Origin of the sequence: Pseudomonas alloputida, from assembly GCF_021283545.2 — a bacterium.
GTDB classification, from domain to species: domain Bacteria; phylum Pseudomonadota; class Gammaproteobacteria; order Pseudomonadales; family Pseudomonadaceae; genus Aquipseudomonas; species Aquipseudomonas alloputida.
In genome coordinates this window covers 3,641,628-3,752,885 of the sequence record NZ_CP128540.1, presented here as the reverse complement: position 1 = coordinate 3,752,885, position 111,258 = coordinate 3,641,628, and the positions used below count along the sequence as shown (strand labels likewise).

Below are 111,258 nucleotides of genomic sequence, written 5' to 3'. Positions count from 1 at the left end.
CCGACTTGAGCACTTTGAGCTGCTTCGCATCGATGACCGAAACGTCACCGCTGACACCGTTGGTGGCCAGCAACTGGCTCTGATCCGGGGTGAATGCCAGCTGCCAGACCCGCCGCCCGACCAGCAAGTAGTCGAGCACATCAAAGGTCTTGGCATCGATCACTGCCACGTGGTTGGCCGGGCCCAAGGCGACGAAGGCGTACTTGCCATCGGCGCTGAGCTTGATGCCCACTGGCTGGACTTTGTCCGGGTGCACACCCTTGATCTGGAAGTTCAGGGTTTTCAGCACCTGGCGCGTGGTCACGTCGAGTATGGTCACCGTGCCGCCGATTTCTGCCGAGGCCCACAGGCGCGAACCGTCTTTGCTGAACTCGACGAAGCGCGGGCGCTGGTCGACCAGCGTGCTGTCGGCCAGGGTCTGGGTGCTGGTGTCGATCCAGTGCAGCATGTTGGTGGTTTCGCTGGTGTTGACCGCCCACTTGCCGTCGGGGCTGACCGCCATGCCTTCGGGTTCGATGCCGACTTCGATCTGCCCGAGCACCTTGTCGGTGACGGTGTCGATCACCGTCACCAGCGCATCGTCCTCGTTTGATACATACAGCCAGCGGTCGTTGGGGTGCAGGGCGAACTGCTCGGGGTCCTTGCCGGAAGGCAACTCCTTGATGATCTTGCGGGTGGCCACGTCCATCACCTGCACCCGGTCCGAATCGCTGGCGCAGATGTACAGCAGCTTGCTGTCGTGTGACAGCAGCAAGCCACGCGGGCGCTGGCCCACCGGCAGGGTTTCGGTGACTTCCAGCGTTTGCAGGTCGATCAGGCTGAGGCTGTTGTCCTTCTCGTTGGAGACCCAGGCGGTGGCAGCCATGGTGTGACTGCTGGCCAGCGCCAGGGCGCCCGACAGCAGGCTGGGGTAAAGCAGGGCCCGGTGGAAGAGGGGGCGGCGCATGGCGGATTCCTTATTGTTGTGGTTGTCGGGTCAGGGGTAGCTACACGTCACTTCGGGCTTGTCATAGCCCAGGCTGTCCATTTCGTTGAAGGGATGCAGGAAGCCCTCCTGCGGCGAGGTGCTGACCAGGGCGCGGGGCTGAACCAACGGGATCGGCTGGCGCAGTTCGCCGTTCCACGGGCGGTAACTGAGCTTGCGCCCCTTGAAACCGTCCAGCGGCAATTGCTCGCTGAGCAGCAGTTGCTGCAGCGCGCGAGGTTCGGCCAGGCGCAGCTTGCTGGCCGCACTGGCGACACTGCGCACAGCCATCCAGGCGGCGAAGTCACGGTCATTCATCCAGCGCCCGGCCTGGGCCTCGAAGCGTTTTTGCAACTGCGCCGCCCCGAAGGTTTCCACCGTCTTGTGCCAGCCCGTGGGGGTCAGGCCCTGGGTACCGGCCACCGGACGTGGATACCACGTCTGGTAGGGCAGGTACTCGCCGAAGTCACCGCGTTCGTCGGCCACCAGTACCACGTCGTACTCGGCAGTCTGGGTGAACAGCGGCATGTCGGCCTGGGCGCTGCGGCGCTGGTCGTTGTCGAAGGTCCAGGTTTTTTCCGCGACCAGTTGCACGCCAAAGCGCTTCACCGACCGCCGCAGGGCAGCGGCGTACGCCTGATCGTCCGGGGTCTGGCCGACCACCAGCAATGCCCGTTGCCATTTGCGCAGCACCAGGAACTGCGCCAAGGCGTCGGCCAGCATGGCCCGGCTCGGCAGGCTATGCAGGACATTGCCCAGGCACTGGCTGCTGCGCAGGCTGTCGTCGGGGCTGCCGGCGTTGAACAACAAGCTGTCGGGCAGGGCGGCAGAAAGCGCACGCAGGCTGGCAGCCGGGGCATTCACCACGAACACGCGCAGGCCTTGATCATGCTGGGCCCTGGCGGCTTGCAGCAGGGCCTCGGGACTGTCGACATTGGCGCTGGTCAGCTGAAACTGCTGCTTCAGAAAGCGCCCGGTGCTATTGCTGTCGACAATGGCCAGTTCGGCACCTTGGAGCCCGGCATCGCCAGGTTCGGGGATGATGTTGGACAGCAGCGGGCCAGCGGCGGGGCGATAGCCCAGGTAGCCGATGCGTATGTGCAGCGGGGCTGCGGCCTGGCCCTGAGCGGCGGGCGCCAGGGGCGTAGCCAGCGTTGCGGCCAAGGCCAGCAGGCAGGTCAAGGCAAGGTGGGCAGGCTGGCGCATAACACACTCCACGGCAGATGGCGCCAGCATAGGAAGCCCGCCGGGAGGGGGAAATATGCAGAAAGTAGCGCTCGGCCGGTACCAAGGTAGTAATTCAGTGCGGGGGCCGTGGTTTTACGATGGTCCACAACGGCCTGAGGAGAACCGCTTGTGCGCCTTGTCAACTTGTCGGCCCTGTGGCGAGTCAACCTCTGGGTCACGTTATGCTTCGCCTTGGTGACGCTGGCTTGTGCCGGGGTGCTGTTGCACCAGGCGGTGGCCGACGTCGAGCGTGAGTTGCAGTCCGCCGAAGCCGTGGTGGCATACCTGGGCGACACCGCCGAACGTGACCCGGCAAACCTGCAGCCCGGCTTGACCAAGAGCCTGCGCCATGTGCGGGTGCACTGGCTGGCAGCGGGTGAGGTGCCAAGGCTGCCGCAAGAGGCCGGTATCGATGCCTGGCTCGGCCGCCAGTTGTTCGGCGAGCGCTACCACAGCAGCCGGCTGCTGGACTTGAGTGATGGCCGCCGCGTGTTGATTGCCGTGGATGCGCGGGATGAAATCGATGAAGTCTGGGACTCCCTGCAACAACTGCTTGGCGTGTGTGGCCTGGCGTTGTTGCTGAGCTTGTGGACCATCCGCTGGGCGGTACGGCGGGCCATGGGCCTGCTGGATGAGCTGCTGGGGGCCTTGCACCAGGTCTCAGGCGGGCAATTGACGGCACGCCTGCGCGAGGCCGGCCTGCCGGAAGCGCGCCAGTTGGCCAAACACTTCAACCGCATGGCTGCAACCCTGGAGCAGGCTCAGGCCGACAATGCCCAGCTGACCCAGGCCCTGCTGGCAGTGCAGGAGCAGGAGCGTACACAGCTGGCGCAGACCCTGCACGATGATCTTGGGCAATACCTGGCAGGCATGCGTGCCCAGCTATGCCTGCTGCGTATGGTGGCCGAACAGCCGGAAATGGTGACGCAGACGGTGCAGGCCCTTGAACTCAACTGCGAGCGCCTGCAGCAAGGTTTTCGCGCGCTGGTGCACAACTTGTATCCGGTGGCGCTGCACTACATGCCGCTGGCCGAGGCCTTCGGGCTGTTGGTGAGCCAGTGGCAGGCCAGCCAGGGCATCGAATGCCGGCTGCGGGTTGGCGAGCACTTGCCGGCGCTGCCTGGGCCGAGCAGAACGCATTTGTACCGCTTGCTGCAGGAGGCGTTGACCAACGTCGCCCGGCATGCCGGTGCCAGCCAGGTGCGGGTGCGCCTGCAGCGCAGTCCCAAGGGCTTGCGCCTGTTCATTCGCGACAATGGCTGCGGCGCCCACCAGCCCCAGCGCCCAGGGGTAGGCCTGCACTCGATGGCCGAGCGCGCCCGCAGCCTTGGGGGGGAGTTACGCATTTTCAGCCGCCCTGGAGGCGGCTGGGCGCTGGCCCTTAACATTCCCCAGGAGGTGTGATGAATATCGTGTTGGTCGATGACCACGCCGTGGTCCGCCAGGGCTACGCCAGCTTGCTGCGGGCGGTGCTGCCATTGGTGCAGGTGCGTGAGGCCGCCAGTGGTGAAGAGGCGCTGGTCAGGGTACAGGAGCAGGTGCCCAACCTGGTGATCATGGACTTTGGCCTGCCCGGTATCAGTGGCCTGGAAACCACCCGGCGCCTGCGCCAGCGCCTGCCGCAATTGCGGGTGCTGTTTTTCAGCATGCACGACGAGCTGCCGCTGGTGCGCCAGGCGTTGGATGCGGGGGCTTCGGGCTACCTGACCAAGAACTCGGCGCCCGAGGTGCTGATCGAGGCGGTGCAGCGGGTATTGGCCGGGCATGCCTACATCGAGCAGCCCCTGGCCACCCAGCTGGCTTGCCTGTCACAGCAAAGCACCAGTGACCCCCGGTTGCAGCGCATGACCCAGCGCGAACTGGAGATATTCACGATGCTGGCCAAGGGAACCCCGGCGCGGGTGATTGCCGAGCAGTTGTGTATCAGTGCCAAGACCGTGTCCAACCACCTGACCTTGCTCAAGAGCAAGTTGCAGGTCAGCTCACACGCCGAGCTTGTGCATCTGGGGATTGATCTGGGGGTGGTGCGGGTGGCGGGGTGAGGTATTTCATTGCACCTGTTGGGGCTGCGTCGCAGCCGACCGCGCCCAACGGAATGTATCCACCCCCCGACATGTGTCCACCCCCGAATCAGGCGTAGGAGCGGGTTTACCCGCGAATACGGTGGCGGCGGCAACGGTGAATAGCGGGTGGAAATTGGCCAGCAGGGCCGGCCCTTTCGCGGGTAAACCCGCGCCTACAGGCCCCTCATTTGTCCCAGGTCTCAGGGCACCCCTTGCACCCCTCCATGTTGGCCTCCTGAAAATTCCCGTAATGCTGCCGTGCCCCGCGTAAATCGGCGTGTGCCAGGTTGCTCTGGCCAAACTTGGCCTCCTGCAGGTTGGCATCCCCCAGGTTGGCCTCTTGCAGGTCAGCCTTGCTCAACCAGGCCATCTCCAGGTCCGCCGCCTGCAAGTTGGCCTGCTGCAGCTTTGCCCCGGACAGCCTGGCGAACTGCAGATAGGCTGCGCGCAGGTCCGCCTTTTCAAACTGTGCGCCCTGGGCGAACAAGCCCCAGCCTTGAATGGCCACCAGCCTGCTGTTGCTCAGGTCAGCCAGGCGCAGATTGCTCTGTTGCAGGCTGGCGCGGGTCAGGTTGGCTCCTTGCAGGCGGGCTTTTTCCAGATTTGCGAGGTCCAGCTGGGCATGACGCAGGTCGGCATCGCGCAGGTCGGCACCGGCCAGGTTCATCTTGCGCAGGTCCTGGTTGGCCAGGTTGGCGCCGCGCAGGTTGGCCCCCGGGCACTGGCTGGCTTCGGCAATCACGCAGCCGTTGATGGTCAAGGGGGTATCGGTGCCGGCGTCGTCGGCGTTCACTGCCAGGGCAGGGGATAGCGCCAGCAGCAAGGTCAAGGGCAGGTAATTCATGGCAAAAGCCTCTGGACGGGAGAAGGGCAGAAACGGGGAGGGGCGCAGGCCGCTCCCCGCTGCAGGTCAACGTTGTGCAGTCTTGTTGTCCCAGCTCGGGATCTTGAACACCCAGAACGAACCACCCTGAGCCACCGGTTTGGTCAGCTCGGCCATGTCGCCGCCCCACAGCGGTACTGCACCGCCGTAGCCCACGGTCACGCCGATGTACTGCTCGCCGTCCTGCTCCCAGGTGATGGGCGGCGAGACGATGCCGCTGCCGGTCTGGAACTTCCACAGCTCTTTGCCCGTCTTGGCGTCGAAGGCCTTGAAGAAGCCGTCGCCCGTGCCGGTGAACACCAGGTTGCCCTTGGTCGCCAACACACCGGCCCATAACGGCAGGTGTTCCTTGTGTTCCCACACCAGCTTGCCGGTGGTCGGGTCCATGGCGCGCAACGTGCCGACGTGGTCGTCGTACATGCGCTTGATACGGAAGCCCATGCCCAGATAAGCCGAGCCCTTCTTGTAGTTCACTTCCTCGGTCCAGTATTCCTCTTTCCACTGGTTGCCGGGGATGTAGAACAGCCCGGTGTCCTGGCTGTAGGCCATGGGGTTCCAGTTCTTGCCGCCCAGGAACGGTGGCGAGACTTCCACCGGCTTGCCCTTGGTTTCACCCGGCAGCGGCTTGGCCGGGCGTTGGCCGGGGTTTTCCACCGGGCGCCCGGTCTTCAGGTCGATATGGCTGGCCCAGGTGATGTTGTCGACGAAGGGGAAAGCGTTTTGCAGCTTGCCGTTGTTGCGGTCAACCACATAGAAGAAACCGTTGCGGTCGGCGTGGGCGGTGGCCTTGACCACGTTGCCGTTCTTGTCCTTGTAGTCGAACAGCACCAGCTCGTTGTTGCCGGAGAAGTCCCAGGCATCGTTGGGGGTGTGCTGGTAGAACCACTTGACCTCGCCGGTGCTCGGGTCGACGCCGACCTGGCCGGAGGTGTACAGGCTGTCGAAGTCATGCGGGTTGCCGTCCTTCGACGTGCGCGCCCAGGTATTCCAAGGGCCGGGGTTGCCAGCGCCGACAATGATGGTGTTGGTTTCGGGGTCGAAGCTCGCGCTTTGCCAAGGGGCACCGCCGCCGTGGCTCCAGGCTTCGACCTTGCCGGTTTCGGTGGTAGGGTCGTCTGGCCAGGACGGCGCCTTGACGTCACCGGTCGGGGTGCTGTCCTTGCCGTTCAGGCGGCCCATGTGGCCCTCCACGAAGGGCCGCATCCACACTTCTTCACCGGTGTCCGGGTCGCGCGCGAACAGCTGGCCGACCACGCCGAATTCATCGCCGGAGCTGCCGTGGATCAGCAGCACCTTGCCGCTGGTCTTGTCCTTGATCAGCACTGGCGCACCGGTCATGGTGTAGCCGGCGCTGTGGTCGCCGAACTTCTTGTTCCACACCACTTTGCCGGTGCGCTTGTCGAGGGCGATGACACGCGCATCGAGGGTGCCAAAGTAGATCTTGTCGCCGTAGATCGCCGCCCCGCGGTTGACCACGTCGCAGCAGGGACGAATGTTGTCGGGCAGGCGGTGGTTGTAGGTCCACAGGCGTTTGCCGGTCTTGGCATCGAGGGCGAATACCCGTGAGTACGAACCGGTGACGTAGACCACGCCATCGCTGACGATGGCCTGGGATTCCTGGCCGCGCTGCTTCTCGTCGCCGAAGGAGTAGGACCAGGCCGGGGTCAGCTTGAACACGTTCTTGTCATTGACCTGGGCCAGCGGGCTCCAGCGCTGGGCATTGGTGCCCATGCCGTACTGCAGCACGTCCTGGGTGGTCAGGTGGTCATTGGCGATGTCTTCCCAGGTGACGTTCTTGCCGGCAGGTGCAGCGGGTGTGCTGGCCGCTGTTGCCACATTGCCCAGGGCCAGGCTACCGGCCATCAGCAGGACGCGCACGCTCAGGGCCAGCGGGGAAAGGGCGGGTAGCGATCTTATTGTCATGGTTGCAGTTCCCAGTGGAGGTTTTGGCCTGCACAGGGTGGGGCGCAGCGGCCATCGCGGGATACGGAAAAAGTCCCGCCCTTGCCGGGAATAATTCCCGCGCGGCACCTCAATTGGCCCTTCGCCACAAGCCCTACTACCAAGGGATTAAGGCCCGGCCACCAAAGCAGCATTCGGCCGCCCGCGGGCTGTTCCTAAGATGGCGGCACGGCCTCTGTGGTTGAGGCTTTGTGTGCAATGGTGAGGGCATAACAATGACAACAAAATGCAATGTGTTGCTTGCTGCTGGGTTGCTGGCCGCAGCCGTGCTGACCGGTACAGCCTGGGCCCATGGCAACGTGGTGCCCCAGGCAGTGGAGACCAAGGGCCTGACCCCGATCAAGGACACTGGCGTGAGCCTGGACGGCGACGGCTGGGCCGCGGTCAACCCGTACCGCAGCTCGCCCGAGCACGACAAGGCCGTGGAAATCGGCGCCTCGGCCTACAACCAGAACTGCGCTGCCTGTCATGGCCTGGAGGCCAAGTCCGGTGGTATCGCGCCTGACTTGCGCATGCTCGATGCGGGTGATGCCGGCGATGAATGGTTCGTCGAGCGGGTACGCCACGGCGCGGTTCGCGACGGCCGCGTGTACATGCCGAAGATGGCCGATTACCTCAGCCAGGAAGCCCTGTGGGCGGTGCGCACCTATCTGGACAGCGTGCACGTCGAGGAGTGACGGCCATGCGTCTGTGGGCGGTGCTGTTGAGTGGCCTGCTGCTGTGGTGCGCGGCGGCCCAGGCGCAGGTGCGCAACTATGACGCGATCATCGCTGCCGGCGAGCTCAAGGTGGCGGTGTACAAGGATTTCGCCCCCTACAGTTTTCAGGACCACGGCCAGCCGCGTGGTGTCGATGTGGAGCTGGCGCAGGCCCTGGCCACGGCCTTGGGGGTACGCCTGCAACTGATCTGGGCGCCACCCGGAGAAAAGCTCGACGATGACCTGCGCGACTACATCTGGCGTGGCAGCCCGCTGCGTCATCAGCAATTGGCCGACCTGATGATGCGGGTGCCTTACGATCGCGCCTACGCGCAGCGGCGCAACGAGCTGGGGGAGCTGGAAAACGCCCAGGTGGTGATGTTCGGCCCCTATCAGCAGGAGCGTTGGCAGGTGGCCTACGATCGCCGTCGACTGGCCTCGGTGGCCAGTGTCGCGGTATTCCAGCAGCATCCTATCGGGGTCGAGGTGGACAGCGTGCCGTCGTTCTACCTGACATCGGTGTTCAACGGCATGCTCAGCGCCAGGACCCACCATTACCCCGGCGTGCAGCAGGCTTTCGCTGCCATGCAGGCCGGCCAGGTGGACGCAGTGATGGCGATGCGCGGCGAGGTTGACTGGCAGCTGCACCAGGCCGCCGACCCACAACTGGCCTTGGCAGAGAACGCCTACCCGAACCTCGGCAAACAGGCCTGGGAAATCGGCATGGCCGTGCATGAAAGCAACCGGCAGCTGGCCTATGCAGTTGAGGAGGCCATGGAAGCGATGATTCGCGATGGCCGGCTCAAGGCGATGTATGCCGCGTACGGCCTGCGTTACGAGGTCCCGGAGATGTATCAATAGGAGTGGCCATGAACTGGCGAGCAACTTTCCTGCTGGCCTGCTGGATGCCCTGGGCCGCCCAGGCTGCGACACAAGGCACCCACACAGACCCGGTGCCTTCCGTGATGTGGGACTTCTACCACAAGCAGTTGCTGGGGCAGGCGGCGTTCGTGTTCGATGACCGTGTGAAGCTTCTGGCGCCGCCCTTTGCCGAGGATGCACGGCAGGTACCGCTGGAGATCGACGCCCGGGCGTTCACGGGCGATGTGGTGCGGATTATCGCCTGGGCAGAGCTGAACCCTCTGCCGCGCATCGTCGACTTTCAGCCCGGTGAGCGCGTGTTGCCCTGGTTGTCGATCCGCATCCGCATCGAACAGGCCACACCGCTGCGCGCCGCTGTACTGACGCGCGATGGCCTGTGGCACGTCGGTTCGACCCTGATCGATGCGGCCGGCGGCGGTTGTACCGCACCCAGCGTGGTGCGCACCCAGCCCGGCTGGGAGGAGCACCTCGGGGAGGTGCTGGGCGGGCGCTACCCGCGTGGCGACAGCAGCCGCCTGCGCCTGCAGGTGGCCCACCCCATGGATAACGGCCTGGTCAGCGGCATTCCTGAGTTCTTTCTCAACCATGCCGAGTTACAAGGTGCAGATGGCCAGCGCCTGGCCAGCCTGGAGCTGTACCCGGCGGTCAGCGAAAACCCCAACCTGGGCTTTGACATTCAGGGCCCCGGGCCAACACGGCTGCTGTTGCGGGACAACAGCGGCAACCAGTTCGAGGCGGCGCTGCCCTGAGCGCGTTGTCTGATTTCACCCTGACCCGAGGCACCGTCATGCGTTGGATCCTGCTGTTGCTGCTGTGCCTGGGGCTGCCGGCCCAGGCTGATCTGGCGTACCGGCTCACCCCCCGGCAGATCGCCGAGGGCACCTGGTTGCTGGAAGGCAGCACCGACAATTTCGCCAAGGCCAATGGCGGCAATGTGGTCAACACCGCGTTCATCGTCACCGACAGCGGTGTGGTGGTGATCGACAGCGGGCCGTCGAAAGGCTATGGCGAGGCATTGCGCAAGGCAATTGCCACCCTCACCGACAAGCCGGTAGTGGAGGTGCTGCTGACCCATCATCATCCTGACCATGTGCTGGGCAACCAGGCCTTTGCCGATGTGCCGATCGGTGCCCTGGCCGGCACCCGCGACCTGCTGCGCCAGCAAGGCGATGCCATGGCCGAGAACATGTATCGCCTGGTCGGCGACTGGATGCGCGGTACCGAGGTGGTGCTGCCGACCCGGGTGCTGCAGCCGGGCGTGCATGAGGTGGGTGGGCACCGCCTGAGGTTGCTGGGGCTGGGCGGGCATACGGGTGCCGACCTGGCGATTTTCGATGAAAAGACCGGGGTGCTGTTCGCCGGCGACCTGGTGTTCTACCAACGCGCCCTGACCACGCCCAACAGCCCGGGGCTGGACGTGTGGCTCAAGGACCTGGATACCCTGCAGGCACTGCCCTGGAAACAGCTTGTACCCGGGCATGGCCCGTTGGCCAGTGATGCGCAGCCGTTCGTGCAGATGCGTGACTACCTGGGCTGGCTCGATGGCCTGATGCGTGATGGCGCGGCGCGCGGTGACGACATGGCTGAGATGATCCGCAGCCCCATTCCCGAACGTTTTGCCGGGATCAGCCTGACGCGTTATGAGCTGATCCGCAGTGTCAGCCACCTGTACCCGCGTTACGAGCGCCAGCAGTTGCAGCGCTTGCCATGACATTTTTTGTGCCTGTCAGCCCCCGTGCCGCCCACCCATCACTCAGGCCGCTACCAAGGAACTAGAAAACTCCGCACTGCGAGCAATTGTTGGCAATCGGGTCGGGACCAAGAATTCCCGACACACCGGGAAATTTTCCCGGGCACAACAAAAAAACCAAAGGTAGCCGTCATGACCCGATCCCCACGTCGCCCCTTGTTCGCCGTGAGCCTGGTGCTCAGCGCCATGCTGCTTGCCGGCGCGGCTCACGCCGCTGTCAGCAATGAAGAAATCCTCCAGGACCCGAAGAACCCGCAGCAGATCGTGACCAATGGCCTGGGCGTGCAGGGCCAGCGCTACAGCCCGCTGGACCTGCTCAATGTCAATAACGTCAAGGAGCTGCGCCCGGTCTGGGCGTTCTCCTTCGGCGGGGAGAAGCAGCGCGGCCAGCAGGCCCAGCCGCTGATCAAGGACGGGGTGATGTACCTGACCGGCTCCTACTCGCGGGTGTTCGCCGTGGATGCCCGCACCGGCAAGAAACTGTGGCAATACGATGCACGTCTGCCGGATGACATCCGCCCCTGCTGCGACGTAATCAACCGCGGCGTCGCGCTGTACGGCAACCTGGTGTTCTTCGGCACGCTGGACGCCAAGCTGGTGGCCCTGAACAAGGACACCGGCAAGGTGGTCTGGAGCAAGAAGGTCGCCGACCACAAAGAAGGCTACTCCATCAGCGCCGCGCCGATGATCGTCAATGGCAAGCTGATCACAGGCGTTGCCGGCGGCGAGTTCGGCGTGGTGGGCAAGATCCAGGCGTACAACCCGGAGAACGGCGAACTGCTGTGGATGCGCCCCACCGTGGAAGGGCACATGGGCTATGTGTACAAGGATGGCAAGGCGATCGAGAACGGTATTTCCGGCGGTGAGGCGGGCAAGACCTGGCCTGGCGACCTGTGGAAGACCGGCGGCGCCGCGCCGTGGCTGGGGGGTTACTACGACCCTGAAACCAACCTGATCCTGTTTGGTACCGGTAACCCGGCGCCGTGGAACTCGCACCTGCGCCCCGGTGACAACCTGTACTCCTCCTCACGCCTGGCACTGAACCCGGACGACGGCACCATCAAGTGGCACTTCCAGAGCACGCCGCATGACGGCTGGGACTTCGACGGCGTCAACGAGCTGATCTCGTTCAACTACAAGGACGGCGGCAAGGAGGTCAAGGCTGCCGCCACGGCAGACCGCAACGGTTTCTTCTACGTGCTCGACCGCACCAACGGCAAGTTCATCCGCGGCTTCCCCTTCGTGGACAAGATCACCTGGGCCACTGGCCTGGACAAGGACGGCCGGCCGATCTACAACGACGCCAGCCGCCCGGGCGCACCCGGCAGCGAGGCCAAGGGCAGCTCGGTGTTCGTCGCGCCGGCCTTCCTCGGCGCCAAGAACTGGATGCCGATGGCCTACAACAAGGACACAGGGCTGTTCTACGTGCCGTCCAACGAGTGGGGCATGGACATCTGGAACGAAGGCATCGCCTATAAGAAAGGTGCGGCGTTCCTCGGTGCCGGCTTCACCATCAAGCCGCTCAATGAAGACTACATCGGCGTGCTGCGCGCCATCGACCCGGTCAGCGGCAAGGAAGTGTGGCGCCACAAGAACTATGCGCCGCTGTGGGGCGGTGTGCTGACCACCAAGGGCAACCTGGTGTTCACGGGCACGCCAGAGGGCTTCCTGCAGGCATTCAACGCCAAGACCGGCGACAAGGTCTGGGAATTCCAGACCGGCTCGGGCGTGCTCGGCTCGCCCGTCACCTGGGAAATGGACGGCGAGCAATACGTTTCGGTAGTCTCCGGCTGGGGCGGCGCGGTGCCGCTGTGGGGCGGCGAAGTGGCCAAACGGGTCAAGGACTTCAACCAGGGCGGCATGCTCTGGACCTTCAAGTTGCCCAAGCAGTTGCAGCAAACGGCAAGCGTCAAGCCATAACGCCTGCCTACTGCCGCTTGCTGCCGCTGATCGGTGGCAAGCGGCCCTACTACCAAATGACGAGAGCCCCGCTGCCAACGATGCATTCGCCCGGCACGCGGGGCTTCTTACCATCGGTGCATCGCCTGTCGTGGGACAGGCACCGACCCGCAGAGGCTCAGCATGATCTACGCACAACCCGGAACTCCAGGCGCCGTCGTATCCTTCAAACCCCGTTATGGCAACTTCATCGGTGGCGAGTTCGTGCAGCCGTTGGCTGGCCAGTACTTCATCAACAGCTCGCCGGTCAATGGCCAGCCGATTGCCGAATTCCCGCGCTCCACGGCCCAGGACGTCGAGCGCGCCCTGGACGCCGCGCATGCCGCCGCCGAAGCCTGGGGCAAGACCTCGGTGCAAGACCGTGCGCGGGTACTGCTGAAAATTGCCGACCGCATCGAACAGAACCTGGAAGTGCTGGCGGTTACCGAAAGCTGGGACAACGGCAAGGCCATACGCGAAACCTTGAATGCCGACGTGCCGCTGGCAGCGGACCACTTCCGCTATTTTGCCGGTTGCATCCGCGCCCAGGAGGGTGGCGTAGGCGAGATCAACGAAGGCACCGTGGCTTATCACATTCACGAGCCGCTGGGTGTGGTGGGGCAGATCATCCCGTGGAACTTCCCGCTGCTGATGGCCGCCTGGAAGCTCGCCCCGGCCTTGGCCGCTGGCAACTGCGTGGTGCTCAAGCCCGCGGAGCAGACGCCGCTGTCGATTACCGTCTTTGCCGAACTGATCGCCGACCTGTTGCCGGCAGGCGTACTGAACATCGTCCAGGGCTTTGGCCGTGAGGCCGGTGAGGCGCTGGCCACCAGCAAGCGCATTGCCAAGATCGCGTTCACCGGGTCCACCCCGGTGGGCTCGCACATCATGAAGTGCGCGGCCGAGAACATCATCCCGTCCACCGTCGAACTGGGTGGCAAGTCGCCGAACATTTTCTTCGAAGACATCATGCAGGCCGAGCCGGCGTTCATCGAGAAGGCTGCCGAAGGCCTGGTGCTGGCGTTCTTCAACCAGGGCGAGGTGTGCACCTGCCCGTCACGGGCGCTGATCCAGGAGTCGATCTACGAACCGTTCATGGCCGAGGTGATGAAGAAGATCGCCAAGATCACCCGCGGCAACCCGCTGGATACCGAAACCATGGTGGGTGCTCAGGCGTCCGAGCAACAGTACGACAAGATCCTTTCGTACCTGGAAATTGCCCGGGAGGAGGGCGCGCAGCTGCTCACCGGCGGTGGTGCCGAGCGGCTGCAGGGTGACCTGGCCAGCGGTTACTACATTCAGCCAACCCTGCTCAAGGGCAACAACAAGATGCGCGTGTTCCAGGAAGAAATCTTCGGGCCAGTGGTGGGCGTGACCACCTTCAAGGACGAAGCCGAAGCGCTGGCGATCGCCAACGACAGTGAATTCGGCCTGGGCGCCGGCCTGTGGACCCGCGACATCAACCGCGCTTACCGCATGGGCCGCGGGATCAAGGCCGGGCGAGTGTGGACCAACTGCTACCACCTGTACCCGGCGCATGCGGCGTTCGGGGGGTACAAGAAGTCCGGTGTTGGCCGTGAGACCCACAAGATGATGCTTGACCATTATCAGCAGACCAAGAACCTGCTGGTGAGCTACGACATCAATCCGCTGGGCTTCTTCTAAACCGCGTCGCGGCCTTCGCGGGCTTGCCCGCTCCCACAGGTTCACCGCTGGTTCCAGAACCGGTGAAGAACCTGTGGGGGCGGGCGAGCCCGCAAAAGGGCCGGCACATGCATGGCCTACCCGTACCAACGCACCCCGCAAGCTCGTTCCAAAGTAGCATTCGGTCCAGTCCGCCCCCGTGCATTAATGCTTCTACCGGAATCCTCCGGCACAAGAAGAGGACTTGCCCTATGTGGACTAAACCCGCCTATACCGACCTGCGCATTGGCTTCGAAGTGACGATGTATTTCGCCAACCGTTGATGACGGCCCGGCCATCGCCACGGTGGCCGGATCCTCCTGGAGTATGCGCCTGTGAACCTGATTGATCGCCAGCAGGCCCTTGCCTTGGGGCGAGGCTTGCGCCTGGACTGGGAGCCACGGAAGGCTTGCCACGTGCTGTTGTACGCCGGGGGCATCATCGAGCTCAATGCCAGTGCCGGCTGGGTCCTCGAGCTGCTGGACGGCCACAGTACCGTGGCAACGGTCATCGACCGCCTGGCACAACGCTTCCCCAATGTACCGGGGCTCGAAGAGGACGTACTGGCGTTTCTGGAGGTGGCCCGCGCCAAATCCTGGATAGAATGACCGGTAGCCCCGCTTTGGTCTGGTTGCTTTCGTGGTGGGATGCTTTACGCTGGCGGTTATCTTCCAGAACAATAAGAACAGGCTTACCGATGAGCCAGAGTTTCAGCCCCCTTCGCAAGTTCGTATCGCCTGAAATCATCTTTGGTGCCGGCTGCCGGCACAATGTGGCCAATTACGCCAAAACCTTCGGTGCGCGCAAGGTACTGGTGGTCAGCGACCCTGGCGTGATCGCCGCCGGCTGGGTGGCGGATGTGGAGGCCAGCCTGCAGGCCCAGGGTATCGACTACTGCCTGTACACAGCGGTGTCACCCAACCCGCGGGTCGAGGAGGTGATGCTCGGCGCCGAGATCTATCGGCAGAACCACTGTGACGTGATCGTCGCCGTCGGTGGCGGCAGCCCGATGGATTGCGGCAAGGCCATCGGTATCGTGGTGGCCCATGGGCGCAGCATCCTCGAATTCGAAGGCGTGGACATGATCCGCGTGCCCAGCCCGCCGCTGATCCTGATCCCGACCACCGCCGGCACCTCGGCGGACGTGTCGCAGTTCGTGATCATTTCCAACCAGCAGGAACGCATGAAGTTCTCCATCGTCAGCAAGGCGGTGGTGCCGGACGTGTCGCTGATCGACCCGCAGACCACCCTGAGCATGGACCCGTTCCTGTCGGCCTGCACCGGCATCGATGCGTTGGTGCATGCCATCGAGGCCTTCGTGTCTACCGGCCACGGGCCGCTGACCGACCCCCATGCGCTGGAAGCCATGCGCCTGATCAATGGCAACCTGGTGGAGATGATCGCCAACCCTACTGATATTGCGCTGCGCGAGAAGATCATGCTCGGCAGCATGCAGGCGGGGCTGGCGTTCTCCAATGCGATCCTGGGCGCAGTGCACGCCATGTCGCACAGCCTGGGCGGCTTCCTCGACTTGCCCCATGGCTTGTGCAACGCGGTGCTGGTGGAGCACGTGGTGGCGTTCAACTACAGCTCGGCGCCGGAGCGTTTCAAGGTGATCGCCGAGGTGTTTGGTATCGACTGCCGCGGTCTCAATCACCGGCAGATCTGCGGGCGGCTGGTGGAGCACCTGATTGCCCTGAAGCGTGCCATCGGCTTCCATGAAACCCTGGGCCTGCACGGGGTGCGCACGTCTGATATCCCGTTCCTGTCGCAACACGCGATGGACGACCCGTGCATCCTCACCAACCCCCGTGCGTCCAGCCAGCGTGATGTCGAGGTGGTCTATGGCGAGGCCCTCTGACGAGCAGCAGCGGGCGTTGGCCGGGCTGCTGGGGCTGGGTGACCACTCGGCGCGTAAAAGCCATTACCCGGAGCTGTCCGCCCGCCTGGACGAACTGGAAGCCGAACGCAACCGTTACAAATGGCTGTTCGAAAACGCCGTGCACGGTATTTTCCAGGCCAGCCTTCAGGACGGCATGCGTGCCGCCAACCCGGCGCTGGCGCGCATGCTCGGCTATGACGACCCGCAAGCGGTGCTGTTTTCCCTGACTGACCTGGCCGCCAACCTGTTTGATGGCGGTGCCGAGGAGTTGCAGGCCATTACCGCGGTGCTCGCCCGTGAGCACAGCCTGCACGGCTACGAAACCCGTCTGCGGCGCAAGGACGGCAGCCATCTCGATGTGCTGATGAACCTGCTGCTCAAACCCGGCCATGAAGGGCTGGTGGAGGGGTTTGTCGCCGACATTACCGAACGCAAGCTGGCCCAGCAGCGCCTGCAACAACTCAATGACGAACTGGAGCAACGGGTTGCTGCGCGTACCGATGAATTGCTGGAGGCGCGTGATGCCGCCGAAGCCGCCAACCGCAGCAAGGACAAATACCTCGCCGCCGCCAGCCATGACCTGCTGCAACCGTTGAACGCTGCCCGCTTGCTGATTTCGACCTTGCGCGAGCGGCCATTGCCAGAGGCCGAGCATGTGCTGGTGGAGCGTACCCACCAGGCCCTGGAGGGCGCGGAAGACCTGCTGACCGACTTGCTGGACATTTCCCGGCTCGACCAGGCGGCGGTAAAGCCGGATGTGGCCGTGTACCGCCTGGACGAGCTGTTCGCGCCGCTGGTCTCGGAGTTCAGCCCGGTGGCCGAGGCGGCGGGCCTGAAGCTGCATGCACGCATAGCCGACTACGCCATCAGCACTGACCTGCGGTTGCTCACACGCATCCTGCGCAACTTCCTCAGCAACGCTTGCCGGTATACCGAGGAGGGGCGGATCCTGCTCGGGGCAAGGCGCCGCGGCGGCCATTTGCGGCTGGAGGTGTGGGATACCGGACGGGGCATTGCGCAGGACCGGCTGCAGGACATATTCCTCGAGTTCAACCAGCTGGATGTGGGGCGTGCAGCGGATCGCAAGGGCGTTGGCCTCGGGCTGGCCATCGTCGAGCGGATCGCCAAGATACTCGGTTACCGGATCGAAGTGCGGTCGTGGCTGGGGCGTGGCTCGGTGTTCAGCATCGAGGTACCTCTTGGCAAAGAAGTGCCGCTGGCTGTTCACCAGGCTGTGCCGCTGCCCAGCGTCGGTGATCCGCTGCCGGGCCGCCGCCTGCTGGTACTGGACAACGAAGTGAGCATACTCGAGAGCATGGGCGCGCTGTTGGGGCAGTGGGGGTGCGAAGTGGTCACGGCTACCGACCGGGAGGGCGCCTTGCTGGCGTTGCAGGGGCGAGCCCCGGAACTGATTCTGGCCGACTACCACCTGGACCATGGCGTAGTGGGGTGCGAGGTGGTGAGGTACCTGCGTGAGCATTTTGCGACTGCCATACCGGCAGTGATCATTACCGCAGACCGCAGCGATCAGTGCCGGCGGGGCTTGCAGAAGCTAGGGGCGCCGCTACTGAACAAACCTGTGAAACCCGGGAAACTGCGGGCGGTATTGAGCCAGTTGCTCCTGGTGCATTGATAGGGTACTCGTTCACCACTCGGCGAAATAGAGCACTTAAATGGCCTGTCGCGAAGTTTGGATCCACTGGCCTTTGAAACTTACCATTCGGTCAACTTGCAAGAAGTTAGTAAACTAACTAATACGGCTTTAAATACCGCTGGTCGGTGCTTTTGCTCAAGAAATGAACGATTTGCCAGTGGGTCGTTCCTATTTGCCAGCGAATGTGTTCTTCAAGTACCACACTTCGCACCTCTCCCCAGAACGTACTGGACGTTCAACTTGATTTGAATCGCAGGGATGCACACGGGGCTTTTTTACCTCTGACAATGGAGTAACGCCATGTCCAACCGAGGCTCAACGGTTGAGCCACTGTGTGCAATTGAGTAACCCTTTGCTGTTTCAATTAACGATATGAATTTGGTCTTCCCGGTGCGATCAAGTCGTACGCATGCTTGTTGCAAGGCCATCTAGCGCTAATGCATTACGTGGAGAATTCGACGTGGAGTTTAATACAATTATTAGCCTGTTCGGGCAGAAAGAATCCATGGAGCTGGTGCGGTTGTCGGTCATTTATGTTCATTTACTGGCCTGTTGTATCGCCATCGGCCTGGTATTTACCAGTGATGCCGAGATGGTCAGGGACTTGTTGAAGGGGCATCAACAGGCCAGCCATGACGGTAAGAACATGGCCCGATTGCAGGCGTCCGTTGCCAATGCCTTGATATTCCTGTGGCTTACCGGTGCCGCGGTTATTGGTATCGATTACCTTGAAAAAGGCATGAGTTATTTTGCCAATCCCAAACTTCACGCCAAGGTCATTATTGTCTTGCTCCTGACCTTCAATGGCATGTTGTTGCATCGTTATGTATTACCTGCCTTGATCAAGGCCGGTTCTTTGCTTGACCTGAATATAGGCGTACGGATGTTTGCGTTGTTTTCTGGTGCACTGTCAGGTGTTTCCTGGTTATATGCAGCGATGCTGGGCGTCGGTCGGCCACTGGCCTGGAAGTATTCGTTGACCGAGTTGCTGTTGGCCTATCCGGTGATGATCCTGCTTGGCTTTGCCCTGATGGCCGCACTGACCCAGTGGGCGCGAAAACGCAAAATGGCCAAAGCGACGCCAGCACCTGTGTGGCCGCGGGTGGGCATTCCTTGCTGATGGCCTGAGGCACTGCAACGGCGCCGCGAAGCGGCGCTCGCGGTTACGCGTTTGCCTGCACGCTGCGCCCTTTTGCCAGATAGGCATTGAACTCATCTTCCGGCACCATGCTGCCCCCCGTTCCCACAGGACATCACAGCCTTCAAGGCTTGCACAGTACCTGTGGGAGCGGGCAAGCCCGCGAAAGGGCCGGTACAGGCAAAGGATCTGACCCGTTTGCTCATTCAGCCATAAGGCGGCGCTGGCAGTTCGGCCAGCAGGGTTTTCAAACCGTCGCTCCACTGCCTGCGAATCTGTTGATAATAGGCATCGTCGCTGGTAATGCGCTTGCGCGTCATGCTTTCCAGGCTGTTATTGCGGTACACCAGCAAGTCCAGCGGCATGCCCACCGACAGGTTGCTGCGGATGGTGGAGTCGAACGAAATCAGGCCGCAGCGCAGCGCTTCATCAAGCGGCGTGCGGTAATCCAGGTTGCGGTCGAGTATTGGCCTGCCGTACTTGCTTTCACCCAGCTGCAGAAACGGGGTGTCCGGTGTGGCCTGGAAGAAATTGCCTTGTGCATACACGTTGTAGATGGCCATGGGGCCGCCGGCTATCTGGCCGCCGACAATGAATGAACTGCTAAGGTCGATATCGGCCGTGAGCTTGCTGCGGTCTCTTTTGACCACCTCGCGCAGGGTGTCGGCGACCAGCACCGTTGCATCGTAGAGCGTGGCAACGTTCAGCAGGTGGGGGCCGTTGCCCTGGGTGTGTTGCTGCAGCAGGTTTACCACCGACTGCGAGGTCGCCAGATTGCCGGCGGTCTGCAGCACGATCAGCCGCTCGCCCGGGACGCTGAAGACGAACAACTTGGTGAACGTGGAGATCTGGTCGATGCCGGCATTAGTGCGTGAGTCGCTGATGAAGACAAGCCCGTCCTCCAGGTGCATGGCGACACAGTAAGTCATGCGGTTTCCCTTGTGTTGCGTGTGGAAGGGTCTTGCCGCACTCGCGCGGCAAGACCGGTCTGAAGCCAGTCTGTCACTGGCGATGCACGTGAACGCTGGCCTGCATCGATTCGGCGCCGCCGCCGCGGCGTACGCCCCTGACCGGGCAGGCATCAAGGTAGTCCAGGCCCACCGCCAGCTTCAGGTGACGCTCTGGCCGGGTCAGGCGGTTGGTAATGTCGAAGCTGTACCAGGCATCGTCGACCCAGGCTTCGGCCCAGGCGTGGCTGGCCAGGTGTTGTTCGTCCTCGGTGCACAGGTAGCCGGACACATAGCGTGCCGGTACCCCCAGGCTGCGTGCGCAGGCCAGGAACGCGTGCGTGTGGTCCTGACACACACCTGCGCCACCGTTGAAGGCTTCGATGGCCGTGGTGCCCACTGACGTGGCCCCAGGGCTGTAGGGCATGTGCTCGGCCAGGCCTTGCATCAGCCCGATCAGTGCTGCCCGGTCGCGGTGACTGCCACATTGCCGGGCGGCGAAAGCAGTCAGGGTGTCGTCGGCCTGCGTCAGGTGGCTGCCGCGCAGGAACGGCAGGGGCGACTGGCTCTCGGTTTCGTGTTCGCAATCCGGGTCGATCTCGACCTGGCCGTGTGCGGTAAGCGCCAGGTGGCCATGGGGTTTGTCCAGTGTCAGCACATGCAGGATGTTGCCGTAAGGGTCGATCTGGCCCTTGACCTTGCAGGGCAGGTCCAGTTGCCATTGATTGATACGCTGGCGTTCGCTGCTGCGCGGCGTCAGGCGCAGGAACTGGATACTGTTGCACACGTCGCTGGCGTAGCTATAGGTCGTGTCGTGGCGAATGGACAGTTTCATACAACCTCCAGGTAGGAGTGATGGACGGCCTGGCCCAGTTGGTTGATGCGGCCGATGAAGTCGCTTAGCCAGGGATGCAACCCTGCATCGAGGATTTCGTCGATTGCGGTGTAGCGCAGGCGCGCGTTCAGTTCGGCGGCCATGCGCTGGGCGGCACGCCCGGTACTGCCCGGCAGGCCTGCCAGGATCAGGTCCAGTTCCTCGATGCAGGCATGCAGCGAGCGCGGCACGTCCACCCGCAACAGCAGCAACTCGGACACCGGCCGGGCGCTGGGTGCGGCGCGATAGAGCTCGTTGAAGGCTTCGTACGAGGTCAGCGCGCGCAGCAGGGCGCTCCATTGGTAATAACCGCGGGCGGAGTCGTCGCTGACCTCTTCGGAGGCCTCGCCGAACATTTCATAGCGTGAATCGAGCAGGCGCAGGGTATTGTCTGCCCGCTCCAGGAAGGTCCCCAGGCGAATGAAGCTGTAGGCATCGTTGCGCATGATGGTGCCGGAGGTCGCACCGCGGAACAGGTGTGATCGTTCCTTGACCCAGTCGCAGAACTGGCTGATGCCATAGCGACCCAGGCCATTGCTGGCGATGTTGCGCATTTCGATCCAGGTGGCGTTGATGTTCTCCCACATGTCGGCGGTGATACGGCCGCGCACTGCATGGGCATTGGTCCTGGCGGCCTGCAGGCAGCAGTAGATGCTGCTGGGGTTGGTGGCGTCGAGGGCGAAGAAGTGCAGCATGCGCTCGGTGTCGAGTTCCTTGTGGCGACGCAGGTAGTCATCCAGCATGCCCGAGGCCATCAGCGACATTGCCAGTTCGGCATGGCCGTCGCTGCGCCCGGCCTGGGGCATCAGCGATAGCGAGTAGCTGACCTCGAGCATGCGTGCAAGGTTTTCTGCACGCTCCAGGTAGCGGGACATCCAGTACAGGTCGGAAGCGGTTCGCGAAAGCATGGCTCAGTCCTCCACCACCCAGGTGTCCTTGGTACCGCCGCCTTGCGACGAGTTGACCACCAGCGAGCCTTCCTTGAGCGCCACGCGCGTCAGGCCACCGGGCACCAGGCGGGTTTCACTGCCCGACAACACGAACGGGCGCAGGTCGATGTGACGCGGTGCGATGCCGCTGTCGACGAAGGTCGGGCAGGTTGACAGGCACAGCGTCGGTTGAGCGATATAGGCGTGCGGGCGGGCTTTGATGCGCGCGCGGAAGTCCTCGATCTGGGCTTTGGTCGAGGCGGGCCCGACCAACATGCCATAGCCGCCGGAGCCCTGGGTTTCCTTGACCACCAGTTCGGGCAGGTGGGCCAGTACATGGGACAGATCCGCCGGCTTGCGGCACTGCCAGGTCGGCACGTTGTTCAGGATTGGTTCTTCGCTCAGGTAAAAGCGGATCATGTCGTCGACGAAGGGGTAGATGGATTTGTCATCGGCCACGCCAGTGCCGACGGCGTTGGCCAGTACCACATTGCCGGCGCGGTAAACCGAGATCAGCCCCGGTACGCCCAGCATCGAGTCAGGGTTGAAGGACAGCGGGTCGAGGTAGTCGTCGTCCAGGCGACGATAGATCACGTCCACCTGTTGGGGGCCGGCAGTGGTGCGCATGTAGACATGCTCATCACGCACGAACAGGTCGGCGCCTTCGACCAGCTCGATGCCCATTTCCCGGGCCAGGAAGGCATGCTCGAAATAGGCGCTGTTGAAACGGCCGGGCGTGAGCAGCACCGCGGTGGGGTTGTCCAGTGGGCTGGCGCTCTTGAGCGTGTCCAGCAGCAGGTTGGGGTAGTGATCGATGGGCGCGATGCGCTGGGCGGCAAACAGTTCGGGGAACAGGCGCATCATCATCTTGCGGTCTTCGAGCATGTAGCTGACGCCGCTGGGGGTGCGCAGGTTGTCTTCCAGCACGAAGTAGCTGCCATCGCCGTCACGTACCAGATCGACACCGGCAATATGCGCATACAGCCCACGGTGAAGGTCCAGGCCCTGCATGGCGATCTGGTAGCCCTCGTTGGCCAGCACTTGCTCTGGCGGGATGATGCCGGCCTTGAGAATGCGTTGGTCGTGGTAGATGTCCTCCAGGAACAGGTTCAGCGCCTGTACCCGTTGAATGCAGCCACGCTCGACCGTGCGCCATTCGCTGGCGCGGATGCTGCGCGGGATGATATCGAAGGGGATCAGGCGCTCGGTATCCTGCTTGTCGCCATACAAGGTGAAGGTGATGCCTGCGCGGTGAAACAGCAGGTCGGCCTCGCGCCGGCGCTGTTCCAGCAACTCCAGCGGGGTGTTGGCCAGCCAGCGGGCGAACTCCTGATAATGCGGGCGGCAGTTGCCGTCCGCTTCGTACATTTCATTGAAAAAAGCCCGGGACATACCCACTCCTTGCCGCCGTTGCCGGCAGCTTCATTGCGGTTCATCTGCGTCTTTCAGGGTGCTGCCTTGCTGGGGTAAGTGGGAGCTGTGTCTCGCGTTAACCTCGGTCTCGGTAGATTGCCAGTGCGTTGAGCACAATCAGTCTTTGCAATAAAAGTGCCGAATACCCCTGGAGGTTCTGGGGATGCAGGGAATGTGAGGGGCACACCCGATCTGTGCTGCCTGGCCGCAAGGGCCGGCGCATCAAAAAAGGGCGCTTTTGACCCGGGCGCGGGTTTTGAACCGAAATGGGGCGCAGGCCGGTGCCTGGCGGGAGAAAAAGGGAGTATTCCGGGTGCATGACGTGGGGCGGAGGGGGCATGCATCGAGCGCCGCGCGGGCGGCACTCGATTGCGCGAACGCTGAATATCGTGAGACGGGCGCCTTCAGGGCGTCAGAGGCAGGCGTAGACCACCAGTTCCACCAGCATTTCTTCCCGGGCGAGGCCAGCCACCACTACGGCCGCGCGGTTGGGGTAGGGTGCCTGGAAATACTCGGCGTACACGGCATTTACAGTTGCCAGATAACGGCGGTCGGTCACGTAGATCAGCACCTGGGTCACGGCATCCAGCGAGCTGCCAGCGGCTTCCAGGGTGTGGCGCAGGTTGTCCAGTGTCTGGCGGGCCTGGGCCTCGATGCCGCCGGCAACCACTTGGCCCTGCGTATCGATTGGGATCTGCGCAGTGTACAACGTACCGTTGCCGACGACCGCCCATTCCAATGGCGCCCTGGAGGCGAACAGCTCGGTCTTTATCGCATGCTTCATGGGTTGTTTCCTCAGTGGCAAGGGTGTTCAGTCGGCGTCGCTGCCGCCGCCTGCACCGTGGCGGCGTGAGGCATCGGTGCTCTCGACAAGGATGTGTTCGGCCAACTGCCTGAGCCTTTGCCAGGTATGTTCGTTGACTGTAAAGCCTTGCTGCAGTGTGCGCTGCGGGTCGCTTATTGCCTGGGCGGTCTGGCCTGCTCGGGTGAACAGCACCATTACGTCTTGCGCGGCCGCTTCAATGGCCTGGGGCCGGGTTTCACTGCTCAGTTCCGGGCGCGGCATGCCGGCGGTAAAATCGGCCCAGTGGTATCGGCGGGCGTCCTCCCAGCGGGCTTGCACGTGCAGCCCCTGCACAGCTGCCCGGCTCAGGTAGCCCAGCAACAGCAAACGGTTGTGGCAGTGGCGTATGCGCAGTTCAGCCTGACCACAGCGCATGGCCTTGGCTGCCGCCAGTTCCACCACCGTGGCGGCGCAGCGCAACACGCTCTGGCCCTTGGCGTCGATCACCAGCAGGGCGTTATCCTCATGGCACAAGGCGTATGGCCGTGCAGCTTCGGCTTGCAGATAACGCAACGCCTTTTCCAGTGCACCGACGCCATCGAGCCCCTGCAGTTGCAACCAGCCCACGAGTTCGGCGGCATCCTCGCAGTCGCCCGGGGCGAAGCCCATGCCTTCGAATGCCTTGCGGCACATCACCTGTATTTCGTTAAGCGATACGCGCATGGTCAAAACTCCCTTTGCGGCATGACTGCGAAATTCCAGTCGTCTGCGAACGGCTGACCGATGTCGCTGACCAGCGGCGCGCCCTGGAACAGCGTGATACGCACCCAGCGGCTTGACTTGGGGTCGAATTTCCCCGCGCCGAAAAATGCCAGTTTGCAGCGCAGCAGGTGAATCGGCAGCATGTCCCGGGCCAGCAGGTTGGCACGGATTTCACCGTAGTTCGTTTTTGCCATGCCTTGCAGGCGGCGTACCGCGCCCTTGAACATCGGTTGGGCGATCAGGAAGTGAGCGGTCAGCCCCTGAGGCTGCAGTTGCAGGTGCTCCAGCAGCGCGCTATGGCACTGCTGGATATTGCGGGCGATACCCAGCTGCATTTCTTTTTCGGCTCCTGGCTCCTCTGCGCGAATGCCCAGGCGCGGCTCTTCTTTTTCAGCTGAGCGGTACCAGAAGAAGTGCTCCGCATCGGCAGCACTGAAGTCGTAGCGCAACGCCCAGCCATACTGCTGCTCGATGAGCTGGCGCAGTTGCCCAAGGGGCATCTGGGCGTCCAGCTGCCAGCTTTCGTTGACCCCCATGTGCTCGGCCAGGGGCGTGACCTGCTCGGGGTACAGCTCCAGCAGCAGGCTGACCAGAAGCTCCTGGCAGCCCACCCCCGTGTGTAATTGCGCCCAGGCCAGCAGGCGCGGCCAAAGGCCCGCGCCGTCGGCTTGCGTGCCAAGCCAGGTGGCCAGTAAAGCAAGCTCGGCCAAGGTTTGCAGGTTCTGCTCATGCTGGCGCTGGTCTTCGGTCCGGGACTGGCTCAGGTGCAACTGGGCGCGCGCCAGCAATTGCTGCAGGCGCGCCAACGGGGCGGGCTCCGCCGGCTGCGCCAGCACCAGGGCCAGGGCCGTTTCCCGCGTACTGATCCAGTGCTCCACCAGTTGAGGGTGGTTGATCAGAAAAGGGGCCATTCCCAGCCCGGTCGCGTTGCCGACCCCCAGGTAGCGTTGAAGGGCCGGGGCCAGTTGCACTGCCCGCTGCGGGGCGAGTGCCTGGGCCATGTGGTTGATCTGCTCGATGCTGAAGTGACGCAGCAGGTAGACGGTGAACATCTGCGCGCTGAACGGCTGGTTGAAGTCCGGGTTATCTTGCAGGCAACCAAAATCGGCGATGCCGAACTTGCCGTTACCGTAAACAGCTGTAGTGCGATACAGGTAGCCGACTTCAGCCAGTTGCTGTGGATCGGGCTGGCGACCTTCTGCCAGCGCCGCCAGAAACCGGTCGAAATTGCGCAAGCTACGGTTGGCCCGCGACAACACCAGCACGCGTGCATCGAAGCGGCCGGCTTCCTGCAGCGGCACGTTGCGTTGCAGGTCGGCCAGTTGTGCCGAGTCGACATCGCCGGCCACCAGCACGAAGCTGACGTCCCACTGGTCGGCGATGACCCGATCGCTGCGCTTTTCCGGCGGCAGGTAGGCCGAGAAGATCACGCAGTGGTAATGGCCGTTTGGCGTTTCGATGCGGTAGATCGCAGTGCCGAAGCCTTGACCATCGAGGTCGAAACAGCTGCGCCGGATTTGCCAGCGCTGTTGCATCATCCGCCGCATGCTGCTGCGCACGAAGCTTAGCGGGCTCTGGAAGTGGCTACCCAGCCGGGCCAGGTCCATGACTTGGCTGGCAGGGCGCAACGCGGGTATTGCAGGCACGCTGTTGGGCATTGTTGTTGTACCTGGATGGATCATGTTCAGACGCCTTGTTCACGGGCCATGTGTCGAGCGATGCGCACGGCATCCCACAGGGCTGGCAGGATCACCAGCGACACCGGCACCGCGGTGATGACAATGAAGGATTGCAGGGCCGTCACACCGCCTGCGCCAATGGTGATCAGCACCACCGCCGCCAGGCCCATGCCGATTGCCCAGAAACCGCGCAACCACTTCTTCGGTTTATCGTCGCTGGACATCGCCAGCGCCACGGTGAAGGCCATGGCGTCGCCATTGGTGGCCACTGAGATGAAACTTAGGAACAGGAACAGCGCGCTGACAAGGCCACCTAGTGGCAGGTTCTGCGTCACTCCCAGCAGCAGGTCTTCAGGCTTGGCGCCATGGGCGGTGACGCTGCCTGGCGTTTGCAGCTCCAGGCCGATCCCGGTACCGCCCACCACAGTGAACCAGAACATGGTCACCAGCGGTGCGATGATCGACAGCGTCATGATGATCTCGCGGATGGTGCGGCCCCGCGAGATCCGCGCGACATACAGGGCCACCATGGGCGCATAGCCGATGAACCAGCCCCAATAGAACACCGTCCACCAGTCCAGCCATTTGGGGTCGGCGCGGAACATTGTCAGGGGGATGAAGTGCTCCACGTGCAGGGCAAAGGCTGCCGGGAAACCGCCGAGGATGAACAGCGTCGGTCCGAATACCACCATGAACAGTGCCAGGCCGATCATCAACCAGACGTTGATTTCGCTGACAAAGCGGATGCCTTTGAGGCCCACCAGGCACGATACAGTGTACATCGCGGTGACCAGGACGATGGTCAGCGACTGGGTGACGATAGTGTTGGGCAACTCCCACACGGCGTGCATGGCGCTGCTGATCTGCAGGCCAAGGAAACCGATCGGACCGATGGTGCCGGCCACTACCGCGATGATCGAGGCAGCGTCGGCCAAGGTGCCGATCGGGCCCTTGAGCGCTCGCTTGCCGAACAGGGGGTAGAGCAGGGTACGCGGCGCCAGCGGAAGGCCTTTATCGTAATGCAGGTGCATCAGCACGATCGCCAGCAGGCTACCCAGCACGGCCCAGGCCAGGAAGCCCCAGTGCACGAACGATTGCGCCAGTGCCGCGGTGGCCGCCGCTTCGCTGTGCGGTTGCAGGCCGGCGAAGAAGGGCGGTGGGCTGGCAAAGTGCATCAAGGGTTCGGCAGCGGCCCAGAAGGCGCCACCACCTGCCAGCAAGGCGCACATGATCACTGCGATCCAGTTGAAGGTGCTGATGTCCGGGCGCTGGGTGACCCCGCCCAGGCGTACACGCCCGCACCTGGAAAAACCGATGAACAGGCTGACGGCGAAGGTTGCCAGCATCAGCACTTGCCAATAGAGGCCAAAGGCCTTTGTCGACCAGGCGAACAGGGTATTGACCAGCGCCGACACGGTGTCGATGTCGATCAGCGCCGCCAGCAGGAAGGCGCCGAGGAATCCGCCGCTGATCAGGAACAACGGCCAGTCGATATCGCGTGCCATAGGCAGGCCCATGGCCTGGCCGTCGGCCTGCAAGGTGGTTGGGTTTTTCATGAAACCTCCGGAACCTGCGATTGTTTTTATTGTTGATGCTGTCCGTGCAAAGGGTTCAGGCCTGTGCCGTGGTGGCGGTCTCCAGCAGGCGCAACCAGTTCAGCCCCATGATGTTGCCCACGTCGTGCTCGGCAAAGCCGCGGGCGCGCAGGCCCTGGGCGATGTTGCGGAGGTCGCGGCTGTCGCGGAACCACTGCAAGGGCGCCGGCCAGTTGGCGTTGTCCCTGGAGCCTTCGCCGTAGTCCTTGTCCTTGCTCCAGCGGCCGTTGCGCATCCATTCCAGCACCGACAAGGGTTGCGCCTGGCACAGGTCGGTGCCGATGCCGATATGCTCCACACCCATCAGGTCGGCGGTGCGCGCGACCATGTCGCAGAAACTTTCCAGGCTACAGTCCGAGGCACCCTTGAGGTGGAACGGATAGGTGCTGAAGCCCAGCAGCCCGCCGGACTCTGCGATCCCGCGTAGCACCGCATCGGATTTGTTGCGCTTGGCGGCGTGGAAGCTGGCAGGGTTGGCGTGGGAGATGATCACGGGTCGACTCGACAGTTCGATGGCCTCAAGCGTGCTTCGCTCGGCGCTGTGAGACATGTCGATGAGCATGCCGACGCGGTTCATTTCGGCGATCACCTGGCGGCCGAAGCGGCTGATGCCGTTGTCCTCGCGCTCATAGCAGCCGCTGGCCAGCAGGCTTTGGTTGTTGTAGGTCAGCTGCATGACGAACACCCCGAGCTGGCGGAAAACCTCCACCAGGGCAATGTCGTCCTCGATCGGCGAGCAGTTCTGGAAGCCGAAGAAGATACCCACCCGGCCCTCCTCGTGGGCCAGGCGGATGTCGCTGGCCGTGCGCACCGGGCGGATCAGCTCGGGCCATGTCTCGAAGCGGCGGTTCCACTCGCCCAGGCGCGACAGGGTTTCGCGGGCGTTTTCGTGGTAGGCGATGGTGGCGTGCACCGCGCTCAGGCCACCGGCCTGCATCTGCTGGAATATATCCTGGCTCCAGTTGGAGTACTGCAGGCCGTCGATCATCAAGAGGTCGTGCATGGCATGTATTCCTTCAGGGCCGCAGGTAGGTGGTCTTGACCACGGTGTAGAAGTCGCGAGCGTATTGCCCCTGTTCCCGCGGGCCGAAACTCGAGGCTTTACGGCCCCCGAATGGCACGTGGTAGTCGGTGCCGGCGGTGGGCAGGTTGACCATCACGCAGCCGGTCTGGGCGCGGCGCTTGAAGTGGCTGGCGTGGCGCAGCGACTGGGTGATGATCCCGGCTGTGAGGCCGTACTCGGTATCGTTGAGCGTGGCCAGCGCCTCTTCAAAATCGCGCACGCGGATCACGCAGGCGATGGGGCCGAACACTTCCTCGCGGTTGATGCGCATGTCGTTGCGGCTGTTGATGAACAAGGCAGGGCGCATGTAGTAGCCATCGCAGGCCAGTTGCAGGCGCTCGCCGCCTTCTATCAGGGTGGCGCCTTCGGCCTGGGCCAGTTGCAGGTAGGCCAGGTTCTGTTCCAGCTGGCGTGCGTCAGCTACCGGGCCGATCTGGACGCCAGCCTCCAGTGCATGGCCGACCTTGAGCTGGCGCATGCGCAGGCGCAGCGCCTCGACGAAGCGGTCGTGGATGCCGTCGCAGACGATCAGCCGTGACGAAGCGGTGCATTTCTGCCCGGTGCCGAAGAAGGCCCCGTTGAGCGCGCATTCCACGGCCAGTTCGAGGTCGGCGTCGTCCATGACCACCAGGGCATTCTTGCTACCCATTTCCAGCTGGCAGCGCACCAGATTACCGGCGGTGGCCACCGCTACGCGTCGGCCCGTCTGCAGAGAACCGGTGAACGTCAGGGCATCAATCTCGGCGGACTGGATCAGGGCCTCGCCGACGTCGGCACCACTGCCCATCACCAGGTTGAAGGTGCCGCTGGGCAGGCCCTGACGGCTGATGATTTCGGTGAGCGCCCAGGCACTGGCCGGCACCAGGTTGGCCGGCTTGAACACCACGGCGTTGCCGAAGGCCAGGGCCGGGGCGATTTTCCAGGCGGCGGTGGCCATGGGGAAGTTCCAGGGGGTAATGATGCCTACCACACCCACCGGTTCGCGATGCACTTCGATGTCGACCCCAGGGCGCACCGAGGCGGCAGTCTCGCCCATCTGGCGCAGCACTTCGGCGGCGTAGTAATGGAAGAACTGGCCACTGCGGTTGACCTCGCCGATGCCTTCGGCCAAGGGTTTGCCTTCTTCTCGCGACAGCAGTTCGCCGAGCTCTTCCTTGCGGGCGATCAGCTCGTCGCCGATGGCCATGAGCACTTGCTGGCGGCTTTCCAGACCACTGGCGGCCCACAGGGGTTGAGCGGCGCGGGCGGCCTGGATGGCCTGGCGGGCCTGTTCGGCGCTGGCCTGATGGTACTGGCCGATCAGGTCGCCAGTGTCCGAGGGGCTGTAGTTGCCCAAAGTGGCGTGGCCTTCACACCACTGGCCATCGATGTAGTTGTTGTAGGTCTTGTGTGACATGGATGAACGCCTCCGTTTGCATGGCATTCATCATGCGAGCAATATGCAGCAAATAAAAATTAATAAAAAAAATGCTTTGATAAGGAATGCTAACCATGTTGCCCGAGCTGAAAATCGCCCAGTTGCGTTACTTCGTACTGGTCGCCGAACTCAAGAGTTTCCACGCGGCCGCCCGCCAGGCCTTTCGCACCCAGCCTGCGATATCCCTGGCCCTGCGTGAACTGGAGCAGAAGCTGGGGCAGGCACTGGTCGAAAAGGGCGGTGGCCGGGTAGAGCTGACGCCATATGGCGAGCATTGCCTCCCGTTGTTTCGTGGCTTGATCGAGCACCATGACCGTATTGCGCGTGAAGCCATGCTGTTTGCCCGGCATGAAATCGGCCAGGTCAGCATCGCCACCGTGCCTTCTGTGGCCAGCCGAATGCTGCCAGGGCCGCTGGCCCGCTTTGTGGCCGCGCACCCCAATGTGCAGGTCAGCATTCAGGACGGCACGGCCGAACGTGTGCAGCAGTTGCTCGCTCAAGGGCAGGTGGATTTCGGCATCAGCAGCCTGTGGGTGGACGATGACCAGCTCGAATTCGCCCCCATCGTGAATGATCAGGTTGGCGTGGTGTGCCGCAGCGACCACCCGCTGGCGCAGGCGGGCGGGCGGCTGCATTGGGCGCAGTTGCTGGGCGTGCCGATGATCCGCAACGGTACCTCGCAATTGCTGGCGGGTACCGAGGCCGAGGGTTTGCTGGCCGATAGCCGGCTGTTCATTTCCAACATGATTTCGTTGATCGCCATGCTGGAGGAGGGGGTAGGGATCAGTACCTTGCCGTACCTCGCTTTTCCGCAGGAGAACGACAAACTGGCGTTCGTACCCCTTGAGGAGCCCAGGGTAGAACGGCATATCGGCATGCTCACCCGCAAAGGGCGCAGCTTGTCACCTGTGGCGGGGGCACTGATGGCGTTTCTGCAAGTGCAGTTGGCGAAGGCTGGCTGATTCGTTGGCGGTAGGGGCATGGCGCGCCATGACCGGTACTGAGGTTCGCAAACGCACGCCCGGCTTTCAGAGAACCGGGCCTGACGCCACGCTAACACCTGCCAGCGTGGTGAACGAGATGTCCTTGGCCGTGAGCAGAAAATCACGCATGTACGGCACCTCCAGCATGTCACTGCGCAGTGCAGCATAGAGGTTTGCCTGCAGGCCGTGCTCGCCAAGGCGCTTGGCGGTTACATAGCCGCGCGAACTGTATTCGTGCACGGCCCAGTTGGGCAGGCAGCAGACGCCGCGCCCGGAAGCAACCAGTTGCATCATCATCACGGTCAGTTCTGAAGTACGTACCTGTGCGGGCTCGACGTCGGCGGGGTCGAGGAAGCGGGTGAAGATGTCCAGGCGGGTGCGTTCGATCGGGTAGGTGATCAGTGTCTGGCTGGCGATATCGGCGGGCTCCAGGTACGGCTTGTGGCGCATGGCGTGGTGGTTGTCGATGGCCAGCAGTGCCTCGTAGCTGAACAACGGCACGTAGCTGATACCCGGCAGTGTCACCGGGTCGGAGGTCACCACCAGGTCCAGGTCGCCGCGCTCCAGGGCTGGCAGCGGCGCGAAGGAAAAGCCGGAGGCGAGGTCCAGTTCCACCTCAGGCCAGGCGCCGCGGAACTCATCCACTGAAGGCATCAGCCACTGGTAGCAGCTGTGGCACTCGATGGCGATGTGCAGCCGTCCGGCGCAGCCCCCGGCCAGCTTGCCCAGGTCCCGTTCGGTATTGCGGATCTGAGGCAGCACCTGATCGGCCAGCTGCAGCAGCTTCAGCCCGGCGCTGGTGAAGCGCACCGGCCTGGATTTGCGCACGAACAGTGGCGTGCCGATGCGCTCTTCCATATCGCGGAACTGGTGCGACAGGGCTGATTGTGTCAGGTGCAGGCGCTCGGCGGCCTCGTGCAGGCTGTCGGTTTCACGCAGCGCGTGGAGGGTTCGCAGGTGGCGTAAATCGATCATGAGTAAAATGGCGGATCAACGCAGTAATGGCGGGTTTTCTTCACTGCTGCGTGATCCTGACAATTCCTTTGATGGGTATTCCGTGAGTGGGGTGAGGTTCAAGCCGCGTGATGCGCGGCGAGGTTGCAGTACTGCCCCTTGAAATACAGCAGCGGCTGCGTGGCAGCAGTTGCCTGCAGGTTCAACGCTTTGACTTCGCCAATCACGATCAGGTGGTCCCCGGCGGCATGTTCGGCGTGAATTTCGCAATCAAGCCAATGCAGGCTGCCGGCAATGATCGGGTTGCCCAACGGCGACGCTTGCCATTCGACGCCCTGCCACTTGTTGGCGCCGCGCCGTGCAAACTGGTTGGAAATGCCGACCTGCTCACCTGACAGGATGTTGACCGTGAAGCGGCCAGCCTGGCGGATTTTCGGGTAGCTGGCCGAACTGGACATCACACTGAATGACACCAGCGGCGGGCTCATCGATACGCTGTAGAACGACCGGCAGGTGAAGCCGATCGGCTCACCTTCGTGGTGCGATGTAATCACCGTGATGCCGGATGCGTAGTGCCCGAGTGCCTGGCGAAAAGTCGACGGCTCGATCGCCGTACTGGAAAGCAACATGGTAGGTCCTGTGGCTGCATTCATTTCAGCGTGCGTTAGCGAGTTCCTGACGGACAATGGCTGCGCCTGCACTCAACGCCTTGAGCTTGCCGCTGGCTACCTGGCGGGGCAGGGGCGCCATGCCGCAGTTGGTGCAAGGGTAGAGCTTGTCGGCATCGACGAATTGCAGTGCCTTGCGCAGGGTGGCGGCGACCTGTTCGGGTGTCTCAATGACATGGGTGGCCACATCGATGGCGCCGACCATGACTTTCTTGCCGCGAATCAGCTCGAGCAGGTCCATCGGAACATGCGAGTTATGGCATTCCAGCGAAATGATATCGATGCTGGACTGCTGCAGTTTGGGGAAGGCCTGTTCATATTGCCGCCATTCTGAACCGAGGGTCTTTTTCCAGTCGGTGTTGGCCTTGATGCCATAGCCATAGCAAATATGGACGGCCGTTTCGCACTTGAGGCCCTCGATGGCCCTTTCCAGGGTAGCCACGCCCCAGTCATTCACTTCGTCAAAGAAAACATTGAATGCCGGTTCGTCGAACTGAATGATGTCCACGCCCGCGGCTTCCAGTTCTCTGGCTTCCTGGTTGAGAATCTTGGCGAATTCCCAGGCCAGTTTCTCGCGGCTTTTGTAGTGGTTGTCATACAGTGTGTCGATCATGGTCATGGGGCCGGGCAGCGCCCACTTTATCGGCTGTGTGGTGTGCTGGCGCAAGAATTTGGCATCTTCGACAAACACCGGTTTTTGTCGAGCGACAGCACCCACCACCGTCGGTACGCTCGCATCGTAGCGATCACGGATTCTGACGGTTTTCCGTTGTTCGAAATCAACGCCGCTGAGGTGCTCGATAAACGTAGTGACAAAGTGCTGGCGGGTTTGTTCGCCGTCACTGACGATGTCGATACCGGCGTGTTGTTGTTCTTGCAAGGCCAGGCGCAAGGCATCCTGTTTGCCTTCGACCAGTTGCTCGTCTTGCAACTTCCACGGTGACCAGAGTGTTTCGGGTTGAGCAAGCCAGGCGGGTTTCGGCAGGCTGCCGGCCGTGGAGGTGGGTAGCAATTTGTTCATGAACAGTGACCTTGTGCTTTGAATGTTCAACGTGCGTATTGAGCGGACCATTGCGCCAGCGTGGCCTGGTAGGGTTTGACAAATTGCTCCTCGGCAAATTTGCCCTGCTCGATCGCCAGGCGGCTGCGCTCTTCCCGGTCGTAGACAATGCGCGTGAGCGAGTAATCCTGGTTCTTCAGGCTGGGCTGGTAGGCCTTGCCCGCAGGAGAATTGGCGTTGTAGATCTCGGGTCGGTAGATTTTCTGAAAGGTGTCCATGGTGCTGATGGTGCTGATCAGTTCAAGGTCGGTGTAATCAGCCAGCAAGTCGCCGGCAAAATAAAACGCCAACGGGGCGACGCTGTTCGGCGGCATGAAATAGCGCACCGTCAAGCCCATTTTCTTGAAGTATTCGTCTGTCAGGGAGTATTCATCCTGCTGGTATTCAACCCCTAGCACAGGGTGCTGATTTTCGGTGCGCAGGTAAGTCCTGCTGCTGGATACGCTCAGGCAGATAACCGGTGGTTTGCTGAAATGCTCCTGGTAGGTTTGCGAGTTGACGAAGCATTTGAACAGGTTGCCGTGCAGCTCGCCAAAATGATCAGGTGTGCTGAAGGTCGACCGATGCTTGTTATGCTCAAGTAACAGTACGCTGAAGTCGTAATCGCGCACGTACGAGGAGAAGTTGTTACCTACCATGCCTTCGAGGCGAGTATTGTTCTTGCGGTCGACAATATAGGTTTTCAATATTTCGATCAGCGGCAGGGCATTGCCGTACTGCGCGCTTTCAAGGTTCATTTCCACCGATATGATGTCCAGCTCTACGCGGTAGCGATCATGTTCGGGGTTGTCCCAGTGCGCCAGCGCATTGAAACGGTTATTGATCATCGTCAGGGTATTGCGCAGGTTCTGCTGGCGGTTTGCACCCCGTGCCAAATTGGCGAAGTTGGTCGTGATGCGGGTATTTTCGGCAGGGAGATAATGTTCGTCGAACGCAATGCGCTTGACGGTGAATGTTGGCGCTTTATCCATGGTAACGGCTTCCAGGTGCCTGAGTGTGAGCGATCCAGTGCTGGTCAGTTGCGTAGCTGAGTCGTTCACACCGTAATCTTGATGTGTTTGATTGAGGCGTATCCTAGGTGGGGCGCTGCATGAATGATATTGAAGTTATTTCACAGGTTTTTTAGCCCTGCTCATGATGCGTTGGCTGGTCGACTGCGGCATCATGGCTGCCTGGCCTTCACCTCACCCAGGAGACAGCGATGATCAAAACCGGCGATCAATTGCCCGACGTTACCCTTTATCAATACAACAACGACGCAGGCGCCTGCGCGATCGGCCCCAAGGCCTTTTCCATTCGCGAGCGTTGCAAGCACAAGAAGGTGCTGATCTTCGCGTTGCCGGGCGCGTTCACGCCGACTTGCTCTGAACGTCATGTTCCCGGTTATGTCGCGGCGGCCCCTGCGTTGTTCGCGGCTGGCATTGACGAAATCCTGTGCGTCTCGGTGAACGATGCCTTTGTCATGAACGCCTGGGGCAACAGCTTGCAGGTTGGGGATGCGGTCAAGATGATCGGCGATGGCAATGGCGAATTCAGCGAGGCGCTGGGCCTGACCCAGGACCTTTCGGCACGCGGTTTGGGGCGGCGCTCGCAGCGGTATGCGATGTTGGTCGACGACCAGGTAGTCCAGTACATTGCGGTTGAAAGCCCCGGCAAGTTCGAGGTCAGCGATGCGGCCAGCCTGCTGGCTGTGTTGCGCTAGCCATACCTTTCAGGCCTTGCCGACAACGGCTGTCAGGGCTGCCAGAACACCTTTCGAACCGGCCGCTAACAACAAGGTACAGACGGTTGAAACTTCACCAACTCAGGGCGCTGGTCGCCATTCATAACGCAGGTAGCATCCTCGAAGCCTCCAAGCTCATGCACATTACTCAGCCCGCGCTGAGCCGCTCGATCAAGGAGCTGGAGCGGGAGGTAGGGTTTACCCTGTTGCAGCGGTCGCACAAAGGCATGGCCCTTACCGAGGAAGGCAAGCGTGTCATCCGCCATGCCAACCTCGTGGTAGAGAGCATACGCCGCCTGCAGATCGAAGCGGCGAGCATTCAGGATGCGGCGCTGGGCGCCGTGTCGATCGGGGTGACGTCGTTGACGGCGATGCTCGATGGCGTCGATGAAAGTATCCTGGCCTTTCGGCGCAAGTACCCGCGGGTGAAGATCACCATCACCGACCTGCGTCCCAGCCAGATCCTGCAGCGCTTGCGCGATGGCAGCCTGGACTTTGCCATTACTTCGCAGCAACCGCTGAGTCGGCTGAGCCTGGACTGGGAGGCGCTGGGCAGTATCAAGGGCAGGGTGATTTGCCACGCCTCGAATCGGCAGAAGTTCAGCCAGTCACTGCGCACCTTGCAATACGCCCCCTGGATCAGCCTGGACGAGTTGTCCGACCAGGCTTCGCAGTTTCACCAACTGTTCGAGGCCAACGGCCTTCGGGTGCCACAGAACACCGTTGAATGCACTTCAGTGATGATGGCGCTGAAGCTGTTGAAGAACACGGAATCGTTGATGACCATCAGCGAACTGGCGGTGGACCAAGGGTTTACCTACGGTATCGATTGCGAGTTCGTCGCCATGGCGGTGCAGGAGTTGATTCCGGATTACCCCATCAATCTGGTCTGCATCGACCGCCACAGCCTCACGGCGCCTGCCCAGGAGCTGTTCCACAGCTTGCGCGGGCAGGTGCTCAAGCAGACCCGCCCCGTGGGGTCAGAAGTGGTAGTACATGCCTAGTGAGACGTTGCTTGGGTTATCGCCCGCCTGATCCACCGGGGTGCCGGCGTAGGTGACCGACGAGGCGCGCTGGTTGGCGATCATGCCAAGGCGTCCATAAAGGGCCCAGCGGGGGTTGATGAAGTGGTCATAGCCGATCATCACTCCCCACGCGTCCTTGTCGCGGGCGCTGACCTGGCGTTGCATCACTGCCAGGCGCAGCACGTCCAGCTCGCCCACCGGCGCCATCATGCCGAAGGTGTACAGCGTGGTGCTGGGCGTGCCGGCCTGGTCCACGTCCTGACGTTGCCAGGTGAGGCTGGTGGCCAGCGGGCCGAAATCGTAGAACGCCGACAGGCTCTTGAAATCGTTGGCGGTCTGGCGTGAAGCGCCGCCGTCGTCCCATGGGTCGCTGTAGTAACGGTTGTAGGAGGCCAGCAACATCACCCGGCTGTTGCGGTACTGCAGCCGGGCGCCACCGCCACGCACGGTGCGCCCAGCGCTGGCGGCATCGTCGAAGCCAAAGCTCAGCGCGGTACCGAGGCTGAAGCCACTGAAGGTCGGGCTGGTGTAGGCCAGGGTGTGCTTGGGGCGCAGGTCAAGGTAAAAGGCGCCCTTGCCGGCGGCAGGCAGGGCCAGGTAGGTGTAGGGCGAGCCATAGGTGGCCAGGAACGGGTCGGCGTATGTGGGTGTGGCCATGCCGTAGGTCTTGCCGAACTCGAGCTTGCCCAGGGTGCGCGAGCGCAGGGCGACTGTCGCCAGGCGCAGGGTGCCGACGGTATCCCAGGTGCCCTCCAAGGCCTCGCCATTGAGGTTGAAACCCTCCTCGACGTCAAGCTCCACCACGGTATCGGGGTCAAGCGCCTTGCGTGCGTACAGCCCGAGCTTGTTGGTCCAGGCGCCGCCACCGGCCAGCCTGAAACCCGAGTGGTGCTGTGAGTCGTGATAGCTGGCGAATGCATCCACGGTGCCGTACACCTTGAGCGTGTCATCGAAGCCGTAATCCAGCCCGTAATAACCAAAACCCGGCGCAATCCGCGCGAGCGTCGGAAAACCCTCTGCCTGTGCCTGCGCAGCAAGGCAAGCCCCTTGGATCATCAACAGCAACGACGTAATGCGAGTGTTCATTCACGACTCCAGGCCAGCACGGTGATGTGGTGGCTTTAGCGTCGGTGAACAGAACGTTGCAGCGTGATTGCTTATTCGGTCAGGTCATGCCGTTTGGTTAATCAGGGGCTGGCGCGGCGTGTGGATTGGCGAGCGCATCCGCGTTAGACAGGCTTCGTACCCGCGCCAACGCTGCGCTACGGATGCTGATCTGTGGGCGTTATTGGGGCCGCGCGCGGAGCGAGGGCGGACTGTGCGCCAGCTCAGGGCAATTTGGCCAACGATCGCGCCGGCAAATTGCTCATTGGTTATCCCTATGCCGAAACTGCAAGTGTATTGGGTGCCCGATTGGCTGATATTCGCTGCACGCCGCGATTTGCCAACGGAGACAACAATGATCAGACCGCTACCCACATCGCCGAGCCTGCAAAAAGGTGCGCACTCAGCCGCGCAGGTATCGTCCTCCCGTAAAACCTTGGTCGCCTGCTCGTTGGGCAATGCGCTCGAAATGTACGACTTCACGATCTACAGCTTCTTCGCTGTACTGATCGGCAAGCACTTCTTCCCCTCCGACTCGGCCATGGCGTCGTTGTTGATGTCGCTGGCCACCTTTGGCGTCGGTTTCCTGATGCGCCCGGTCGGGGCGATGGTCATCGGTCGCTATGCTGACCGGCATGGACGCAAGGCCGCTTTGAGCCTGACCATCGGGCTGATGACCCTGGGCACCGCGATGATTGCCTTTGCGCCCACGTATTCACAGATCGGGATTTTCGCCACCTTGCTGCTGGTGACCGGCCGGCTCATCCAGGGCATGTCGGCAGGCGGGGAGGTCGGTACCGCGTCGGTATTCCTGATGGAATCCAGTGCGGTCGGCAATCGCTGCCAGAGCGTCAGCTGGCAGGCCGCCAGCCAAGGCTATGCCGCCTTGGTGGGGGCCGGCTTTGGCCTGGCCCTCAGCCAGTTGCTCGACCCTTCCGCGCTGGAAAGCTGGGGATGGCGCATACCGTTCATCTTCGGCTTGCTGATCGGGCCGGTCGGTTGGTACATACGCACGCGGTTGCCGGAAACCCACGAGGCCGCACCGGCGAATAAGGCAGCGCAGGGGCTGGATGCCGAACTGCTCAAACGCATCGCCCAAGGCATCGGCCTGATGGCCAGCTCGACCATTGGCATGTACCTGTTCGTGTTCTACATGCCGACCTACCTGACCACCGCCTTGCATTATCCACCCGGCAGCGCGATGGCGATTGCCTGCATCAGTAGCGGTTGCATGGCCGTCATCTGCCCGTTGGCCGGCAAATTCGCCGACAAGTATCAGCTCAGAAAACGCCTGCTGGTGTGGACGGTCGCCGCGCCGGTGGTGTTGACCCTGCCCGTGTTCTATCTGCTCGGGCAAGTGCAGCACATGGGCCTGGCCATGATGGGCGTGGCGATCCTGATCTTGCCGACCTGCATCGGTGCCGGTGCGTTCTTCGCGCTGATCATGGAGGGCTTCCCGAAGGCCAGGCGCTCCTTCGGCACCTCGGTCAGCTACAGCCTGGGTGTGACCCTGTTCGGTGGTTTTTCGCCGTTGGTGGCCACCTGGCTGATTGCAGCGTTGGGCACACCGTTGGCGCCAGCCTACTTCCTGCTGGCCGGCGGCGTCGTCAGCCTGGCCTGCCTCAGGTACTTCCCCGAAAACAAAGGATGCGAGTGATATGGGTATTTTGCAGAGCAATCAAACACCGGGCTCAGCCGCCGAGCTGGATGAGTTCGTCATGCTGCGCCGGCAGATCCACGCTGCGCCGGAAATTGGCGGCGACACCCCCGATACGTCGGCCCTGGTAGCCGACAAGCTGCAAGCTTTGGGCTATGAAGTGCATCGCAATGTGGGCGGGCATGGTGTGGTCGGCGTGCTGAAAGTGGGGGACAGCCCGCGCAGCATCGGTTTGCGTGCAGACATGGACGCACTGCCCATGGGCGAAAAGAATGCGTTTGCGCATGCCAGCAAGATCCCCGGCCGCATGCATGCCTGTGGCCATGACGGGCATACCGCGATCCTGCTGGCAGCCGCTGCGCAACTGGCGGCTACACGCCAGTTCAACGGCACGTTGAACGTGATATTCCAGCCCGACGAGGAAGGCCTGGCGGGGGCCAAGGCGATGATCGACGACGGCCTGTTCGAGCGCTTTCCGTGCGACTCGGTGTATGCGCTGCATAACATGCCCGGCCTGCCGGTGGGCACGTGCGTGGTGCAGGCGGGGCCCACCATGGCGTCTTCCGAACGTGTCAGCATTCGGATTACCGGTAAAGGCGGGCATGGTGCGATGCCGGAACTGTCGGTAGACCCGGTGATGGCGTTGAACAGCCTGATCAGTGGCATCCAGACCATCAAGTCGCGCAACCTGAGCGTCGAGGACTACGCCGTGATCAGCATCGGCATGATCCAGGCCGGCACCGTCTACAACATCATCCCTGACGAGGCCTGCATGTTGCTGAGCGTGCGCACTGACACGGCCCAGACCCAGCAGAAGATCAACAGCCGCATCGACGCCCTGGCCAAGGGGCACGCAGAAAGCTATGGCGTGGAGATCGATGTGCAATTCACCCAACTGGCGCCCGCCTTGTGCAACAGCGATCACGAAAGCACGTTGCTGCGTGACAGCCTGAGGCCGTTGTTCGCCGACGGCGCGCTGCTGGACAAGATGCCGAAGAAGGTCATGGGCACCGAAGACTTTGCCTACATGTTGCAGGCGCGGCCTGGCTGTTACTTCATGCTGGGCAATGGCACGGGCGAGTTCCATGGGTGCTCGGTGCATAACCCCCACTACGATTTCAATGATGCGTTGGTGAAGATTGGCGCTGATTGTTGGGTGAAGTGGGTTCAGGACTATCTGCGTTGACCCTGCGTCATCTGCGCTGAAATGGTCTACGCTCTGAGCCGAAGCGCGTCGTGACAGGCTTCATCCCGTTATCGTCGCTCTGGCGATTCACACCGACGGACCAGGCTCGGTCCAAAGAGGGTGCTGCAATGGCGACTATCGACACCGAGAACCTTGCAAAGGGGCTGCAGCAGGTTGAAGCCTGCTGGCAGGCGTATACCTCGTCACAGCGGCTTGTCGAAGGCCTCGCGGGCAGCGACCGGAGCAGTGCCATTGAAACCGCCAACCGCGATTTCACCAGGTTTCAGAACCAGTGCCAGCTGTTTTATGCCGAAGTGCGCAAGAGGGCAGCGGATGCGGACAAGCTGGAGAGCGACATGGCACGGTATCCCCATTACTTTCAGTGACGCCTGATTGAACGTCGCGCTGTGCCCGAGTTCTGACAAGCAAAGGGGACAGCGAGGACGCTTTCATGAGCATCGAACGCACCATTGCCGAGCTTGAAGCCTGGTACGCCCAGTACGACGACATCAGTTACCGGCGCGCGTCACCGGATGCCTACCACCATGAACTGCTTCGCACAGCCGAGGCCCTGCGCGACGACGGTGCCATCGACTGGGACGACTGGTTGGCGCTCAAGGCGCTGGCCGATGAGGCGCATATCCGCGCGCTGGAAGATGCCGTGCAGGCCCATGTGAGCGACCCGGACGCATGAAAGCGCTGAAGATTGCCACCTTCAACATCAATGGCATCCGCAGCCGCTTGCCGGCGCTGCTGGCCTGGCTGGAGCGGGAGCAGCCCGACATTGCCTGCCTGCAGGAGCTGAAGGCGGCCGATCAGCAGTTCCCTCGCGCAGAGCTGGAGGCAGCAGGCTATGGCAGCCTTCATCATGGGCAACCGTCATGGAACGGCGTGGCCATTCTGGTGCGGGGCAGTGATCCGCTCGAGGTTCGCCGCGGCTTGCCCGGCCTGGAAGAGGACAGCCAGAGCCGCTATCTGGAAGCTGCGGCACACGGGGTGTTGGTCGCTTGTCTCTATCTGCCGAACGGCAACCCGCTGCCCGGGCCCAAGTTCGATTACAAGCTGCACTGGTTCGAATGCCTGATCCAGCATGCGCGCAGCCTCCAGGAAAGTGGCCACCCCACGCTGCTGGCAGGGGATTTCAATGTCGTGCCCACCGACATGGACATCTATAACCCGCGTTCCTGGCTGAAGGACGCACTGCTGCAGCCTGAGTCGCGAGCGTGTTACCAACGACTGCTTGACCAGGGCTGGCTCGATGCCATACGCCATCTGTACCCGGACGAGCGTGTCTACACCTTCTGGGACTATTTTCGTAACCACTGGGCCCGCAATGCCGGGTTGCGAATCGATCACCTGTTGCTCAATCGCGAGCTTGCGCCTTATCTGAAACGGGCGGGTGTCGATGCATGGGTGCGCAACCAGGCCAAGGCCAGCGACCATGCGCCCGTCTGGATCGAGCTGGGTACGCGTCGTGCTCGGTCATAGTCAGTTCAGCACATGAACGAGCGCCGGGCTGAGGCGCTCCGACAGTAGCCGACTTCAGATTGCATTCAGATTCGGCCCCGATAATTCCCTCCGTCGCACCTAGGCGGGGGAAACTTCATGACTCAGTCTCATCAATGGCACAGTTTGCTTCCGTTACCCATCGGTAGCCATGCCGATCATCAGGCGCATCTTTCTCTTCACCTTAGCGGCGATCATGGGCGAGGCGAGCTGGAGCACTTCATACACGAGCGCTTTGCCAGTGTGCACCAGGCGGATGTGCAGCATTACCTGCCGGAGCTGCTTGCCTTGCAGGGTAGCCACGGTCGCCTGATCGCGGCGGCAGGCATGCGGCCGGCCAGCGAAGGGCCGCTCTTTCTTGAGCGGTACCTGGACGAGCCTCTGGAATCCGCTGTTTCACGGGTAACCGGTGCCTCACCGGATCGCAACTGCATGGTAGAAGTAGGCAACCTGGCCTCGCTCAGCGCCGGTAGCGCTCGAATAATGATCATCGCCGTGACGTGGTTGCTGGCCATGCGCGGTCTGGAGTGGGTCGCATTCACGGGCGCCGCGACACTGTTCAACAGTTTCCGGCGACTGGGGCTGGTGCCCACTGTTCTGGCCTCAGCGGATCCTGCGCGCTTGCAGGGCCAAGTGGACCAGTGGGGGACCTATTACGACCAGCGACCCCAGGTATTTGCCGGCAACATAGGCGTTGGCTTCGATGCCCTGAAGCAGGCGGGCATGTTCGAGCGGCTTGGGTTTCCCATGTTAGCCCTGGAGACCGGCCATGCGGCATGAACTGACAGCCTTTCAGGCACTGTTGCGCCAGCACGCCGTGGAGCATCCTGACGCCGTGGCCGTTCAGGGCGATGCGCAGCGTTACACCTACCGGCAACTGCTCAACGAAGTCGAATCCCGTGCGAGCTGCTTGCGCAGCCAACCACCGGGAACCTTCGCCGTGGTGCTGGATAACGGGCCCGAAGCGCTATTCTGGGATTTGGCGGCGCTGTTCGCCGAACGCGCCAGTGTGACAGTGCCGCCGTTTTTCAGCGCGACCCAGTTCCAGCACTGCTTGCAGCAAAGCGGAGTGACGGCGGTCGTGTGTGAGGCGCAGTGGGCCGAACAGCTCATTGCGCTTGGCTTTGCCCGGCAGGCGCCAGCTGGCGTGTGGCAGCGTGACAGTTTTGTCGCCCCGGCGCTGCCTGAGGGCACTGCCAAGATCACTTATACCTCCGGTAGCACCGGCACGCCCAAAGGCGTGTGCCTGAGCGCTGAAACCCTGTTGCGTGTGGCGCATGAGCTGGAGGCCGCCAGCCGCCCAACCGCGCCGCAGCGATATCTGGCGGTACTGCCACTGGGCGTTTTGCTGGAAAACCTGGGCGTCTACGCCGCGCTCATGGCTGGCGCTTGTGTGCAGCTCTATCCGCAGCAGCAGTTGGGGATGGGAGGGGCAAGCCAGGTCGATTTCAAGCGCCTGTTGGGCGCAATCGCCCTCAGTGGTGCTCAGAGCCTGATCCTTGTGCCGCAGCTGCTGATGGGGTTGGTGACAGCGATCGAGCGCGGGCTGATGCGGGTCGGCCCACTGCGTTTGGTGGCGGTAGGCGGGGCTCGGGTATCGCCAAGCCTGCTCGCGCGGGCCGAGGCAGTCGGTTTGCCGGTGTTCGAAGGTTACGGCTTGTCCGAGTGCGCCTCGGTAGTGGCGCTCAACCGCACAGGGGCTGTGCGCCCTGGGAGCGTCGGCAAGCCATTGCCGCATGTGCAGGTGCGCATCGCCGAGGATGGCGAAGTCCTGGTGGCCGGCTCGACATTGCTGGGCTACCTGGGAGAGCCGCCTGTAACCGGGCAGTGGTGGGCAACAGGCGATGTAGGCCACCTCGATGAGGATGGCTACCTCTACCTGGATGGCCGCAAGAAGCATCAGTTCATCACCAGCTTCGGGCGCAACGTCAACCCGGAGTGGGTAGAAGCCGAGCTGAGCCAAAGTGGTGTGATCGCCCAGGCTTTCGTGCATGGCGAAGCCTTGCCACGCAACCTTGCCTTGCTCTGGCCGCTGGATCCCGGCATCAGCGACGAGGCCATCGAACAGGCCGTACAGCAATGCAACGCGCGATTGCCCGATTACGCCAGGGTGCACGACTGGCGCCGCTTGCCAGTGCCTCTTAGCACGCTTGACGAAACCCTGACTGCCAATGGCCGCCCGCGACGTGAGGCGATCTTGCAGCGTTACCACACCCTGTTGTCCGACATCTCGTTGTGAGGTTCACAATGTCCTTTTTCGACACCCTGCAAGTACAAACCGCCCAAGAGCGTCAGGCGCTGTTCGCCGTACCGGTGATCCGCGAAGCGCTGGCCGGCCAGGTCAGCCTGGACAGCTACGTCGCCTTCCTGACCCAGGCCTATTACCACGTGCGCCATACCGTGCCGCTGATGATGGCCTGTGGGGCTCGATTGCCGCTGCGGCTGGAGTGGCTGCGCGGCGCGGTCTGCGAATACATTGAGGAGGAATACGGCCACGAGCAGTGGATCCTCAACGACATCAGAGCGTGCGGCGGTGACTGGGAGGCCGTGCGCGATGGCCAGCCGGTGCAATCCATCGAGCTGATGGTCGCCTACCTGTACGACCTGATCGCCCGTGGCAACCCGGTCGGGTTGTTCGGCATGGTCAACGTGCTCGAAGGCACCAGCATCGCCCTGGCCACCCAGGCGGCGGGCGTTATCCAGAACACATTGGCCCTGCCTGACCAGGCGTTCAGCTACCTCAGCTCGCACGGTGCGCTCGACCAGGAGCACATGGTGACCTACAAACGGTTGATGGATCGCCTCGACGATGCCGGTGACCAGCAGGCCGTCCTCCACGCGGCCAAGGTCGTCTACCGCTTGTACACCGAGATGTTCCAGGGCTTGCCGCGTGCCGGGCAGCAAGAGGTGCACCATGCGTTTGGCTGAGTCCGTGGTGATCCTCACCGGCGCCAGTGGGGGCATAGGCCTGGAATTGGCTGAACAGCTCTGCGCTGCCGGTGCCCAGGTGTTGGCCGTCAGTCGGCATATGGGCAAGCTGGCTGGCCTGATGAACCGGTACCCTGATCGTCTGCGCTGGCAGGAGGCCGACCTGCGCAGCCCGTCAGGGCGCGAACAGGTCATCGAGCGGGCACGCGAGATGGGGGCTGTGAATGTGCTGATCAACGCTGCTGGCGTGAATCGCTTCGCTCTGCTCGACCAGCTGGATGAGTATGCGTTGGACGAGCTATTGGACATCAACCTGAAGGCTCCCCTGCAACTGACCCGCGCCTGCCTGCCGTTGCTGCGCGCTCAGCCCAAGGCGTTGGTGGTCAATGTCGGGTCGACCTATGGCTCGATCGGCTACCCCGGCTACGCCACCTACTGCGCCAGCAAGTTTGCGCTGCGTGGTTTTTCGCAAGCGCTGCGCCGCGAGTTGGCCGACACCACGGTGAACGTGCTGTATGCCGCCCCCCGGGCGACCCGCACAACGATGAACAGCAGCGCTGCGACTGCGCTCAATCAAGCGCTGAAAGTTGGTATGGACGACCCGGCGGACGTCGCCCGTGCTGTGCTCCAGGCGGTGCAATCCGAGCGCACCGAGCTTTACCTGGGGTGGCCGGAAAAGCTCTTCGTGCGTATCAACGGCATGTTGCCGGGCATGGTCGATCGCGCTCTACGCAAGCAACTGCCAGTCATTCGCCGCTATATCGGCAGCCACTCCAAGGAGTCGAACAAATGAAGCGTCTGTTCATTGCCAGCTTGCTGGCATTTGCACCCTTCACCTGGGCATTGGACCAGGCAGGCAGCCAGCGCCTGAGTGATCTGCAGCAGCGCTGGGCGCAGATTCAGTACCAAATGCCCAAGGATAAGCGTGCCGACGCCTTCGAAAAGCTGGCAGGCGATGCTGCAACGTTTGTTCGTCAGTATCCCGGCACACCTGAACCCTTGATCTGGGAGGGCATCATCAACAGCAGTTGGGCGGGGGCGACGGGTGGCCTCGGTGCACTGGGCAAGGTCAAGGCGGCGAAAGCTAGCCTGGAGCAGGCCATGAAATTGGACCCCGCCGCCCTGCAAGGTTCGGCTTACACCAGCCTGGGCACGCTGTATGACCAGGTGCCAGGCTGGCCTATCGGTTTCGGTGATGCCGAGATGGCCGACAAGATGCTGCGCAAAGCCTTGCAGATCAACCCCAACGGTATCGACAGCAACTATTTCTGGGCCGATCATCTGTATCGGCAGAAGCGCTACCCTGAAGCTACCGCCGCCCTGCAGAAAGCCTTGCAGGCACCGCCCCGGCCGGGGCGTGAGTTGGCTGACCAGGGCCGGCGTGCCGATATCGATGCTTTACTCAAGACCATCAAGGACAAACAGGACTGAACATGCGGCTGTTGCTGGTTGAGGATGACATCGCACTGGGGGAAGGGATCTGCGACGGCTTGCGCCAGGAGGGTTACACCCTTGACTGGTTGCGGGACGGTGTCAGTGGCTTGCATGCGTTGCAGCACGAGACCTTCGACCTGGTGATCCTGGATCTTGGATTGCCCCGCATGGATGGCCTTGAGCTACTCAGGCGATTACGCGCCGGCGGCGACAGCTTGCCGGTGCTGATCCTCACCGCGCGGGATGCCCTCGATGATCGCATTGCCGGCCTGGATGCCGGCGCCGATGATTACCTGGTCAAGCCTTTTGACCTCAATGAGCTCAAGGCACGCCTGCGCGCCTTGCTGCGGCGCAGCGTCGGGCGCGCCAAGGTGCTGATCGAGCATGCCGGGGTCAGCCTGGACCCGACCACCCAGCAAGTGCAATACAACGGCGTCGAGGTTGTGCTCACTCCCAAAGAGTATGTGCTGTTGCATGAGTTGCTGGCACAGCCGGGCAAGGTATTCACACGTGAGCGCCTGACTCAACTGCTGTATGGCTGGGATGAAGAGCCGGAGAGCAACACGCTGGAGGTGAACATCTACCATTTGCGCAAGAAGCTGTTCAACGGCCTGATTCGCACGGTGCGCGGAATTGGCTATCTGGTCGAGGTCAAGGCATGACCTCGCTTCGCCAGCGCACGCTGTGGCGCGTGATGCTCTTGCTGCTACTCGGTACCGGCTTGCTCGCGCTCTATAACTACCACGACAGCAGCCACGAAATTAACGAGGTATATGACGCGCACCTGGCCCAGAACGCGCGTTTGCTGCAAGGCGTGATGAGCATGCCGGTACAAGAGGGCTCGCGTGAGGCGCTGTATCAGGCCTTCAACGATGCCTTGGGCAAAGCGGGGCGGCATCAGGTGGGGCACCCTTACGAAAGCAAGCTGGCATTCCAGGTCTGGGGTGAAGGCATGGCGTTGCTGGTGCATACACCCAGTGCGCCACCCATCGACCCACCACCCACTGCTCCAGGGTTCTACGACTTTTCCAGTGGCGGTGAACAATGGCGCGGTTTCGTTTTGCCGGTGCCGGAAAAACACTGGCTTATCTGGGTGGGGGAGCGTGATGATGTGCGCTACGACCTGATCGACCGCATCGTTCGCCACACGCTGTTCCCGTTCCTGCTTGGCAGCCTGGCGTTGGCACTGCTGGTGTGGGCTGCGATCGGCTGGGGGCTGCGGCCACTGCAGAACATGGCCAATGTCATCCGCAGGCGTCATGCAGATTCGCTGGAGCCGCTGCAACTGGTACCGCTTCCCACTGAACTGGAGCCCATGCAGGCGGCCATCAATCGCTTGCTGGCGCAGATCGACGATCTGCTGCGGCGTGAACATCGCTTCATTGCCGATGCTGCCCACGAAATGCGTACGCCTCTGGCCGTATTGCGCCTGCACGCGCAGAACGCGCTGGCCGCCAGCAATGATGCCGAGCGCCAGAAAGCCCTGGGCTTTCTTGTGGGCGGGGTCGATCGGCTGACACGGGTGGTCAACCAGTTGCTGACCTTGGCCCGCGTCGAGCCAAGACTGGGGCAGCGAGCCAGCACCCGGATCGACCTGGCCGAGGTCGTCACCGAAACCCTGGCTGAACTGACCCCATGGATACTGGACCGTGGCCTGGAACCCTCGCTGGACATCGACGAAGGGGACCACCACCTGCAGATCGACGCCGGCGCGCTGGGCATTGCGCTACAGAACCTGGTGTCCAACGCGGTAGAACACTCACCGCCTGGGGGGCGCATCGCCGTGTCACTGCGGCGTCTGGACAGCAGCGTCGAACTGGTCGTCGAGGATGAAGGGACGGGCATCGATGAGGAGAGCCTGTCCCGTGTATTCGAGCGCTTTTACAGCCGAAATAGCCCAAATGGTGCAGGCCTTGGGCTGTCCATCGTCGCGACCATCATCGACCGTATGGGGGGGCAGGTACGCCTTGAAAACAGAGCGGGTGGCGGGCTGGCCGCTACCTTGTCGTTTCCACTGTCTTGAATCACCTTTGCTTCAGATGGATCGCTGATTGACCCGCTCAGATAGCTGCTCGGCGCTTTCCTTGCGCTCCGAATAGCGATCGACCAGGAATGCCTGGCGGTCGCGCAGCAGCACGGTAAACTTCACCAGCTCCTCCATGACATCAACCACGCGATCGTAGTACGGCGATGGCTTCATCCGCCCGGCGTCGTCGAACTCCAGATAAGCCTTGGGTACCGAAGACTGGTTCGGGATGGTGAACATCCGCATCCAGCGGCCCAGCACGCGCAACTGGTTGACCACGTTGAACGACTGCGAGCCGCCGCACACCTGCATCACGGCCAGGGTCTTGCCTTGGGTGGGGCGCAATGCCCCCAGCGCCAAGGGAATCCAGTCGATCTGTGCCTTGAACACCGCCGACATCGCCCCATGGCGCTCTGGCGAGCACCACACCTGGCCTTCTGACCATTGCACCAGTTCACGCAGCTCCTGCACCTTGGGATGCTCTACGGGTACATCGTCAGGCAGCGGCAGGCCCGACGGGTCGAAGGTGCGGGTTTCGGCACCGAAGTGCTCCAGGAGGCGCGCGGCTTCTTCTACCAGCAAGCGACTGAAGGAGCGTTCTCGGGTAGACCCGTACAGCAGCAGGATGCGAGGTTTGTGTTCGCAGGTCGGGGTTGCCGAAGGCGGCAGGTCGAACAGCGTGAGGTCGAGGTTAGGCAGTTGCTCGGACATGTTTTCTTCCTGTTCAAAGCGAGCCGATGCGATCCAGCGCGTGCTTGAGCTGCTCGCGGTCGAGGTGATCGAACGGCAGCGCGAAGAAGGCCTGGCAGCGAGACTCGATACGGGCCAGTGTGGCCCGGAAAGCCGCATCGACCGTAGCTTCGTCACCCACGACATCGGAGGGGTCTTCCAGCCCCCAATGCGACTTCAACGCAGGGCCGAAATACACCGGGCAGGCTTCGCCCGCTGCCTTGTCGCAGACGGTGATGACGATGTCGGGTGGGTTGCCCTCGAACGCATCGTTGCCTTTGCTGCTCAAGCCCTCGGTCGAGATATTGGCCTGCTGCAACGTGCTCAGGCTGCGTGGCAGCACCTGGCCCTTGGGAAAACTGCCAGCGCTGACTGCCTCGAAACCGGGCGGTGCCAGGTGGTTGAACATTGCTTCGGAAAGGATGCTGCGGCAGCTGTTGGCCGTGCACATGAACAGGACTCGCATGGAGGGCTCCTCCGCTGGGGGGCGAACGTCAGAGGCTCAGGCGCAGTGCCAGAGCAGAAAGGGTGATCAGCAGAACCGGTACCGTGAGCAGCAGGCCGACCTTGAAGTAGTAACCCCAGGTGATGCGCACGCCTTTACGCGCCAGCACATGCAGCCAAAGCAGCGTGGCGAGGCTGCCGATCGGGGTGATCTTCGGTCCGAGGTCGCAACCGATGACGTTGGCGTAGATCATCGCCTCACGTACCAGGCCCTCTGCACCGCTGGCCTGGATCGACAATGCGCCGATCAGCACGCTGGGCATGTTGTTCATGACTGAGGACAGCAGGGCGGAAATCAACCCGGTGCCAATGGCCGCGCTCCACAGGCCCTGCTCGGCAAGCGTGTCCAGCAGGTGGGTGAGCATGTCGGTAAGGCCGGCGTTCTTCAGGCCGTACACCACCAGATACATGCCCAGCGAAAATATCACCACCTGCCACGGCGCTTCCCGCAGCACGCGACGGGTTGAGATGCGGTGACCGCGAGCGGCCACGGCAAAGAGGATTGCGGCGCAGACGGCGGCCACCGCACTGATCGGGATGCCCAGAGGTTCCAGTGCGAACAGGCCTGCAAGCAGCACCAGCAGCACCCACCCACCGACTTTGAAGGTGGCGTGGTCATGAATTGCCTCGCTCGGCGCCTTCAGCGCATCGAGCGCGTACTGCTTGGGGATATCACGACGGAAGTACAGGAATAGCACCAGCAGGGTGGCCGCCACGCTGGCGATGTTCACCGGCACCATCACCGATGCGTATTCGGCGAAGCCCAGGCCGAAGTAGTCGGCCGAGACGATGTTGACCAGGTTGGAGACCACCAGCGGCAGGCTTGCCGTGTCGGCAATGAAGCCTGCTGCCATGACAAAGGCCAGTGTCGCTGCAGGTGAGAAGCGCAGCGCGAGCAGCATCGACATGACGATGGGGGTGAGGATCAGCGCCGCACCGTCGTTGGCGAACAGCGCCGATACAGCGGCGCCGAGCAGTACGCAGAAGGCGAACAGGCGGTGGCCGCTGCCGTTTGCCCAGCGTGCCACATGCAATGCGGCCCATTCGAAGAAACCCGCCTCATCCAGCAGCAAGCTGATGATGATGACCGCGATGAACGTGGCGGTGGCGTTCCAGACAATGGCCCATACGGCAGGGATGTCATGCAGGGAAACTACGCCTGTAGCCAGGGCGATGATGGCGCCTAGCGCGGCGCTCCAGCCAACACCGAGCCCCTTGGGCTGCCAGATGACCAGTATGAGGGTGAACACGAAGACAGCAATGGCGGGCAGCATGAAAATCTCGCTTGGTGATGATCAGCAGCAGACGGAATCACGCACGGGGCGACCGTCCATGTTCTTCAGCCGAAGGGCATTGTCAGCCAGCCATTGCGAATTGGCCTGCAAGGTGACCTGCAGCATTTCGTGAACCCAGGAAGGCAGCTCCGGATTCAGGCGGTAATACACCCACTGGCCCTGACGGCGATCCAGCAGCATGCCATTGCTGCGCAGTTGTGCCAGATGGCGACTGATCTTGGGTTGGCTGTCGTTGAGCGCGCACATCAGCTCGCAGACGCACAGTTCGCCCAGGCTGGCGATAAGCAGAGTGGCGCGAGCGCGGGTTTCGTCAGAGAGGCTTTTGAAGACATCGGGCGGTGTGATCATGGGGGTGCCTGTACATACGGAAAACCGAATATACGTATTTCCATATGTGCTAGCAAGCCTTCCTGGGCTTGTGCGCTTGCAGCTCGCCGTCGCCACGCCCTTCGGTCGACAAAAGCAGGGTTTTGGCAGGCTTCAGACGCTGATGGCAATGCAGGGTGTATAGTGCTTGCTCGGGTGACTGTCGTTCAGTGGCTCATAACCGAGATGCCAACATGTCCCAGACGTACCCCAGCGCGGCCCAAAAAGCCCATGTGCGCATCTGCGAGCAGGTCGAGGCCTTCCTTCAGCATGGCGGCCGCATTCAGCAGGTAGCGATCGGTGTCACCGGCTACGCTGAAGGTGTCTCCAGGGCGCAGTGGAAGAATGGGCGCACTGCAAAGCCTTGAGGAGGCCAGCCGCCGCCGGGAAACGTTCCTTTCAAGTGGTGGTTCATGGCTTGTGCATTCGCGAAGCGGAGACCGGGGTGGTCTTGAGCACCCCATCATCGAAGAGCTGGCCAAGGTGGCGCACCTGAGCACTCGGCAGTTCACCCGTGTATTCGGTGGTTCCATCATGGATAACGCTCAGGAGGGGTTTTCGGGTTGACCTCGGGAAGTGCTCGTCAGCAGGTGATAAGGCGTAGCATCAGCGCCGCCCTGAACCTTCTCTGAAGGCGCTTTCCTTGAAGCGCGTTTATTCTTGCGCCACCCCCTCAGGTTCATCAGGCACAACACAAGCTGCAGCACAATCAAAGCCCAGGCCTGGGCATGCCACCCCCAGACTGACCACAGTATGTTGCTGGCGATAAAACAGCAGAAGCCCACCATGCGCCGTCCTGGACGGTGCGACCCGATACACCAGGCTGCCACCACCGTGACCAGCATGGCCGGCCACTCCAGCAAGTCGATCCAGCTCTCCATCGAAGCGAGTCCCAAACATTAATCCCTGGCGTCAGGCCGGGCCGGTCGTGCCCGACCCGGCTGGCGCCTTTGATTCAAGCGGCCCGTTGCTCACCCTTGAGCAGTTTTTTCTGGGCTTGCATGGCGAGCCCCAGCTCGTCCAGTTGGTCTTTGCCGAGGAGCTTTTTCGCGGTGGGGAAGAGCTCTTCCTCCTCTTCTTCGATGTGATGCTCAAGCAGCTCCTTCATCACCTTGACCCGACCGGCGAACTCAAGCGTGCCTGGTTGCGTATGAAGCAGATCAGGCAGCACCAGGGCGTCGACAGTCCGGTGTTCTTCCTTGGCTTCGTAATACATCTTGGCTTCCTCTTTACCACCGGCTTGCTTGATCGCCGGGTAGAGGATGTCCTCCTCCAGAGCGGTATGGATTTGCAGTTCCTGCTCAATGCGTTGCAGCAGTTCGGCGCGTTTCTTCACGGCACGCTCTGTGGTCGCACAGAGCTCTTCCAGCAGCTTCTTGACTAATTTATGGTCTTGAACCAGCAGGTCGATAGCATTCATGGTGTCACCTCGTCGCGGGCGAATGAAAAATGGCTTGCATGAGGTTGAGTAGCAGTGGGCGGCAGGGTTCAACGCTAATGACGTCTGGTAGGGCACGCGTCAAGCCCAGGCTCTATACCGCTCTGCCAGAGGCGCCGAGGCCCGCGTCAGCAGGCCTCCGCAGCACGATCACAGAATAGGTTTGCCTCCCGTCACGGCGTAACGCGAACCCGAGATGTAGCTGGCTTCATCGGACCCCAGCAAGACATAGATTGGCGCCACCTCCACAGGTTGACCCGGCCGTCCCATCGGGTAACCGGAACCGAAGTTTCTCACCGCCTCATCAGGCATGGTGGCCGGGATCAGCGGGGTCCAGATCGGGCCGGGTGCGACGCTGTTGACGCGAATGCCCTGCTTGCCCAGCAGTTGCGCAAGGCCTGCAGTGAAATTGGCAATAGCCCCTTTGGTCGCGGCATAGGCCAACAGGCTGGGTGACGGGTCGTCAGAGTTGACCGAACTGGTGTTGATGATCGAACCGCCCTTTGGCATCGAGGGCAAAGCGCGCTGGCAAATGCGGAAAATGGCGGTGATGTTGGTATCGAAGGTCTTCACCCATTCATCGTCATCAATGTCGTCCAGGCTTTCATGGGCCATCTGGAACGCGGCGTTGTTGACCAGGATATCGATGCGACCAAACTGCGCCACGGTCTTGTCGACGATGTCGTGGCAGTGCTGTTTCTGTGCCAGGTCGCCGGGCAGCAGCAGGCACTGGCGGCCAGCCGCTTTGACCCAGCGCGCGGTTTCCTGCGCATCGTCGTGTTCATTCAGATAGGCAATGGCAACGTCAGCGCCTTCTCGGGCATAGGCAATCGCCACCGCACGCCCGATGCCGCTGTCAGCACCGGTTATCAAGGCGATCTTGCCTGCGAGGCGATTGTTGCCGGTGTAGCTCTGCTCACCGCAGTCCGGATACGGATCCATCTTGCGCTGGGAACCGGGAACGCTTTGCGGTTGGGATGGGAATGGAGGGGTAGGGTAGTCGCTCATGCTGGAAGCTCCTGCAGGGTTGGAACGCTCATTCCCGTTCGAAAGGCGCGCCAGGCCAGTGTTGAAGTGGATCTTCGTGCTGAGCGACGAGCGGTTGATGCACCCATTCCCAGTGAATTTTTACCCTCCGCCTAGCTCTACCGCTGACGGGGCTTGCTGGCATGGGTGAGGCCCACGTCATCAAGGAGTCTGCAGTGCCTCGAATCATCACGCCTTCCACGCCGGAACATGAGATCGATCAGACGAACGAGAGGATGTTCGGTACGCCCAAGGAGCGGCTGGATTTCTATCGACGCGAAATTCAGTATGAGACCACCATCCTGGCCAACCGTACCGACGCTTATCTTGCGGCCCAGTCGTTCCTGGTGATCGCCTACGTGTCATCGATGGGTAACCTTAACCAAAGCTGGGGCGAAATGTTCACCCTGATGGTCCCGGCTTTTCTCGCACTGCTCGGCGTGCTCAGTACACTGAATGCCTGGCCTGGCATCCGCGCGGCCTTCCGGATTATCGAGCACTGGCAGATGAAGCAGAGCCACTTGCTGCGCAGCGAACCGCTGATGGGGCTGGCCTATGACGAGTCGCCGCTGTTCTGCGAGGCTGAAACCTCTCAGGCGGGGCACCGCAAATCGCTGCTGTTTTCCTTGCGCACGCCCTGGATTTTCCTGTGCTTCTGGGTGTTGCTGGGCAGTTATTCGGTTTTCATCCAGCTGGCGTGATCAGTGCGTGCTGGTCGGCATCATGGGCGACCAGCACGCACTGAGCAGTAGCAGGTTCAGTCTGCCAGTGCCTTGATCAACTGCTCATTGAAGGCGGGGATATCGTCCGGCTGGCGGCTGGTGATGAGGTTGCCATCGACCACCACTTGTTCATCCACCCACGTACCGCCCGCGTTGCGAATGTCATCTTGCAAGGTCTTGTAGCTGGTCATTCGTTTGCCTTTGGCCAACCCGCTCGATATCAGCAGCCACGCGCCGTGGCAGATAACCGCCAGCGGCCTGCCGGCCGCATCATGGCTTTTTACCAGTTTCTGCGCACCGGGGATCAAGCGAATCGTGTCGGAGTTCTGCACACCGCCGGGCAGCACCAAGGCGTCGTAGAGGTCAAGCTGCGCACTGTCGAAAGTCGCATCCACGCTGAACGCGTCGGCGGGTTTGTCATGGTTCCAGCCACGTACCGTGCCTTCTTTCTCGCTCAGGATATCGACCACCGCGCCGCTGTTTTCCAAGGCTTCACGCGGGCCGGTCAGTTCCACCTGTTCAAAGCCATCGGTGACCAGAAAGGCCACGCGCTTGCCGTTCAATTGTGCACTCATCATTTTCTCCTCGTGCTGATAGGCCTTTCATAAGGGCCTGCAAACAGCGAGCAAAGTTCCTGCTCGATGCCTGGCGGTATGGGGAGAACCTGCTAACGGTTGCGCACGGTATCCAATGCAGGCGACCAGACCGTATGACCGCAACGTGAACACGCCAGGGTGTCATGAGGCTCATGGTAGGCCGGGAAACCACAGCTCACGCAGCAATGCACCCCGGCGCCGGGCGGCGATGTGTACTCCGGGCGATGCTCGACCGGCAGCACTGACAGGCCTGGGCGTGTGTCTTGCTGATCGTAGAAATACAAACTGAGATCGCCATCGGTTTCCAGAAGGCCCAGTCGAACCTGGCCCAGGTGCTCGACACCTTGCTGGCGTAGCTCCATGAACAGCTCATTCGGTGAAATGTTCATGTGACGCAGCGAATGGATTTCGTACATGCCATCTTTCACTACCGTGACCGGCAGCCCGTCGATCCAGGCCTCGCAGGTTCTGTTTCGCCTCATGAGGTAGACCGTTCCTCGGTAAAGCATGAACAGCGTGAGGAAAACCAAGGCCACCGGAAGCAGCGGTACGTCCTCGTAAAAGGTCACATCGCCGGCAGCTGAGCCCAGGGTGAGAATGACCACGAGCTCGAACCGGGACAGCTGTCTGATCCCGCGCCGGCCACTGAATTTCAGAAAGAAGAACACGGCCAGGAAGGCCGCTGAAACACGCACAGCAACTTCCAGCAGAAAGGTAAAAGGGAAGTCGCCTATCAGCATCCGTTGCAGATCAAACGAAACCATTCGTTCCACCCTTCCTTCTGCCGTTGTCAGATAAAGGGTTGACCGTTCGCGCTCAAGGCTGGTTCATCGACTTGGCCTGCAACTCTCCGCGCGCGTCACCAGGGAATCGGCGTGCCATCCCACGCCCAGAACGTTCCGCTCTGCGCCGGGCCGTGACGGCTCACAAGTGCCAGGATGCAGGTGGCGGCAAACGCGGGCGAGAACAGTTTGCCCGGCGGCACATTGCCCTGAAAGGGTCGGGAAAGCTGGGTGTCGGTGGTGCCGGGATGCAATGCAAGTACCGTTGAAGCGGGGTTCAGTCGCTTCAGCTCGATGCTTGCAGTGCGCAGAAGCTGGTTGAGCGCGGCTTTGCTGGCACGGTAGCTGTACCAGCCCCCCAGGTGATTGTCGCCGATCGACCCGACTCGCGCCGACAAGGCGACGAAGGCCATCGGGTGCCGACGCAGCAGCGGCAGCAAATGCTTGAGCAGCAGAACAGGGGCGAAACAGTTGGTTGTGAAACTGCTCAGCAACCCCGCCATGTCTAGCTGGGTCAGTGCTTTTTCAGCCCGCGCCGGGCCTTCTTGCAGCACGCCAAGCGTGCTGAAGACCAGGTTCAGTTGGTCGCAGCAGGCGCCCACCTGCGCGGCCAGTGTTTGCAGTGCCTGCTCGGATCGGGCGTCGCAGTCGAGGCGAACCAACCGTCGCGCGTGCTCTGTGAACAAGGTATCCAGCGCAGGGCTGGTGGTGGCTCGTCGCGAAACGGCGAACACCAGCCCGATGTCATCGCGCGCCAGCAACTGCGTGCACAATGCCAGGCCAATTCCTTGGCTGGCCCCGCAGACCAGCACGTTGGCGGGTGTCTGAAGGTCGTTGATCAGGCTCATCGGCGTGTCCTCTTGGCTGGGCGCTGGCGCCTCGTCCTGTGATGCCTGCCAACGTTCGTGCAGCTGGCAGGGGGGAGCTCACAGCAGGATATAGTCGCTGTACTGCCGTAAGCCGTCATGTGGCCCTTCGATCAAGTGCACGTAACGGTCGTTCACCCAGTCGATCGGCAGGCAATCGTCGACGTCCAGTACCGCGTCGGTATGCGGCTTGAGCCAGTCTGCCTGCAGGCGCTGTTTGCCCAGTTGCCTGGCCTCGGCCTTGTCCCTGGCCACCACCAGCAGGTAGCGGTGTGCCTCGCCAAACACCCCGGGCTCGTAGCCGCCAAGGTTGATGAAGAACAACCTGGGATCGTGTGGGCCAGGCGCTACCTGACTGAACGCGACGCGGTAGCGGTCAATACCGTCGACTTCCATCCATGCGTCGATGTGCAGGCCCGTTCGGCTCCCGAACCAGGCTTGGCGCAGATGGGGGTAGGCCTGTTCAAGTGAGTCCGCCTGCGCGAACAACACGTCGTGGACCTCGATATTGGCCCGTGGGTGACGTCCACCGAGCATGACGACGTACAGCATGAGCAATTCCTTCTATCTCGACTTTCATGGGTGTTCGATAACGGGGGCGCGAGGCTTGCAGAAATGTGCATGCTGGGCATTAAAAACTATACATGGCTCGTCAAATATCTGTACAAGCGTCTACTATTGTATAGTATTTAGCAAAGTGCTCGAGGTCAGAATGGCGCACCCTGCACGTTGGACCTGTCTATGCCTGCTGCTAGCCGCCATGTCGTCGGCGGCAGACTGGCGAGCGGAGCTGCCTGCGGCGCAACGGCTGGGCGCCGGTGATTTCACTTGGTTTGGCCTGCGGCTGTATACCGCCCGATTATGGGCAGTTGGCCCGGTTCAGGACTGGAACCAGCCGTTTGCCCTTGAGCTGCTCTATCACCGTTCATTGTCCAGGGACACGCTGGTCAAGGCCAGCCTTGAGGAAATGCAACGCCTGGGTGGCGGCAGCATGACGGCACAGCAACGCGCGGCATGGACCAGGGCGATTGAGCAGGCATTCGTGGACGTGAGCCCTGGCATGCGCATCACGGGCTTGTACCTGCCGAGGCAGGGTTGCCGCTTTTACGTCGACGGCAAACTGAGCCACGCGATCGACGATCCGGTGTTCGCCCGGGCCTTCTTCGCCATCTGGCTTGACCCGCGGGCCAGAGACCCCCAATTGCGTCAGCGGCTGCTTGGGCTGGCTGGCGATGACCGAGGAGCCTGAACATGTACAAAGCGCTGTTGCTGGCTGCCTGCCTGCTTCTGGGCAGTTGTGGCAATGTCGGTATCGAGCACTATGCCCAGGAGCAGCCGAAGCTGGACCTGGCGGCGTTCTTCTCGCGCCCGGTTCAGGCGTGGGGGATGTTTCAGAAGCGTTCCGGTGAGGTGGTCAAGCGCTTCCATGTGCGCATCGACAGCCGCCGCGAGGGTGAACGGCTGATCCTCGACGAGCATTTTCTCTATAGCGATGGCACACGCCAGCAGCGTACCTGGACGCTGGTGCCGGACGGCCCCGGGCGCTGGCGGGGAACAGCGGGGGACGTGATTGGCGAGGCGCGTGGCGAAGTGGCGGGCAACGCGCTGCGATGGCGTTACCAACTGGATCTGCCGGTCGACGGGCGGCACTGGCAGGTAGACCTGGACGACTGGATGTACCTCATGGATGACGACACCCTGATCAACCGCTCGAGCATGAGCAAACTGGGCGTTGAGATTGGCCAGATCACCTTGTTCTTCCGCCGCCTGCCAGAGGGCACACCATGAACCTGATCGCGCTGACCCAGCTGGTTTCGACCGGCGAAGCCAAGGAACTTGAACTGCTGTCGCTGGAGGGGGGCTTCTACCTCCTGCGCGCCCTGACCGACGCCGGCCCTGTGACATTGAGCGATGCCCAGGGGCAGCCCGTGCGCGTGCGCTCCACGACCGAACTGCGGCAGTTGCTGGCCGACCTGCCGCCGGTGCCGTGCATGCTGGTGCAGCAGGTGGTGCATGATGAGATGTGCGGGCAACGTGACGGCCCCATCGCGCCGCTGCGCGTACCGGTAACGCTCACCAGCCAGTGGTAGCCCGGACGATGCGCCTGGGCCTGGTGCTGGGTGACCAACTGTCGTTCGACCTGGCAAGTCTGGCGTCCCTTGACCCTGCTCGCGATGCGGTCCTGATGGCGGAAGTGGAGGGGGAGGCCCGATACGTACCGCATCATCCGCTGAAGATCGTTCTCATCTTCAGCGCCATGCGGCATTTTGCCCAGGCCCTGCGTGAACGGGGTTGGCAGGTGCACTATGTCGAACTGGACGCCGAGGGTAACAGCGGCAGCATCGTGGGTGAGTTGCATCGTTGGCAACAAGCCTTGGGCGCCACCCACATTCACTTGACCGAGTGCGGTGAGTGGCGCCTGGAGCAGGCCTTGCGTGATGCCGCACTGCCGCTTGTGTGGTTTCGCGACACGCGTTTTCTGTGCTCCCGTGAAGCCTTCGGGCGCTGGGCCACAGAACGTCGCCAGCTGCGTATGGAGCACTTCTACCGTGGCATGCGCAAGCGAACCGGCCTGCTCATGGAGCCCGACGGCAGCCCGGCAGGTGGCGCCTGGAATTTCGATGGCGACAATCGCAAGCCATTGCCACGGCAGCTGCGTGGCCCGTTCGCTGCGCATTTCGCGCAAGACGACATCACGGCAGCGGTGGTGGCCTTGGTGCGTCAGCGCTTCAGCGACCACTACGGGGGCGTCGACGGTTTCGACTACCCCGTGACCCATGCCGAGGCACAACAGCTGTGGCAGCATTTTCTGGATTTCGGCCTGGCGGCTTTCGGTGACTACCAGGATGCGATGGCCGAAGGCGAGCCGTACCTGTTTCATGCGCGCATCAGTGCGGCGCTCAACATCGGCCTTCTGGATGTGCGTCGTCTGTGCGACGACGTCGACAAAGCCTGGCGCGAGGGGCGGGTGCCGCTCAATGCAGCCGAAGGCTTCATTCGCCAGCTGATCGGCTGGCGTGAGTACGTGCGTGGCATCTATTGGCAGCGCATGCCGGCATATGCCGGGCTCAATCACCTGAACAATCACCGGGCGCTGCCAGAATTCTACTGGACCGGGCGCACCCGCATGCGCTGCATGGCGCAAGCCATCGGGCAGACCCTGCGGTTGGGCTACGCTCACCATATCCAGCGGTTGATGGTTACCGGCAACTTCGCCTTGCTGGCCGGTATCGTGCCAACCGCAATTTGTGAGTGGTACCTGGCGGTCTACATGGATGCCTTCGAGTGGGTCGAACTGCCCAACACGCTTGGCATGGTGATGCACGCCGACGGCGGCTACCTGGGGTCCAAGCCGTACTGCGCCAGTGGTCGTTATATCCAGCGCATGTCCGATCATTGCAAGGCTTGCAGTTACAGGGTCGACCAGGTGACCGAAGAGGAGGCCTGCCCGTTCAATGCCTTGTATTGGCATTTTCTCATTCGCCATCGTCCCCAGCTCTCGGCTAACCCGCGCCTGGCCTTGGTCTATCGCAGCCTTGATGGCATGCCCGCTGGCCGTCGCGATGCCGTGTGGCAACGTGGCCAGTCATTGCTGGCGCGGCTCGATGCGGGGCAGGCGTTGTGAAAAAGAGCCTTCTGCCCAGCAAGGTTTGCGTGGTGTGTGGCCGGCCGTTCACCTGGCGCAAGCGCTGGGCACGCTGTTGGGAGCAGGTGCGTTACTGCTCCGAGCGATGTCGCCGGTCAGCGCCGCGCCGCGAGGCGCGCCAGCAGGGGCAGGGCCAAAGCCCATAACGGCATCAGTAGCAGGCCGGTTTCCAGCGCGCCCAATGGCAAGGCAACACCTGCCAGCCTGGCGCCGCCTACATAGGCCAGAGGGCCGCCAATCGCCCCCAGCAGTGCGCCGATTCGCCAGTGCCTGCCGGCCCATGCCAGGCTGTGACGCATCCCGCTGGCCAGCACCAACCACAGCAGCGCTAGCCACAGCGGCAGGGGCCAGGCGTCGAAACCGAACACCCCCAGCGCTCCCAGCACGCTGTCGAGCACGCAGCCGACAAAGGTGACGCGCAACAGCGCCTTGAGCTCGGCATTGATGTCCGGGCACAGGCGCAGGTGCACTGCCACGCCCGGAATCACCAGCAGCAACAGCAAGGGCCGCTCGGCCCCCAGCACGCATACCCACCAGCCGGCTTGCAGCCAGAGGGCATTGCCGATCAGCCAGCGGTTGGGCATCAGGCACCGCCAGGCAAGGGCGCACGGCGTGCCTGGGGTGCTGCCCAGAGCAGGTGCGCAACACCGATCGCGCGCTCCTCGAAACCGCCCTGGCAGTAGCAGAGGTAAAACTCCCACAGGCGCTGGAACATGTCGTCGTAGCCAAGGTCCGTCAGCGCAGTGCGTGCCTGACGCAGGTTTTCACGCCAGTGTCGCAGGGTGTGGGCGTAGTCCAGGCCAAAATCTTCCATGTGCACAAGGTTCAGGCCAGTGTGCCGGCTGGCGGTGTCGAGCAACACGCTCAGCGAAGGCAGGGCGCCACCGGGGAAGATGTAGCGCTGGATAAAGTCGACCGAGCGCTGCGCCTGGGCATAGCGCTGGTCGCGGATGGTGATCGCCTGCAATAGCATCAGGCCTTCAGGCTTGAGCAGCGAAGCACACTGGCGGAAATACACCGGCAGGTAGCGATGACCGACCGCTTCGATCATCTCGATCGAAACCAGTTTGTCGAACGTGCCTTGAAGGTCGCGGTAGTCTTCGCGGAGCACTTGCACACGCTGCCCCAGCCCCAAGGCCTTGACGCGCTCCAGGGTATGGCTGTACTGCGCCTCGGAGAGCGTCGTGGTGGTGACCCTGCAGCCGTAACGGGTGGCTGCGTGGATAGCGAGGCTGCCCCAGCCGCTGCCAATTTCCAGCAGGTGATCGTCAGGGCTCAGTTCGAGCTTCTGGCAGATGCGCTCCAGCTTGTGCAACTGGGCCTGCTCCAGTGTTTGCCCCGGGTGTTCGAATTGCGCAGCCGAATACATCATGGTGGGGTCCAGCAGCCGCTCGAACAGGGCATTGCCCAGGTCGTAGTGGGCCAGAATGTTGCGCCGGGCGCCGCGCTTGTCGTTGCGGTTGAGCCGGTGCAGCAGGCGCAGGGCAGGGCGGCCCAGGCGGGCCAGGCCACCCTCGAGCGCGTCGAGCACTTCAAGGTTGGCGACGAACAGGCGGGTCACCAGCGCCAGGTCGGGGCTGCGCCAATAGCCGTGAATGTAGGCTTCGCCAGCTCCGATCGAGCCATTGCCGGCGATCAGGCTCCAGGTGGCGTCATCGAGGATCTCCACCTCGGCCTGCAACGGGCTGTCGGCATCACCGAAACTCCACTGCTGCCCGTGGCTGAGCAGGCGCAGGTGGCCGTGACGCAGCTTGCTCAACTGGGCGAGCACGGCGCTTCGTGCCAGCCCGCCGAGCAGGGGCGCAAGGCCTGCGAACTTGCTAACGCTCAGGGTGGGATTTGACATCATCAAGGTCCTCGCAAGGTTGGCCGAGTGCCAGGTCACCCTGGCAGGTGGTGTGGTCATGCACGGGGGTGCGTTTGAGTAACAGGCGCAGCGCTTGCCAGTAGATGGCCGAGACGGTGCGCAGGCTCATCCATGGGAAGTTCAGGACATACCGACGCAGCGCTGCACCATCGAGTGGCTTGCGGCGCAGGGCGAGGTCGGCCTCGAACACCTTTGTGCCGCCTTGCCAGTTCTGCATCTGAATGCGTACATGGTCCGTGTCCAGGAAAAAGCGCAGGCGATAGTCCATGTCCAACGGCATGAACGGCGACACATGGAAGGCCTTGCCGACGCTGAAGGGCCTGGCAAGGTTGCCTTGCACCGGGAGTACGTAATGAAAGCGTTCACGCCAGGGCGTGTTGCGCACTTCCATCAGGATCGCGGTCAGGCACCCGTCACGGTCATGGCAGAAATAGAAACTCACCGGGTTGAACGACAGCCCCCAGCACCTCAGTTGCGTGAGCAGCTGTACCCGGCCTTCGGGCAGGTGCCCCGTCGCCTGCCCGACCAGCAAGCGTGCAGCCTGGGCCAGCGATTCACCTTGGCGGGTCAGGGCGGGCAGGTAGTCGGTCTCGCGCCAGCACAACGGCGCCAGGCGCCAGCGTCCCAGCCAGCGTGACAGGCCCATCAGCCAGGATTGTTCGTCCAGGTCCAGGTAGAACATGCCGATCCGGTAGCGGAACGCGTGGACCCGCGGCGTCAGCCGTCGGTGGCTGATCCAGCCCACGCAGAGGCTGCTGTTCACAGTTGCTCTCCGAAGTGCGCGGCCACCTTCAGTGCGCTGACCACCCCGTCTTCATGAAAGCCATTGCCCCAGTAGGCGCCGCAGAAGTAACTGTGCTGTTGCCCTTGCAGTTGCTCCTGGCACGCTTGCGCGGCGGACGCTGCAACGCTGTACTGGGGATGGGCGTACTGGAAGCGGGCGATCACCTGCGCCGGGTCTATCAGTGCGGTCTGGTTGAGGCTCACGCAGAAGGTTGTCGGTGCCTGGATACCTTGCAGAATGTTCATGTTGTAGGTCAGCGCGGCGGGAGCCCGCTCGGGGCCGCCCAGGCGGTAGTTCCAGCTGGCCCAGGCGAGCTGGCGGCGTGGCAGCAGACGGGTATCGGTATGCAGCACCACGTCGTTGCTGGCGTAATCGATGGCGCTGAGTACGGCGCGCTCCTGGTTGCTGGGGTTCTCCAGCAGTGCCAGGGCCTGATCGCTGTGGCAAGCGAACACCACATTGTCGAAGCGCTCGGTGCCGGCCGCGCTCACGAGGGTGACGCCACCTTCGTCGCGGCTGACTCGGTAAACCTTGCAGTTGAGGCGGATGCGCTCAGCGAACGGCCGGCACAGCGGTGCGACATAGCTGCGCGAGCCGCCTTTGATCACCCGCCACTGTGGACGTTGGTTGACCGACAGCAAGCCGTGGTTGCGGCAGAAGCGCACGAAGAACTCAAGCGGGAAGTGGAGCATGTCTGCGCGAGACATCGACCAGATCGCCGACCCCATCGGTACGATGTAATGATCGATGAAGCGTTGCCCATAGCGGTTCGCTTGAAGGTAGTCGCCCAGCGTGGTGCTGGCATCGATACGCTGGTTGTCCAGGTCGGCCAGTGCCTGACGGTTGAAACGCAGAATGTCCCGGATCATCCCCCAGAACCCTGGGGACAGCAGGTTGCTGCGTTGGGCGAACAGGGTGTTCAGGTCGTGGCCGTTATATTCCAGGCCCGCAATCGGGTCATGCACGGAAAAGCTCATCTCGGTCGGCTGTGATGGCACCTGAAGCTGGTCGAGCAAGCGGATGAAGTTCGGGTACGTCCAGTCGTTGAAGACGATGAAACCGGTATCTATTGCATGGCGCTGGCCTTTCCAGACCACATCAAGGGTGTGCGTGTGGCCCCCGACCCATTGCTCGGCCTCGAAAACCGTGACTTCGTGCTTGCGTGACAGCAAATGGGCGCAGGTCAGCCCCGCGATGCCACTGCCGATGATTGCTATACGCATGGATCATCATTCCTGTTCATGACGGGCGAGGCGTTGGCCCAGCGCCAGGCGCAGGCGCGCGGGCAGCGCCCCGAGCAGGCGCAACACCAAGGTGAAAAGACCGGGGAAGTTGATTTCCAGGGGGCGGCCGGGCAGGCGCCTGGCGATATGCCGGGCGGCACGCTGCGCAGACCACAGCTGTGGCATGGGGAAATCGTTGCGACGGGTCAGGGGCGTGTCCACGAAGCCTGGGCTCACCAGGGTGACCGCGATGCCTTCGCGGGCCAGGTCGATTCGCTGTGACTCCACCAGATAGCGCACTGCGGCCTTGGACGCCCCATAGGCGCCAGCGCGGGGCAAGGCCAGCCAGGTTACCGAACTGCCCATCACCACCAGGTGGGGGCGTTTGCCTGCGCGAAGCAAGGGCAGTGCCGCCGCCAGGCAGTAGCTGACGCCCAGCAGGTTGGTGCGCATGACGCGCTCGACCAACGCCGGATCGAAATGCCCAGGCTCCAGGTATTCGCAGGTGCCGGCATTGAGAATGGCCATGTCCAGGCCTCCCCAGGCCTGCTCGATATGCGCAGCGATGCCGGCGACCTGCTCCGGGTTGTCAAGATCGCCAATGGCCAGCAATGCCTGCCCGGGAAACCGTTCTGCCAGCGGGGCAAGGCGGTCGGCGTTGCGCCCGCCCAAGGCGACCTGGTGGCCTTGCTCCAGGAGGACTTGCGCGAGCGCGGCACCGATACCACTGCTGGCGCCGGTCAGCCAACAGCGGCTCATGCCAGCCTGCCTTTGAGCCAGCGGATTGCTGTGCCCATGACGGGAAGGTGCTCATAAAGCAGGGCGCCGGCGTCGAAATAGTCCTGGTGGAAATGCACACGGTCGCGCCAATGCAGGCAGCTGCAGCCTTGCAGCGTGATCGGCTGGCCGCCGGCCAGGCGCGGGTGGCAAAACTGCAGTGTCCAACGCAGGTAGCCCTGCCCGGGCTTTACCTCGTCGGCGCTGGTGAAGGCGTAGCGGATATCGGTGGCGTTGGCGTACAACTGCTCGAAGTAGGCACGCAGGGCCTGCAGCCCCTGTATCTGGTGCAGGGGATCACGAAAGGTGACATCGTCGCTGTACAGTTTATCCAGCGTTTCGAGGCTAGCCCCATCAAGGCGGGCGAAGCGCTCGGCGAATTGTTGTAGGTACGCTGACATACTGGGCTCCAGGCAATCCTGTACAAAATTGAATTGTTGTACAGGTATAACTGAAGCCTAAGCCTTTATCTATACAAGTCAACGGTCTTGTATAGGTTTTTTGTCAGTGCTTGGCCTGGCCCTGCTGCCGGCGCAGTTCCGCCACTTCAGCCTCCAGCTCGCGAACCCTTTCCTCGGCGAATACTTGCGCTGTGACATCGCGCTGGATGCCGATGTAGTAGGTCAGCTGGTCCGCCTCGTTGTGCACCGGTGTGATGGACAACTCGTTCCAGAACAGGCTGCCGTCTTTGCGGTAGTTGCGCAGCACCTGGCAGCAGGGGCGGCCTTCGCGGATCGCCTCGCGGATAATTGCGATGCCCGGCTGGTCGTGATCCTCGCCCTGAAGAAAACGGCAGTCCTGATAGAGAATATCGTCGGCGCAGTAGCCGGTCAGGCGCTCGAAGGCCGGGTTGACGTAGATAAGGATGCTCTCATTGCCTTCCTGCTCGGCGACAACGATGCCATCGTTGGAATGTTCGACCATCAGTTGCAGGAGTTTTGCGTTGATCATGGGGCTCACCTACAGGCATTTCGTATGCGATGTGCGCCAAAGGCTTCCTTGCAGAAGCTTTTGGCGCCGTTTGTTGCATGATGAACCAAGGAGGCTCGCCGCAGAAGGTGCATCTGGGTTTAGAATGTATCACCCCTTGAATGACACCTCGTTATGACCGACGCCACCCCACCCGAATTGCTACCCATGCGCGATGTGGTCAGCCTGACCGGCATCAATCCGGTGACCTTGCGTGCCTGGGAGCGGCGTCATGGGTTGATTCGCCCGCAGCGCACCGAGGGCGGCCATCGCTTGTACACGGCTCAGGATGTGCAGCGCATACGTGACATCTTGCGCTGGACCGCCAACGGCCTGCCCATCAGCAAGGTTGGCGACAGGCTCGCCGGCCAGCCTGAGGCGCCTGTGCAGCAGCCCTCGGCCTTTGACGACTGGCGCGCCGCCGTTGCGCGCGCTTCCAGGGCATTCGATGCGCAGGCGCTGGAAGCGATCCATGGACAGCTGTTCACACTTTTGCCAAAGGCCACGGTGCTGCGGGACGTGCTGATGCCGGTTTGGCATGACCTGGCTTCAGGTACTGCGCCAGGCCAGCGTAGCCAATGGCTGTTTCTCGATACGTTCTTGCGCGCCCGGCTGCTGCTGCGCTTGCAGATGAACCAGGTCGATGCGCCGCGGGTGCTGCTGGCGGGTACCGAGGGTCAAGCCGAATGCCAGGTGTTGTGCGCCGGGCTGCTGTTGAGCAGCGAGCGACAACGCATCGACGTGCTCGGCTGCGGGCAGCCGCTGGAAGAGCTCCCGCTGCTGTGTGCAGCGGTGCAGCCTGCGGCACTGGTGATCGCGCTGCAGCCACCGGTGAGCCCTGCCTTGGCCAAGCGCCTGCGCTCGCTGCAGATGGAAATTGATTGTCCGCTGGCCTTGACAGGCGAGGGACTGGCCGGTGTGCAAGCGGCCTTGCACGGGCTGCCGGTATGCCTGCTGGACGAGCAGGGTGCTGACGTCGCGCGCGTGCTTGACGCCTTGCTCAGGGGGGCGCTGGACCTTTGAGCTTGGTTCTGCGCCGTGCTCAAAGTGGTTGGGTGCACAGCGGGTTGGTGATGGGGGCGCTGCTCGGCATGCGTTGGACCCATATCGGCCTCACCGTCTCCAATGTCCTGCTGGCGGTCTGTGGGCCGGTGATCATTGCGCGGCACCTGAGGCCTCATTGCTCACCCGGTGTTTTCAGGTTTGGACGGGGCCGCGTGCCACTGCTCCTTGGGCACCCATTTGGGCTGCTCGGGGTCGCCCAGGTAGTGAGGCGACATGATTTGCACCCCATACTCGTTGAACACGTCCTGGATATTGGCGTGCAACAGGCTCAAAAGCTGCGCGCGTGGCCTGGGCTCTGACGGAATGGCCTGGGCCACTAATCGGTACTCGGGGTAGAAGTCCGACAGCGCCGTCTGGAATACCTGGGGCGTGGGCGTTTGCAGCACGCCGTCGGTGCGCCGAGCCGCTTCCAGCAACATCGCCTCGACCTGACGCCACGGGGTGTCGTAGCCGATGGTCACCACGGTATCGACCACATAGCCTGGCCCTTGCACGATACGTGAGTAGTTCTTGGTCACCGAGCCGGTAATCATCGAGTTGGGGAGTGTCAGCACTTCGCCAAGCCCGGTGCGAATGGTCGTGGTGAACATGCCCACCTCGGTCACCGTGCCCTCGTGATCACCCACACGTACAAATTCACCGGCGCGCAGCGTGCGTGTGTAGGTAAGGATCAATCCGGCTGCCCCTTGGCCGATGACACTGGTCGCCCCCAGTGAAATCATCAGACCGAGCAACACTGACAACCCCTTGAAGGCATCGGTACCCGAGCCGGGTAGATAGGGGTAGGCCATCACCAGGGCGAAGAGCCAGATCGCCAGCGACGTCAGGCGCATGGTTGGTTGCAAGGTTTCAGCGGTCAGCCATTTCAACGTGCCCGGGCGTGCCATGCGCCTTAGCACACGCTTGGAGAAGGCGCTGATGCCACGGGCGATGAAGAAGATCGACAGTGCAACGGCCAGGCCGGGCATGGCGCGCAAAATACCGCTGATCAGGTAGTTGAGCAGCGCCATCAGGTGGATATTGAGGCTTTCCCCCCAAGACCTTGTGTAGGGGAACTGAGACAGCACGAAGCCCAGCCACTGGTAGCAGAACAACAACACGACCAACCAGTACAGCAGCCAGAGTGAACGGTCGATCAGGTAGTACAGGTTCTGCAGGTCGAACAGTTGCGTGTGGCCGACCTTGAGGCGCTCGGAGTGTTTGCCCATCAGTTTGGGCAGCAGCCCCAGGAGCTTGCGTCGACAGTAGCCTGCGGCCTTTACCAGCATGAAAAAGACCAAGGTTGCCGCAGCGCTGTAGCCTATCGCGGTGAGCAAGAACCGCAGGCTACGCGCCTGGCGGGTTTCCTCGACGACAAGGCGCAGGTTCTCGGCGGCCTGCTCGGCGGCTTCGCCTGTTGTAATGTTGTCGGCCGCAGCATCCAGTGGCGTCACGATGAATGCACGGCGCCCGCCCAGCAGCACCAGGTAGCTTCGCAGGATAGGGTCGACGCGAACCTCCAGGTCGTTCGTTTCCTGGAGCGTTTCCTCGATGACCTTCTTGGCGCGCTGGGCGCGCACCTTGGGTGTTTCGCCCAGCAGCGTCGCACGAAAGACCAGCACCGTGCGGTTGATGACGGTCAGCGGGGCGGGTTCGGCAATCACACCCTCTATCTCCGGCCCGGCCTGAGGGGTGCCTGCGTGGAGCAGGGGCGAGAACAGCAGGTGGATCAGTAGCATCAGCCAAGCAGCCCGTCCCAACCTGCGCTTCATGCCCATTTGACAGCCCCTGTGCCGACGAGTGGATTGCTACCAGCATAGTCGGCTTCAGCCAGCATTCAGTGGCTTAGTTCGCGGGCACGAGGATCACGAAATTCTTCTTCATGTCTTCCACTACGGTCCATTTGCCCTTGGCGCCCGGTTCGATAATGAACGTGTCGCCAGCGGCCAGTGTGACCGGGGCGCAACCCTCAAGCTCAATGACACAGCACCCACTCAGGACATGGCAGAACTCCCAGACTTTGTAGTCAATGCGCCACGCCCCGGTGCTGGCTTCCCATTCTCCGGAAATGCGACCTTGCTGTTCATCGTGATAGTACTTGGACGTCAGCGTGTGAGGGGTGCCTTCCAATACTTCTTCAAAGAAGGGCAGGTCGCGCAGCGGTTGGATATCCAGTTCGCGGAACACGGTCAGTTTCTGGTTCATGGCTGTCTCTCGAGCACGTTGTGAGTAGGGCGATACATTAAATAGGCTTCACCGGTAACGCCCAGCATCGGGTGCGGAACGATCTGGCAGGTTTTAACAATTTGAAAACCATGACGTTCGTAGAAGCGGCGTGCACCGTGGTTTTCTGCGTAATCGATCAGGCATAGTCCATCGAGGCCTGCGTCGTCAGCGCGCTGCTGGGCGTGGCGAAGAAACTCGGCACCCAGCCCCTGGCTCCGCCAGGCCTCATCCAGTGCCAGGCTGGATATGTACAAGGTATCGGGTATTTCCATGTCGGAATAAGGCGCGAGGACGGGGTCGGTCTCGACTGGCCTGTCAGGCGTTGCGCGCAAGGCATAGCTATGCATCATGCCGATGACGCGCCCTTCGAAAGTGGCCATCAGGCAGTTCTTGTATGAAAAGTCGCCCTGTTCTCTGGCATAGCGAGACGCACCGACACTCAGCAAGGTTTCTCCAGGTGCGGCGAGCTTGCTCCATATGTAATCGGCCATGCCCTCCGATGTCAGTTGAAAGAAGCGCGCAATATCATGCGCGTCCGAGACTCGAGCGGGTCTGAAGTCGATAGGCATGCACAGTGCTCCCATGGTGCCGGGGTCAGTTTTCAAGGGTTACGCCTTTGGCTGGGGGCAGGGTAGACGGTTATAGCTGTTCCCATGATGCTCTGCGCGAACACCATCAGCATGGTGTGCGACACGGCCCTCATGGCCAAATGGCCCGACGATTTCAGGAGCAGGGACACTCCGCCGGCGCCACCTGCGCCGGGGTCATGCGCCAGGGCCCGAACGGTTGGCAAGCAGCTCGGCGACCAGGGCGCTGGTATCGACGATATCCAGTTGCTCCAGGCATCGCACAGGCAGGCGAAAGGGGGCGATGCTGTCGGCCACCAGTACCCGTTCGAACGCGCCGCTGTCGAACAGCTCGCCACCGGTGGTGAACAGGCCGTGGGTGGCCGCGGCCAGCATGCGGCTGGCTCCGGCCTGCCGGCAGGCCTGGGCAGCGCGTAGCAGCGTCTGCCCCGTGCTGATCAGGTCGTCGAATACGATGACGGTGCTGCCTGCCACGTTACCGACCAGGTGTTCGCCGCTCAGGCCTGCCTGCTGGCGGTGTTTCTCCATCATGGCCACCGAGACCGGTCGCGCCAGCAGGTGCGCCAGGGCCTGGCGAAACTGCTCGGCGCGTTTGACGCCACCGATATCCGGTGACACGACCGTGACCGCCTGCTCACCGAGTAGCGGGGCCAGGCGTTGGGCGAATAGCTGGGTGCATTGCAGGTTCCAGCTCGGGATTCGGTAGGCGTTGTCGAAGGCGCTGGGGTTGTGCACGTCCAGCGCCACAATGCGGTCCACGCCGCAGCTTTCCATCAGCCGAGCCACATGGCGGGTGATGATAGCGTCCTGAAACTCCACCTTACGGTCCTTGCGACCATAACAGAGGTAAGGCGTGACTGCCGTCACCTGGCGGGCAGCAGCGTCCTTGAGCGCGCCACAGAAGAACAACAACCGGCATAGCTTGTCATGCGCGCTGTGGTGCGCGTCACCATACAGCGAGTGGAAGACGATGACCGATCGACCGTCCACCGATTCGCCAGGCCAGCACTTGTGCTCACCGTCCTCGTAGTCGCGCTCTTCATGTGCAGACAGTTTCCTGCCCAAGCGTTGCGCCACGGCATTCCCATAGTCCTGGCTGCCTTGCAAGGCGAACAGTAACGGCGGTGTGTCATTCATGCCCTGCGCTCCAGAGGTCGTTCACAGCAACATGAGCTGCATGGCACTGTGCGGTTTGATGAGTACCTAGTCGAGCATAGCCAGCGGGCGATCGTTCAACCGTGAATCGCCAGAATACTGGAGTGAATCTTGTACAGGGTTTGCTCGGTAGTACTGCCGACGACCTTGCTCACCCCCTCGTGGTAGAGCGTGCCCATCACCACCACATCGAAGCCTTGCTGGTTCGCGTACTCGCTGACCACGTTACGGGCAGCACCCCGCACCAGGTGCAGGTGATCTGGCTTGATGCCATAACGGCCGCCAAACGTCGCCATGCGCTCGCGCGCACGACCGGACATTTCCTCGGCCAGTTTGTCTGTCCAGGCCACGGGTGCGGCGGCATAGGCAACGAAGCTGGCGCTGGGTTCGTAGGCCTGCAGCAGATGCAGTTGCGCCTTGCAGCGTTGTGCCAGTTCCAGTGCCGATTGCAGGATGTGGTCGTTGAGCTTGTCGATCAGCGGGTCGTGCTCGACCAGGTCCACGGCGACCAGTATGCGCGCTGGCAGCGTCGTTTCAGCCTGGGCTACCAAGTGCAGCTGGATCGGGCAGCGGCGTAGCAATTGCCAGTCCAATGGCGTGAGCAGGGCACGGCTCAAGGCGGTTTCGTGCTGGATGTCCTTGATCACCATCCCGACCCGGTGCAGTTGGGCCAGCCGGATCAAGTCCTTGAGCGGGTCTTGATCGTCCAGCGTCTCGGCGTAGGCGGTAATGCCCAGCTCGCCCAGCGCCTTCACCTGCTCAGCGAGCCACGCCTTGCGATGCTCGGCGTCCTGCTTGCGGGCGTTTTTGCGTAGCACCTGGTCCAGGGTTGCCAGGCGCGAGGGCAATTGACTGAGCGCCACCAGGTGCAAGGTCGCACCTGTCGCACTGCTCAGCGCTTGAGCACGCGTCAGGGCAGGCGAAGGGTGCAGGTCTGGATGGCAGATCAGCAGCAGTCTTGAGTAAGTATTCATGATGGCCTCCACCGCGGTGGCAGCCTCGATGAAGGCCCACCGGTTCAGGCCAAGCGTGACGCAGTGGGGCTCGATGACCTTGATATTTATCAAGATTGGCTGAATGCGGTGTACTCATGACCGGGTCGCAGAGCCCGGCATGTTTCTCGCTGCGCATCAACACTGTTCGCTGTTGTACAGCTGATCAGCAGTAATGTCGCCTTGCAGGCATTGAAGCTGCTTCGAGTAATCTCTATGCCCTTGTAAATAAAGAGAATATTTATTGGCATGAATTGTGTTGATAGAGCATTGAAAGGCGCCGAAACAGGGTGCCGAGCCTATCGAGCAGGAGCCCCCCATGCCACGTGAAATTCGTTTGAACGCCTTCGAGATGAACTGTGTCGGCCATCAGTCGCCCGGACTCTGGAGGCACCCCAAGGATCGCGCCTGGCAATACAAGGATCTGGAATACTGGACGGACCTGGCCAGGTTGCTTGAGCGCGGTAAGTTTGACGGCATCTTCATCGCCGACGTGATCGGCATCTACGACGTGCTGGGCGGCAATGGCGATGCGGCCATCCGTCAGGCGACCCAGGTTCCGGTCAATGATCCGCTGGCGCTGATCACCCCGATGGCGCTGGTTACCGAGCACCTCGGTTTTGGCCTCACCGCCTCGCTGACTTTCGAGCACCCGTATCCGTTCGCCCGGCGCCTGTCGACCCTGGATCACCTGACCAAGGGGCGCATCGGCTGGAACATCGTTACCTCCTACCTCGACAGCGGCGCGCGCAACCTCGGGCAGAAGGCGCTGAGCGACCACGATGCGCGCTACGACTACGCGGACGAATACCTTGAAGTGCTCTACAAGCTGTTCGAAGGGAGCTGGGAAGAGGGCGCTGTGCTGCGGGATCGCGAGCGCGGCATTTTCAGCGATCCGAACAAGGTTCATGAGATCCGCCACCAGGGCAAGCACTTTCAGGTGCCCGGCATCCATCTTTGCGAGCCTTCGCCACAGCGCACGCCGGTGCTCTATCAGGCGGGGGCGTCGAGCCGTGGCAAGGACTTCGCTGCCGGGCACGCCGAGTGCGTGTTCGTCGCCGCACCGTCCAAGGTGATCCTGAAGAAAACCGTGGCCGACATCCGCCGTCGCGCTGCCGAGGCCGGGCGTGATCCACGCAAGGTGCTGATCTTCAACCTGCAGACGGTGATCGTCGACGAGACCGACGCCAAGGCTCAGGCCAAGTGGCAGGAACTCGCGTCATATAGCAGCTACGAAGGTGCGCTGGCGCTGATCTCGGGATGGACGGGTATCGACTTCGGTCAGTACCGGCCCGACCAGGTGCTCAAGCATATCCATACCAATGCCATTCAGTCGGCAGTGGAAACCTTTTCCACCGCCGACCCCGACAAGCAATGGACGGTGCAGGAACTGGCCGATTGGGTTGGTATTGGCGGCTTCGGCCCGTTGATCGTCGGCAGTGCGCAGACCGTCGCCGACGAGCTGCAGGCCTGGGTCGAGGAAACCGACGTGGACGGCTTCAACCTGGCTTACGTCCTGGCCCACGAAACCTTCCGCGATGTGGTCGACCTGTTGGTGCCCGAGTTGCAGAAACGCGGCGTCTACAAGACCGAATATCGTTCCGGAACCTTGCGCGAGAAGCTGTTCGGCGATGGCCCGCGACTGCCCGCCAACCACCCTGGCGCCGGCTATCGCGACCTCAGCCAGCAGCGCGAAAACGTCAGTGTCGGCCCGGCAGTGCCGGCCTGAATCGGCAGAGGAGTCATCGCATGAGCATACATGAATGCTATCCGCCGTTGCCCGACATAGTGGCCGACAGCGCCCTGACGGCGCTGCAACGTTGGGCCAGAGAACGCCCGACACAAATCGCCCTGCGTCATCGCCGTCTCGGTGCGTGGAAGGCCTGGCGCTGGATCGATGTGCTGCGTGAGGTCGAGCGGGTTGCCGATGGCTTGCGCCAGCAGGGTTTCACCCCTGGCGCGCGACTGGCATTGAGCGGTGCCTTCGAGCCGAGCCTGCTGATGCTGGCGTTGGCGGCCCACCAGCTTGGCGGCCAGAGCCTGGTGATTGGCCGCGACAGCCGTGGCGATGACCTGCAACGGCAACTGCGCCAGGCACATCCGGGGTTCGCCTTCGTTCAGCGCCGTGAAGACGTATCGCACTGGTTGGGTAGCGGCCTTGCCGAGCTGTGGCCACTGCGTTTGTTTTCCGCACAAGCCAATGCCGTGAGCAACGGCTTGTGGCAGGTGCAGCCGCTGTCGACGCTGTTTGTCGGCGAGGCGCCGGTGGCGCAGCGCCAGGGTTGGGCGCAGGTCGCAGGCGATGACGTGCTGTGGGTCGTTGAGGGCACCGAATGGCGTGAGGGATTGGGGCATTTGCTGCGCCGCTGGTTACAACATGGCGAAGCTCTAGCCTTCCCGGAGACTAGCGAGTCTGCTGGTCGCGATCGCCGCGAAATCGCCCCGACCGGGTTGCTGCTGTCCGCTGCGGGAGCCCAGGCGCTGGCTGACGAAATCGACGCCCGCCTGGCGCCACCAGGCAGTTGGCGACGGCGTCTGTGTGACTGGACGCTGGAGAATCCACACCAGGGCTTGCGTCGCTGGCTGAAGCAGCGGGTGCGGCGTCTGCTCGGCTTCCATCGCGTGCGTCGGATCGAGGTGCCAAATACGTCTGTCAGCGTGGCGCTACAAGGCCCGGCACGCTTGTCATGGCTGCACGAATATCAGGAGCGCGCGGCATGAGTGCTTTGCTGGAGGTGCGCAACGTGTCGCTCTCGTTCAAGGGCGTGAAGGCGATTTCCGACTTGTCCTTCAGCGTCAGGCGCGGCGAGATCTGCGCCCTGATCGGGCCGAATGGCGCCGGCAAGAGCTCGCTGCTGAACATCCTCAATGGCGTCTACCGGGCCGATGCCGGCCAGCTGTTCTTCGCCACCGAGCCGTTGCGCCGGCCGCACCCGCTGCAGGCGGCGCGGCTGGGGATCGGCCGTACCTTCCAGAACAATGCGCTGTTCAAGAAGATGAGTGTGCTGGACAACCTGCTCACCGGTCTGTCGCGTTTCCAGCGCAGTTACTTTCTCGAACAGGCCCTGGGCCTGCCACGTGCCCGGCGCGAGGCCCGGGCTTTTGCCGAGCGCGCCGAGCAGGTGCTGGCGTTCCTCGAGCTGCAACCCTGGCGCGATGTTGCCGTGGGCAGCCTGGCCTATGGCCTGCAGAAACGCGTTGAGCTGGGGCGTGCGCTGATCGCGCAGCCGACCCTGCTGCTACTCGACGAGCCGATGGCGGGGATGAACGCCGAAGAGAAACAGGACATGAGCCGCTTCATCGCCGATATCAACCGTGATCTGGGCACCACGGTGATTCTCATCGAACACGACATTCAGGTGGTCATGGGGCTGTCCAGCCACGTGGTGGTGCTGGACTACGGGCGTAAGGTCGGCGATGGCACACCGGCCGAAGTGCAGGCCAATCCCGATGTGATCGCCGCCTACCTGGGAGCGCCGCACGGATGAACTTCTTCCTGGAGACCTTGATCGGCGGCTTGCTCGCCGGGACCCTGTATTCGCTGGTGGCCATCGGCTTCGTGCTGATCTACAAGGCCAGCGGCGTGTTCAACTTTGCCCAGGGCGCGATGCTGCTGTTTGCTGCGCTGACATTCGTTAGCTTGCACGAGCAGGGCCTGCCGTTCGCCCTGGCGTTGGCCCTGACCGTACTGGTGATGATCGTCGGCGCGCTGCTGATCGAGCGCCTGGTGCTGCGGCCCCTGGTCAATCGCTCGCAGATCACCCTGTTCATGGCCACCCTTGGCCTGTCGTTCATCATCGAGGGCCTGGCCCAGGGCTTGATGGGCGCCCAGGTACGTGCGCTGGATCTGGGCATCGAGGACGTCCCGCTGTTCGTCGGCGAGCTGATGATCAGCCAGTTCGACCTAGTCGCCTCTGGCGTTTCCGCCTTGTTGGTGGCAGTGCTGGCGCTGCTGTTCAACAAGACCCGCATCGGTGTGGCCTTGCGTGCGGTGGCCGACGATACCCGCGCGGCGCTGTCGCTGGGCATCAACCTCAACCGCATCTGGCAGATCGTCTGGGCCGTGGCCGGCATGGTCGGGCTGGTGGCCGGGCTGCTCTGGGGGGCGCGCCAGGGGGTGCAGTTCTCGCTCTCGCTGGTAGTGCTCAAGGCGCTGCCGGTGCTGATCATCGGCGGCTTCACCTCAATTGGCGGAGCCATCGTCGGCGGGCTGATCGTCGGCGCCGCCGAGAACCTCGCCGAAGCCTACATCGGCCCACTGATCGGCGGCGGCATCACGCCCTGGTTCGCTTATTTCCTCGCCCTGATATTCCTTTACATCCGTCCGGCCGGCCTGTTCGGCGACCGGGCCATCGAACGGGTATGACGCAATGACCGCTACCGTTTCACGCTTGGGCGCCGGCTTCGACGAGGCGCCGCTGACCCTGGTGCGCCGTCGCTGGCCAGTGGGCCTGCCGTTGCTGCTGCTGGTGGCCTTCGTCGGCTTGCCCTGGCTGGGCAACGACTACTGGCTCAACGCGATCCTGATTCCCTTCCTGGTGCTGTCGCTGGCCGGGCTGGGGCTGAACGTGCTGACCGGCTACACCGGGCAGACCTCGGTCGGTGCCGCCGGCTTCATGGCGGTGGGCGCCTTCGCCACCTACGGCCTGCTGCTGCGTGTGCCTGGGCTCCCGTTGCCGCTGGCGCTGATCGGCGGCGGGCTGATTGCCGGCCTGGTCGGCTTGCTGTTCGGCATTCCCAGCTCGCGGATCAAGGGTTTCTACCTGATGGTCACCACGCTGGCTGCGCAGTTCTTCCTCGAGTGGGTGTTCGCCAAGTTTCCCTGGTTCTACAACCATGCCTCGTCCGGCACCATCAGTGCACCGCGCCTGGAGTTGTTCAGCCACAGCCTGGCCTCGCCGGTCGGTCGCTACCTGCTGACCCTGAGCTGCGTGGTGCTGCTGACCTGGGTCGCGGTCAACCTGGTGCGCAGCCAGGTCGGGCGCAACTGGATGGCGATCCGCGACATGGATACCGCCGCCTCGGTCATCGGCATTCCAGTGGAGCGCTACAAACGCCTGGCCTTTGCCGTCAGCTCTTTCTACCTGGGCATCGCCGGGGCGCTCTGGGCCTTCGCCTACCTGGGCACGTCCAGTGCCGGCAGCTTCGACATCAACCGCTCGTTCCAGATCCTCTTCATCATCATCATCGGTGGCATGGGCAGTATCGCCGGCAATTTCATCGGCGCGGCTTTCATCAGCCTCACACCGATTCTGCTCAGCCATGCCGGGCAGTGGCTGTTCGGCGGCAACGTCGATGCCGGGCAATTGCAGAACCTGCAGAAGATTCTCTTCGGCTGCCTGATCATCTGGTTCCTGATCAAGGAGCCGGAAGGCCTGGTACGCCTGCTCGGCGACCTGCGCGAACGTATCAGGGTCTGGCCGCTGCGATTCTGAGCACGACCGCCGCTTTCCATCAACCTTGACCCGACCGCGGGAAAGGAGGTTTTCACCCCAGCACAAGAAGCTCACACCATGCGCAAACCCTTGCATCGCCACCTGCTCGTCAGCCTCTTCGTGCTCGGCGCCCAGGCCCTGTCGCCGGTCGTCACCCAGGCCGCCGACAACCAACAGTTCATTCCCATGGCCACCTACCGGGTCGGCGCCTATGCCTCCAGCGGGATTCCCTGGTGGGCCGGGGAGATCGACTATTTCCGCTACATCAACGAGGTGGAAGGCGGAATCAACGGCGTCAAGCTGGTCTGGCAGGAGTGCGAGACCGAATGGAACGTCGACCGTATCGTCGAGTGCTACGAGCGCTACAAGGATGGCAAGGATGGCGCACCGACGGCGTTCTTCTTCACCCACAGCACTCCGGGGTCCTATGCGCTGATGGAGAAGGGCGCAGCCGACCGCATCCCGTTGATCGATGGTGCCGGCGGGCGCACCGAGTCTACCGACGGCAGCGTGTTCCCTTATGCCTTCCCACTGCTGCTGAACTACTACGGTCAGGCCTCGGTGGGCATCAACTACATCGCCGAGCGCGAGGGCGGCTTCGACAAGCTCAAAGGCAAGAAGATCGTCACCGTCTACCACGACTCGGCGTACGGCCGGGAAACCCAGGCGCCGATGAAGCTGCTGGCGGAAACATACGGCTTCGAGAACATCCAGATCCCGGTGGCCGATCCGGGCAATGAGCAGTCGGCGCAGTGGCGCCAGGTGCGGCAGATCAAGCCAGATTGGGTGTTCCTGCGTACCTGGGGCGTGTCCACTCCGGTCGGCATAAAGACGGCTGCACGCTTCGGCATCCCGGTGGAACGCATCATCGGCGACGTCTGGGCCGGCTCCGAGGCCGACGTGCTTCCTGCCGGCGCGGCGGCCAAGGGCTATCAGGCCCTGGCGCCGTTCCCCGGTGGCGACGGTTTCGAGATTCACCAGCGCCTGCGCCAGCACATACTCGATGTCGGCAAGAGCGACCTGAAGGATAAGCGCTACTTCGGCAAGGTGTACTACAACATCGGCCTCATCAATGCCGCGATTGCCGTCGAGGCGCTGCGCACCGCCCAGGGCAAGTTTGGTCACCGCCCTCTCAATGGTGAGGAGGCGCGCTGGGGCTTCGAGCATCTGAATATCGACGCCGCGCGCCTCAAGGCCAGTGGCTTCGAAGGGCTGCTGCCGCCGCTGCAGCTGTCCTGCTCCGATCACGAGGGCGGTGGTGCGGCCCGCGTTCAGCAATGGGACGGAGAGAAATGGGTGCTGGTGACCGACTGGATCCAGGCCGACCGCACCACCTTGCGTCCGCTGATCGAGGCCAAGTCCGCCGCCTATGCCCAGGAGAAGGGCATCACCCCGCGTGATTGCGCCAACGAGCAATAAACCCCTATGACCTACGCCCGGCCACCGTCGCGTGGGCCGGGCGGCTGTGGAGAAAGACCATGCATGCAACCCTGAAACGCAGTATCGCCGCCTTCGGCCTGGCGCTCGCGAGCTACGCCGCGCTGCCGGTGGCGGCCCAGGCGGCCAATGAACAATTCTTCCCGCTAGCCACCTACCGAGTCGGTGCCTATGCCTCCAGCGGCATTCCGGTGTGGGCCGGGATGATCGATTACTTACGCTACATCAACGAAGTCGAAGGCGGCATCAATGGCGTCAAGCTGGTCTGGCAGGAATGTGAGACCGAGTGGACGGCCGAGAAGGGCATCGAGTGCTACGAGCGCTTCAAGAACGGCCTCAATGGCGCTCCGGTGGCGGTCTACCAGCCCAATGGTGCGCCGGCTGCCTATGCCCTGGCGGACAAGGCCGAGGCCGACCGGATTCCGCTGATCACCCTCGGCTATGGTCGTACCGAGGCCACCGATGGCCGCGTCTTTCCCTACAACTTCCCTGTGATGTTGACCTTCTACAGCGAGGCTTCGGCATTCATCAACTACGTGGCCGAGCGTGAGGGTGGGCTGGACAAGCTCAAGGGCAAGAAGATCGCCACCGTCTACCACGATTCCGCCTATGGCCGGGAAACCCAGGGGCCGCTGAAGCTGCTGGCGGAGAAGTACGGCTTCGAGAACATCCAGATTCCCGTCGCCGACCCGGGTAACGAGCAGGCCTCGCAGTGGCGCCAGGTGCGCCAGCTCAAGCCGGATTGGGTATTCCTGCGCACCTGGGGCGTGTCCACCCCGGTGGCGATCAAGACCGCGGCGCGCTTCGGCTTTCCGGTCGACCGCGTCATTGGCGACATCTGGGCCAGCTCCAATGAAGACGTGCTGCCGGCCGGCGAGGCGGGCAAGGGTTATCTGGCCCTGACGCCCTATCCGGGCGGTGCCGACTTCGACATCCACCAGCGCATCAAGGAACACATCCTCGACAAGGGCAAGAGCGACCTCAAGGATCCGAAGAGCTTCGGCAGCGTCTACTACAACTCCGGCCTGGTGAATGCCGCCATCGCCGTCGAGGCGATCCGCGCCGCGCAGAAGCACTTCGGCGCACGCCCGCTCAATGGCGAGGAAGGGCGCTGGGGCCTGGAGCACCTCGACCTTGACGATGCGCGGCTCAAGGCGATCGGTTTCCTGGGGCTGATGCAGCCGCTGAAGCTGTCGTGCAGCGACCACGAGGGTGGCGGTGCCGTCAAGGTGCAGCAGTGGGATGGCCAGCAGTGGAAGCTGATTACCGATTGGGTGCAGGCCGATCATGCCACCCTGCGCCCCCTGATCGACGCCAAGGCTGCCGAGTACGCGAAAGAGAAAGGCACGACGCCCCGCGTGTGCGACGCGCCGTGAGCGCGCGCTTTCCAGCTGCGACAGGGGCTTTGGCCGGAACCGGTACGGGCAACGCATTTCAAGGCTTGGGGGCGGCAGGCGCCGCCCGCTGAACGATGACCAGAGGGTAATAATCCATGACCAATGCGACGCTTCCAGCCGCCGTCAGCAGCGAACTGCTGGCAGTGGAGGACATCGAAGTGATCTACGACGGCACGATCCTTGCCGTGGCCGGTGTATCCCTGCGGGTCGGGCAGGGCGATATCGTCGCCTTGCTAGGCGCCAACGGTGCTGGCAAGAGCACCACGCTCAAGGCTATTTCCGGCCTGGTTCAGGCCGACCGGGCGCATGTCAGTCGTGGCCATATCCGCTTCCAGGGGCAGGACACCGCCGGTGTCGCGGCCAACCTGCTGGCACGCCAGGGTATCGTCCATGTGTTGGAAGGACGGCATGTGTTCTCCCACCTGACTATCGAGGAAAACCTGCGCAGTGGCGGCTTCCTGCGTAACCCGACGCGGCGCCAACTGGAGCAGGATCTGGAGCGCATCTATGCCTGGTTCCCGCGCTTGAAGACCAAGCGCAAGACTCAGGCTGGGCTGACTTCCGGCGGTGAGCAGCAGATGCTCGCCATCGGCCGCGCGCTGATGACCAAACCGCGCCTGGTGCTGCTCGACGAACCCTCGATGGGCTTGGCGCCGATCATCGTCGAGGAGATCTTCGCCATCGTCGCCCAGCTCAATGCGCAGCAGGGCGTGAGCTTTCTGGTGGCCGAGCAGAACATCAACGTTGCCCTGCGCTATGCGAGCCATGCCTACATCCTGGAAAACGGCCGGGTGGTAGGTGAGGGCAGTGCTGCCGAGCTGGCCGCGCGGGAAGATATTCAGCATTTCTACCTGGGCGGCAAGGGCTGACTGAGCGGTGGCGACGGCTGTGGAGCGGCGCAGTCATACCGCCTTTTACTGAGTAGGTGATGTTCCATTCAACGCGGCCCAGGCCGCGTTTTTTTCGCCCTGACGAAAGCGCTGTGGCGCCGGCAACAGCAGTTGTGCAGATTGCTTCGCAGACGGAGCATCATAGTGTTGAGGAAGTTGTTCAATTGCTTGAATAACAATGGTTTTTTTTTGTTGGCATGGTTGTTGGAACAACGGGATCTGCAGCGCCTGGAAAGGCGCCTACCTCGTCATTCCAAGGATCACTGCCATGCGCTCTACCGTTTGCTACAGAACAGCTCTTTCTCTGGCCATCCTGCTGGCCAGCCCCGCTTTTGCCGACAGCGATGATGAAGGCTTCATCGACGGCACGCGGGTCCATGTGCTCAACCGCAATTTCTTCTTCAGCCAGGACTATCGCAACGGCGACTTTACACTCAATCCCAATAATGGCGAGCGGCAGAGCCTGCATCGTGAATGGGGCCACGGCATCATCGCCAATCTGCAATCCGGTTTCACCCGTGGCACTGTCGGCTTCGGCGTGGATGTGCAGGGGCTGGTCGGGCTCAAGCTCGATGGCGGCAATGGGGCGGTCGGCAATGGTGTCGGCGTGCCTGGCATCGTGTCGCGCTCGGGGAGCAACTTCGATGGCGAGCCGAAGGACAGCTACGGCAAGGTTGGCACCGCGCTCAAGGTGCGCGCCTTCGACACCGAGCTGCGCTATGGCGACGTCAGCCCGACCAGCCCGGTGCTGCACGCCAGCGACATTCGCCTGCTGCCGCAGACGCTGCGCGGCTTCATCTTCAACAACAACTCGCTGGATGGCCTGAGCCTGCAGGGCGGCAAGCTGGAGTCGAGCAGTGACCGCAACGCCAGCAACCACCGTGGTGATCTCGGCACCGTCTATGCCGGGCGTATCAAGGGCGCCAACGATGTGGTGTACCTGGGTGGCGATTACCGGTTCAACGACCAGCTCACCTTGCGCCTGCACAGCAGCCGCCTCGACGACGTATGGAACCAGTCGTTCTTCAGCGTCGACCATGTGCAGCCGCTGGGTAGCGAGCTGAGCCTGAAGACCGGCCTCAATTATTACCGCACCCGTGACAGCGGCCAGGCGCTGGCCGGCCAGATCGACAACGACTCATGGAGCGTGCATGCCGGTCTGGCTGCCGGCGCTCATGGCTTCAAGCTGTCCTACACGCGCATCGATGGCGACACGCCGTTCGACTACGTGTGGAACACCTATGACCTGCAGCTGGATGCCGCCTCGCAGGTTTCCGACTTCAATAACCCCAATGAGCGAGCCTGGGAAGCCCGTTACGACTATGACTTCGCCCCGCTTGGCGTCCCTGGGCTGAGCCTGACGGCCCGCTACGTACGCGGTACCGACATCGACGGCACGCGCGCCGGTGGCGCTTACAGCTACTTCAATGGAACCGAGGACGGCCGCCACTGGGAGCGCAACCTGTGGCTGAAGTACGTGCTGCAGAGTGGGCCGGCCAAGGACCTCTCGTTCAACCTGATGCAGGCCACCCACCGCGTCGGTGGCGATCACGTCGCCGAGTCCAATGTCGACGAACTGCGCCTGATCGTCCAGTACCCGCTGGATATCAGCCTCTGAGCACCAGCTCACGGTCTCGCGAGATACCGCCATGCAACACCGATGGCGGCCTGGCAAAAACAGGCGAGGAGCGGTCGGCAGGTTCTGAGGCAAGTGTCCGCCCGGCAACAGCCAATCCACAGTTTGCCGCCACAGGTGCTTTTCCGATTATCTGAATTGCACGTCAAGTCATTGAATAAGAAGGATTTCCTGAGTTGGTACGGGCTGTGCACTAGCCCTGGGGAATCCATCACGCTTGGAGCAACACATGACCCAGTCACAACCCGCCGATCTGCGTGAGCAGGTCAGCTCGGCGCCACGGCGCCCGGCACAGATCATCCGTAGCGACGCCGAAGCCATCGAGGTGGCGCAGCGCTTGGCCGAGGATTTTGCCCGTGAGGCGGCCTGGCGTGATCGCGAGCGGCGCCTGCCCTGGGAGGAACTGGAGCGCTTTTCCGAAAGCGGTCTGTGGGCGATCAGTGTGCCCAAGGCGCACGGCGGCGCCGGGGTATCTTATGTCACCCTCAGCGAGGTGATCGCGACCATCTCCGCCGCCGATTCATCACTCGGTCAGTTGCCGCAGAACCACTTTGGTGTGCTCAGCAACCTCGGCCTGACCGGCAGCGAGGCGCAGAAGCACCGCTACTACGCCAAGGTGCTGCAAGGCTACCGTTTCGGTAACGCCTTTTCCGAGGCGCGCAGCCAGTACGTCACCACCTTTCAGACGCAGATCCGCTTCGACGGCGACAGCGCCGTGCTCGATGGCGAGAAGGCCTACTGCACGGGGGCGCTGTTCGCCCACATCGTCCCGGTCGCAGGGGTCGACGAGGAGGGCCGCCCGCACATCGCCTTCGTGCCACGCGATGCCGCTGGCCTGACGGTGATCGACAGTTGGGATGGCTTCGGCCAGCGCACTACAGCCAGCGGCCAGGTGCGTATCGAAGGCGTCCGGGTGCCAGCGAGCGATGTGATACCGGCCTGGAAGGCCTACGACCAGCCAACCGCTGATGGCCCGATCTCGCAGATCATCCAGGCCGCCGTAGACACCGGCATCGCCCGTGGTGCCTTTGCCGAAACCCTGCGTGTGGCGCGTCAGGCACGCCCCTGGGTCGACAGCGGCTTGCAGCATGGCTGGCAGGATCCACTTGGCCAGGCACTGATCGGCGAACTGGCCTGGCGCCTGCAGGCGGCCGAGGCGATCTTGCAGCGCGCTGCCGAGGCCGTTGATCGCGCCGTCGCCGAGCCTAGCGAAGAGCACGTTGCTGAAGCCTCAGTGGTGGTCGGCCAGGCCAAGGTGCTGTCTACCGAGATTTCCCTAGAGGCGTCCAGTCGCCTGCTGGAGCTGGGCGGCACGCGCAGCGTTTCGGCCAGCCAGGGGCTGGATCGCTTCTGGCGCAATGCGCGCACCCACACGCTGCATGACCCGGTGCGCTGGAAGTACCACCTGGTCGGCAATCAACTGCTCAACGGCATCAAGCCGCAACGTCATTCCTGGAACTGAGGTCACGCCATGTCCAACACCCATTCCCAAGGCCGGGGTGACCTGGCCCACGCCCGTCATGTCGAGGCAGCTCTGCTTGACTACCTGCGCGGGCAGAGTGCTCGCCATGAAGCGCTGGTCATCGCTGCAGTCGGCGAGTTGCGCATCCGTATCGACGCCGCCGACGCGTTGCTGGCACGCGCCGACGCCTCGCAGTCGGCCGCCATCGCTTTTCGTTTGGGCGCCGCCGAGGCCGCGCGCCTGGCCGCGCAGACGCATTTCGAACTGGTCGGCAGTAGTCTGCCGCGTCCACAGCCGGGCAGCGCCGAACCGGCACTGCCCACTCAACGGCGACTGCTCGGCGACCACTACCTCAACGGCGCCGCCTTGGCAGATGAGCAAAGGGCGCAGGCATGAGTCGAATCCTGACGTTGCTCACCGTTCTGGTGCTGACATTGGCGGGCGGCCTGGCACACGCCGAGGAGGAGGGTGAGGCCGTACCGTCGCTGGTCGGCAAGCGCATTGCCGTGAGCATGACCGGCACCAGTCATTACTTCGACATCAAGGCGTTCCAGGCGCAGGTCAATGAGATCAAGCGCCTTGGCGGCACGCCGATCACCCTCGACGCCGGGCGCAACGACCGCAATCTGGTCACACAACTGCACACGGTGGTAACGCAAAAGCCCGATGCGGTAATTCAGACCCTCGGTACCCTGAGCGTGATCGACCCCTGGCTCAAGCGCATCCAGGCAGCAGGTATCCCGCTTTTCACCATTGATGTGCCATCGCAGTACAGCCTCAACAACACCACCTCGGACAACGTCGCGGCCGGCCGCGCGTTGGCCGAACAGCTGGTGCGCGACACCGGCGGCAAGGGCCGCATCCTGGTGTTCAACGGCTTCTACGGGGTGCCGGTCTGTGCGATCCGCTACGACGAGTTGAAGAAGGTACTGGCCGATCATCCGCAATTGCAGATCGTCCAGCCGGAGCTGCGTGACGTGATTCCCAACACCGTGCAGGACGCCCGCAGCCAGATCGCCGCGCTCCTGAACAAGTACCCCAAGGGCGATATCGCCGCCATCTGGTCAGCCTGGGACATCCCTCAGCTCGGCGCCAGCCAGGCGCTGATCGACGCCGGGCGCAGTGAAATCCGCACCTATGGTGTGGACGGCACGCCGGAGGTACTGGAGCTGCTCGCCCATGACGATTCGCCCATCGGCGCGGTGGTTGCGCAGCAGCCCGACCTGATCGGCCGCACCGCCGTGCGCAACGTTGCCCGCTACCTGGCCGGCCAGCGTGATCTGCCGAAGGAAACCCATGTCGCCGCGCTATTGACGACCCGCGACAACCTGGCTCAGGTCAAGCACCTGCGAGGTGACCAATGAGTGACAACGACTGCTCCGGCATGTCCCGGCGCTGCCTGCTCGGCGCGTCCTCGGCGATGCTCGCTCTCGGGCTTGCCGCACCATTGACCCGCGCCATGGCGGCTGGAGCCGACAGCGGTGCCGAGGCCAGTGCCACAGTACCTTCGCTGAAGGGCAAGCGCATCGCCATCAGCACCGTGGGCACCAGCATCTACTTCGACAGCCGGGCCTTCAAGGCGCAGGTCGAGGAAGTACAGCGCCTGGGCGGCACGCCGATCACCTTGGATGCCGGGCGCAACGACAAGGCCATGGTGACCCAGTTGCAGAATCTGGTGACGCTGAAGCCCGATGCAGTTATTCACACCCTCGGCACGCTGAGCATCATCGAGCCCTGGTTCAAGCGCATCAGCGCCGCCGGCATCCCGCTGTTCACCATCGAGGTGCCGTCGCAGTACGCGGTCAATACGATTTCCGCAGACAACTGGAGCACGGGTTTGCTGCTGGCCAAGCAGTTGGTGGCCGATCTGCGCGGCAAGGGCAGGGTGCTGCTGTTCAATGGCTTCTATGGCGTGCCGAGCTGCGGCATTCGCTATGACCAGTTGAAGCTGGTGAGCAAGTTCTACCCGCAGATCGAGTTCATCCAGCCGGAGCTGCGCGACGTGATTCCCAACACCGTGCAGGATGCCCGCAGTCAGGTTGCCGCCTTGCTCAACAAGTACCCCAAAGGTGAGCTCGACGCGATCTGGGCGGCCTGGGATCTGCCGCAGCTCGGTGCCAGCCAGGCGCTGATCGAAGCCGGACGCAATGAAGTGCGCACCTATGGCGTCGACGGTACGCCCGAGGTGCTGGAATTGCTGCGCCAGCCCGGCAGCCCGGTGGCTGCAGTGGTGGCGCAGCAGCCTGCGTTGATCGGCCGTACGGCGGTGCATAACGTCGCCCGCTACCTGGCCGGCGAGCACGATCTGCCGCCCGAAACCTTCGTCGAGACCCTGCTGACCACGGCGGGCAACGTCGATGACGTCAAACGCATCCGAGGCGACGCATGAGTACGCCGGTGCTGGAGCTGCGTGGCATTGTCAAGACCTTCGGTGCCACCCGGGCGCTCGACGGCGCCAGCCTGCGGGTGGCGGCGGGCAGCGTGCACGGTCTGGTGGGCGAGAACGGCGCCGGCAAGTCTACGCTGATCAAGGTGCTGGCCGGCATCCACCGCCCGGACGCCGGCAGCCTGCTGCTCGACGGCCAGCCGCACGGGCATTTCAGCCCGCGCCAGGTGGAGCGCCTGGGCATTGGCTTCATCCACCAGGAACGCTTGTTGCCGGCCCGTTTCACCGTGGGTGAAGCCTTGTTCTTCGGCCATGAACGGCGATTCGGGCCCTTGCTCGATCGCCGCTCTCAGCAGCGCGAGGCCGCGCGTCTGCTGGACGACTACTTCGGCCTGCGACTGCCGGCGAATGCGCTGATCGGTGAACTGAGCAGCGCCGAGCAACAGATGGTGCAGATCGTCCGCGCGCTGCTGATCAAACCGCGTGTGCTGGTGTTCGACGAACCCAGCGTGGCCCTGGTGCAGCGTGAGGTGGAGCGTTTGCTGCGGATCGTCCAGCGCCTGCGTGACGATGGCCTGGCGATCGTCTACATCTCCCATTACCTGCAGGAAATCGAGGCCCTGTGCGACCGCGTGACGGTACTGCGCAACGGTCGCGATGTCGCTGAAGTCTCCCCGCGCAACACGTCGCTGGAGCAGATCACCCGCCTGATGGTCAACCGCGAAGTCGGCGAGCTGTACCCCAAGGTAGCGGTGCCTGCCGGTGCGCTGTTGCTCGACGTGCGCGGGCTGGGGCGGGCACGGGCCTACCAGGGCATCGACCTGCAGGTGCGCCGTGGCGAGATCGTCGGCCTCACCGGGCTGGTGGGCTCGGGCGCCAAGGAGTTGCTACGCAGCCTGTTCGGCCTGGCGCCACCGGACAGCGGCGAGGTGCGCCTGGACGGGCAACCGTTGTCCTTGCGCAGTCCGCGCGAGGCTGTCGCCCAGGGCGTCGCGCTGATGCCCGAGGAGCGCCGTCGGCAAGGCGTGGCGCTTGATCTGAGCGTGCAGGAGAACACCACCCTGGCGGCACTGTCGCGCTTCGTCCGCCTGGGGCTGCTGTCGCCGGCGCGCGAGCGGCATACCACCCTGGAGCTGATCGAGCGCCTGAGGATCAAGGCCCATGGCGCGCATGCCAAGGTGCGTCAGCTCAGCGGCGGCAATCAGCAAAAGGTGGCGCTGGCCAAGTGGTTCGCGCGGTGTTCCAGCCTGTACCTGCTGGACGAGCCCAGCGTTGGCATCGATGTTGGCGCCAAGGTGGAGATCTATCGGCTGATCGGTGAACTGGTGAAGGAGGGCGCCGGGGTGCTGATCCTCTCGTCCGACCTGCCGGAGTTGATCGGCCTCTGCGACCGCATTCATGTCATGCACCGCGGCGCCATCGCCGCACGTTTCGCCGCTGGCGAGGCGAACAGTGACCGCCTGCTGGCGGTGGCTACCGGCGCGCAACGCGCGCAGAACGAGGAACGACCTTTCTATGCCTATGCCATTGCTATCTGATGCCTTCCACCCGCGATTCGCGCAGTGGCTGCTGCGCCGTGGCGCGCTGCTGGCCTTCGCCGCGATCCTGCTGGCCTTCGCCCTCAGTGCGCCGAACTTCCTCACCCTGAGCAACCTGGTCAATGTGCTAGCTCAGTCGGCGATCCTCGGCAGCCTTGCCTTCGGCCTGACCACGGTGATCATCGGCGGCGGCTCGAACGTGGTGTCCGGTGGGCTTGATCTGTCGCTGGCGGCCAACCTCGGGTTGTCCGCTGCGGTCTATGCCAGCCTGAACAACGCCGGTTTCGGCGATGTTGTCAGCATCGCCGCGACGCTTGGCACTGGCCTGGCCATCGGCACGCTGAATGCGCTGGTGGTGGTCGGTTTCCGTTTGCCGCCGCTGCTGGCGACCCTGGCCACGATGAACCTGGTGGCCGGGCTGGAACTGGTGCTGACCGAAAACACCGTGCTGCCCAGCACTTCGCCGTTGCTGGAAGGGCTGGCTTTCGGTAGTTGGGTCGGCGTGCCAGCCCTGGCCTGGGTGCTGCTGGCGGTCGGTGGCGTGCTGATCGTGTTGACGCAGTACACGCCATTCGGCCTGCGTCTGTACGCCATCGGAGAATACCCGGAGGCGGCTAATGCCGCTGGCCTGTCGGTGCGTGGCTACGTGTTCGCCAGCTACCTGATCAGCGGTCTGTGCGGCAGCCTGGCCGCGTTTTGTTCGGCGGCCTGGTTCAGCGGCAGCACCACCGGTTCCGGCGAGATGCTGCTGTCCGTGGTGGCCATCGCTTTTCTTGGGGTGATCTTCTCCCAGCGTCTGCAGCCGAGCATCGGCGGCACGCTGCTGGCAACGTTGCTGGTCGGGGTGCTGATCAACGGCTTCCAGCTTCTGAATATTTCCAGCTTCTGGGTCGACGGCGTGCAGGGTGTCCTGATCCTGCTGGTGGTGGCCCTGTCCGGTTTGCGCAACAAGGAGGCCTGAGATGTCCGATTCGTTATCCGCCCCGCAGCCTGCCGGTCTGACCGGGCTCTCTGGCCGGGCGTTGCTGCGCCTGGTCATGCCGACGCTGTTCGCCGCCGTTCTACTGTTCTTCGCGTTGAAGGCACCCGGCTTTCTCACCGTCGGCAACCTGTCCAGCCTGTTATTGAACAATTTCGTGCTGCTGGCCATCGTCGCCATCGGCATGACCTACGCCATCGCTGCGGGTGGCATCGACCTGTCAGTCGGCACTGCGCTGGACTTCTCGGCGCTGACCTTCGTCCTGCTGCTCAATGCCGGCTTCGGGCTCTATGTCGCGATTCCCGGTGGGCTGCTGGCTGGCAGCCTGGCCGGGTTGTTCAATGCCGGGCTGATCGCCGGGCTGCGTATTTCCCCTTTTCTCGCCACCCTTGGCACGCTGTTCATTGGCAGCAGCGTGCAAAAGCTGCTTTCCGAGGGCGGACAACCGATCTACCTGGAGGCGCAGGTACGCAGCGGCTTGGCCACTGAGCGCATGCTCGGCGTGCCGCTACCCTTGCTGCTGGTCGCACTGTTGGCGCTGGTGTATGGCGTGGTATTGGCGCGTGGCCGCTTAGGCCGGGAGATCATCGTCCTTGGCAGCCAGCCACTGGTGGCGCGTTATTCGGGCCTGGCGCAGCGACGTATCGCTGCCCTGGTGTTCATCGCCAGTGCCTTTGCCAGCGCGCTGGCGGGCATTCTGCTGCCGGCCACGGTGAACGCCTACGCGCCGATGTCCGGCAATGCCTTCCTGATGAATGCCATCGGTGCGGTCTTCATCGGTGCCACGTTGAGCCTGCACAACCGGGTCAACGTACCCGGTACACTGCTCGGTGTGCTATTTCTCAACGTAACGGCCAACGGTCTGCTGCTGATCGGCTGGAATTTCTTCTGGCAGCAGGTGGCCACCGGCGTTCTGATTCTCTCGGTTCTGCTGTTCAGTTTTGCCAGTCGGCGACTCGGCGCTGGATAGTTCTGGCGTTCCGGGCGGAACGCCAGTGTCGTGACGAGGCCTGGGGTATGCCCCAGGCCATGCTTTCAGGACTGCTTGGCACCGCCACCGATCTGCCATACATAGGGCGGCTCGCTGCCATTGACGTGCCAGTCGCCGATGATGCGTTCCTTGTAGATCACCGGGTTGTGCGAGGCGGCAGTACGGGCGTTGCGCCAGTGGCGATCGAGCTGTTTGGTGGTGCTGGTACCAGAGGCGCCGAGGGTGTTGAACAGGTCGCTGGTGGCACGTAGCACCGCTTCGATGGCCGCCACCTGGGCCTGGGCCGATTCCAGTTCGGCGGCGATGTTGGCCTTGCGCTCGGCGTTTTCGTCATTGCCGAAACGCGCCAGGTAGGCTTGCTGCGCGGCTTCGCTGGCGCGCAGGGTGCCTGCCTCGGCGGCATAGATCAGCCCGGAGGCCTTGCCGATAACCTGCAATACCTGTGGGTCCTCGCTTACCGCTGCGCCATTGCCATGGCTGAACACGCGCGTGCGCTTGCGGGTTTCCTGGCTGAAGTCACGCACGGCGGCGCGGCCGGAACCGACGATGACGGCGAGCAGCACCAGTTGGTAGAACGCCGTCTGGTATTTGAAGCGGGTGGCGAAGTCGATGATGTTCTCTTCCTCGACCACCGCGTTCTCGAACACCGAGGTGCCGCTGCCGGTGGTGCGCTGGCCAAAACCATCCCAGTCGTCGCTCTGGGTGATGCCGGGTTGGCGGGTACGGATCGCTGCGATCACGTCGCCACCGGTGTCGTCTCGGCGGGCGAACAGGTCGATCCAGTCGGAGAAGAGGCTGCCGGTGCTGTAGTACTTGGTGCCATTGACCACCCACTGATCACCCCGGCGCGACACCCGGGTGCTGACGTCGCCGATCTTCACTGCGCCCACCTCCGTCCACGCGCAGCCCACCAGATCGCCGTCGACGAAGCGTTTGAACCAGACGTCCTGTGGTGTGCTGGCATGGGCGTTGAGGCGATCCTCGACGAAAGCAAAATGCCCGCGCAGTGCCTGCGGCACATTGGAGTCGGCTTCGGCCAGTTCGATCAGCAGCTGGAACAACTGTGGCAGGGAAGCGCCGGCACCGCCCTGTTCGACGGGTACACGCACGGCGCCGAAGCCGGCGTCCTTGAGCCACTGGATGGGCTCATGGGGCAGGGTGCGGTCGCGCTCGCGTGCCACGCTGGATTCGGCGATGCGGGTAAAGATGGGGCGGAAGCGGGCGGCAAGGGATTCGTAGTGGGTACCGGTAGACAGGTGGGGCAGTGGGGCTTGGGCGGTCATCGCAGTTCTCCTCGATTGATGCGATTGCTGACGGTGACGCTCTCGCAAACTTCGTGCCTTGCAGTGAATTCCTTTTAAATCAACGGGTTGTGATCATTCTGGTGGGGCGGGCTGTTCGCTCGCCGACAGCTTGCTGAATGACTGTTGGTGGGCGGTCAATTGCGTTTTCCGGGGCAACTGTTGGCCGAGGGTCAGTGGTTCAACAGCTTGTTGGCCAAAAGACAGTTCAGGCTGCTAGCGCTATCGTTCAAGTACTTGAATTTAAAGGTTTTTATGGGTTGGCACGGTTGCTGCTGAAGCTCCCTCAGGTAATGCCCGCTGGGCAAGGAGGGATGAGCATGAACGCACGTGTTATCAGGGTCGTGGTGGTGTCCGGCAGCCTGCGGGCCCCATCACGCACCCATGGTCTGCTGCAGGCCCTGGTGGAGCGGCTGCCGGCCGTGTTGCCGAAGCTGGAGGTGCACTGGGTGCGCATCGCCGAACTGTCCGCCAGCCTGGCCGGTTCGCTGGAGCGCGATAGCGCCTCGGCTGACCTGCAACCGCATTTGCAGGCCATCGAGCAAGCCGACCTGCTACTGGTCGGCAGCCCGGTGTATCGCGCGTCCTACACCGGTTTGTTCAAGCACCTGTTCGACCTGGTCGATCACCAGTCGCTCAAGGGCGTGCCCGTGGTGCTTGCCGCCACCGGTGGTAGCGAGCGACATGCCTTGATGATCGATCACCAGTTGCGCCCGCTATTCGCTTTCTTCCAGGCCCACACCCTGCCGTACGGCCTGTACGCCAGTGTCGAGTCTTTCGACGATCAGCGCCTGGCTGACCCTGCGCAGTTCGAACGGATCGAGCGGGTACTCGATACCGTCGGCGCCTTCTTTCATATCCCGGTCGCCCGCGCGGCCTGACTTTCCGAGTTACAGGAGACATCGCCATGAGCCAACCGATCAAATTCGCCTACTGGGTTCCTAACGTCAGCGGTGGCCTCGTTGTCAGCAAGATCGAACAACGCACCAGTTGGGACATCGATTACAACCGCAAGCTGGCGCAGATTGCCGAGCGTTCCGGGTTCGAGTACGCGCTTTCGCAGATCCGCTTCACCGCCGGCTATGGCGCTGACAACCAGCACGAGTCGGTAACCATCAGCCACGCGCTGCTGGCCGCCACCGAAAAACTCAAGGTGATCGCCGCGATCCTGCCCGGACCCTGGACGCCGGTATTGGCAGCCAAGCAATTGGCAAGCATCGACCAGTTCACCGCGGGCCGCATCGCCATCAACGTGGTGTCCGGCTGGTTCAAGGGCGAGTTCCGCGCCATCGGCGAGCCATGGCTGGACCATGATGAGCGCTATCGCCGATCCGAGGAGTTCATTCGTGCCCTGAAGGGCATCTGGACCCAGGACAATTTCAGCTTCCACGGCGATTTCTACCGTTTCAACGACTACACCCTCAAGCCCAAGCCGCTGCAGCAACCGCACCCGGAAATCTTCCAGGGCGGGAGCTCGCGGGCCGCGCGCGACATGGCCTCGAAGGTCTCCGACTGGTACTTCACCAATGGCAACAGTGTCGAGGGCATCAAGACCCAGGTCGACGATATCCGCACCAAGGCAGCGGCCAACGGGCATTCGGTGAAGGTCGGGGTAAACGCTTTCATCATCGCCCGCGACACCGAGGAAGAGGCCCGCGCGGTGCTGGCAGAGATCATCGCCAAGGCCGACCCGGAGGCGGTCAACGGCTTTGGCAGTGAAGTGAAGAACGCCGGTGCGGCCAGCCCGGAAGGCGAGGGCAACTGGGCCAAGTCGACCTTCGAAGACCTGGTGCAGTACAACGACGGCTTCAAGACCAACCTGATCGGTACGCCACGGCAGATCGCCGAGCGCATCGTCGCGCTCAAGGCGGTCGGCGTCGACCTGATCCTCTCCGGCTTCCTGCATTTCCAGGAAGAGGTCGAGTACTTCGGCAAGCATGTGTTGCCGCTGGTGCGCGAACTGGAGCAGGAGCAGCATGCCTCCCTCGCTGTGGCCTGAGGTGCGCGGCCATGCATGAGGCGCTCGCGAACAACCTGCCGGCCAGCTTGCTGGCCCGGGCACATCAACGTGGGGCGGACGTTGCGTTGCGCCACAAGCGTCTAGGCCTGTGGCAGGCGCGCAGCTGGGCGCAACTGCTGGCCGAGGTGCAGAGCCTGGCCACCGGGCTGCGCGAGGCCGGCTTCGCGGCCGGCGACAGCCTGCTGATCGTCAGCCGGCCGCGCCCTGAGGCGCTGCTGGCAAGCCTGGCGGCGCAGTGGCTGGGCGGCGTCGCGGCACTGCTCGATCCGCTGATGCCCGACGCGGAGCAACTGACGCTGTTGCGTGAACTGCAGGCCGGTTTCGTCTTTGCCGAAGGTCAGGAGGAGGTCGAGCGGGTGCTGGCGAGCGGTCATGTACCGGCATTGCTGTTCTACGCCGATGGCCGTGGCCTGGCGGATTCCGGGTTGCCGAATTACGCTCGCCTGGCCGCGCAGCTGCCCGATCCTGCCTTGGCGGTGAAGGCGCAGAGCGAGCGCCCAGCGTTCAGCTTTCACCGGCTGGATGCCGATGGCCAACTTCAGCAGCACGGGCTCAGCCATGCCGAGGTGCTGGGCGAGGGGCGTCGGCTGGTCGAACAGGAGCGCCTGACGGCGGCCGAGGAAGCCTTGGCCTCCCGCAACTTCGCCACCAGCGGCCAGGCCCGCTACCTGCTGGCGCCTTGGCTGCTGGCAGGCTTTCGGATGAATTTTCCGGAGAGCCTGGCGACCCGCGACACCGACCGCCGTGAACTCGGCCCGACCCTGGTACTCGGCACCCACGACAGCTACGGCCGCCTGTATGCACTGGCGCAGCAGCGTCTACCGCTGCCGGGCAGCCTGCTGCGGCGCTGGCTGGACTGGGCGCTTGACGCGCGCGGTGGGTTGCTGCGCAACGGCCTTGGCCACGTGTTGCTGCGTCGGCCGCTGGGCGATGTGCTGGGCCTGAGCCGCACCCGGGTGCCGCTGCTGGTCGGTGAGGCCCTGCCGGGCGAGGTGCAGGCGTTCTTCGCCGCCCTTGGGGTGGCGCCGCGTATCTGGCGGGAGGCGCCCCGCTGGCAGGCCGTGCGCAGCCCTCGTTCATCCCTCGCTGCTCGGTCGCAAGGCCGGGTTCAGCCCGTCTGAGGAGCGTTCATGTCGAATTTACCGTTGCTGGAACTGGAGGGCATCAGCCTTTCGTTCAAGGGTGTGAAGGCCATCAGCGACATCGGCTTCAGCGTCGCCGAAGGCGAGATCTGTGCGCTGATCGGGCCCAATGGCGCGGGCAAGAGCTCGCTGCTGAACATCATCAATGGCGTCTACCGGGCGCAGCAGGGGCGTATTCGTTTTGCCGGGCAGCAGCGTCGGGTGATGCACCCACATGCAGCGGCACGCGACGGCATCGCTCGCACCTTCCAGAACATCGCGCTGTTCAAGGGCATGAGCGTGCTCGACAACGTGCTCACCGGGCGCAACCTCAAGCGCCGCAGTTCCTGGCTGGAGCAGGCGTTGCGCATCGGCCGCGCGCCGGGCGAGGACGATCGCCAACGCGCCGCCGCCGAGCGGGTAATCGAGTTTCTGCGCATCCAGCCGTGGCGTGACGAAATCGTTGGCACCTTGCCCTATGGCCTGCAGAAGCGGATCGAGCTGGCCCGTGCGCTGGCCGCCGAGCCTCGCCTGCTGCTGCTCGACGAGCCGATGGCCGGGATGAATGCCGAGGAGAAGCGCGAAATGAGCCGCTTCATCGTCGAGATCAACCGTGAGTTCGGCATGACGGTGGTGCTGATCGAGCACGACATCGGCGTGGTCATGGGCATTTCCCACCATGTGGTGGTGCTCGATTACGGCCGCAAGATCGGCGACGGCTCCCCCGAGCAGGTTCGCCGCAACCCCGACGTGATCGCGGCCTATCTGGGTGTACGCCCGGCGGCGGCTTCGGGGCTGTTCCCACACAGGAGCGCGACATGGCATTCTTTTTCGAAGTGCTGATCGGTGGCCTGCTGGCCGGGGTGATGTACTCCCTGGTGGCCATCGGTTTCGTACTGATCTACAAAGCCAGCGGTGTGTTCAACTTCGCCCAGGGGGCGATGGTACTGTTCGCCGCGCTGACCTTCGTCAGCCTGCTGGAGCGCGGCGTGCCGTTCTGGCTGTCCTTTCTCGTCACCCTGGCGACGATGATCGCCCTGGCGCTGCTGATCGAACGGGCGGTACTGCGGCCATTGGTCGGGCGTTCGCCGATAACCCTGTTCATGGCCACGCTCGGCCTGGCCTACATCATCGAGGGCGCCGCCCAGGCCTTATGGGGCGCCCAGGTTCACGGCCTGGAGCTGGCCATCAGCGACGCCCCGCTGGAGCTGGGCGGCCTGCTGCTGTCGCAGTTCGACCTGTTCGCCGCCGCAACGGCGGCGGCCCTGGTGGTGCTTCTGTCCTTGCTGTTCAACCGCACGCGCATCGGCCTGGCGCTGCGTGCGGTGGCCGACGATCCCCGCGCGGCGATGAGCGTCGGTATCCGCCTGCCGAGGGTGTGGGCGGTGGTCTGGGCGGTGGCCGGGTTTGTCGGGTTGGTGGCCGGGCTGCTCTGGGGCGCACGCCTGGGGGTGCAGTTCTCGCTCTCGCTGGTGGTGCTCAAGGCCCTGCCGGTGCTGATCATCGGCGGTTTTACCTCGATCAGCGGGGCGATCGTCGGCGGCCTGATCATCGGCGCTTCGGAGAAGCTCGCCGAGGTGTATTTCGGGCCGCTCATCGGCGGCGGCATCGAAAACTGGTTTCCCTATGTGCTGGCCCTGCTGTTCCTGCTGGTGCGTCCGGCTGGGCTGTTCGGCGAGCGCGCCATCGAGCGAGTCTGAGGAGCGTCGATCATGCTGTATCGAGAAGCGGGTCAGTTCAGCGTGCGTTACGCCGACGACCGTCGATTCTTCCGCCTGCGCCAGGATCGGCTGGGCTTGGCGGCCTTGGTCCTGTTTGCCTTCATCGGTGTGCCACTGCTGGGCAACGATTACTGGTTCAGTGCCATCCTGATTCCATTTCTACTGTTGTCGCTGGCCGGCCTCGGGCTGAACCTGCTGACCGGTTATGCCGGGCAACTGTCGCTGGGTTCGGCGGCGTTTATGGCAGTAGGTGCCTTCGCGGCCTATAATTTCGAGCTGCGCGTGGCGTGGCTGCCGCTGCTGGCCAGCCTGCTGCTCGGCGGCCTGGTGGCGGCGCTGGTGGCCGTGGTGTTCGGCCTGCCAAGCCTGCGCATCAAGGGCTTCTATCTGCTGGTGTCGACACTGGCGGCGCAGTTCTTCGTGCCATGGGCGCTGACCCGCTTCAGTTGGTTCAGCAACGACAGTGCCTCGAGGGTGATCAGCGCGCTGTTCTGGCTGGGCGCCAACCTGGTGCGCAGCGAACTGGGGCGCAACTGGATGGCGGTGCGCGACATGGACACCGCCGCCGCAGTGATCGGCATCCCCCTGTTGAAGACCAAACTGCTGGCTTTTGCCATCAGCGGCTTCTACCTCGGCGTGGCCGGTTCGCTCTGGGCCTTCACCTACCTGGGCACGGTGGAGCCACACGGCTTCGACCTGAACCGCTCGTTCCAGATCCTGTTCATCATCATTATCGGCGGCCTGGGCAGCATCCTCGGGAACTTCCTCGGCGCCGCCTTCATCGTGCTGTTCCCGGTGCTGCTGTCGAACCTGGCCGGGTTGCTGCCGACTGGGCTGATCGATGCCGGGCAGATAGAGAACCTGCAGAAGATTGCCTTCGGCACGCTGATCATCATCTTCCTGATCAAGGAACCGGAGGGCCTGGCGCGCCTCTGGCAACGCTTTCGCGAGCGCGCTCGGCGTTGGCCGTTGCGCTACTGAGCGAACCTTCGCACCGGGCTTCGCCCGCCTTATGCCACTGCCCACTGATTTGTAAAGGATAACCACGATGTCGACCCGATCCGTCCTCGGCCGCCTGGCGCTGGCCGTAAGCTTAGCTGCCGGCGCACTCAACGTGCACGCGGCCAACGAACAGTATTTCCCCCTGCAGAGCTACCGCGTTGGCCCCTATGCCGCAGGTGGTACCGGTTTCTTCGGTGGTTTTATCGATTACCTCAAGTACGTCAACGCCCAGGGCGGCGTGAATGGCGTCAAGCTGACCTGGAGCGAGTGCGAGACTGAATACGTCGTGGAGAAGGGGGTGGAGTGCTACGAGCGCCTCAAGGGTGGGCTCAACGGCGCACCGGCTGCCGCCACCAATCCGCTGTCGGTGGGTATCGCGTATGCCACCCTGGAGCGCTCCACGGCCGACAAGCTGCCGCTGATCACCATCAACCACGGGCGTACCGATTCCACCGACGGCAGCGTATTCCCTTACGTCTTCCCGCTGCAGCTCAATCCCTATTCCGAGGTATCGGCCATCGTCAACTGGATCGCTCAGCAGGCAGGCGGCGAGCAGGGGCTCAAGGGCAAGAAGATCGTCACGCTCTTTCACGGTTCGCCCTACGGCAAGGAAACCAACGAGGTGCTGCAGGCCCTGGCGGACAAGTACGGTTTCGAGTTGAGCCTGCTGGAGGTACCGCACCCCGGCAACGAGCAACAATCACAGTGGCTGAACATCCGCCGCCTGAAGCCGGACTGGGTCATCCTGCGCGGTTGGGGCGTGATGAACCCGGTGGCGCTGAAGACCGCGCAGAAGGTCGGTTTCCCTGCCGACCGCATCATCGGCAATATCTGGAGCAATTCCGAGGAAGACGCGGCGCCTGCCGGCGCTGCAGCCAAGGGCTTCATCGCCATCACCACGCATCCGTCCGGTACCGAGTTCCCGGTGTTGCAGGGCATCAAACAGGCGGTGGTGGACAAGGGCCAAGGCGACCTGGCCGATCCGAAGCGCTTCGGCACGGTGTACTACAACCTCGGCGTGGTCAACGGCATCCTCAACGTCGAGGCGTTGCGTCTGGCTCAGGAGAAGTTCGGCAGGCAACCGCTGAGTGGCGAGCAGGTGCGTTGGGGCTTCGAACACCTGAACCTGGACGATACCCGCCTGCAGGCACTCGGCGCCAAGGGGCTGGTGCAGCCGCTGAAACTATCCTGCTCCGACCATGAAGGCGGTGGCGCGGTGCGCTTCCAGCAGTGGGACGGGCAGAAGTGGAAACTGATCAGCGACTGGGTACAGGCCGACCGCGCGTTCTTGCGGCCGATCATCGAGGCCTCGTCGCATCAATATGCCAAGGAAAAGGGTATTACCCCGCGTGATTGCAGCCAGGAAGGCTGAGCGCGCCGGCAGGGCCGGTGGCGTCCCCCCGGCCTCTCAGATTGATAGTTGCATCGCCCGCTCAGGGCGCGTCTGGGGCTCTGGCCGGCGCCGATTGACCACCAGTTCGCCGATGGCGATCAGTCGGGCGCGGGTGATGTTGCGGCTCAGGCCCAGCAGGCTGGCCGTGTGCACCTGGTTGCAGTGGCAGAAACGATAGGCACTGCGTAGCAGGCTGTCCTCGACCTTCTCGTGCAGGCCGCCGGCCTGCTCCTCGAACAGGCGCTGAAAGGCTCGCAGCAACTGTTCTTCGGCGCTTTCGGCGGTGCTCACCGGCGACTTGTCCTGGCGCTCGATGCGCAGGTGCGACAGGCGCAGGTCGTCGTCCTGCACCAGGCCATTGCGGCACACCAGCAGGGTGTGGTGGATGACGTTTTCCAGCTCGCGGATGTTGCCGGGCCAGTCGTAGCTCACCAACTTGCGTTCGGCCTCGGGGGACAGGCGTACTTCGCCGTAACCCAGGCGGTTGCAGTAGGTCTTGATGAAGTGTCGGGTCAGCGGCAGGATGTCGCCCGGGCGTTCTCGCAGCGGATAGAGTTGCAGGCTGACCACGTTGAGGCGGTAGTACAGGTCTTCGCGGAAGTTGCCGGCAGCGATGGCCTTGTCCAGTTGCACGTTGGTGGCGGCGACCACGCGCACGTCGATGGGGATGCTCTTGCGCGAGCCCAGGCGCACCACTTCACGCTCCTGCAGCACGCGCAACAGCTTGACCTGTATGGCCATGGGCAGGTCGCCGATTTCGTCGAGGAACAGCGTGCCGCCGTTGCCCTCCTCGAACCAGCCGGCCTTAGCCGCCAGGGCGCCGGTGAAGGCGCCTTTCTCGTGGCCGAACAGCTCGGCCTCCACCAGCGACTCGGAAAAGGCGCCACAGTTCACCGCGACGAAGGGGCCGTTGCGCCGTCCGCTGAGGTTGTGTATGTGGCGTGCGACCAGCTCTTTGCCTGTGCCGGTTTCGCCAATGATCAGGACGCTGGCTTCGCTGGGGGCGACCTGTTGCAGGTGGGCGAGCAGCGCCTGCGATCTAGCGTCTTCAAAGACCTGTGCGGTTGCCCGGATCGATGTCGCCAGTGACGGCGAAGGGGGGAGGGTCAGCAACTGCATGGCGATTCCTATGAGTAGAAAGATGGGGTGGGTCGCGTGTGGCTCAGTGCCCACTCACCCAGCTCGTGGAGTTTGTAGTCCAGCGGGTCGTGCAGGCTCTGGGTACGCAGGTTGCGCCAGTAGCGATCGAGGCGCAGCGAGGCGTGGGTCGCGCGTGCGCCAGTGACCTCGAACAGGCGGTTGCAGATGTCCAGGCCAGTGCGTGCCGCCGCCACCTTGGCCGTGGCGATGGCCAGCGCCAGTTGCGCACGCTCTTCGGCGCCGAGCGCCTGCTCCTTGTGCCAGGCCGCGTCGAGTTGCGTAGCGGCGCGCTCCACCAACAGGCGCACGCCCTCCAGACCGACCCAGAACTCGCCGTAGTGGCGCAGGATGTAAGGGTCTTCGCTGACATGTCGGGCTGTGGAGCGGAACCACGGGCGGCCTTCCTTCAGGGTGTAATGGCGAGCCTCTTCCAGAGCGCCTTCGGTGATACCCAGGAACACGTTGGCGAAATGCAACTGCGCGATCAGCGGGCGCAGGCTGGCGAAGGGGGTGCTCAGCGGGCCGGGGTCGAGAAGCATCTCGTTCTCTTCGACGCGCACGCGCTCGAAAGTCGCGCTGCCGCTGTCGGTCTGGCGCTGGCCCATGTTGTTCCAGTCATCATGCAGTGTGATACCGGTCCGGCCGCTGGGGATGGCAGCGATCAGCAGCTTGCCGCCAGCACTTTCATCGACTGCAGAGGCAATCAGCATTTCCGAGTCGCTGGCGCCTGAGCAGAAACTCTTCTTGCCGGAAAACTCGTACCAACCATCGAAGCGTGTGAGTACGGTGCGGCTGTCCAGGGGGTTGAGCGCATTGCCCCAGAACCAGTTCTTGCGCGCGGTCTGCTCGAACCAGGGTTGCCACTGATCGCGGCGGGAGAACAGGCGTACGGTTGCCAGCATCAGGTGCTGAAAGCCGAAGACGTGGGCAATGGAACTGTCGACCCGGGCAAATTCGCGCACCACCTCCAGGGTTTCGCTCCAGCTAGCGCCGAGGCCGCCAAACTGGGTGGGTATGCTCAGGGCCAACAAGCCGCTCTGGCGGATAGCGTCGCGCTGGGCCTTGGGTGTGCCGCCGGCCTCGTCCCGCTCGACGGCGGTTTCGGCGAACTCCGTCGCTAGGCGGCGTGCAGTCTGCAAGGGGGTGAGCACGGCAGGTCGTAGAGGGGTTGTCACTCGGTATTCCTCGCTGGCGGGTGGGGAGGGCGGATAAGGGGGGCATAGCGGCTCCTCAGGCAATCATGTTCAGCACATACGCTTGGCGAGTCGCAGAAGTCGGCCTTGATGGCGTACACGCCGCAGGCAGCGTCAGCGCCTGGAAGAAACTGAACAGCGGGTGCAGCGGCAACAGCACCAGAGATTGGCCGTAGGCAAGCAATGACGTTGGCATCAGAAATGTCTACCCTCCAACACCGTCACCCCGATCCATCGCGGGTCTGATGAAAGTATAAAAGTCGATTTATATCTCTAAAAATAATAAAAAATAATATTTATATTCATTTTAGCAATATTAATCATCTAGGACAGCAGACTTGTTCAACGCTGTTTCCCACGCAACAGCAGCCATGCAACGTTGCTGCCTCCTCAACACCATGCCGTCAGGGCAAAACCCCATCCCGCGCTTGATTACGCGGGTTTTGGCCGATTGGCATGGAGCCTGCTTCGCTGCCCTGGAATCCATTGAACGCCAGGGGGCGACGTGATCGCTGATAAATACCCACAGATTGCCAACGACCCTTTGGAAACCACTGCGCGGATCAGCGCAGACGCCCTTGGCTCTGTATCGATTCACGATATTGCGCTGGAATTTCGTGCGGTCACCAAACGGTACGAGGGGAGCCGGTCAGACTCCACCAACGCGGTTGAGCAAGTGAACCTCGCGGTGCGGCGTGGCGAAGTGCTTTGCTTGATGGGTACATCCGGCAGCGGCAAGTCGACTTTGCTGCGCCACGTCAACCGGTTGATAGAGCCGAGCAGCGGCGAGGTGCTCATCGACGGTGAGGTCCTGAGCAGCTTGACGCAGCCTACGCTGCGCCAGCTGCGGTCGCAGCGCATCGGCATGGTGTTCCAGCATTTCGGTTTGCTGCCGCATCGAAGCGTGCTCGACAACGTGGCCTTGCCCCTGGAATTGCGCGGTGAGCCAGAAAGTACTCGCCGCACAGCGGCACTACGGCAGTTGCAGGCGGTGGGGCTGAAAGCGTGGAGCGAGCGTTTTCCCCACGAGTTGTCTGGTGGCATGCAGCAACGTGTCGGGCTTGCGCGGGCGTTGGTCACCAATCCTGACATTCTGCTGATGGACGAACCCTTCAGTGCACTGGATCCCACCATCCGCCGCGATTTGCAGGGGCGATTCCTGCAACTGGTGCGCGAACGGGGAATCACGACGCTGCTAGTGACCCACGACCCGGGTGAGGCGTTACGTCTGGCAGACCGTATCGCCGTCTTGCGCGGTGGTCGGCTGATTCAGGTCGGCACCCCGGGTGAATTGCTTGAACACCCGGCGGACGAAGGCGTGGCGGATTTCTTCGACGAGCGGCCGCATATCGGCCCGAGCATTGCGTCGTCTAGCGACGAGGTGCTCAGCGAGCCAGCGTCGGCCGAGCTGCCAGCGCGATCGACAATCCATTGGATTCGCCAAAGCGTGTTGGGCCCGGCAGCGCTCGCTGCCGCCGGACGAGGTGGTTGGTTCTGGCTGGCGCTGCTGGTGGAGGTGGCGGCCCTGGCCATGCTTGCTGGCGCGTGGCGCGAGGGGGCGGGGTGGCTATCGGCCACAGCACTGGCAGTGCTGCTGGTCAATCGCTTGGGTTGTGCTTGGGTGAGCCTGCACGGCCACGGCCGTGACTCACCGGGTGTCGCTTTACCCTTGGCGCTGCTACTGGTGAGTCAGGCACTGACCGTATGGCGCGCCCTGACGCCAGAGGCTGCCGGGACATTGGTGCAGTTTCCCTCCGATCGCGACAGTATGCTGGCGGCCGCTGGTGCCATCGACGCGTTGATTGGCTGGTCTCAGGTAACCTTCGAAAGCGCATTCGTCGGGGTGATCGTGGCGGTGCGCACCGTCATCAATGGCGTCGAAGGTGCGCTGGGCTGGATTCCGTGGCCGGTACCGGCGCTTGCATTGGTCTACCTGGCCTGGCGCTCCGCCGGCGCGATCCTGGCCCTGACGACTGCGTTAGCCCTGGGGTATATCGGCCTGTTCGGTTTCTGGGAGCGTACGATTTCCACCATCGCTCTGGTCGGCGCTTCGGTGCTGCTGTCGCTGCTGATCGGCATTCCCACCGGCATTCTTCTGGCCAAGCGGGCGCTGGCTCGGCGCTTGGTCACGCCGCTGTTGGATGTCATGCAGACCTTACCAACCTTCGTCTACCTGATTCCAGCGGTGGCCTTCTTCTCGGTCGGGAAGACGCCGGCGGTGATCGCCACGGTGATTTTCGCCCTGGCGCCGATGATCCGTCTCACCGCCCTGGGTATTCAGGAGGTGCCCAAGGCCGCGGTGGAGGCTGCGGTTGCCCATGGCGCAACGCCCTGGCAGACGCTCACCCGGGTCGAGTTGCCATTGGCCTCCGGCTCTCTGTTGCTGGGGGTGAACCAGACCATCGTGATGAGTCTGTCCATGGTCGTCGTGGCAGCACTGATTGGTGCCGGAGGCCTTGGCTACGACGTCATGACCGCCTTGCGCAACATCAAGGGTGGTGAGGGCGTCCTGGCGGGTATTGCCATTGTTTTTTGTGCCCTGGTGCCCGACCGGATCATTCAGGCATCCCTTCGCAAACGTCATCATTCTACTCAGGAGTAACAGGTTCCATGACCCGATTCCTTTCCCGCGGGCTTGCCGGGTTCGCTCTGCTGGCCGCGCTGGTACCGGCGACAGCAAGCTTCGCCAAGGACAAGATCGTTATTGGCGAGCAGAACTGGACCGGCGCCATCGCCATCCAGTACATCCTCGGCGACATCATTTCCAATCGCCTTGACGGCGAGGTTTCCTACCTGGCCGGTGATCTGCCGATATTGTTCGCCGCCGCTGCCAAGGGTGACGGTTCGGTGGACGTGCTGACCGACATCTGGCTGCCGAACCAATCAGCAGCCTTCGCCAAGTACGTGACCGGCGGGACCCATTCGCTTATTCCCAACAAGCAACCTTATGTCGGAGTGCAGGGCTTCTATATTCCGGGTTACATCCAGGACAAGTACAACGTTAAGTCGGTGTATGACCTGAAAAAGCCAGAGGTCGCCAAGTTGTTTGCTCCGCTGGGCGGCGGCAAGTCGCAGTTGTTGGTCGGGCCGGCAGGTTGGGAGTCGACGTATATCGGCCAGATAAAAGCCAAGGATTTCGGTTTTGATGGCAACTTCGAGTCGGTCTCCACGGAGGCCTCGGTGACTTACGCGAAGCTGGATGCTGCCTACAAGGCCGAGCGTGGGGTGATTTTCTACGCCTACACACCGGACTGGATCTTCTCCGCCTATGACCTGCGCCGTCTCGATGAACCGCCATTCGATGGCTATGCCCAGGACAACAAGAAGGGCGACCCGTTGTACAAGGCTGACGGCTGCTGGAAATTCATCAGCCCGACCGTGGATGCCGACTGGCTGAACAAGAGCAGCATCACCTGCGCGTATCCCGATGCGAAGGTGCACATCCTCGCGTCTTCTGCGCTACGCCAGCGCGCACCGCGGATTGCCGCCTTTCTGGAGAACGTGAGTATCGATCCGGCCTCCCTCAACGACCTGATCCTCAAGATCGAGCGTGAGAAGCAGCCGGCGGATGCTGCGGCCAAAGCCTGGGTCGCCGCCAATCAGGCGACCGTCGATCGTTGGTTGAGTGCCACTGGCACCCAGGTGGCTGCCCAATGACTCGGCGTGCCTGGACTTTGCTCGATGGTGGGATGGGACGAGAACTCAAGCGGATCGGCGCACCCTTCCGGCAGCCGGAATGGTCGGCACTGGCGCTGTTCGAAGCGCCCGAATACGTGACGCAGGTTCACCGAGCGTTCATTGCCGCCGGGGCCAGGGTAATCACCACCAACAGCTACGCGGTGGTGCCGTTTCACATTGGCGAGGAACGCTTTGCGCGCTCCGGGCGGGCGCTGGCTGAACTGTCCGGGCGGCTTGCCCGTGGTGCTGCCGACGAGGCGGGTGCTTCGGTACAGGTCGCCGGCTCACTGCCGCCGGCGTTGGGGTCGTATCGCCCGGACCTTTTTGATCCAGCCCGTTCCCAGGCCATCCACCGTGAATTGATCTGCGGCCTGACGCCCCATGTGGACTTCTGGTTGGCGGAAACCCAGAGCTCCCTGGCCGAAGCGCGCGCCGTGCATGCGGCCCTGGACGGCGATGGCAAGCCGCTCTGGCTGTCCTTCACGTTACTTGATCCCGACACAGAGCACGCGGTGCCTTTGTTGCGCTCGGGTGAAAGCGTGCAGCAGGCAGTTTTGCTGGCGCTTGAACTGGGGGCCAGCGCCTTGCTATTCAATTGCAGCCAACCGGAGAGCATGGGCGCAGCGCTGCGCAGTGCCCGGCAGGTGTTGAAGCAGGAGGCTCGCGAGTTAGCGCTGGGTGTCTATGCCAATGCCTTTCCTCCAGTCCGTGAAGATGCCCAGGCCAACGATACGCTGCTCGATATTCGTGCCGACCTAGGGCCCGAGGCGTACCTGCAGTGGGCGCAGCAGTGGGTCGAGGAAGGGGCTGACATTGTGGGCGGCTGCTGCGGCATCGGCCCGGAGCACATCGCCCGACTTGACGAGCATCTGCAAGCCTGCAAGCAGGGGATGGAATAAGCGAAACAGAGGAGGCCGCGCTTGGCGAAGGCTGTTTCTGGCGGCTGGAGCGGGCGTTGCGTGAGCTTGGCGGTGTGATCGACAGCCGCGTCGGGTGAGGCAGACGGGCAGCGAAGTGCGCCTCTACCCAAGTATCAAACAACCACCCACCGCTGGGTCATCTGGCTGTTGCCTATGGCCGGCTTTGCGTCGGGGCTGGTTTATCACCTGATCGGCAAGCCGGTGAACTCGGCAATAACCTACTGATCGACGAGATTCACGACCCGAAGAAAACCGTTCCGCTGCGCAGGGTGCCTCTGGTGCTTGCGGGTACGGTGATATCCCGCTTCTGGAACTATCGTGCTGTTTCAAGCAATCGATTTTGTCATTTTACGACCCCTCTCCAAGCCCCATTGAGCTGCATGAATCAAAGGTTTCAGGGCGCGCTGGGATTTCTCACAAAAAGCACTGATGGCACGTTGACTCTCCCCTTAGGGGGAGACTTTAGACTCCCGGCCCCCGATAGATCTGGCCTCAAAACAGCTTTTTTTGGCCCGATGACTTTATTCATTCAATGCGGCTTTTGTAGGGAAACACTCAATGAATAATCCGTTGGAATTGGACAGCGTCATCAGCAGTACACAGGATATTCTTGCGCAGTTGCTGGTGCTGGATAGGGGCGACGTGACAGAGCACAGCAGTATTGTTGACGACCTCAGCGCCGACTCGCTGGACATCGTCGACCTGAGCTTCCAGCTGGGCCGTCAGTACGGTTGCACCTTGCCGAAAACCAGCGTGCTGGATCACGCGGTAGCGGTGTTCGGCGACGCCACCCGGTTTGTCGAAAATGGCCGAATCACGCAGGACGGCGTGGCCTTGCTGGAGCAGAGCCTCAGCGCTTATGCGCCGGGCCAGTTGCACGTGGGCATGCAGCCGGGCGATGTCTTCTCGGCCACCACCGTGCGTAACTGGGCGCAGCAATGCCATAACGTTTTCAACTACCTCCCCGAGACCTGCCCTGAGTGTGGCGCGGTTCATGCCCAACTCAATGAACGCCAGCAAGTGGTGTGTGGCGGTTGCAGTGCTCGCCTGACCCCTCTGGACGGTGACTCGATCTCGCGTCTGTTGGTTGAGCAGTACGCGGCCGCCCAGTTGAAGGCTTCGGCGTAGGGGGTGCCTTGATGCAGGCCCGAGAGGTTCTGGTCACCGGCTATGGACTGGTGGCTCCCACGGCACTGGATGCGGCCTCGCTGTTCACCACGATCAGCGAAAACCGTTCCTGCATTGGCCAGCACCCGGCGTTTGTCGAACTGGGGTTTGCGAACCCGGCGGCCGGATTTATCGATGAGCAACAATGGCAGGTCATCGCGGCGGCCTTTCCGGGCGACCTGCAGACCACCTCCCGCCAGGAATGGCTGGCGCATTACGTGGCCCGTCAGGCGCTGGCCCATGCCGGGTTGGCCGACGGCGCTTTTGCCCGAGTCGCCAGCGGTATTTTCGTCGGGGCCAACAAATATTGCGTGAGCGGTGATTTGCGGGACGCCAGCCGTTACATGGACGATCAGGGGCGGGTCGATCTCGACCAGTTCCTGGATAACCACACCCTCAGCGGTGGGGCGTTTGCCCGGCGGGTTGATCAGCAAACCCGCCATCTCGCCGAATGGCTGGGTGTACGTGACCATATTTCCACACATTCCGATGCCTGTGCCGCCGGCACCATGGCCATCGGCAGCGCCTATCGAGCGATCGCCCGTGGCGAGATCGACCTGGCGTTGTGTGGCGCGGTGGAGTTGATGGCCCATGAATTGTCCTACTACAGCTTTGATGGGCTGGGCGCACTCTGCCAGCGCGTGGACTTTTCCCCGCAAGAACAGAGCCGGCCATTCATGCCGGACCGCTGCGGCTTTGTGCTGAGTGAAGGGGCGGCGCTGTTGGTGCTGGAATCCCGCGAGCATGCCGAGCGTCGTCAGGCCTGTTCGCTGGGCCGGGTGCTGGGTTACGCGAATCTGTGCGAGGCAGAGAAAATCACCTCCAGCAGCCGCGACGGCAGCAAGTATGCCGCCTGCATGACGGCGGCCCTGGCCGATGCCGAACTGACCAGTGCGGCTGTGGACCATGTGAATGTTCACGGTACGTCGACACAGGCCAATGACCGTTGCGAGGCCCTGGGCCTGGCGCAGGTTTCGGCGAAACCCTGGAGCAGATGACGTTCACCGCCAACAAATCTGCCGTAGGGCATTCGTTGGCCGGCAGTGGTGCCATTGAGGCGGTGCTGTCGTTGATGAGCATTCAGTTGGGCGTGGCCTTGCCGACCCTCAATTTTCAGCCGGAAAAATCCGAATTTCCGGCGTTGAAATTCCTTTGCGAACCGTTGCAGCAACCGATCAATGTCGTGCTCTCCAACTCCTTCGGGTTTGGTGGCGTGAACAGTTCGTTGGTGCTGGGCAGGGCATGACATGACCAGATCCAATTCAACTGCTGTTTATATCACTGCGGCGTCGGTACTCAACGCTGCCGGTACTGAATGTGCGCCTCGTGACAGTCAACCTCAGGCCGCGCAACCGCTGGATTTCGACCCGGCACGTCTGGCCCATTGTGTCGCAGCGCCCGCCTTGCCGGCGGGTGTGTACGACCGCAGACTGTCCCGCAGCCTCGAGCCTCAGGGCGCGCGCCTGCTGTATTGCGCCGGCCGTCTCGCCGAGACCTTGCGTGGGCTGGAGCTGCCCGACGAGCGGATCGCATTGACCGCTGCCATTCCGGAAGTGGATGGCCCCAGTTCGTGCTGGGATGCAGTGCAGGCCATCGGCGCACAACCGGCAGATCTGTTGGCGCAATTCTTTGCCCACACACCGCCGCTGCATGCGCTGATGATGCTCAACAGCAGCGTCATGGCCCACGCGGCTGAGGCCTTGCGTTGCAAGGGGCCCATGGGTGGTTTTTGCTCCCAGGGCAATGCGGGGCTGGATGCTTTGATGGAGGCCGCTGCCCATCTGAGCGAAGGCCGTGCCGATGCTGCCGTCGTCGTCAGTAGCAGTCCGAACATCACCCCGGCGTTGTACCTGCGTGACGCTACTCACCCACCTGTGAACCCCGGCCCGTGGGTTTTCGGCGAAGGTGCTGCGGCACTGTTGCTGACGACCAACCCGGGCAGCGGTGCTCGATCTGCGTTGCGTATTGCCGGGTTTGCCCGTGGTTACAGCGCGCAACCCGAGCGTGGACTGGCGGTTGGTCGCGACGTCATTGAGCGCGCTTTGAGCAACGAAAAACTGTGCCTCAACGATATCGGGCAAGTCGTCGCCGATGCACAGGATCCGCAGATTGCCGCGTTGTTTAGTCTATCGGGGCACACCCTCGAACACTCCAAGGCGTTGCTAGGTGACTTGGGCGCCAGCGCCTTGCTCAGCGAAATCGCTGTGACCTGGGCACTGGATTGCAGCCGTTACACGCTGTTGCTCGAACATAGCCGAGGCGGGCATTGGGGCGCGGTACTGCTGGCCAGAACGTCGTCGGACACAGAGACAATGGAGAGTTACCCATGAGCCCCACACGGATCGTGATCACGGGCATGGGCGCCGTCACCGGCTTCGGTTTCGAGTGGCAGTCCATGTGGCAAAGAATGTTGGCCGGCGAGCATTGCATTCGGCCATGGCAACCGGAAGGCGTCGAGGCGGGTGCGTTCCCCGTGCGTTACGCAGCGCCCGTGGATATGGGCTTGATGCCGGCACACTTGAAAGACCATCCGGCCTGGGGATTGTCGCTGGAAAAACGCACCCGCTTTGGCTGGATCGCGGCCACCCAAGCCATTGCCGATAGTGGTCTGAGCCCCGAACAGTTGCGTGGCGCGGCGGTATTGTCAGCGTCCGGCGCACCTGCTCATCGTTTGCAGGACATGCTGCTCAGCCTGGCGGATAACCCGGCGCAGGCGCCGTCCTGGGCTCAATTGATGGCGCGACAGGCGCAGGTCGATCCTGACAGTTCACTGCGTCAGAGCAACGACCGCCTTGCGCGGGTGATTGCCGATGGCATCGGCAGTGAAGGCCCGGTGATCAATGTCAGCAGCGCCTGCGCGGGAGCGTCCCAGGCCATCGGCAATGCATTCCAGATGATCCGTCGCGGCGAGGTCGAGCTGGCCATTGCCGGGGGCGCCGATTCGGTGCTTAGCCTGGACACCATGACCGCGCTGTATCTGCTCGGCGCCGCCAGCAGCGAACAGCGTTGGGGCACCGAACTGTGTCGGCCGTTCGATCGCCATCGCAGTGGCTTGATTGCGGGTGAGGGCGGTGGTTTTGTCGTGCTCGAAACCCTCGAACGGGCGCTCGCCCGAGGGGCAACGCCGTACGCCGAAGTGCTGGGTTTCGGCAGCAGCCTGGATGCCTACAAAATCACCGCACCCGACCCGCAGGGCCGGGGCGCGGTGCTGGCGATGCAGGCGGCCCTGACGGATGCCGGGCTGGCGCCGCAACAGGTCGATCTGATCAATGCCCACGGTACGTCGACACCCCTCAACGATGCCGCCGAAACCCTGGCGATCAAGACCCTGTTCGCCGAGCGCGAACATTATCGGCGGTTGCTGGTGACGGCCAACAAATCCCAGTTCGGCCACCTGATTGCGGCCGCCGGAGCACCGGAGTTCATGCTCACGGCCCTGGCCTGCCGGGATGATCGGGTCACGCCGACCCTGAACTTGCAGGATGCCGACGAACAATGCGACCTCGACTACTGCGCCCACCAAGCGGTCAAGCGCAAGGTCGACGTTGCCCTGAGCAACTCCTTCGGTTTCGGCGGCCTCAACACTTCACTGGCGCTTGGCAAGTACCGGGAGGCGCCGCGATGAAACAGGCGGTCGCGATTGCCGGTGCGGGTTGCGTGTTGCCCAGCGGCTGGGGTGTCGAGTCTTTCTGGGCGGCCGCAACCGAAGGGCGAAGTGCAATTACGGCGCTGAACGCCCGACGGTTCAGCAGCGAACGCGTGGTGGCGTTCGGGCAAATTCAGGATCAGGACCACCAACGCAGCCGACAAGACCTTGCGCAAAACCTTCAGCGTTACTGCACGCCGGCAGTGATCTGGGGTGTCAGCGCGGTACGTCAGGCGTTGGAAGAAGCCGGCCTGGCCGATGAGCAGCCGGATGTCCGTTTCGGTTTGTATTGCTGTCAAGGCGGCTACACCCATCCGTCTCTGGAATCCTATGCCGAGTTGTTGCACGGCTGTCGGCAGGACGGCGTCGCCGACATGGCGGCGTTCGCCAAACGGATCCTGCAAGACCGTGCCCAGGACCCTTTTCTGGTGCTCAAAGGCTTGAGCAACTGCTTGCTGGGTGTCACCAGCCTGGCGCTGAAACTGGTGGGCGAGTGCAACGCCTATATGCAAGGTGTCGCCGGCAACCTGGCAGCCTTGCGTGAGGCTACGGCCGCTTTGCAGGCTGGCCGAATTGACGCGGCAATCGTTGTCGGCGCGGGCAGCGAGCTGGATGCCCTGGCGCTGTCCGGGTTGGTCCAGGCGGGTGTCATCAGCGCCAACGGCTCGAACACGCTGCTGCCGTTCGACCTTCGGGGCACCGGCGGCATTGCCGGGGAGGGCGCGGCAGCGTTGGTGCTGCGCCGGCGCGAAGACCTGTCGGCCGGTCCTC

The 111,258-nt window shown here is 62.8% G+C and carries 111 protein-coding genes and 2 pseudogenes (2 of these 113 running past the window's edge); 67 read left to right on the top strand and 46 right to left on the bottom strand.

All coding sequences use genetic code 11. The features are described from left to right. Nucleotides 1–946, bottom strand: the 5' portion of a protein-coding gene (locus LU682_RS17285) for a YVTN family beta-propeller repeat protein (RefSeq protein ID WP_010953588.1). 44 nt of this gene lie to the left of the window's left edge; only the first 946 of its 990 coding nucleotides appear in the window; its start codon is at nt 944–946; its stop codon lies beyond the left edge, outside the window. Between the two features lie 30 nt (nt 947–976). After that, the gene (locus LU682_RS17280) at nt 977–2,170 is read right to left on the bottom strand and encodes an ABC transporter substrate-binding protein (RefSeq protein ID WP_049586275.1); all 1,194 of its coding nucleotides are present in this window, start codon (nt 2,168–2,170) and stop codon (nt 977–979) included. Between the two features lie 150 nt (nt 2,171–2,320). Here LU682_RS17280 and LU682_RS17275 point away from each other — a divergent pair, with 150 nt between their 5' ends. Together LU682_RS17275 and LU682_RS17270 are read left to right on the top strand one after the other, a co-directional pair. Then, entirely contained in the window at nt 2,321–3,595 is a 1,275-nt protein-coding gene (locus tag LU682_RS17275; protein WP_010953590.1) for a sensor histidine kinase, read from the top strand. Next, nucleotides 3,595–4,233: a response regulator gene (locus LU682_RS17270; protein ID WP_010953591.1), complete on the top strand. Its 639-nt coding sequence runs from the start codon at nt 3,595–3,597 to the stop codon at nt 4,231–4,233. The genes LU682_RS17275 and LU682_RS17270 overlap by 1 nt, the downstream gene beginning before the upstream one ends. A gap of 205 nt (nt 4,234–4,438) precedes the next feature. Here LU682_RS17270 and LU682_RS17265 read toward each other — a convergent pair whose 3' ends face one another. Beyond that, nucleotides 4,439–5,098: a pentapeptide repeat-containing protein gene (locus LU682_RS17265; RefSeq protein ID WP_010953592.1), complete on the bottom strand. Its 660-nt coding sequence runs from the start codon at nt 5,096–5,098 to the stop codon at nt 4,439–4,441. A gap of 66 nt (nt 5,099–5,164) precedes the next feature. Next, nucleotides 5,165–7,060, bottom strand: coding sequence for a quinoprotein ethanol dehydrogenase (gene exaA / locus LU682_RS17260; protein ID WP_010953593.1), 1,896 nt, complete (start codon nt 7,058–7,060; stop codon nt 5,165–5,167). A 254-nt stretch (nt 7,061–7,314) separates the two neighbouring features. Between exaA and pedF the strand changes: the two genes are divergently transcribed. From pedF to LU682_RS17205, 11 genes are all read left to right on the top strand, one after another. Beyond that, nucleotides 7,315–7,776, top strand: coding sequence for a cytochrome c-550 PedF (pedF, locus tag LU682_RS17255; RefSeq protein WP_010953594.1), 462 nt, complete (start codon nt 7,315–7,317; stop codon nt 7,774–7,776). 5 nt (nt 7,777–7,781) lie between these two features. Next, complete coding sequence (locus tag LU682_RS17250; RefSeq protein WP_049586273.1) at nt 7,782–8,657, top strand: substrate-binding periplasmic protein; 876 nt, start codon at nt 7,782–7,784, stop codon at nt 8,655–8,657. 8 nt (nt 8,658–8,665) lie between these two features. Continuing rightward, on the top strand, nt 8,666–9,427 hold the full coding sequence (locus LU682_RS17245) for a quinoprotein dehydrogenase-associated SoxYZ-like carrier (RefSeq protein WP_019436701.1): 762 nt from the start codon (nt 8,666–8,668) through the stop codon (nt 9,425–9,427). Nucleotides 9,428–9,465: 38 nt separating this feature from the next. Further along, nucleotides 9,466–10,389 carry a quinoprotein relay system zinc metallohydrolase 1 gene (locus tag LU682_RS17240; protein ID WP_010953597.1) on the top strand — a complete coding sequence of 308 codons (924 nt, stop codon included), beginning with the start codon at nt 9,466–9,468 and terminating at the stop codon, nt 10,387–10,389. A gap of 171 nt (nt 10,390–10,560) precedes the next feature. Further along, the gene (pedH, locus tag LU682_RS17235) at nt 10,561–12,348 is read left to right on the top strand and encodes a PQQ-dependent alcohol dehydrogenase PedH (RefSeq protein ID WP_010953598.1); all 1,788 of its coding nucleotides are present in this window, start codon (nt 10,561–10,563) and stop codon (nt 12,346–12,348) included. A gap of 162 nt (nt 12,349–12,510) precedes the next feature. Continuing rightward, nucleotides 12,511–14,031 carry an acetaldehyde dehydrogenase ExaC gene (gene exaC, locus LU682_RS17230; RefSeq protein ID WP_010953599.1) on the top strand — a complete coding sequence of 507 codons (1,521 nt, stop codon included), beginning with the start codon at nt 12,511–12,513 and terminating at the stop codon, nt 14,029–14,031. A gap of 230 nt (nt 14,032–14,261) precedes the next feature. Then, nucleotides 14,262–14,333, top strand: a complete 72-nt coding sequence (gene pqqA / locus LU682_RS17225) for a pyrroloquinoline quinone precursor peptide PqqA (protein ID WP_003243383.1) — start codon at nt 14,262–14,264, stop codon at nt 14,331–14,333. A 51-nt stretch (nt 14,334–14,384) separates the two neighbouring features. Continuing rightward, on the top strand, nt 14,385–14,657 hold the full coding sequence (gene pqqD, locus LU682_RS17220) for a pyrroloquinoline quinone biosynthesis peptide chaperone PqqD (protein ID WP_010953600.1): 273 nt from the start codon (nt 14,385–14,387) through the stop codon (nt 14,655–14,657). A gap of 89 nt (nt 14,658–14,746) precedes the next feature. After that, nucleotides 14,747–15,910, top strand: coding sequence for an alcohol dehydrogenase-like regulatory protein ErcA (gene ercA / locus LU682_RS17215; RefSeq protein WP_004576476.1), 1,164 nt, complete (start codon nt 14,747–14,749; stop codon nt 15,908–15,910). Then, on the top strand, nt 15,894–17,564 hold the full coding sequence (locus LU682_RS17210; protein WP_049586268.1) for a PAS domain-containing hybrid sensor histidine kinase/response regulator: 1,671 nt from the start codon (nt 15,894–15,896) through the stop codon (nt 17,562–17,564). The genes ercA and LU682_RS17210 overlap by 17 nt, the downstream gene beginning before the upstream one ends. Nucleotides 17,565–18,090: 526 nt before the next feature. Next, nucleotides 18,091–18,705, top strand: coding sequence for a hypothetical protein (locus LU682_RS17205; protein ID WP_049586266.1), 615 nt, complete (start codon nt 18,091–18,093; stop codon nt 18,703–18,705). Nucleotides 18,706–18,929: 224 nt separating this feature from the next. On the opposite strand, the gene LU682_RS17200 is transcribed toward LU682_RS17205, so the two are convergent. The 10 genes from LU682_RS17200 to LU682_RS17155 form a co-directional block, all read right to left on the bottom strand. After that, the gene (locus LU682_RS17200; protein WP_010953603.1) at nt 18,930–19,652 is read right to left on the bottom strand and encodes a proteasome-type protease; all 723 of its coding nucleotides are present in this window, start codon (nt 19,650–19,652) and stop codon (nt 18,930–18,932) included. A gap of 73 nt (nt 19,653–19,725) precedes the next feature. Continuing rightward, nucleotides 19,726–20,505: a transglutaminase family protein gene (locus LU682_RS17195; protein WP_010953604.1), complete on the bottom strand. Its 780-nt coding sequence runs from the start codon at nt 20,503–20,505 to the stop codon at nt 19,726–19,728. Further along, nucleotides 20,502–21,452, bottom strand: coding sequence for an alpha-E domain-containing protein (locus LU682_RS17190; protein WP_003254074.1), 951 nt, complete (start codon nt 21,450–21,452; stop codon nt 20,502–20,504). The genes LU682_RS17195 and LU682_RS17190 overlap by 4 nt, the downstream gene beginning before the upstream one ends. Before the next feature lie 3 nt (nt 21,453–21,455). After that, nucleotides 21,456–22,865, bottom strand: a complete 1,410-nt coding sequence (locus LU682_RS17185) for a circularly permuted type 2 ATP-grasp protein (RefSeq protein ID WP_010953605.1) — start codon at nt 22,863–22,865, stop codon at nt 21,456–21,458. A gap of 433 nt (nt 22,866–23,298) precedes the next feature. Then, nucleotides 23,299–23,670 carry a RidA family protein gene (locus LU682_RS17180; protein ID WP_003254071.1) on the bottom strand — a complete coding sequence of 124 codons (372 nt, stop codon included), beginning with the start codon at nt 23,668–23,670 and terminating at the stop codon, nt 23,299–23,301. A 27-nt stretch (nt 23,671–23,697) separates the two neighbouring features. Continuing rightward, on the bottom strand, nt 23,698–24,393 hold the full coding sequence (locus LU682_RS17175; RefSeq protein ID WP_049586264.1) for a DUF3726 domain-containing protein: 696 nt from the start codon (nt 24,391–24,393) through the stop codon (nt 23,698–23,700). A gap of 2 nt (nt 24,394–24,395) precedes the next feature. After that, entirely contained in the window at nt 24,396–26,090 is a 1,695-nt protein-coding gene (locus LU682_RS17170; protein WP_049586262.1) for a hypothetical protein, read from the bottom strand. Nucleotides 26,091–26,116: 26 nt separating this feature from the next. Next, nucleotides 26,117–27,667: a BCCT family transporter gene (locus LU682_RS17165; protein WP_010953608.1), complete on the bottom strand. Its 1,551-nt coding sequence runs from the start codon at nt 27,665–27,667 to the stop codon at nt 26,117–26,119. A gap of 55 nt (nt 27,668–27,722) precedes the next feature. After that, the gene (locus LU682_RS17160) at nt 27,723–28,709 is read right to left on the bottom strand and encodes a dipeptidase (RefSeq protein ID WP_010953609.1); all 987 of its coding nucleotides are present in this window, start codon (nt 28,707–28,709) and stop codon (nt 27,723–27,725) included. Between the two features lie 13 nt (nt 28,710–28,722). Further along, a complete protein-coding gene (locus LU682_RS17155) occupies nt 28,723–30,165 on the bottom strand; it encodes an aldehyde dehydrogenase family protein (RefSeq protein ID WP_010953610.1) in 1,443 nt (480 codons plus the stop codon). A gap of 95 nt (nt 30,166–30,260) precedes the next feature. Here LU682_RS17155 and LU682_RS17150 point away from each other — a divergent pair, with 95 nt between their 5' ends. Further along, nucleotides 30,261–31,148, top strand: a complete 888-nt coding sequence (locus tag LU682_RS17150) for a LysR substrate-binding domain-containing protein (RefSeq protein WP_049586259.1) — start codon at nt 30,261–30,263, stop codon at nt 31,146–31,148. A 66-nt stretch (nt 31,149–31,214) separates the two neighbouring features. Here LU682_RS17150 and LU682_RS17145 read toward each other — a convergent pair whose 3' ends face one another. From LU682_RS17145 to LU682_RS17130, 4 genes are all read right to left on the bottom strand, one after another. Then, nucleotides 31,215–32,144, bottom strand: coding sequence for a LysR family transcriptional regulator (locus tag LU682_RS17145; RefSeq protein ID WP_010953612.1), 930 nt, complete (start codon nt 32,142–32,144; stop codon nt 31,215–31,217). A gap of 98 nt (nt 32,145–32,242) precedes the next feature. After that, nucleotides 32,243–32,752: a flavin reductase family protein gene (locus LU682_RS17140; RefSeq protein WP_232856677.1), complete on the bottom strand. Its 510-nt coding sequence runs from the start codon at nt 32,750–32,752 to the stop codon at nt 32,243–32,245. Between the two features lie 25 nt (nt 32,753–32,777). Further along, entirely contained in the window at nt 32,778–33,812 is a 1,035-nt protein-coding gene (locus LU682_RS17135) for a methionine synthase (RefSeq protein ID WP_010953614.1), read from the bottom strand. Nucleotides 33,813–33,838: 26 nt separating this feature from the next. Further along, complete coding sequence (locus LU682_RS17130) at nt 33,839–34,822, bottom strand: DUF1852 domain-containing protein (RefSeq protein WP_049586257.1); 984 nt, start codon at nt 34,820–34,822, stop codon at nt 33,839–33,841. Between the two features lie 230 nt (nt 34,823–35,052). Between LU682_RS17130 and LU682_RS17125 the strand changes: the two genes are divergently transcribed. Both LU682_RS17125 and LU682_RS17120 read left to right on the top strand, forming a co-directional pair. After that, a complete protein-coding gene (locus LU682_RS17125; protein ID WP_010953616.1) occupies nt 35,053–35,553 on the top strand; it encodes a peroxiredoxin in 501 nt (166 codons plus the stop codon). Between the two features lie 86 nt (nt 35,554–35,639). Beyond that, the gene (locus LU682_RS17120) at nt 35,640–36,578 is read left to right on the top strand and encodes a LysR family transcriptional regulator (protein ID WP_010953617.1); all 939 of its coding nucleotides are present in this window, start codon (nt 35,640–35,642) and stop codon (nt 36,576–36,578) included. On the opposite strand, the gene LU682_RS17115 is transcribed toward LU682_RS17120, so the two are convergent. Then, nucleotides 36,555–37,685: a porin gene (locus LU682_RS17115; protein ID WP_010953618.1), complete on the bottom strand. Its 1,131-nt coding sequence runs from the start codon at nt 37,683–37,685 to the stop codon at nt 36,555–36,557. The two genes, LU682_RS17120 and LU682_RS17115, sit on opposite strands and share 24 nt — an antisense overlap. A gap of 373 nt (nt 37,686–38,058) precedes the next feature. Between LU682_RS17115 and LU682_RS17110 the strand changes: the two genes are divergently transcribed. The 12 genes from LU682_RS17110 (at nt 38,059) to LU682_RS17055 (ending at nt 48,437) form a co-directional block, all read left to right on the top strand. Next, complete coding sequence (locus LU682_RS17110) at nt 38,059–39,360, top strand: MFS transporter (protein WP_049586256.1); 1,302 nt, start codon at nt 38,059–38,061, stop codon at nt 39,358–39,360. Nucleotide 39,361: 1 nt separating this feature from the next. Further along, entirely contained in the window at nt 39,362–40,546 is a 1,185-nt protein-coding gene (locus LU682_RS17105) for a M20 aminoacylase family protein (RefSeq protein WP_010953620.1), read from the top strand. A 128-nt stretch (nt 40,547–40,674) separates the two neighbouring features. Next, the gene (locus LU682_RS17100; protein ID WP_003254043.1) at nt 40,675–40,932 is read left to right on the top strand and encodes a hypothetical protein; all 258 of its coding nucleotides are present in this window, start codon (nt 40,675–40,677) and stop codon (nt 40,930–40,932) included. 65 nt (nt 40,933–40,997) lie between these two features. Next, complete coding sequence (locus tag LU682_RS17095) at nt 40,998–41,240, top strand: hypothetical protein (RefSeq protein WP_010953622.1); 243 nt, start codon at nt 40,998–41,000, stop codon at nt 41,238–41,240. After that, nucleotides 41,237–42,034: an exodeoxyribonuclease III gene (gene xth / locus LU682_RS17090; RefSeq protein ID WP_010953623.1), complete on the top strand. Its 798-nt coding sequence runs from the start codon at nt 41,237–41,239 to the stop codon at nt 42,032–42,034. The genes LU682_RS17095 and xth overlap by 4 nt, the downstream gene beginning before the upstream one ends. A 117-nt stretch (nt 42,035–42,151) precedes the next feature. Next, the gene (locus tag LU682_RS17085; RefSeq protein WP_010953624.1) at nt 42,152–42,832 is read left to right on the top strand and encodes a thermostable hemolysin; all 681 of its coding nucleotides are present in this window, start codon (nt 42,152–42,154) and stop codon (nt 42,830–42,832) included. Further along, a complete protein-coding gene (locus tag LU682_RS17080) occupies nt 42,822–44,291 on the top strand; it encodes an AMP-binding protein (protein WP_060488890.1) in 1,470 nt (489 codons plus the stop codon). Before LU682_RS17085 ends, LU682_RS17080 begins: the two co-directional genes overlap by 11 nt. Before the next feature lie 8 nt (nt 44,292–44,299). After that, nucleotides 44,300–44,980, top strand: coding sequence for an iron-containing redox enzyme family protein (locus LU682_RS17075; protein WP_010953626.1), 681 nt, complete (start codon nt 44,300–44,302; stop codon nt 44,978–44,980). After that, nucleotides 44,967–45,773, top strand: coding sequence for an SDR family oxidoreductase (locus tag LU682_RS17070; RefSeq protein ID WP_010953627.1), 807 nt, complete (start codon nt 44,967–44,969; stop codon nt 45,771–45,773). The genes LU682_RS17075 and LU682_RS17070 overlap by 14 nt, the downstream gene beginning before the upstream one ends. Further along, complete coding sequence (locus LU682_RS17065; RefSeq protein ID WP_010953628.1) at nt 45,770–46,411, top strand: hypothetical protein; 642 nt, start codon at nt 45,770–45,772, stop codon at nt 46,409–46,411. Before LU682_RS17070 ends, LU682_RS17065 begins: the two co-directional genes overlap by 4 nt. A gap of 2 nt (nt 46,412–46,413) precedes the next feature. Continuing rightward, nucleotides 46,414–47,076, top strand: a complete 663-nt coding sequence (locus LU682_RS17060) for a response regulator (RefSeq protein ID WP_010953629.1) — start codon at nt 46,414–46,416, stop codon at nt 47,074–47,076. Continuing rightward, the gene (locus LU682_RS17055; protein ID WP_010953630.1) at nt 47,073–48,437 is read left to right on the top strand and encodes a sensor histidine kinase; all 1,365 of its coding nucleotides are present in this window, start codon (nt 47,073–47,075) and stop codon (nt 48,435–48,437) included. The genes LU682_RS17060 and LU682_RS17055 overlap by 4 nt, the downstream gene beginning before the upstream one ends. A 12-nt stretch (nt 48,438–48,449) precedes the next feature. Here the strand turns inward: LU682_RS17055 and arsH are convergent, their stop codons facing one another. The 4 genes from arsH to LU682_RS17035 are packed head-to-tail and all read right to left on the bottom strand — an operon-like array spanning nt 48,450 to nt 51,316. Next, complete coding sequence (arsH, locus tag LU682_RS17050; protein ID WP_010953631.1) at nt 48,450–49,151, bottom strand: arsenical resistance protein ArsH; 702 nt, start codon at nt 49,149–49,151, stop codon at nt 48,450–48,452. A 13-nt stretch (nt 49,152–49,164) separates the two neighbouring features. After that, nucleotides 49,165–49,635, bottom strand: coding sequence for an arsenate reductase ArsC (locus tag LU682_RS17045; RefSeq protein ID WP_010953632.1), 471 nt, complete (start codon nt 49,633–49,635; stop codon nt 49,165–49,167). Nucleotides 49,636–49,663: 28 nt separating this feature from the next. Continuing rightward, nucleotides 49,664–50,947, bottom strand: coding sequence for an arsenical efflux pump membrane protein ArsB (gene arsB / locus LU682_RS17040; protein WP_010953633.1), 1,284 nt, complete (start codon nt 50,945–50,947; stop codon nt 49,664–49,666). Nucleotides 50,948–50,968: 21 nt separating this feature from the next. Continuing rightward, entirely contained in the window at nt 50,969–51,316 is a 348-nt protein-coding gene (locus LU682_RS17035) for a metalloregulator ArsR/SmtB family transcription factor (protein ID WP_010953634.1), read from the bottom strand. Between the two features lie 212 nt (nt 51,317–51,528). Here LU682_RS17035 and LU682_RS17030 point away from each other — a divergent pair, with 212 nt between their 5' ends. Continuing rightward, nucleotides 51,529–51,702 carry a hypothetical protein gene (locus LU682_RS17030; RefSeq protein ID WP_154070658.1) on the top strand — a complete coding sequence of 58 codons (174 nt, stop codon included), beginning with the start codon at nt 51,529–51,531 and terminating at the stop codon, nt 51,700–51,702. A 288-nt stretch (nt 51,703–51,990) separates the two neighbouring features. Here LU682_RS17030 and LU682_RS17025 read toward each other — a convergent pair. The 3 genes and pseudogenes from LU682_RS17025 to LU682_RS17015 form a co-directional block, all read right to left on the bottom strand. After that, a pseudogene (locus tag LU682_RS17025) lies at nt 51,991–52,215 on the bottom strand (hypothetical protein); the annotation flags it as partial. Nucleotides 52,216–52,289: 74 nt separating this feature from the next. Then, entirely contained in the window at nt 52,290–52,754 is a 465-nt protein-coding gene (locus tag LU682_RS17020; protein ID WP_010953638.1) for a PA2171 family ribosome-binding persister protein, read from the bottom strand. A gap of 168 nt (nt 52,755–52,922) precedes the next feature. Next, a complete protein-coding gene (locus LU682_RS17015; protein ID WP_010953639.1) occupies nt 52,923–53,780 on the bottom strand; it encodes a glucose 1-dehydrogenase in 858 nt (285 codons plus the stop codon). Nucleotides 53,781–53,974: 194 nt separating this feature from the next. On the opposite strand from LU682_RS17015, the gene LU682_RS17010 reads away from it, so the two are divergent. After that, nucleotides 53,975–54,499 carry a hypothetical protein gene (locus tag LU682_RS17010; RefSeq protein WP_010953640.1) on the top strand — a complete coding sequence of 175 codons (525 nt, stop codon included), beginning with the start codon at nt 53,975–53,977 and terminating at the stop codon, nt 54,497–54,499. Between the two features lie 56 nt (nt 54,500–54,555). Here the strand turns inward: LU682_RS17010 and LU682_RS17005 are convergent, their stop codons facing one another. The 4 genes from LU682_RS17005 to LU682_RS16990 form a co-directional block, all read right to left on the bottom strand. After that, entirely contained in the window at nt 54,556–55,095 is a 540-nt protein-coding gene (locus tag LU682_RS17005; RefSeq protein ID WP_049586245.1) for a type 1 glutamine amidotransferase domain-containing protein, read from the bottom strand. 92 nt (nt 55,096–55,187) lie between these two features. Beyond that, nucleotides 55,188–55,880 carry a DUF421 domain-containing protein gene (locus LU682_RS17000; protein ID WP_010953642.1) on the bottom strand — a complete coding sequence of 231 codons (693 nt, stop codon included), beginning with the start codon at nt 55,878–55,880 and terminating at the stop codon, nt 55,188–55,190. A 95-nt stretch (nt 55,881–55,975) separates the two neighbouring features. Next, nucleotides 55,976–56,746: an SDR family NAD(P)-dependent oxidoreductase gene (locus LU682_RS16995; RefSeq protein ID WP_010953643.1), complete on the bottom strand. Its 771-nt coding sequence runs from the start codon at nt 56,744–56,746 to the stop codon at nt 55,976–55,978. A gap of 78 nt (nt 56,747–56,824) precedes the next feature. After that, nucleotides 56,825–57,316, bottom strand: a complete 492-nt coding sequence (locus LU682_RS16990; protein WP_014591337.1) for a DUF1543 domain-containing protein — start codon at nt 57,314–57,316, stop codon at nt 56,825–56,827. 160 nt (nt 57,317–57,476) lie between these two features. Between LU682_RS16990 and LU682_RS16985 the strand changes: the two genes are divergently transcribed. Genes LU682_RS16985 through LU682_RS16965 form a run of 5 tightly spaced genes read left to right on the top strand, consistent with a single transcriptional unit; the run spans nt 57,477 to nt 60,556 of the window. Next, entirely contained in the window at nt 57,477–58,013 is a 537-nt protein-coding gene (locus tag LU682_RS16985) for a chalcone isomerase family protein (RefSeq protein ID WP_049586242.1), read from the top strand. Nucleotides 58,014–58,015: 2 nt separating this feature from the next. Beyond that, nucleotides 58,016–58,552 carry a DUF3833 domain-containing protein gene (locus tag LU682_RS16980; RefSeq protein ID WP_003254010.1) on the top strand — a complete coding sequence of 179 codons (537 nt, stop codon included), beginning with the start codon at nt 58,016–58,018 and terminating at the stop codon, nt 58,550–58,552. Further along, nucleotides 58,549–58,854: a DUF6482 family protein gene (locus tag LU682_RS16975; RefSeq protein ID WP_003254009.1), complete on the top strand. Its 306-nt coding sequence runs from the start codon at nt 58,549–58,551 to the stop codon at nt 58,852–58,854. The genes LU682_RS16980 and LU682_RS16975 overlap by 4 nt, the downstream gene beginning before the upstream one ends. A gap of 8 nt (nt 58,855–58,862) precedes the next feature. Further along, on the top strand, nt 58,863–60,389 hold the full coding sequence (locus LU682_RS16970; protein ID WP_010953646.1) for a cryptochrome/photolyase family protein: 1,527 nt from the start codon (nt 58,863–58,865) through the stop codon (nt 60,387–60,389). Beyond that, on the top strand, nt 60,386–60,556 hold the full coding sequence (locus LU682_RS16965) for a DUF2256 domain-containing protein (protein ID WP_079732516.1): 171 nt from the start codon (nt 60,386–60,388) through the stop codon (nt 60,554–60,556). The genes LU682_RS16970 and LU682_RS16965 overlap by 4 nt, the downstream gene beginning before the upstream one ends. Here LU682_RS16965 and LU682_RS16960 read toward each other — a convergent pair. The 7 genes from LU682_RS16960 to LU682_RS16930 all read right to left on the bottom strand — a co-directional run bounded on the left by LU682_RS16960 (nt 60,506) and on the right by LU682_RS16930 (nt 66,012). After that, a complete protein-coding gene (locus LU682_RS16960; RefSeq protein ID WP_010953647.1) occupies nt 60,506–60,994 on the bottom strand; it encodes a DUF2878 domain-containing protein in 489 nt (162 codons plus the stop codon). The genes LU682_RS16965 and LU682_RS16960 overlap by 51 nt on opposite strands. After that, a complete protein-coding gene (locus LU682_RS16955; RefSeq protein WP_049586237.1) occupies nt 60,994–62,256 on the bottom strand; it encodes an SAM-dependent methyltransferase in 1,263 nt (420 codons plus the stop codon). The genes LU682_RS16960 and LU682_RS16955 overlap by 1 nt, the downstream gene beginning before the upstream one ends. Continuing rightward, on the bottom strand, nt 62,231–63,040 hold the full coding sequence (locus LU682_RS16950; protein WP_010953649.1) for a DUF1365 domain-containing protein: 810 nt from the start codon (nt 63,038–63,040) through the stop codon (nt 62,231–62,233). Before LU682_RS16950 ends, LU682_RS16955 begins: the two co-directional genes overlap by 26 nt. Then, nucleotides 63,037–64,284 (bottom strand): NAD(P)/FAD-dependent oxidoreductase, encoded by a 1,248-nt coding sequence (locus LU682_RS16945; RefSeq protein WP_010953650.1) that lies wholly within the window; start codon nt 64,282–64,284, stop codon nt 63,037–63,039. Before LU682_RS16945 ends, LU682_RS16950 begins: the two co-directional genes overlap by 4 nt. A gap of 6 nt (nt 64,285–64,290) precedes the next feature. Further along, a complete protein-coding gene (locus LU682_RS16940; RefSeq protein WP_010953651.1) occupies nt 64,291–65,043 on the bottom strand; it encodes an SDR family NAD(P)-dependent oxidoreductase in 753 nt (250 codons plus the stop codon). Continuing rightward, entirely contained in the window at nt 65,040–65,462 is a 423-nt protein-coding gene (locus tag LU682_RS16935; RefSeq protein WP_060488894.1) for a nuclear transport factor 2 family protein, read from the bottom strand. The genes LU682_RS16940 and LU682_RS16935 overlap by 4 nt, the downstream gene beginning before the upstream one ends. Nucleotides 65,463–65,565: 103 nt before the next feature. Beyond that, nucleotides 65,566–66,012: a PAS domain S-box protein gene (locus LU682_RS16930; protein WP_029615462.1), complete on the bottom strand. Its 447-nt coding sequence runs from the start codon at nt 66,010–66,012 to the stop codon at nt 65,566–65,568. A 153-nt stretch (nt 66,013–66,165) separates the two neighbouring features. Here LU682_RS16930 and LU682_RS16925 point away from each other — a divergent pair, with 153 nt between their 5' ends. Then, nucleotides 66,166–67,053: a MerR family transcriptional regulator gene (locus LU682_RS16925; protein WP_010953653.1), complete on the top strand. Its 888-nt coding sequence runs from the start codon at nt 66,166–66,168 to the stop codon at nt 67,051–67,053. A 161-nt stretch (nt 67,054–67,214) separates the two neighbouring features. Here the strand turns inward: LU682_RS16925 and LU682_RS16920 are convergent, their stop codons facing one another. From LU682_RS16920 to LU682_RS16900, 5 genes are all read right to left on the bottom strand, one after another. Then, a complete protein-coding gene (locus LU682_RS16920; protein WP_010953654.1) occupies nt 67,215–68,852 on the bottom strand; it encodes a mechanosensitive ion channel family protein in 1,638 nt (545 codons plus the stop codon). Nucleotides 68,853–68,919: 67 nt separating this feature from the next. Then, a complete protein-coding gene (locus LU682_RS16915) occupies nt 68,920–69,279 on the bottom strand; it encodes a cupin domain-containing protein (RefSeq protein ID WP_003253997.1) in 360 nt (119 codons plus the stop codon). Beyond that, entirely contained in the window at nt 69,276–69,869 is a 594-nt protein-coding gene (locus LU682_RS16910; RefSeq protein WP_010953655.1) for a GNAT family N-acetyltransferase, read from the bottom strand. Before LU682_RS16910 ends, LU682_RS16915 begins: the two co-directional genes overlap by 4 nt. Nucleotides 69,870–70,064: 195 nt before the next feature. Further along, nucleotides 70,065–71,024 carry a ribose-phosphate diphosphokinase gene (locus LU682_RS16905; protein WP_010953656.1) on the bottom strand — a complete coding sequence of 320 codons (960 nt, stop codon included), beginning with the start codon at nt 71,022–71,024 and terminating at the stop codon, nt 70,065–70,067. A gap of 95 nt (nt 71,025–71,119) precedes the next feature. Beyond that, nucleotides 71,120–72,109 carry a universal stress protein gene (locus LU682_RS16900; RefSeq protein WP_049586231.1) on the bottom strand — a complete coding sequence of 330 codons (990 nt, stop codon included), beginning with the start codon at nt 72,107–72,109 and terminating at the stop codon, nt 71,120–71,122. 244 nt (nt 72,110–72,353) lie between these two features. On the opposite strand from LU682_RS16900, the gene LU682_RS16895 reads away from it, so the two are divergent. The 16 genes from LU682_RS16895 (at nt 72,354) to LU682_RS16820 (ending at nt 90,164) form a co-directional block, all read left to right on the top strand. Next, nucleotides 72,354–73,763, top strand: coding sequence for an LLM class flavin-dependent oxidoreductase (locus tag LU682_RS16895; protein ID WP_060488896.1), 1,410 nt, complete (start codon nt 72,354–72,356; stop codon nt 73,761–73,763). A 20-nt stretch (nt 73,764–73,783) separates the two neighbouring features. Next, nucleotides 73,784–74,755, top strand: coding sequence for an AMP-binding protein (locus LU682_RS16890; RefSeq protein WP_010953659.1), 972 nt, complete (start codon nt 73,784–73,786; stop codon nt 74,753–74,755). Then, the gene (locus tag LU682_RS16885) at nt 74,752–75,522 is read left to right on the top strand and encodes an ABC transporter ATP-binding protein (RefSeq protein WP_110771718.1); all 771 of its coding nucleotides are present in this window, start codon (nt 74,752–74,754) and stop codon (nt 75,520–75,522) included. The genes LU682_RS16890 and LU682_RS16885 overlap by 4 nt, the downstream gene beginning before the upstream one ends. Then, nucleotides 75,519–76,400 (top strand): branched-chain amino acid ABC transporter permease, encoded by an 882-nt coding sequence (locus LU682_RS16880; protein WP_010953661.1) that lies wholly within the window; start codon nt 75,519–75,521, stop codon nt 76,398–76,400. Before LU682_RS16885 ends, LU682_RS16880 begins: the two co-directional genes overlap by 4 nt. A 4-nt stretch (nt 76,401–76,404) precedes the next feature. Beyond that, nucleotides 76,405–77,469, top strand: coding sequence for a branched-chain amino acid ABC transporter permease (locus LU682_RS16875; protein WP_010953662.1), 1,065 nt, complete (start codon nt 76,405–76,407; stop codon nt 77,467–77,469). A gap of 78 nt (nt 77,470–77,547) precedes the next feature. Next, nucleotides 77,548–78,888, top strand: a complete 1,341-nt coding sequence (locus LU682_RS16870) for an ABC transporter substrate-binding protein (protein WP_010953663.1) — start codon at nt 77,548–77,550, stop codon at nt 78,886–78,888. A gap of 59 nt (nt 78,889–78,947) precedes the next feature. Beyond that, entirely contained in the window at nt 78,948–80,282 is a 1,335-nt protein-coding gene (locus LU682_RS16865) for an ABC transporter substrate-binding protein (RefSeq protein WP_010953664.1), read from the top strand. 116 nt (nt 80,283–80,398) lie between these two features. Further along, complete coding sequence (locus LU682_RS16860) at nt 80,399–81,172, top strand: ABC transporter ATP-binding protein (protein ID WP_010953665.1); 774 nt, start codon at nt 80,399–80,401, stop codon at nt 81,170–81,172. 289 nt (nt 81,173–81,461) lie between these two features. Continuing rightward, nucleotides 81,462–82,811: an OprD family porin gene (locus LU682_RS16855; RefSeq protein WP_049586229.1), complete on the top strand. Its 1,350-nt coding sequence runs from the start codon at nt 81,462–81,464 to the stop codon at nt 82,809–82,811. Nucleotides 82,812–83,058: 247 nt separating this feature from the next. After that, a complete protein-coding gene (locus tag LU682_RS16850; RefSeq protein WP_049586227.1) occupies nt 83,059–84,291 on the top strand; it encodes an SfnB family sulfur acquisition oxidoreductase in 1,233 nt (410 codons plus the stop codon). A 9-nt stretch (nt 84,292–84,300) separates the two neighbouring features. Then, the gene (locus tag LU682_RS16845; RefSeq protein ID WP_010953668.1) at nt 84,301–84,687 is read left to right on the top strand and encodes a hypothetical protein; all 387 of its coding nucleotides are present in this window, start codon (nt 84,301–84,303) and stop codon (nt 84,685–84,687) included. Continuing rightward, a complete protein-coding gene (locus tag LU682_RS16840; protein ID WP_010953669.1) occupies nt 84,684–85,655 on the top strand; it encodes a sugar ABC transporter substrate-binding protein in 972 nt (323 codons plus the stop codon). Before LU682_RS16845 ends, LU682_RS16840 begins: the two co-directional genes overlap by 4 nt. Next, nucleotides 85,652–86,680 carry a sugar ABC transporter substrate-binding protein gene (locus tag LU682_RS16835; RefSeq protein ID WP_010953670.1) on the top strand — a complete coding sequence of 343 codons (1,029 nt, stop codon included), beginning with the start codon at nt 85,652–85,654 and terminating at the stop codon, nt 86,678–86,680. The genes LU682_RS16840 and LU682_RS16835 overlap by 4 nt, the downstream gene beginning before the upstream one ends. Next, on the top strand, nt 86,677–88,215 hold the full coding sequence (locus LU682_RS16830; protein WP_010953671.1) for a sugar ABC transporter ATP-binding protein: 1,539 nt from the start codon (nt 86,677–86,679) through the stop codon (nt 88,213–88,215). Before LU682_RS16835 ends, LU682_RS16830 begins: the two co-directional genes overlap by 4 nt. After that, nucleotides 88,199–89,176 (top strand): ABC transporter permease, encoded by a 978-nt coding sequence (locus tag LU682_RS16825; protein WP_049586224.1) that lies wholly within the window; start codon nt 88,199–88,201, stop codon nt 89,174–89,176. The genes LU682_RS16830 and LU682_RS16825 overlap by 17 nt, the downstream gene beginning before the upstream one ends. Nucleotide 89,177: 1 nt before the next feature. Continuing rightward, the gene (locus LU682_RS16820) at nt 89,178–90,164 is read left to right on the top strand and encodes an ABC transporter permease (RefSeq protein ID WP_010953673.1); all 987 of its coding nucleotides are present in this window, start codon (nt 89,178–89,180) and stop codon (nt 90,162–90,164) included. A 65-nt stretch (nt 90,165–90,229) separates the two neighbouring features. Here LU682_RS16820 and LU682_RS16815 read toward each other — a convergent pair whose 3' ends face one another. Continuing rightward, nucleotides 90,230–91,468 carry an acyl-CoA dehydrogenase family protein gene (locus tag LU682_RS16815; RefSeq protein ID WP_010953674.1) on the bottom strand — a complete coding sequence of 413 codons (1,239 nt, stop codon included), beginning with the start codon at nt 91,466–91,468 and terminating at the stop codon, nt 90,230–90,232. 338 nt (nt 91,469–91,806) lie between these two features. Between LU682_RS16815 and msuE the strand changes: the two genes are divergently transcribed. The 7 genes from msuE (at nt 91,807) to LU682_RS16780 (ending at nt 98,722) form a co-directional block, all read left to right on the top strand. Continuing rightward, complete coding sequence (msuE, locus tag LU682_RS16810) at nt 91,807–92,367, top strand: FMN reductase (protein ID WP_004576525.1); 561 nt, start codon at nt 91,807–91,809, stop codon at nt 92,365–92,367. Nucleotides 92,368–92,393: 26 nt separating this feature from the next. Beyond that, complete coding sequence (gene sfnG, locus LU682_RS16805; protein WP_010953676.1) at nt 92,394–93,485, top strand: dimethylsulfone monooxygenase SfnG; 1,092 nt, start codon at nt 92,394–92,396, stop codon at nt 93,483–93,485. Between the two features lie 11 nt (nt 93,486–93,496). Continuing rightward, nucleotides 93,497–94,627, top strand: coding sequence for an AMP-binding protein (locus tag LU682_RS16800; RefSeq protein ID WP_010953677.1), 1,131 nt, complete (start codon nt 93,497–93,499; stop codon nt 94,625–94,627). 9 nt (nt 94,628–94,636) lie between these two features. Further along, nucleotides 94,637–95,470, top strand: coding sequence for an ABC transporter ATP-binding protein (locus LU682_RS16795; protein ID WP_010953678.1), 834 nt, complete (start codon nt 94,637–94,639; stop codon nt 95,468–95,470). Next, nucleotides 95,446–96,327 carry a branched-chain amino acid ABC transporter permease gene (locus LU682_RS16790; RefSeq protein ID WP_010953679.1) on the top strand — a complete coding sequence of 294 codons (882 nt, stop codon included), beginning with the start codon at nt 95,446–95,448 and terminating at the stop codon, nt 96,325–96,327. The genes LU682_RS16795 and LU682_RS16790 overlap by 25 nt, the downstream gene beginning before the upstream one ends. A 12-nt stretch (nt 96,328–96,339) precedes the next feature. After that, entirely contained in the window at nt 96,340–97,329 is a 990-nt protein-coding gene (locus LU682_RS16785) for a branched-chain amino acid ABC transporter permease (protein WP_060488900.1), read from the top strand. 67 nt (nt 97,330–97,396) lie between these two features. Beyond that, on the top strand, nt 97,397–98,722 hold the full coding sequence (locus LU682_RS16780) for an ABC transporter substrate-binding protein (RefSeq protein ID WP_010953681.1): 1,326 nt from the start codon (nt 97,397–97,399) through the stop codon (nt 98,720–98,722). A gap of 36 nt (nt 98,723–98,758) precedes the next feature. Here LU682_RS16780 and LU682_RS16775 read toward each other — a convergent pair whose 3' ends face one another. From LU682_RS16775 to LU682_RS16765, 3 genes are read right to left on the bottom strand one after another with little or no spacing between them, the layout of a single operon-like run. Beyond that, complete coding sequence (locus LU682_RS16775; RefSeq protein WP_010953682.1) at nt 98,759–99,862, bottom strand: sigma-54 interaction domain-containing protein; 1,104 nt, start codon at nt 99,860–99,862, stop codon at nt 98,759–98,761. 8 nt (nt 99,863–99,870) lie between these two features. Beyond that, entirely contained in the window at nt 99,871–101,058 is a 1,188-nt protein-coding gene (locus tag LU682_RS16770; protein ID WP_010953683.1) for an acyl-CoA dehydrogenase family protein, read from the bottom strand. Nucleotides 101,059–101,113: 55 nt separating this feature from the next. Continuing rightward, nucleotides 101,114–101,272 carry a hypothetical protein gene (locus LU682_RS16765; RefSeq protein WP_010953684.1) on the bottom strand — a complete coding sequence of 53 codons (159 nt, stop codon included), beginning with the start codon at nt 101,270–101,272 and terminating at the stop codon, nt 101,114–101,116. A 366-nt stretch (nt 101,273–101,638) separates the two neighbouring features. On the opposite strand from LU682_RS16765, the gene LU682_RS16760 reads away from it, so the two are divergent. The 8 genes and pseudogenes from LU682_RS16760 to LU682_RS16725 form a co-directional block, all read left to right on the top strand. After that, nucleotides 101,639–103,678 carry an ATP-binding cassette domain-containing protein gene (locus LU682_RS16760; protein WP_370688713.1) on the top strand — a complete coding sequence of 680 codons (2,040 nt, stop codon included), beginning with the start codon at nt 101,639–101,641 and terminating at the stop codon, nt 103,676–103,678. Between the two features lie 8 nt (nt 103,679–103,686). Beyond that, a complete protein-coding gene (locus LU682_RS16755; protein WP_049586219.1) occupies nt 103,687–104,733 on the top strand; it encodes an ABC transporter substrate-binding protein in 1,047 nt (348 codons plus the stop codon). After that, complete coding sequence (locus LU682_RS16750; RefSeq protein WP_010953687.1) at nt 104,730–105,653, top strand: homocysteine S-methyltransferase family protein; 924 nt, start codon at nt 104,730–104,732, stop codon at nt 105,651–105,653. The genes LU682_RS16755 and LU682_RS16750 overlap by 4 nt, the downstream gene beginning before the upstream one ends. A gap of 579 nt (nt 105,654–106,232) precedes the next feature. Further along, nucleotides 106,233–106,802: an acyl carrier protein gene (locus LU682_RS16745; RefSeq protein WP_010953688.1), complete on the top strand. Its 570-nt coding sequence runs from the start codon at nt 106,233–106,235 to the stop codon at nt 106,800–106,802. Nucleotides 106,803–106,813: 11 nt separating this feature from the next. Further along, nucleotides 106,814–108,087, top strand: a pseudogene (locus tag LU682_RS16740) (beta-ketoacyl-[acyl-carrier-protein] synthase family protein). 169 nt (nt 108,088–108,256) lie between these two features. Continuing rightward, nucleotides 108,257–109,171 (top strand): beta-ketoacyl-[acyl-carrier-protein] synthase family protein, encoded by a 915-nt coding sequence (locus LU682_RS16735; RefSeq protein ID WP_049586325.1) that lies wholly within the window; start codon nt 108,257–108,259, stop codon nt 109,169–109,171. Further along, on the top strand, nt 109,168–110,466 hold the full coding sequence (locus tag LU682_RS16730; protein WP_010953691.1) for a beta-ketoacyl-[acyl-carrier-protein] synthase family protein: 1,299 nt from the start codon (nt 109,168–109,170) through the stop codon (nt 110,464–110,466). Before LU682_RS16735 ends, LU682_RS16730 begins: the two co-directional genes overlap by 4 nt. Beyond that, nucleotides 110,463–111,258 carry the 5' portion of a beta-ketoacyl synthase N-terminal-like domain-containing protein gene (locus LU682_RS16725; RefSeq protein WP_049586211.1) on the top strand. It continues 416 nt past the right edge of the window, so 796 of the gene's 1,212 nt are visible here — the first part of the coding sequence; it begins with the start codon at nt 110,463–110,465; the stop codon falls past the right edge of the window. The genes LU682_RS16730 and LU682_RS16725 overlap by 4 nt, the downstream gene beginning before the upstream one ends.

Coding starts and splice junctions, on each gene's coding strand:
- LU682_RS17280 (WP_049586275.1), bottom strand. CDS start 2,170: ATGCGCCAGCCTGCCCACCTTGCCTTGACCTGCCTGCTGGCCTTGGCC.
- LU682_RS17270 (WP_010953591.1), top strand. CDS start 3,595: ATGAATATCGTGTTGGTCGATGACCACGCCGTGGTCCGCCAGGGCTAC.
- LU682_RS17265 (WP_010953592.1), bottom strand. CDS start 5,098: ATGAATTACCTGCCCTTGACCTTGCTGCTGGCGCTATCCCCTGCCCTG.
- exaA (WP_010953593.1), bottom strand. CDS start 7,060: ATGACAATAAGATCGCTACCCGCCCTTTCCCCGCTGGCCCTGAGCGTG.
- pedF (WP_010953594.1), top strand. CDS start 7,315: ATGACAACAAAATGCAATGTGTTGCTTGCTGCTGGGTTGCTGGCCGCA.
- LU682_RS17250 (WP_049586273.1), top strand. CDS start 7,782: ATGCGTCTGTGGGCGGTGCTGTTGAGTGGCCTGCTGCTGTGGTGCGCG.
- LU682_RS17245 (WP_019436701.1), top strand. CDS start 8,666: ATGAACTGGCGAGCAACTTTCCTGCTGGCCTGCTGGATGCCCTGGGCC.
- LU682_RS17240 (WP_010953597.1), top strand. CDS start 9,466: ATGCGTTGGATCCTGCTGTTGCTGCTGTGCCTGGGGCTGCCGGCCCAG.
- pedH (WP_010953598.1), top strand. CDS start 10,561: ATGACCCGATCCCCACGTCGCCCCTTGTTCGCCGTGAGCCTGGTGCTC.
- exaC (WP_010953599.1), top strand. CDS start 12,511: ATGATCTACGCACAACCCGGAACTCCAGGCGCCGTCGTATCCTTCAAA.
- ercA (WP_004576476.1), top strand. CDS start 14,747: ATGAGCCAGAGTTTCAGCCCCCTTCGCAAGTTCGTATCGCCTGAAATC.
- LU682_RS17210 (WP_049586268.1), top strand. CDS start 15,894: ATGGCGAGGCCCTCTGACGAGCAGCAGCGGGCGTTGGCCGGGCTGCTG.
- LU682_RS17205 (WP_049586266.1), top strand. CDS start 18,091: ATGGAGCTGGTGCGGTTGTCGGTCATTTATGTTCATTTACTGGCCTGT.
- LU682_RS17200 (WP_010953603.1), bottom strand. CDS start 19,652: ATGACTTACTGTGTCGCCATGCACCTGGAGGACGGGCTTGTCTTCATC.
- LU682_RS17195 (WP_010953604.1), bottom strand. CDS start 20,505: ATGAAACTGTCCATTCGCCACGACACGACCTATAGCTACGCCAGCGAC.
- LU682_RS17190 (WP_003254074.1), bottom strand. CDS start 21,452: ATGCTTTCGCGAACCGCTTCCGACCTGTACTGGATGTCCCGCTACCTG.
- LU682_RS17185 (WP_010953605.1), bottom strand. CDS start 22,865: ATGTCCCGGGCTTTTTTCAATGAAATGTACGAAGCGGACGGCAACTGC.
- LU682_RS17180 (WP_003254071.1), bottom strand. CDS start 23,670: ATGAAGCATGCGATAAAGACCGAGCTGTTCGCCTCCAGGGCGCCATTG.
- LU682_RS17175 (WP_049586264.1), bottom strand. CDS start 24,393: ATGCGCGTATCGCTTAACGAAATACAGGTGATGTGCCGCAAGGCATTC.
- LU682_RS17170 (WP_049586262.1), bottom strand. CDS start 26,090: ATGCCCAACAGCGTGCCTGCAATACCCGCGTTGCGCCCTGCCAGCCAA.
- LU682_RS17165 (WP_010953608.1), bottom strand. CDS start 27,667: ATGAAAAACCCAACCACCTTGCAGGCCGACGGCCAGGCCATGGGCCTG.
- LU682_RS17160 (WP_010953609.1), bottom strand. CDS start 28,709: ATGCACGACCTCTTGATGATCGACGGCCTGCAGTACTCCAACTGGAGC.
- LU682_RS17155 (WP_010953610.1), bottom strand. CDS start 30,165: ATGTCACACAAGACCTACAACAACTACATCGATGGCCAGTGGTGTGAA.
- LU682_RS17150 (WP_049586259.1), top strand. CDS start 30,261: ATGTTGCCCGAGCTGAAAATCGCCCAGTTGCGTTACTTCGTACTGGTC.
- LU682_RS17145 (WP_010953612.1), bottom strand. CDS start 32,144: ATGATCGATTTACGCCACCTGCGAACCCTCCACGCGCTGCGTGAAACC.
- LU682_RS17140 (WP_232856677.1), bottom strand. CDS start 32,752: ATGTTGCTTTCCAGTACGGCGATCGAGCCGTCGACTTTTCGCCAGGCA.
- LU682_RS17135 (WP_010953614.1), bottom strand. CDS start 33,812: ATGAACAAATTGCTACCCACCTCCACGGCCGGCAGCCTGCCGAAACCC.
- LU682_RS17130 (WP_049586257.1), bottom strand. CDS start 34,822: ATGGATAAAGCGCCAACATTCACCGTCAAGCGCATTGCGTTCGACGAA.
- LU682_RS17125 (WP_010953616.1), top strand. CDS start 35,053: ATGATCAAAACCGGCGATCAATTGCCCGACGTTACCCTTTATCAATAC.
- LU682_RS17115 (WP_010953618.1), bottom strand. CDS start 37,685: ATGAACACTCGCATTACGTCGTTGCTGTTGATGATCCAAGGGGCTTGC.
- LU682_RS17110 (WP_049586256.1), top strand. CDS start 38,059: ATGATCAGACCGCTACCCACATCGCCGAGCCTGCAAAAAGGTGCGCAC.
- LU682_RS17105 (WP_010953620.1), top strand. CDS start 39,362: ATGGGTATTTTGCAGAGCAATCAAACACCGGGCTCAGCCGCCGAGCTG.
- LU682_RS17100 (WP_003254043.1), top strand. CDS start 40,675: ATGGCGACTATCGACACCGAGAACCTTGCAAAGGGGCTGCAGCAGGTT.
- LU682_RS17095 (WP_010953622.1), top strand. CDS start 40,998: ATGAGCATCGAACGCACCATTGCCGAGCTTGAAGCCTGGTACGCCCAG.
- xth (WP_010953623.1), top strand. CDS start 41,237: ATGAAAGCGCTGAAGATTGCCACCTTCAACATCAATGGCATCCGCAGC.
- LU682_RS17085 (WP_010953624.1), top strand. CDS start 42,152: ATGACTCAGTCTCATCAATGGCACAGTTTGCTTCCGTTACCCATCGGT.
- LU682_RS17080 (WP_060488890.1), top strand. CDS start 42,822: ATGCGGCATGAACTGACAGCCTTTCAGGCACTGTTGCGCCAGCACGCC.
- LU682_RS17075 (WP_010953626.1), top strand. CDS start 44,300: ATGTCCTTTTTCGACACCCTGCAAGTACAAACCGCCCAAGAGCGTCAG.
- LU682_RS17070 (WP_010953627.1), top strand. CDS start 44,967: ATGCGTTTGGCTGAGTCCGTGGTGATCCTCACCGGCGCCAGTGGGGGC.
- LU682_RS17065 (WP_010953628.1), top strand. CDS start 45,770: ATGAAGCGTCTGTTCATTGCCAGCTTGCTGGCATTTGCACCCTTCACC.
- LU682_RS17060 (WP_010953629.1), top strand. CDS start 46,414: ATGCGGCTGTTGCTGGTTGAGGATGACATCGCACTGGGGGAAGGGATC.
- LU682_RS17055 (WP_010953630.1), top strand. CDS start 47,073: ATGACCTCGCTTCGCCAGCGCACGCTGTGGCGCGTGATGCTCTTGCTG.
- arsH (WP_010953631.1), bottom strand. CDS start 49,151: ATGTCCGAGCAACTGCCTAACCTCGACCTCACGCTGTTCGACCTGCCG.
- LU682_RS17045 (WP_010953632.1), bottom strand. CDS start 49,635: ATGCGAGTCCTGTTCATGTGCACGGCCAACAGCTGCCGCAGCATCCTT.
- arsB (WP_010953633.1), bottom strand. CDS start 50,947: ATGCTGCCCGCCATTGCTGTCTTCGTGTTCACCCTCATACTGGTCATC.
- LU682_RS17035 (WP_010953634.1), bottom strand. CDS start 51,316: ATGATCACACCGCCCGATGTCTTCAAAAGCCTCTCTGACGAAACCCGC.
- LU682_RS17030 (WP_154070658.1), top strand. CDS start 51,529: ATGTCCCAGACGTACCCCAGCGCGGCCCAAAAAGCCCATGTGCGCATC.
- LU682_RS17020 (WP_010953638.1), bottom strand. CDS start 52,754: ATGAATGCTATCGACCTGCTGGTTCAAGACCATAAATTAGTCAAGAAG.
- LU682_RS17015 (WP_010953639.1), bottom strand. CDS start 53,780: ATGAGCGACTACCCTACCCCTCCATTCCCATCCCAACCGCAAAGCGTT.
- LU682_RS17005 (WP_049586245.1), bottom strand. CDS start 55,095: ATGAGTGCACAATTGAACGGCAAGCGCGTGGCCTTTCTGGTCACCGAT.
- LU682_RS17000 (WP_010953642.1), bottom strand. CDS start 55,880: ATGGTTTCGTTTGATCTGCAACGGATGCTGATAGGCGACTTCCCTTTT.
- LU682_RS16995 (WP_010953643.1), bottom strand. CDS start 56,746: ATGAGCCTGATCAACGACCTTCAGACACCCGCCAACGTGCTGGTCTGC.
- LU682_RS16990 (WP_014591337.1), bottom strand. CDS start 57,316: ATGCTGTACGTCGTCATGCTCGGTGGACGTCACCCACGGGCCAATATC.
- LU682_RS16985 (WP_049586242.1), top strand. CDS start 57,477: ATGGCGCACCCTGCACGTTGGACCTGTCTATGCCTGCTGCTAGCCGCC.
- LU682_RS16980 (WP_003254010.1), top strand. CDS start 58,016: ATGTACAAAGCGCTGTTGCTGGCTGCCTGCCTGCTTCTGGGCAGTTGT.
- LU682_RS16975 (WP_003254009.1), top strand. CDS start 58,549: ATGAACCTGATCGCGCTGACCCAGCTGGTTTCGACCGGCGAAGCCAAG.
- LU682_RS16970 (WP_010953646.1), top strand. CDS start 58,863: ATGCGCCTGGGCCTGGTGCTGGGTGACCAACTGTCGTTCGACCTGGCA.
- LU682_RS16960 (WP_010953647.1), bottom strand. CDS start 60,994: ATGCCCAACCGCTGGCTGATCGGCAATGCCCTCTGGCTGCAAGCCGGC.
- LU682_RS16955 (WP_049586237.1), bottom strand. CDS start 62,256: ATGTCAAATCCCACCCTGAGCGTTAGCAAGTTCGCAGGCCTTGCGCCC.
- LU682_RS16945 (WP_010953650.1), bottom strand. CDS start 64,284: ATGCGTATAGCAATCATCGGCAGTGGCATCGCGGGGCTGACCTGCGCC.
- LU682_RS16940 (WP_010953651.1), bottom strand. CDS start 65,043: ATGAGCCGCTGTTGGCTGACCGGCGCCAGCAGTGGTATCGGTGCCGCG.
- LU682_RS16935 (WP_060488894.1), bottom strand. CDS start 65,462: ATGTCAGCGTACCTACAACAATTCGCCGAGCGCTTCGCCCGCCTTGAT.
- LU682_RS16930 (WP_029615462.1), bottom strand. CDS start 66,012: ATGATCAACGCAAAACTCCTGCAACTGATGGTCGAACATTCCAACGAT.
- LU682_RS16925 (WP_010953653.1), top strand. CDS start 66,166: ATGACCGACGCCACCCCACCCGAATTGCTACCCATGCGCGATGTGGTC.
- LU682_RS16920 (WP_010953654.1), bottom strand. CDS start 68,852: ATGGGCATGAAGCGCAGGTTGGGACGGGCTGCTTGGCTGATGCTACTG.
- LU682_RS16915 (WP_003253997.1), bottom strand. CDS start 69,279: ATGAACCAGAAACTGACCGTGTTCCGCGAACTGGATATCCAACCGCTG.
- LU682_RS16910 (WP_010953655.1), bottom strand. CDS start 69,869: ATGCCTATCGACTTCAGACCCGCTCGAGTCTCGGACGCGCATGATATT.
- LU682_RS16905 (WP_010953656.1), bottom strand. CDS start 71,024: ATGAATGACACACCGCCGTTACTGTTCGCCTTGCAAGGCAGCCAGGAC.
- LU682_RS16895 (WP_060488896.1), top strand. CDS start 72,354: ATGCCACGTGAAATTCGTTTGAACGCCTTCGAGATGAACTGTGTCGGC.
- LU682_RS16890 (WP_010953659.1), top strand. CDS start 73,784: ATGAGCATACATGAATGCTATCCGCCGTTGCCCGACATAGTGGCCGAC.
- LU682_RS16885 (WP_110771718.1), top strand. CDS start 74,752: ATGAGTGCTTTGCTGGAGGTGCGCAACGTGTCGCTCTCGTTCAAGGGC.
- LU682_RS16880 (WP_010953661.1), top strand. CDS start 75,519: ATGAACTTCTTCCTGGAGACCTTGATCGGCGGCTTGCTCGCCGGGACC.
- LU682_RS16875 (WP_010953662.1), top strand. CDS start 76,405: ATGACCGCTACCGTTTCACGCTTGGGCGCCGGCTTCGACGAGGCGCCG.
- LU682_RS16870 (WP_010953663.1), top strand. CDS start 77,548: ATGCGCAAACCCTTGCATCGCCACCTGCTCGTCAGCCTCTTCGTGCTC.
- LU682_RS16865 (WP_010953664.1), top strand. CDS start 78,948: ATGCATGCAACCCTGAAACGCAGTATCGCCGCCTTCGGCCTGGCGCTC.
- LU682_RS16860 (WP_010953665.1), top strand. CDS start 80,399: ATGACCAATGCGACGCTTCCAGCCGCCGTCAGCAGCGAACTGCTGGCA.
- LU682_RS16855 (WP_049586229.1), top strand. CDS start 81,462: ATGCGCTCTACCGTTTGCTACAGAACAGCTCTTTCTCTGGCCATCCTG.
- LU682_RS16850 (WP_049586227.1), top strand. CDS start 83,059: ATGACCCAGTCACAACCCGCCGATCTGCGTGAGCAGGTCAGCTCGGCG.
- LU682_RS16845 (WP_010953668.1), top strand. CDS start 84,301: ATGTCCAACACCCATTCCCAAGGCCGGGGTGACCTGGCCCACGCCCGT.
- LU682_RS16840 (WP_010953669.1), top strand. CDS start 84,684: ATGAGTCGAATCCTGACGTTGCTCACCGTTCTGGTGCTGACATTGGCG.
- LU682_RS16835 (WP_010953670.1), top strand. CDS start 85,652: ATGAGTGACAACGACTGCTCCGGCATGTCCCGGCGCTGCCTGCTCGGC.
- LU682_RS16830 (WP_010953671.1), top strand. CDS start 86,677: ATGAGTACGCCGGTGCTGGAGCTGCGTGGCATTGTCAAGACCTTCGGT.
- LU682_RS16825 (WP_049586224.1), top strand. CDS start 88,199: ATGCCATTGCTATCTGATGCCTTCCACCCGCGATTCGCGCAGTGGCTG.
- LU682_RS16820 (WP_010953673.1), top strand. CDS start 89,178: ATGTCCGATTCGTTATCCGCCCCGCAGCCTGCCGGTCTGACCGGGCTC.
- LU682_RS16815 (WP_010953674.1), bottom strand. CDS start 91,468: ATGACCGCCCAAGCCCCACTGCCCCACCTGTCTACCGGTACCCACTAC.
- msuE (WP_004576525.1), top strand. CDS start 91,807: ATGAACGCACGTGTTATCAGGGTCGTGGTGGTGTCCGGCAGCCTGCGG.
- sfnG (WP_010953676.1), top strand. CDS start 92,394: ATGAGCCAACCGATCAAATTCGCCTACTGGGTTCCTAACGTCAGCGGT.
- LU682_RS16800 (WP_010953677.1), top strand. CDS start 93,497: ATGCATGAGGCGCTCGCGAACAACCTGCCGGCCAGCTTGCTGGCCCGG.
- LU682_RS16795 (WP_010953678.1), top strand. CDS start 94,637: ATGTCGAATTTACCGTTGCTGGAACTGGAGGGCATCAGCCTTTCGTTC.
- LU682_RS16790 (WP_010953679.1), top strand. CDS start 95,446: ATGGCATTCTTTTTCGAAGTGCTGATCGGTGGCCTGCTGGCCGGGGTG.
- LU682_RS16785 (WP_060488900.1), top strand. CDS start 96,340: ATGCTGTATCGAGAAGCGGGTCAGTTCAGCGTGCGTTACGCCGACGAC.
- LU682_RS16780 (WP_010953681.1), top strand. CDS start 97,397: ATGTCGACCCGATCCGTCCTCGGCCGCCTGGCGCTGGCCGTAAGCTTA.
- LU682_RS16775 (WP_010953682.1), bottom strand. CDS start 99,862: ATGCAGTTGCTGACCCTCCCCCCTTCGCCGTCACTGGCGACATCGATC.
- LU682_RS16765 (WP_010953684.1), bottom strand. CDS start 101,272: ATGCCAACGTCATTGCTTGCCTACGGCCAATCTCTGGTGCTGTTGCCG.
- LU682_RS16755 (WP_049586219.1), top strand. CDS start 103,687: ATGACCCGATTCCTTTCCCGCGGGCTTGCCGGGTTCGCTCTGCTGGCC.
- LU682_RS16750 (WP_010953687.1), top strand. CDS start 104,730: ATGACTCGGCGTGCCTGGACTTTGCTCGATGGTGGGATGGGACGAGAA.
- LU682_RS16745 (WP_010953688.1), top strand. CDS start 106,233: ATGAATAATCCGTTGGAATTGGACAGCGTCATCAGCAGTACACAGGAT.
- LU682_RS16730 (WP_010953691.1), top strand. CDS start 109,168: ATGAGCCCCACACGGATCGTGATCACGGGCATGGGCGCCGTCACCGGC.